Source organism: Comamonas avium (assembly GCF_014836675.1).
Lineage (GTDB): Bacteria > Pseudomonadota > Gammaproteobacteria > Burkholderiales > Burkholderiaceae_C > Comamonas > Comamonas avium.
On the sequence record NZ_JACSQK010000002.1, the window covers coordinates 286,776 to 398,596 of the forward strand.

The 111,821-nt window shown below is 59.0% G+C and carries 108 protein-coding genes and 1 riboswitch (2 of these 109 cut by a window edge); of the genes, 62 read left to right on the forward strand and 46 right to left on the reverse strand.

The features are described 5' to 3' along the window. From H9646_RS03915 to H9646_RS03930, 4 genes are all read right to left on the reverse strand, one after another. On the reverse strand, positions 1-1,179 hold the 5' portion of the coding sequence (locus H9646_RS03915; protein WP_191722030.1) for an MmgE/PrpD family protein. The gene continues 186 nt to the left of window position 1, outside the view; 1,179 of the gene's 1,365 nt are visible here — the first part of the coding sequence; the start codon lies at positions 1,177-1,179; the stop codon falls past the left edge of the window. Positions 1,180-1,237: 58 nt separating this feature from the next. Beyond that, positions 1,238-2,419 (reverse strand): CaiB/BaiF CoA transferase family protein, encoded by a 1,182-nt coding sequence (locus H9646_RS03920; protein ID WP_191722031.1) that lies wholly within the window; start codon positions 2,417-2,419, stop codon positions 1,238-1,240. 62 nt (positions 2,420-2,481) lie between these two features. Continuing rightward, on the reverse strand, positions 2,482-3,648 hold the full coding sequence (locus H9646_RS03925; RefSeq protein ID WP_191722294.1) for an acyl-CoA dehydrogenase family protein: 1,167 nt from the start codon (positions 3,646-3,648) through the stop codon (positions 2,482-2,484). Between the two features lie 83 nt (positions 3,649-3,731). Further along, positions 3,732-4,628, reverse strand: coding sequence for an FAS1-like dehydratase domain-containing protein (locus H9646_RS03930; protein WP_191722032.1), 897 nt, complete (start codon positions 4,626-4,628; stop codon positions 3,732-3,734). A gap of 159 nt (positions 4,629-4,787) precedes the next feature. Here H9646_RS03930 and H9646_RS03935 point away from each other — a divergent pair, with 159 nt between their 5' ends. Further along, positions 4,788-5,690: a LysR substrate-binding domain-containing protein gene (locus H9646_RS03935; protein ID WP_191722033.1), complete on the forward strand. Its 903-nt coding sequence runs from the start codon at positions 4,788-4,790 to the stop codon at positions 5,688-5,690. Positions 5,691-5,696: 6 nt separating this feature from the next. On the opposite strand, the gene H9646_RS03940 is transcribed toward H9646_RS03935, so the two are convergent. Beyond that, on the reverse strand, positions 5,697-7,049 hold the full coding sequence (locus H9646_RS03940) for a hypothetical protein (RefSeq protein ID WP_191722034.1): 1,353 nt from the start codon (positions 7,047-7,049) through the stop codon (positions 5,697-5,699). Positions 7,050-7,161: 112 nt separating this feature from the next. Continuing rightward, the gene (locus H9646_RS03945; RefSeq protein WP_191722035.1) at positions 7,162-8,067 is read right to left on the reverse strand and encodes a LysR family transcriptional regulator; all 906 of its coding nucleotides are present in this window, start codon (positions 8,065-8,067) and stop codon (positions 7,162-7,164) included. Positions 8,068-8,142: 75 nt separating this feature from the next. Here H9646_RS03945 and H9646_RS03950 point away from each other — a divergent pair, with 75 nt between their 5' ends. Both H9646_RS03950 and metH read left to right on the forward strand, forming a co-directional pair. Continuing rightward, on the forward strand, positions 8,143-8,607 hold the full coding sequence (locus H9646_RS03950) for a PACE efflux transporter (protein ID WP_191722036.1): 465 nt from the start codon (positions 8,143-8,145) through the stop codon (positions 8,605-8,607). Between the two features lie 145 nt (positions 8,608-8,752). Next, a riboswitch (S-adenosyl-L-homocysteine riboswitch) is annotated at positions 8,753-8,862 on the forward strand. A gap of 37 nt (positions 8,863-8,899) precedes the next feature. Further along, positions 8,900-11,644, forward strand: coding sequence for a methionine synthase (metH, locus tag H9646_RS03955; RefSeq protein WP_191722037.1), 2,745 nt, complete (start codon positions 8,900-8,902; stop codon positions 11,642-11,644). Positions 11,645-11,920: 276 nt separating this feature from the next. On the opposite strand, the gene H9646_RS03960 is transcribed toward metH, so the two are convergent. Together H9646_RS03960 and H9646_RS03965 are read right to left on the reverse strand one after the other, a co-directional pair. Then, entirely contained in the window at positions 11,921-12,304 is a 384-nt protein-coding gene (locus H9646_RS03960) for a hypothetical protein (RefSeq protein WP_191722038.1), read from the reverse strand. A 157-nt stretch (positions 12,305-12,461) separates the two neighbouring features. Next, complete coding sequence (locus H9646_RS03965; RefSeq protein ID WP_191722039.1) at positions 12,462-12,965, reverse strand: copper resistance protein NlpE N-terminal domain-containing protein; 504 nt, start codon at positions 12,963-12,965, stop codon at positions 12,462-12,464. 132 nt (positions 12,966-13,097) lie between these two features. Between H9646_RS03965 and H9646_RS03970 the strand changes: the two genes are divergently transcribed. Further along, positions 13,098-14,159: an NAD(P)-dependent alcohol dehydrogenase gene (locus H9646_RS03970; RefSeq protein ID WP_191722040.1), complete on the forward strand. Its 1,062-nt coding sequence runs from the start codon at positions 13,098-13,100 to the stop codon at positions 14,157-14,159. 102 nt (positions 14,160-14,261) lie between these two features. Here the strand turns inward: H9646_RS03970 and H9646_RS03975 are convergent, their stop codons facing one another. After that, positions 14,262-16,298 (reverse strand): acetate--CoA ligase family protein, encoded by a 2,037-nt coding sequence (locus H9646_RS03975; protein ID WP_191722041.1) that lies wholly within the window; start codon positions 16,296-16,298, stop codon positions 14,262-14,264. A gap of 594 nt (positions 16,299-16,892) precedes the next feature. On the opposite strand from H9646_RS03975, the gene argE reads away from it, so the two are divergent. Continuing rightward, positions 16,893-18,053 (forward strand): acetylornithine deacetylase, encoded by a 1,161-nt coding sequence (gene argE / locus H9646_RS03980; protein ID WP_191722042.1) that lies wholly within the window; start codon positions 16,893-16,895, stop codon positions 18,051-18,053. A gap of 85 nt (positions 18,054-18,138) precedes the next feature. Here the strand turns inward: argE and H9646_RS03985 are convergent, their stop codons facing one another. Both H9646_RS03985 and H9646_RS03990 read right to left on the reverse strand, forming a co-directional pair. Beyond that, complete coding sequence (locus H9646_RS03985; RefSeq protein ID WP_191722043.1) at positions 18,139-19,116, reverse strand: BMP family lipoprotein; 978 nt, start codon at positions 19,114-19,116, stop codon at positions 18,139-18,141. Between the two features lie 72 nt (positions 19,117-19,188). Further along, on the reverse strand, positions 19,189-20,175 hold the full coding sequence (locus H9646_RS03990) for a Bug family tripartite tricarboxylate transporter substrate binding protein (protein WP_191722044.1): 987 nt from the start codon (positions 20,173-20,175) through the stop codon (positions 19,189-19,191). A 470-nt stretch (positions 20,176-20,645) separates the two neighbouring features. Here H9646_RS03990 and H9646_RS03995 point away from each other — a divergent pair, with 470 nt between their 5' ends. Further along, positions 20,646-21,557: a YihY/virulence factor BrkB family protein gene (locus H9646_RS03995; protein WP_191722045.1), complete on the forward strand. Its 912-nt coding sequence runs from the start codon at positions 20,646-20,648 to the stop codon at positions 21,555-21,557. Between the two features lie 107 nt (positions 21,558-21,664). On the opposite strand, the gene H9646_RS04000 is transcribed toward H9646_RS03995, so the two are convergent. After that, complete coding sequence (locus H9646_RS04000; protein WP_191722046.1) at positions 21,665-21,997, reverse strand: YqcC family protein; 333 nt, start codon at positions 21,995-21,997, stop codon at positions 21,665-21,667. A 299-nt stretch (positions 21,998-22,296) separates the two neighbouring features. Between H9646_RS04000 and H9646_RS04005 the strand changes: the two genes are divergently transcribed. The 5 genes from H9646_RS04005 to H9646_RS04025 all read left to right on the forward strand — a co-directional run bounded on the left by H9646_RS04005 (position 22,297) and on the right by H9646_RS04025 (position 26,874). Then, positions 22,297-23,160: a branched-chain amino acid ABC transporter permease gene (locus tag H9646_RS04005; protein WP_191722047.1), complete on the forward strand. Its 864-nt coding sequence runs from the start codon at positions 22,297-22,299 to the stop codon at positions 23,158-23,160. A gap of 1 nt (position 23,161) precedes the next feature. Further along, entirely contained in the window at positions 23,162-24,136 is a 975-nt protein-coding gene (locus tag H9646_RS04010; protein ID WP_191722048.1) for a branched-chain amino acid ABC transporter permease, read from the forward strand. Beyond that, positions 24,123-24,887: an ABC transporter ATP-binding protein gene (locus H9646_RS04015; protein ID WP_191722049.1), complete on the forward strand. Its 765-nt coding sequence runs from the start codon at positions 24,123-24,125 to the stop codon at positions 24,885-24,887. The genes H9646_RS04010 and H9646_RS04015 overlap by 14 nt, the downstream gene beginning before the upstream one ends. After that, entirely contained in the window at positions 24,874-25,581 is a 708-nt protein-coding gene (locus H9646_RS04020) for an ABC transporter ATP-binding protein (RefSeq protein ID WP_191722050.1), read from the forward strand. Before H9646_RS04015 ends, H9646_RS04020 begins: the two co-directional genes overlap by 14 nt. A 126-nt stretch (positions 25,582-25,707) precedes the next feature. Continuing rightward, positions 25,708-26,874, forward strand: coding sequence for an ABC transporter substrate-binding protein (locus H9646_RS04025; protein ID WP_191722051.1), 1,167 nt, complete (start codon positions 25,708-25,710; stop codon positions 26,872-26,874). Positions 26,875-27,059: 185 nt separating this feature from the next. Here H9646_RS04025 and H9646_RS04030 read toward each other — a convergent pair whose 3' ends face one another. The 3 genes from H9646_RS04030 to H9646_RS04040 all read right to left on the reverse strand — a co-directional run bounded on the left by H9646_RS04030 (position 27,060) and on the right by H9646_RS04040 (position 29,680). Then, entirely contained in the window at positions 27,060-27,833 is a 774-nt protein-coding gene (locus H9646_RS04030) for an SDR family oxidoreductase (protein ID WP_191722052.1), read from the reverse strand. A 115-nt stretch (positions 27,834-27,948) separates the two neighbouring features. Further along, positions 27,949-28,755 (reverse strand): IclR family transcriptional regulator, encoded by an 807-nt coding sequence (locus tag H9646_RS04035; protein ID WP_191722053.1) that lies wholly within the window; start codon positions 28,753-28,755, stop codon positions 27,949-27,951. A gap of 154 nt (positions 28,756-28,909) precedes the next feature. Next, the gene (locus H9646_RS04040; RefSeq protein WP_191722054.1) at positions 28,910-29,680 is read right to left on the reverse strand and encodes a ferredoxin--NADP reductase; all 771 of its coding nucleotides are present in this window, start codon (positions 29,678-29,680) and stop codon (positions 28,910-28,912) included. A 388-nt stretch (positions 29,681-30,068) separates the two neighbouring features. Here H9646_RS04040 and H9646_RS04045 point away from each other — a divergent pair, with 388 nt between their 5' ends. From H9646_RS04045 to H9646_RS04060, 4 genes are all read left to right on the forward strand, one after another. After that, the gene (locus H9646_RS04045) at positions 30,069-31,268 is read left to right on the forward strand and encodes an ABC transporter substrate-binding protein (RefSeq protein WP_191722055.1); all 1,200 of its coding nucleotides are present in this window, start codon (positions 30,069-30,071) and stop codon (positions 31,266-31,268) included. Between the two features lie 108 nt (positions 31,269-31,376). Beyond that, on the forward strand, positions 31,377-33,281 hold the full coding sequence (locus H9646_RS04050) for an ABC transporter permease (RefSeq protein WP_191722056.1): 1,905 nt from the start codon (positions 31,377-31,379) through the stop codon (positions 33,279-33,281). Next, positions 33,278-34,039, forward strand: coding sequence for an ABC transporter ATP-binding protein (locus tag H9646_RS04055; RefSeq protein WP_191722057.1), 762 nt, complete (start codon positions 33,278-33,280; stop codon positions 34,037-34,039). The genes H9646_RS04050 and H9646_RS04055 overlap by 4 nt, the downstream gene beginning before the upstream one ends. Continuing rightward, on the forward strand, positions 34,036-34,785 hold the full coding sequence (locus tag H9646_RS04060) for an ABC transporter ATP-binding protein (protein WP_191722058.1): 750 nt from the start codon (positions 34,036-34,038) through the stop codon (positions 34,783-34,785). Before H9646_RS04055 ends, H9646_RS04060 begins: the two co-directional genes overlap by 4 nt. On the opposite strand, the gene H9646_RS04065 is transcribed toward H9646_RS04060, so the two are convergent. From H9646_RS04065 to H9646_RS04080, 4 genes are all read right to left on the reverse strand, one after another. After that, a complete protein-coding gene (locus tag H9646_RS04065; RefSeq protein WP_318244902.1) occupies positions 34,774-35,337 on the reverse strand; it encodes a YiiX/YebB-like N1pC/P60 family cysteine hydrolase in 564 nt (187 codons plus the stop codon). The two genes, H9646_RS04060 and H9646_RS04065, sit on opposite strands and share 12 nt — an antisense overlap. A gap of 32 nt (positions 35,338-35,369) precedes the next feature. Then, positions 35,370-35,765 carry a DUF4878 domain-containing protein gene (locus tag H9646_RS04070; RefSeq protein ID WP_191722060.1) on the reverse strand — a complete coding sequence of 132 codons (396 nt, stop codon included), beginning with the start codon at positions 35,763-35,765 and terminating at the stop codon, positions 35,370-35,372. A gap of 93 nt (positions 35,766-35,858) precedes the next feature. Then, positions 35,859-36,461, reverse strand: coding sequence for a glutathione S-transferase N-terminal domain-containing protein (locus tag H9646_RS04075; RefSeq protein WP_191722061.1), 603 nt, complete (start codon positions 36,459-36,461; stop codon positions 35,859-35,861). 36 nt (positions 36,462-36,497) lie between these two features. Next, entirely contained in the window at positions 36,498-37,685 is a 1,188-nt protein-coding gene (locus H9646_RS04080) for a YbfB/YjiJ family MFS transporter (protein ID WP_191722062.1), read from the reverse strand. 98 nt (positions 37,686-37,783) lie between these two features. On the opposite strand from H9646_RS04080, the gene H9646_RS04085 reads away from it, so the two are divergent. Then, entirely contained in the window at positions 37,784-38,677 is an 894-nt protein-coding gene (locus H9646_RS04085; RefSeq protein ID WP_191722063.1) for a LysR family transcriptional regulator, read from the forward strand. Between the two features lie 58 nt (positions 38,678-38,735). On the opposite strand, the gene H9646_RS04090 is transcribed toward H9646_RS04085, so the two are convergent. Then, complete coding sequence (locus H9646_RS04090) at positions 38,736-40,274, reverse strand: YifB family Mg chelatase-like AAA ATPase (RefSeq protein WP_191722064.1); 1,539 nt, start codon at positions 40,272-40,274, stop codon at positions 38,736-38,738. 206 nt (positions 40,275-40,480) lie between these two features. Between H9646_RS04090 and H9646_RS04095 the strand changes: the two genes are divergently transcribed. From H9646_RS04095 to H9646_RS04115, 5 genes are all read left to right on the forward strand, one after another. Continuing rightward, entirely contained in the window at positions 40,481-40,819 is a 339-nt protein-coding gene (locus H9646_RS04095) for a P-II family nitrogen regulator (protein ID WP_042411906.1), read from the forward strand. A gap of 26 nt (positions 40,820-40,845) precedes the next feature. Further along, positions 40,846-42,228, forward strand: coding sequence for an ammonium transporter (locus H9646_RS04100; protein ID WP_191722065.1), 1,383 nt, complete (start codon positions 40,846-40,848; stop codon positions 42,226-42,228). A 164-nt stretch (positions 42,229-42,392) separates the two neighbouring features. Further along, positions 42,393-43,517, forward strand: a complete 1,125-nt coding sequence (gene glcE / locus H9646_RS04105) for a glycolate oxidase subunit GlcE (RefSeq protein WP_191722066.1) — start codon at positions 42,393-42,395, stop codon at positions 43,515-43,517. A gap of 52 nt (positions 43,518-43,569) precedes the next feature. Next, positions 43,570-44,829, forward strand: a complete 1,260-nt coding sequence (glcF, locus tag H9646_RS04110) for a glycolate oxidase subunit GlcF (RefSeq protein ID WP_191722067.1) — start codon at positions 43,570-43,572, stop codon at positions 44,827-44,829. A 76-nt stretch (positions 44,830-44,905) separates the two neighbouring features. Further along, positions 44,906-45,646, forward strand: coding sequence for a ProQ/FINO family protein (locus H9646_RS04115; protein WP_191722068.1), 741 nt, complete (start codon positions 44,906-44,908; stop codon positions 45,644-45,646). Positions 45,647-45,694: 48 nt separating this feature from the next. Here H9646_RS04115 and H9646_RS04120 read toward each other — a convergent pair whose 3' ends face one another. Then, positions 45,695-46,189 (reverse strand): glutathione peroxidase, encoded by a 495-nt coding sequence (locus H9646_RS04120; protein ID WP_191722069.1) that lies wholly within the window; start codon positions 46,187-46,189, stop codon positions 45,695-45,697. A 173-nt stretch (positions 46,190-46,362) separates the two neighbouring features. Here H9646_RS04120 and H9646_RS04125 point away from each other — a divergent pair, with 173 nt between their 5' ends. Next, a complete protein-coding gene (locus H9646_RS04125; RefSeq protein WP_191722070.1) occupies positions 46,363-46,545 on the forward strand; it encodes a hypothetical protein in 183 nt (60 codons plus the stop codon). Between the two features lie 66 nt (positions 46,546-46,611). Here the strand turns inward: H9646_RS04125 and H9646_RS04130 are convergent, their stop codons facing one another. Both H9646_RS04130 and lplT read right to left on the reverse strand, forming a co-directional pair. Further along, positions 46,612-47,493 (reverse strand): DMT family transporter, encoded by an 882-nt coding sequence (locus H9646_RS04130; protein ID WP_191722071.1) that lies wholly within the window; start codon positions 47,491-47,493, stop codon positions 46,612-46,614. Between the two features lie 62 nt (positions 47,494-47,555). Beyond that, positions 47,556-48,845, reverse strand: a complete 1,290-nt coding sequence (gene lplT, locus H9646_RS04135) for a lysophospholipid transporter LplT (RefSeq protein WP_191722072.1) — start codon at positions 48,843-48,845, stop codon at positions 47,556-47,558. A 142-nt stretch (positions 48,846-48,987) separates the two neighbouring features. On the opposite strand from lplT, the gene alr reads away from it, so the two are divergent. The 5 genes from alr to H9646_RS04160 all read left to right on the forward strand — a co-directional run bounded on the left by alr (position 48,988) and on the right by H9646_RS04160 (position 53,666). Further along, positions 48,988-50,103 carry an alanine racemase gene (alr, locus tag H9646_RS04140; protein ID WP_191722073.1) on the forward strand — a complete coding sequence of 372 codons (1,116 nt, stop codon included), beginning with the start codon at positions 48,988-48,990 and terminating at the stop codon, positions 50,101-50,103. A 175-nt stretch (positions 50,104-50,278) separates the two neighbouring features. Then, entirely contained in the window at positions 50,279-51,664 is a 1,386-nt protein-coding gene (radA, locus tag H9646_RS04145) for a DNA repair protein RadA (RefSeq protein ID WP_191722074.1), read from the forward strand. A 101-nt stretch (positions 51,665-51,765) separates the two neighbouring features. Beyond that, the gene (locus H9646_RS04150) at positions 51,766-52,197 is read left to right on the forward strand and encodes a glycerate kinase (protein ID WP_191722075.1); all 432 of its coding nucleotides are present in this window, start codon (positions 51,766-51,768) and stop codon (positions 52,195-52,197) included. 113 nt (positions 52,198-52,310) lie between these two features. Continuing rightward, a complete protein-coding gene (locus H9646_RS04155) occupies positions 52,311-52,520 on the forward strand; it encodes a zinc-finger domain-containing protein (RefSeq protein WP_191722076.1) in 210 nt (69 codons plus the stop codon). 60 nt (positions 52,521-52,580) lie between these two features. Next, complete coding sequence (locus H9646_RS04160; protein WP_191722077.1) at positions 52,581-53,666, forward strand: glycosyltransferase; 1,086 nt, start codon at positions 52,581-52,583, stop codon at positions 53,664-53,666. Between the two features lie 37 nt (positions 53,667-53,703). On the opposite strand, the gene H9646_RS04165 is transcribed toward H9646_RS04160, so the two are convergent. Continuing rightward, a complete protein-coding gene (locus H9646_RS04165) occupies positions 53,704-54,594 on the reverse strand; it encodes a glycosyltransferase family 25 protein (protein WP_318244903.1) in 891 nt (296 codons plus the stop codon). On the opposite strand from H9646_RS04165, the gene H9646_RS04170 reads away from it, so the two are divergent. Both H9646_RS04170 and H9646_RS04175 read left to right on the forward strand, forming a co-directional pair. Further along, positions 54,565-55,743, forward strand: coding sequence for an O-antigen ligase family protein (locus H9646_RS04170; RefSeq protein ID WP_191722078.1), 1,179 nt, complete (start codon positions 54,565-54,567; stop codon positions 55,741-55,743). The two genes, H9646_RS04165 and H9646_RS04170, sit on opposite strands and share 30 nt — an antisense overlap. Next, positions 55,730-56,380 (forward strand): YrbL family protein, encoded by a 651-nt coding sequence (locus tag H9646_RS04175; RefSeq protein ID WP_191722079.1) that lies wholly within the window; start codon positions 55,730-55,732, stop codon positions 56,378-56,380. The genes H9646_RS04170 and H9646_RS04175 overlap by 14 nt, the downstream gene beginning before the upstream one ends. A 75-nt stretch (positions 56,381-56,455) precedes the next feature. On the opposite strand, the gene H9646_RS04180 is transcribed toward H9646_RS04175, so the two are convergent. Further along, positions 56,456-57,268 carry an exodeoxyribonuclease III gene (locus H9646_RS04180; protein WP_191722080.1) on the reverse strand — a complete coding sequence of 271 codons (813 nt, stop codon included), beginning with the start codon at positions 57,266-57,268 and terminating at the stop codon, positions 56,456-56,458. Between H9646_RS04180 and pyrE the strand changes: the two genes are divergently transcribed. After that, entirely contained in the window at positions 57,267-57,965 is a 699-nt protein-coding gene (gene pyrE / locus H9646_RS04185) for an orotate phosphoribosyltransferase (RefSeq protein WP_191722081.1), read from the forward strand. The genes H9646_RS04180 and pyrE overlap by 2 nt on opposite strands. A 13-nt stretch (positions 57,966-57,978) precedes the next feature. Next, complete coding sequence (locus tag H9646_RS04190) at positions 57,979-58,641, forward strand: DUF4124 domain-containing protein (protein ID WP_191722082.1); 663 nt, start codon at positions 57,979-57,981, stop codon at positions 58,639-58,641. 69 nt (positions 58,642-58,710) lie between these two features. Here the strand turns inward: H9646_RS04190 and H9646_RS04195 are convergent, their stop codons facing one another. After that, a complete protein-coding gene (locus H9646_RS04195; protein WP_191722083.1) occupies positions 58,711-58,944 on the reverse strand; it encodes a hypothetical protein in 234 nt (77 codons plus the stop codon). A gap of 395 nt (positions 58,945-59,339) precedes the next feature. On the opposite strand from H9646_RS04195, the gene H9646_RS04200 reads away from it, so the two are divergent. The 3 genes from H9646_RS04200 (at position 59,340) to serA (ending at position 64,837) form a co-directional block, all read left to right on the forward strand. Next, positions 59,340-60,482 carry a GGDEF domain-containing protein gene (locus tag H9646_RS04200; RefSeq protein WP_191722084.1) on the forward strand — a complete coding sequence of 381 codons (1,143 nt, stop codon included), beginning with the start codon at positions 59,340-59,342 and terminating at the stop codon, positions 60,480-60,482. A 454-nt stretch (positions 60,483-60,936) separates the two neighbouring features. Further along, positions 60,937-63,096, forward strand: a complete 2,160-nt coding sequence (locus tag H9646_RS04205; RefSeq protein ID WP_191722085.1) for a methyl-accepting chemotaxis protein — start codon at positions 60,937-60,939, stop codon at positions 63,094-63,096. 508 nt (positions 63,097-63,604) lie between these two features. After that, positions 63,605-64,837, forward strand: a complete 1,233-nt coding sequence (gene serA / locus H9646_RS04210) for a phosphoglycerate dehydrogenase (protein ID WP_191722086.1) — start codon at positions 63,605-63,607, stop codon at positions 64,835-64,837. An 86-nt stretch (positions 64,838-64,923) separates the two neighbouring features. Here serA and H9646_RS04215 read toward each other — a convergent pair whose 3' ends face one another. The 10 genes from H9646_RS04215 to gatC form a co-directional block, all read right to left on the reverse strand. Next, positions 64,924-65,454 (reverse strand): GNAT family N-acetyltransferase, encoded by a 531-nt coding sequence (locus H9646_RS04215; RefSeq protein ID WP_191722087.1) that lies wholly within the window; start codon positions 65,452-65,454, stop codon positions 64,924-64,926. A 213-nt stretch (positions 65,455-65,667) separates the two neighbouring features. Further along, positions 65,668-66,333 (reverse strand): hypothetical protein, encoded by a 666-nt coding sequence (locus tag H9646_RS04220; protein WP_191722088.1) that lies wholly within the window; start codon positions 66,331-66,333, stop codon positions 65,668-65,670. 485 nt (positions 66,334-66,818) lie between these two features. Then, positions 66,819-67,754, reverse strand: a complete 936-nt coding sequence (pdxY, locus tag H9646_RS04225) for a pyridoxal kinase PdxY (protein ID WP_225213976.1) — start codon at positions 67,752-67,754, stop codon at positions 66,819-66,821. A 183-nt stretch (positions 67,755-67,937) separates the two neighbouring features. Continuing rightward, positions 67,938-68,798 (reverse strand): putative phage abortive infection protein, encoded by an 861-nt coding sequence (locus H9646_RS04230; RefSeq protein WP_191722089.1) that lies wholly within the window; start codon positions 68,796-68,798, stop codon positions 67,938-67,940. Between the two features lie 305 nt (positions 68,799-69,103). Next, positions 69,104-69,919 (reverse strand): DUF817 domain-containing protein, encoded by an 816-nt coding sequence (locus H9646_RS04235; RefSeq protein WP_191722090.1) that lies wholly within the window; start codon positions 69,917-69,919, stop codon positions 69,104-69,106. Positions 69,920-70,137: 218 nt separating this feature from the next. After that, a complete protein-coding gene (locus H9646_RS04240) occupies positions 70,138-71,193 on the reverse strand; it encodes a metal-dependent hydrolase (RefSeq protein WP_191722091.1) in 1,056 nt (351 codons plus the stop codon). Positions 71,194-71,296: 103 nt separating this feature from the next. After that, positions 71,297-72,148: a hypothetical protein gene (locus H9646_RS04245; RefSeq protein WP_191722092.1), complete on the reverse strand. Its 852-nt coding sequence runs from the start codon at positions 72,146-72,148 to the stop codon at positions 71,297-71,299. A 406-nt stretch (positions 72,149-72,554) separates the two neighbouring features. After that, the gene (gene gatB, locus H9646_RS04250; protein WP_191722093.1) at positions 72,555-74,000 is read right to left on the reverse strand and encodes an Asp-tRNA(Asn)/Glu-tRNA(Gln) amidotransferase subunit GatB; all 1,446 of its coding nucleotides are present in this window, start codon (positions 73,998-74,000) and stop codon (positions 72,555-72,557) included. A 116-nt stretch (positions 74,001-74,116) separates the two neighbouring features. After that, a complete protein-coding gene (gene gatA / locus H9646_RS04255; RefSeq protein WP_191722094.1) occupies positions 74,117-75,607 on the reverse strand; it encodes an Asp-tRNA(Asn)/Glu-tRNA(Gln) amidotransferase subunit GatA in 1,491 nt (496 codons plus the stop codon). Positions 75,608-75,628: 21 nt separating this feature from the next. Continuing rightward, positions 75,629-75,928, reverse strand: coding sequence for an Asp-tRNA(Asn)/Glu-tRNA(Gln) amidotransferase subunit GatC (gene gatC / locus H9646_RS04260; RefSeq protein ID WP_191722095.1), 300 nt, complete (start codon positions 75,926-75,928; stop codon positions 75,629-75,631). A gap of 223 nt (positions 75,929-76,151) precedes the next feature. On the opposite strand from gatC, the gene H9646_RS04265 reads away from it, so the two are divergent. The 4 genes from H9646_RS04265 (at position 76,152) to mrdA (ending at position 80,971) form a co-directional block, all read left to right on the forward strand. Next, a complete protein-coding gene (locus H9646_RS04265) occupies positions 76,152-77,195 on the forward strand; it encodes a rod shape-determining protein (protein WP_191722096.1) in 1,044 nt (347 codons plus the stop codon). 151 nt (positions 77,196-77,346) lie between these two features. Beyond that, positions 77,347-78,342 (forward strand): rod shape-determining protein MreC, encoded by a 996-nt coding sequence (mreC, locus tag H9646_RS04270; RefSeq protein ID WP_191722097.1) that lies wholly within the window; start codon positions 77,347-77,349, stop codon positions 78,340-78,342. Next, the gene (mreD, locus tag H9646_RS04275; RefSeq protein WP_191722098.1) at positions 78,339-78,857 is read left to right on the forward strand and encodes a rod shape-determining protein MreD; all 519 of its coding nucleotides are present in this window, start codon (positions 78,339-78,341) and stop codon (positions 78,855-78,857) included. The genes mreC and mreD overlap by 4 nt, the downstream gene beginning before the upstream one ends. 50 nt (positions 78,858-78,907) lie before the next feature. Continuing rightward, a complete protein-coding gene (mrdA, locus tag H9646_RS04280; protein ID WP_191722099.1) occupies positions 78,908-80,971 on the forward strand; it encodes a penicillin-binding protein 2 in 2,064 nt (687 codons plus the stop codon). 141 nt (positions 80,972-81,112) lie between these two features. Here the strand turns inward: mrdA and tsaA are convergent, their stop codons facing one another. Next, on the reverse strand, positions 81,113-81,613 hold the full coding sequence (tsaA, locus tag H9646_RS04285; RefSeq protein WP_191722100.1) for a tRNA (N6-threonylcarbamoyladenosine(37)-N6)-methyltransferase TrmO: 501 nt from the start codon (positions 81,611-81,613) through the stop codon (positions 81,113-81,115). A gap of 247 nt (positions 81,614-81,860) precedes the next feature. Here tsaA and modA point away from each other — a divergent pair, with 247 nt between their 5' ends. Genes modA through H9646_RS04300 form a run of 3 tightly spaced genes read left to right on the forward strand, consistent with a single transcriptional unit; the run spans position 81,861 to position 83,962 of the window. Then, complete coding sequence (modA, locus tag H9646_RS04290; RefSeq protein WP_191722101.1) at positions 81,861-82,580, forward strand: molybdate ABC transporter substrate-binding protein; 720 nt, start codon at positions 81,861-81,863, stop codon at positions 82,578-82,580. A 26-nt stretch (positions 82,581-82,606) separates the two neighbouring features. Continuing rightward, positions 82,607-83,263, forward strand: a complete 657-nt coding sequence (locus tag H9646_RS04295) for a molybdate ABC transporter permease subunit (protein ID WP_191722102.1) — start codon at positions 82,607-82,609, stop codon at positions 83,261-83,263. Between the two features lie 45 nt (positions 83,264-83,308). After that, positions 83,309-83,962, forward strand: a complete 654-nt coding sequence (locus tag H9646_RS04300; protein ID WP_191722103.1) for a LysE family translocator — start codon at positions 83,309-83,311, stop codon at positions 83,960-83,962. 61 nt (positions 83,963-84,023) lie between these two features. On the opposite strand, the gene H9646_RS04305 is transcribed toward H9646_RS04300, so the two are convergent. The 5 genes from H9646_RS04305 to H9646_RS04325 form a co-directional block, all read right to left on the reverse strand. Further along, the gene (locus tag H9646_RS04305; RefSeq protein WP_191722104.1) at positions 84,024-84,950 is read right to left on the reverse strand and encodes a DMT family transporter; all 927 of its coding nucleotides are present in this window, start codon (positions 84,948-84,950) and stop codon (positions 84,024-84,026) included. Between the two features lie 140 nt (positions 84,951-85,090). After that, positions 85,091-85,846, reverse strand: a complete 756-nt coding sequence (locus H9646_RS04310) for an amino acid ABC transporter ATP-binding protein (protein WP_191722105.1) — start codon at positions 85,844-85,846, stop codon at positions 85,091-85,093. Beyond that, positions 85,843-86,625 (reverse strand): amino acid ABC transporter permease, encoded by a 783-nt coding sequence (locus H9646_RS04315; protein WP_191722106.1) that lies wholly within the window; start codon positions 86,623-86,625, stop codon positions 85,843-85,845. Before H9646_RS04315 ends, H9646_RS04310 begins: the two co-directional genes overlap by 4 nt. Before the next feature lie 109 nt (positions 86,626-86,734). After that, positions 86,735-87,505, reverse strand: coding sequence for an ABC transporter substrate-binding protein (locus H9646_RS04320; RefSeq protein ID WP_191722107.1), 771 nt, complete (start codon positions 87,503-87,505; stop codon positions 86,735-86,737). 262 nt (positions 87,506-87,767) lie between these two features. Beyond that, a complete protein-coding gene (locus H9646_RS04325; protein ID WP_191722108.1) occupies positions 87,768-88,526 on the reverse strand; it encodes a sulfite exporter TauE/SafE family protein in 759 nt (252 codons plus the stop codon). 350 nt (positions 88,527-88,876) lie between these two features. Here H9646_RS04325 and H9646_RS04330 point away from each other — a divergent pair, with 350 nt between their 5' ends. Beyond that, positions 88,877-90,181 (forward strand): ammonium transporter, encoded by a 1,305-nt coding sequence (locus tag H9646_RS04330; RefSeq protein WP_404813082.1) that lies wholly within the window; start codon positions 88,877-88,879, stop codon positions 90,179-90,181. A gap of 96 nt (positions 90,182-90,277) precedes the next feature. Beyond that, a complete protein-coding gene (locus tag H9646_RS04335; protein WP_191722110.1) occupies positions 90,278-90,604 on the forward strand; it encodes a hypothetical protein in 327 nt (108 codons plus the stop codon). 227 nt (positions 90,605-90,831) lie between these two features. Here H9646_RS04335 and H9646_RS04340 read toward each other — a convergent pair whose 3' ends face one another. Beyond that, positions 90,832-92,556, reverse strand: coding sequence for a GMC family oxidoreductase (locus H9646_RS04340; protein ID WP_191722111.1), 1,725 nt, complete (start codon positions 92,554-92,556; stop codon positions 90,832-90,834). Between the two features lie 223 nt (positions 92,557-92,779). On the opposite strand from H9646_RS04340, the gene H9646_RS04345 reads away from it, so the two are divergent. The 7 genes from H9646_RS04345 to H9646_RS04375 all read left to right on the forward strand — a co-directional run bounded on the left by H9646_RS04345 (position 92,780) and on the right by H9646_RS04375 (position 98,156). Continuing rightward, complete coding sequence (locus tag H9646_RS04345) at positions 92,780-93,907, forward strand: MlaE family ABC transporter permease (RefSeq protein WP_191722112.1); 1,128 nt, start codon at positions 92,780-92,782, stop codon at positions 93,905-93,907. Positions 93,908-93,919: 12 nt separating this feature from the next. Continuing rightward, positions 93,920-94,708: an ABC transporter ATP-binding protein gene (locus H9646_RS04350; RefSeq protein ID WP_191722297.1), complete on the forward strand. Its 789-nt coding sequence runs from the start codon at positions 93,920-93,922 to the stop codon at positions 94,706-94,708. A gap of 2 nt (positions 94,709-94,710) precedes the next feature. Then, the gene (locus tag H9646_RS04355) at positions 94,711-95,688 is read left to right on the forward strand and encodes an MlaD family protein (RefSeq protein ID WP_191722113.1); all 978 of its coding nucleotides are present in this window, start codon (positions 94,711-94,713) and stop codon (positions 95,686-95,688) included. An 11-nt stretch (positions 95,689-95,699) separates the two neighbouring features. Further along, positions 95,700-96,371, forward strand: coding sequence for an ABC-type transport auxiliary lipoprotein family protein (locus tag H9646_RS04360; RefSeq protein ID WP_225213977.1), 672 nt, complete (start codon positions 95,700-95,702; stop codon positions 96,369-96,371). 173 nt (positions 96,372-96,544) lie between these two features. Beyond that, positions 96,545-96,763 carry a CsbD family protein gene (locus H9646_RS04365; RefSeq protein ID WP_191722114.1) on the forward strand — a complete coding sequence of 73 codons (219 nt, stop codon included), beginning with the start codon at positions 96,545-96,547 and terminating at the stop codon, positions 96,761-96,763. 71 nt (positions 96,764-96,834) lie between these two features. Further along, a complete protein-coding gene (locus H9646_RS04370) occupies positions 96,835-97,413 on the forward strand; it encodes a hypothetical protein (protein ID WP_191722115.1) in 579 nt (192 codons plus the stop codon). Positions 97,414-97,628: 215 nt separating this feature from the next. Continuing rightward, complete coding sequence (locus tag H9646_RS04375) at positions 97,629-98,156, forward strand: hemerythrin domain-containing protein (RefSeq protein ID WP_191722116.1); 528 nt, start codon at positions 97,629-97,631, stop codon at positions 98,154-98,156. A 50-nt stretch (positions 98,157-98,206) separates the two neighbouring features. Here H9646_RS04375 and H9646_RS04380 read toward each other — a convergent pair whose 3' ends face one another. Continuing rightward, the gene (locus H9646_RS04380; RefSeq protein ID WP_191722117.1) at positions 98,207-98,839 is read right to left on the reverse strand and encodes a MarC family protein; all 633 of its coding nucleotides are present in this window, start codon (positions 98,837-98,839) and stop codon (positions 98,207-98,209) included. A gap of 133 nt (positions 98,840-98,972) precedes the next feature. Here H9646_RS04380 and H9646_RS04385 point away from each other — a divergent pair, with 133 nt between their 5' ends. After that, positions 98,973-99,671: a dienelactone hydrolase family protein gene (locus tag H9646_RS04385; RefSeq protein ID WP_191722118.1), complete on the forward strand. Its 699-nt coding sequence runs from the start codon at positions 98,973-98,975 to the stop codon at positions 99,669-99,671. Positions 99,672-99,771: 100 nt separating this feature from the next. On the opposite strand, the gene H9646_RS04390 is transcribed toward H9646_RS04385, so the two are convergent. Both H9646_RS04390 and hemB read right to left on the reverse strand, forming a co-directional pair. Further along, entirely contained in the window at positions 99,772-100,881 is a 1,110-nt protein-coding gene (locus H9646_RS04390) for a magnesium transporter CorA family protein (protein WP_191722119.1), read from the reverse strand. Between the two features lie 97 nt (positions 100,882-100,978). Beyond that, complete coding sequence (hemB, locus tag H9646_RS04395; protein WP_191722120.1) at positions 100,979-101,989, reverse strand: porphobilinogen synthase; 1,011 nt, start codon at positions 101,987-101,989, stop codon at positions 100,979-100,981. A 239-nt stretch (positions 101,990-102,228) separates the two neighbouring features. Between hemB and H9646_RS04400 the strand changes: the two genes are divergently transcribed. From H9646_RS04400 to rplC, 11 genes are all read left to right on the forward strand, one after another. After that, positions 102,229-102,651 (forward strand): CopD family protein, encoded by a 423-nt coding sequence (locus tag H9646_RS04400; RefSeq protein WP_191722121.1) that lies wholly within the window; start codon positions 102,229-102,231, stop codon positions 102,649-102,651. Positions 102,652-102,682: 31 nt separating this feature from the next. Then, entirely contained in the window at positions 102,683-103,783 is a 1,101-nt protein-coding gene (locus H9646_RS04405; protein ID WP_287914102.1) for a VanZ family protein, read from the forward strand. A gap of 56 nt (positions 103,784-103,839) precedes the next feature. Next, the gene (locus H9646_RS04410) at positions 103,840-104,184 is read left to right on the forward strand and encodes a (2Fe-2S) ferredoxin domain-containing protein (RefSeq protein WP_191722122.1); all 345 of its coding nucleotides are present in this window, start codon (positions 103,840-103,842) and stop codon (positions 104,182-104,184) included. Between the two features lie 87 nt (positions 104,185-104,271). Next, positions 104,272-104,904 carry an alpha/beta hydrolase gene (locus tag H9646_RS04415; RefSeq protein WP_191722123.1) on the forward strand — a complete coding sequence of 211 codons (633 nt, stop codon included), beginning with the start codon at positions 104,272-104,274 and terminating at the stop codon, positions 104,902-104,904. A gap of 46 nt (positions 104,905-104,950) precedes the next feature. Continuing rightward, a complete protein-coding gene (locus tag H9646_RS04420) occupies positions 104,951-106,120 on the forward strand; it encodes a D-alanyl-D-alanine carboxypeptidase family protein (protein WP_191722124.1) in 1,170 nt (389 codons plus the stop codon). A 157-nt stretch (positions 106,121-106,277) separates the two neighbouring features. Continuing rightward, entirely contained in the window at positions 106,278-106,655 is a 378-nt protein-coding gene (gene rpsL / locus H9646_RS04425; protein ID WP_012202325.1) for a 30S ribosomal protein S12, read from the forward strand. 165 nt (positions 106,656-106,820) lie between these two features. Continuing rightward, positions 106,821-107,294 (forward strand): 30S ribosomal protein S7, encoded by a 474-nt coding sequence (rpsG, locus tag H9646_RS04430; RefSeq protein WP_191722125.1) that lies wholly within the window; start codon positions 106,821-106,823, stop codon positions 107,292-107,294. A gap of 157 nt (positions 107,295-107,451) precedes the next feature. Then, positions 107,452-109,560 carry an elongation factor G gene (gene fusA, locus H9646_RS04435; RefSeq protein WP_191722126.1) on the forward strand — a complete coding sequence of 703 codons (2,109 nt, stop codon included), beginning with the start codon at positions 107,452-107,454 and terminating at the stop codon, positions 109,558-109,560. Between the two features lie 171 nt (positions 109,561-109,731). Further along, positions 109,732-110,922, forward strand: coding sequence for an elongation factor Tu (tuf, locus tag H9646_RS04440; protein ID WP_191722127.1), 1,191 nt, complete (start codon positions 109,732-109,734; stop codon positions 110,920-110,922). 24 nt (positions 110,923-110,946) lie between these two features. Continuing rightward, entirely contained in the window at positions 110,947-111,258 is a 312-nt protein-coding gene (gene rpsJ, locus H9646_RS04445; RefSeq protein ID WP_005796953.1) for a 30S ribosomal protein S10, read from the forward strand. Positions 111,259-111,460: 202 nt separating this feature from the next. Next, positions 111,461-111,821: the 5' portion of a 50S ribosomal protein L3 gene (rplC, locus tag H9646_RS04450; RefSeq protein WP_191722128.1), read on the forward strand. Its footprint extends 314 nt past the window's final position; only the first 361 of its 675 coding nucleotides appear in the window; its start codon is at positions 111,461-111,463; its stop codon lies off the right edge, out of view.

The following is a 111,821-nucleotide window of genomic DNA, read 5'->3' on the forward strand; positions in this document are numbered from 1 at the left end:
GTGACGGCCATCGGTGGTTTGTACAGTGACTTTGCCAATCCAGCATTGGGGGTAAGCCGCATCAACCTCGGCATCGAGCACCATGTGTACTTTTTCGCGCAACGCCACGGTGGCAGGCGACTGGAAATGGGCATCAAACTGCGTCAGCCCCGCAAAGCCAAACTGTGCAGCCAGGGCCAGCACCGTACCCATGGAAAACTTGCTCTGGTGCACGCTGGAGGGGCTGACCACGGGGCCCAGCACGTCAATGGCGCCCTGGTGCACATGGCAGGTGACCTGTGCAATGTCTTCGGGGCGCAGCTTGTTGTGCTGCATGACTTGCAAAAGTGCATCGGCAGCCGGGTGCGTGTGGCGGCAGGATGCATGCCATTTGAAACTGGTCTCCGCCGTGGCCCAGCGGGTGCCCAAACCATCGGTGAGCTTGCCGGGGTTGGCATCGGTACTCATGCCAGCGGCCAGCCCCTGTGGGCCGGTAAAGATGTCCTGTGCGCCGGTGAACCCATCTTTGGCCAGATACGCCGCCATCAGGCCCGCAGCGGCGGCGTGTGCGGTGTGCAGCTGTTTGCTGTCGGCTGCTGTGCGCAAAAACTCCCACAAGCCTGCGGCCTGGGTGCCCGCCGATCCCAGTGCATGCTGCATTTGCACCGGGCTCAGGCCCAGCAGATGGCCCACGGCAGCGGCTGCGGCCAAGGTGCCTGCGGTGCCTGTGGTGTGAAAAATCCGGTAGTGGCTGCGGCCCAGAAATTCGCCCACGCGGATGCCCACTTCATAGCCTGCTACACAGGCCGCCATCAGTTGCGCACCAGTTGCCCCCATGCTTTGCGCCACGGCAACCGCGGGTGCAAACACCACGGCTGCCGGGTGGAAGACCGAGCCGTTGTGCACATCATCTTGCTCTGCGACATGCGCTGCTGCCGCGTTGGCCAGTGCAGCCATCATGGGCGAAGTGGTGGTGTCTTGACCGATCACCTCACAGGGCCCCTGGGCTGGTCCTTGCGATAGTGCAAAGCGCGTCAGGCTTTGTACAGGTCGTGCATTTTGGCCGGCCAGCACAGAGCCGAACCAGTCGACCCACAGGTCCTCAGCCTTGCGCTGTACGGCGGGAGGAATATCGTCCCACTGCAGCGTGGCCGCAAACTGAGCCAGGGGGTGAATGGTGATGTGACTTTCTTGCTTCATGCTGGTTCCTGTTGCAGCGTGCGCAAGCGCAGACTGCTTTTTTTGGGGTGTTGCGGCGTCACGCGCATGGGCTGTTTTGCAAGGCAGCGGCCTGCTCTGCGCTCCAGCCCAGCTCGGCCAAAATGGTGGCGTTGTGCTGGCCCACGGCGGGGACAGGCTCCATGCGGTAGTCGAAAGCGCTGTTCACGCCGGGGGGCAGCAGGGCGGGCACATCACCTTCGGGTGTCGCCACGGTGCGCCAGCGCTCACGTGCCTGCAATTGCGGGTGCCGCCACAGATCGGCCATGTCGTTGACGCGGGCGTTGGCAATGCCTGCTGCTTCCAGCCGGGCCACTACTTGCTCGGCAGTCAAGGCAGCGAAGGTTTCCACGATCACGGCTTGCAACGCAGCGCGGTTGGCATTGCGCTGGGCGTTGCTGTCAAAGCGCGTGTCGATAGCAATATCGGGTTGCAGCAGCACGGTGGCGCAAAAGGCTTTCCATTCACGCTCGTTTTGCAGCCCCAGCATCACGGTTTTGCCGTCACCGGCCTGGAAGGGGCCATACGGGTAGATGCTGGCGTGCGATGCGCCTGTACGCGGTGGCGGGGGCGCACCGTCATAGGCGTAGTACATGGGGTAGCCCATCCACTCGCCCATCGCCTCCAGCATGGACACATCAATGTGGCTGCCTTCGCCTGTTTTTCCACGCAACATCAATGCCGCCAAAATATTGGTATAGGCATACATGCCGGCTGCAATATCGGCCACCGAAATACCTGATTTGCTGGGTGTATCAGGCGTGCCGGTCACCGACAAAAAGCCTGCCTCGCTCTGGATCAGCAAGTCATACGCTTTTTTGTCGCGATAGGGGCCATCGGCACCATAGCCACTGATGTCGCACACGATCAAGCGGGGGTTGTGCGCCTTTAATTCGTCGTACGACAGCCCCATGCGCGCAGCTGCGCCAGGGGCCAGGTTCTGCACCAGCACGTCTGCGGTTTTCAGTAGCTCCAGCAGCGCAGATTTGGCCAGTGGCTGTTTCACATCCAGAGCCAGACTTTGCTTGCTGCGGTTGATCCAGGTGAAGTGCGACGACTGGCCCTTCACGCGCTGGTCATAGCCGCGTGCAAAGTCGCCGCTGCCGGGGCGTTCCACCTTGATAACGCGCGCACCCAGATCAGCCAGTTGGCGTGTGCAAAACGGAGCGGCTACCGCGTGTTCCAAAGAAATGACAGTGATGCCGTCAAGAGGTCGAATCATGTGAAATCCAATATCCGAAGTGGGCCTGCAATGCGGTGCAACCGCACAGGGGGTTGTCCATGTCAGAAAGAACGGGGCAGACCCAGCAGGTGCTCGGCCACGTACGAAAAAATCAGATTGGTGGAGATAGGCGCAACCTGGTACAGGCGTGTTTCGCGGAATTTGCGCTCCACGTCGTACTCGCAGGCAAAGCCAAAGCCGCCGTGAAACTGCAGACAGGCGTTGGCCGCCTCCCAGCTGGCCTTGGCTGCCAGGTACTTGGCCATGTTCGCCTGGGCTCCCATGGGCTCGTGCTGGTCAAACAGCTCGCACGCTTTCCAGCGCATCAGGTTGGCCGCTTCCAGCTCGATAAAAGTCTCGGCAATCGGGAACTGAACCCCCTGGTTCTGGCCGATGGGGCGGCCAAATACCTGCCGGTCCTTGACGTAGTGGGTCACGCGGTCCATGAACCAGTAGCCATCACCAATGCACTCGGCAGCAATCAGCGTGCGCTCGGCGTTCAGGCCATCGAGGATGTACTTGAAGCCCTTGCCTTCTTCCCCGATCAGGTTCTCGGCGGGGATTTCCAGATTTTCAAAGAACAGTTCGTTGGTCTCGTGGTTGACCATGTTGGGGATCGGGCGCACGGTCATGCCCTTTTTCTCGGCTTCGCGCAGATCCACCATGAAGATCGACATGCCCTCAGACTTCTTGGTCACTTCTGCCAGCGGCGTGGTGCGCGCCAGCAAGATCATGAAATCGCTGTGCTGGATACGGCTGATCCACACTTTCTGGCCGTTGATGACGTATTTGTCACCCTTTTTCACCGCACTGGTCTTGATCTTGGTGGTGTCGGTGCCGGTGGTGGGCTCGGTCACGCCCATCGACTGCAGGCGCCATTGGCCGGTTGCAATTTTGGGCAGGTACCTGTCTTTTTGCTCCTGCGATCCATGGCGCAGCAATGTGCCCATGTTGTACATCTGGCCGTGGCATGCCCCGGAGTTGCCGCCGCAGCGGTTGATCTCTTCCATGATGACCGAGGCCTCGGTCAGACCCAGACCCGAGCCGCCGTATTCCTGCGGAATCAGCGCCGCCAGCCAGCCCGCCTCGGTCAGCGCGGTGACGAACTTTTCAGGGTAGGCTCGTTCTTCGTCCACCTTGCGGAAATACTCGTCGGGAAAGGCCTTGCACAGGTCGCGGATCGCATCGCGAATTTCGTGGTGGTTGTTGCTCAGAGTCTTTTCAATCATTGCCATTTTTCGAACCTTTGGTGCCTTTGGCGCTTTGTCTGTGAGCACAGAAAGCGTCTGTTTTTGTGTCTTTTGAAGGTGCTTCAAGCCAGCGTGGCCGTGGCTTGCATGGTGAGCCAGCCTTCGTGGTCCTGCGCCCAAAGCTCCACGCTCTTGCCATCTGCCGAAGGCTTGCCGTGCACGCTGAAGCTGTGCAGGTCAAACGTTGGTCGCACGGCCTTGAAAGCAAAACTTTGCAGTTGAGCGCTGGGGTCGCTGCGGCGCAGCAGATCAACCAGCAGCGTGGCAATCAAGGGGCCATGCACGATCAAGCCGGGGTAGCCTTCGACTTCGGTCACGTATTTGCGGTCATAGTGAATACGGTGACCATTGAAGGTGAGTGCGGAGTAGCGAAACAGCAGCACGTCATCGGGCGTGATCACGCGAGACCATTGCTGCTGGCCAGCCAGAGGCGGCGTTTGCGGGGCAGGGGCTGGCTCTCCGGGCAAAGCCATTGGGCGGTAGACGATGTCGTGTTCTTCCACCAGCGACAGGCCATCGGCATTGCCAAAGCGGTGTTCAACCTGCACGAACAGCAACTCCCCCGAGCGACCTGTTTTGTGCTGCACAGACTGGATGGTGGAAACGCGCTCAGCGTCTTGGCCCACTTGGAGCGGGTTGCCCGGCTCCCAGCGCATACGCCCCCCAGCCCACATGCGACGGGGCAGGGGTACCGGCGGCAGAAAACCGCCGCGTTGGGGGTGGCCATCAGCCCCCAGCTCGCTTTGGCGGGCATGGGGCAGAAAGTACAGCCAGTGCCACAGCGGTGGCACGGTGCTGCCGGGCACCACGGGCGCATCATCACGGTCAAGCGTGGCCGACAAAGCGCGTAAAGGCGCAGGGGTGATAAGGTCGCTTGATATGTCGCTGCGGCCTTGCCACGTTTGCAGGTGTGCCAGCTGGGTGGCATCAATCAGAGGAGATGGGGTCGTCTTGCTCATGGCCAATGTGGTGCTTGGTGAGGGTGGCGCCAGCCATTGCTGACACGCTGTTGCAATGCATCTTGGACGTGGCCAATGCTTTCTACAATCACAGTTTTTGCAAGTAAGCCTTCAGTTTTTCAAAAGGCTTGGCGTTATCCGTACTAACCCGGACACCCTATGAAACTCGAATTAAAAGACTGTGTGCTGTTTGTGCAAGTGGCCAAAACAGGCAGTTTGACTAAGGCGGCCGAGCAGTGTTTCTTGTCACTGGCAGCGACCAGTGCGCGCATCAAAGCCATGGAGGAAGAAGCGGGCATGCCTTTGCTGATTCGAGAGGCTCGGGGTGTGCGACTGACGCCGCCGGGGGAGGCTTTTCTCTTCCACGCCCGTGCCATGCTGCAGCAGGCGCAGCAGCTTGAGGCTGACTTGCAGGAGTACGGGGCAGGCCTGCGCGGCCACGTGCGTGTGTTTGCCAACACAACGGCAGTGACTGATTTTTTGCCCGACATTCTGGCGGCCTACCTGATGGCGCATCCCCACATCAGTGTGGACTTGCAGGAGCGCCCGAATGCCGACATTGCTGCAGACATCCGCGAAGGCCGGGCGGATTTGGGCATCATTGCGGGCGAGGTGGACATGCATGGCCTGACCAGCGTGCACTTCAGCACCGATCGGCTGGTGCTGGTGACGCCCGATGAGGCCCGCTGGCAGGGGGTCGAGGCGCGGGGCTTTGCGGATGTGCTACATGAGCACTTTGTGGGCATGCATCGCAGCAGTACCTTGCAAACTTTTCTGGGCACGATGGGCCAGCAGCTGGGTCACACCCTCAAGCTGCGCATTCAATTGGCCAGTTTTGATGCGATGTGCCGCATGGTGGCTGCTGGCGTGGGCATTGCTGTGGTGCCTGAAAGTGCCGCACTGCGTAGCAGTACCCGGCAGCATTTGCGACAGATTGCGTTAAGAGACAACTGGGCCGTGCGCCCGCGTTACATGCTGCTGCGCGAAGGCAGCAGTGTGGCCAGCCATGTGCAAGACCTGATGCACGCCGTGCAGCAATACCACGCCAGCAGTGATGCGTAAGAGGCCTTAGAGCGTGCGCCGCTGCGCCCGGTCGATTGACCACAGGTAGTTCATCTCTGCACAAAAAGGCTGCGCGCAAATGGCCCGGCCTTGGTACTGACAGCCAGCGCGGTTGCAGAAGTTGGCCTGTTCATTGGCGTTGCGGGGCTGTTTTTTGTTGTGGCCTTCGGCCTCGGCCTGCGCCATCAGCAGCCACGGATCAGTGCTGCGCCCTTGAATCATGGCTTGCAGATCCTGCGGCAGCATGTGAGCGGGCATGTAAACCGAGGCCATCTGCGCGCTCTGTGCGGCCTGCGCCAGCGGTTGAAATTCCAGCTGCAAAATGGCACTGGTACGCATGGCTTGCGCCGCAACAGCCGCCGCAGAGCCGGGCAAGAGCTGCGGCTGCATCACCAGCCCCATGCTGCCGCTGCTCAACTGCTGCACACTGCCCGCAAAAGGCAGTGCCAGCAGGCCACCCAAGCTGAAACCACCGGGTGTGCCGGACAGCAGGCCGGGGATGGTGGACAAGCCTGCTGCTGCCGGGCTGGCACCAGCGGGCAGGGCGGTGCCCAGTGCTGCTTGTGCCTGTGCCCAGGCCACTGGTACGCGCAAGGTCAGGGTAAAGCTGCGTTCGCCATCGGCCGCTTGCACAGAGCCTTGCTGCACCAGCCAGTTCTGCAGCTGGGGCAGGCGAATGTCCGTTTTGTCCGTGGCAGCTGCCTGCGCGGCTTGGGCTGTTGTGGCAGCCAGGGCAGGGGACAAGTTACCCGCAGTGGCGGCTTGCCCGGCCAGTTGCAGCACAGCGTTGGTCAGTGCCGTAGGCCATGCCTGCAGGCTGACCAATTGCTGCGGCAGTGGCTGGCTGGCAGTGGCTTGCTGGAGCAAGGCCGTCACAAAAGCCTGTAGCTGTGGGCTGACACCAGCAGCTGGCCAGTTGGCCGGCAAGGTGGCACTGCCTGACTGGATGTGGTTAACCAAGTTGGCCACAAGCTGGTTGAAAGCGTCCATTTTGACGGCCTGCTGCGCCTGGGGCGACAGGTTCACACTGCTGGACAGTGCCGCCTGCGTGGCCGCCACAATCTGTGCCACCTGCGCCGCGCTGGCTATGCCGCTGGCAGGCGCTACTGGGGCGGTGGGCGCAGCGGGTGCTGCTGTATTGGCTGCTGGTGCTGAACTGGGCGCTGGTGTGCTGGCCTGCCCGCTGCTGGCAGTACTGGTGTTGCTGGGCGGCGCAGACGCATTCCCCTGTGTGGCTGCCTGGGCGCTGGCCGCAAAGTTGGGCCCGCCTGCACTGGCGTTGCCAGTCGCGCCTTCTGTGTGGCTGGGCGCTGCTGGCGGGATGGGCAGGGCAGACGTTGGAGGGATGGCGGAAGTCACGCGCTGACTGTAGTGCAAAACAGTGCGCAGGCCCAAGTGTGGGGGCAGTGCTTTTGATAGCTTCTAGCGCTTGCTGTACCGGCGCTAGAAGCCATTTCGGTTTGCAACTGCCTCAAGTCTTGGCAGGTGGCAATTGCAGCTGCTGCACAAACAACGCAGCCGCCAGCCCCAGAGGGCGCTCTTTGGACCATACCCAGTCGACAAACAGTCGTGTGCCGTTGCTCAGGTTGGACAGCGGAATCTGCACCAGCTCGCCGCTGTGAATGTGGGGCTCTACAAAACTGTGCGGCAGCCAGCCCCAGCACAGGCCTGCGGCAATCAGGGAGCGTGCTGCGCCGTGGCTGTCGGCACGCCACAGGTGGTGCGAGAACACAAAGCGTGTATCGGTCAGGGAGGGGTCGCGGCTGGCCACCAGAATTTGCCTGCTGGCGGCCAGTTGCGCCATGTCGATGTGTGCACCGCCTTGTGCCTGCAACTGTGTCCACAGCGGGTGGCGGGTAGACATCACTGCTACCAAGGTTTCGGCGCCTTGTTCCTGAAAGTCTTCGCGTGCATCGAAAGAGGGGCGCTCAAATACCAGCGCGAGCTGCGCACGGCCTGCATGCAGCAATTCCAGCGCGTCGGCCTGCGGGGCGACCAGCACCTCGACCACCAGCGCCGGGAACTGCTCCACCACAGGCTGCAAATGCTCGGCCCACGCGGTGGCCAGCAACTCGGGGGCAATTGCCAGCGTCAATCGTTTTTCCAGCCCGGCATGCAAGGCCAGGGCTTGCTGGTTGAGCTGCTGCAGTTGCTGGGCCAGCAGGCGGGCCTGCGGCTCCAGGGCCCGCGCAGCGGCAGTGGGTTGTGGCTCGCGCCCGGTGCGGTCAAACAGTTGCAGGCCCAGTTCGGCTTCCAGATGGCCCATGGCCATGCTTATCGCTGAAGGCACACGGCCCAGCTTGCGCGCAGCGGCAGAGAACGAGCCCGTATCGAGTACGGCCAGAAACAGCGGGACTTGCTCGGGTGGAAAGGACATGGCGCGCAACTTATCAGAAAAACTGAAAGAACCTAACTTTTATCATCCATTTTCTATACATAAACTGTCGGGCTTATGTCAGTTCATACACCCAAGGCTACAGGCCTGCAGGGCGCCAAGCGCCGCGTTGTTTTTGTTGGTCTTTACGAGCTCATTGCCATTCTTTGTGCCAGTCTGCTGTTCATGGCGATTGGTCAGGACGCCAGCGCTTCTGGCGGCATGGCGGTGGCTGCATCCACCATCGCCATTGCCTGGAACATCACGTTCAACTGGCTGTTTGAGAAATGGGAGCTGCGCCAAACCAAGAAGGGGCGTTCACTGCTGCGCCGCATTGCGCATGCCGTGGGTTTTGAAGGTGGTATTGCCGCCATGCTGATTCCGTTGATGGCCTGGTGGTTCAGCATTTCGTTGTGGGAAGCCACGGTCATGGAAGCCGGTCTGCTGGTTTTCTTCATGCTCTACACCTTTGTTTTCAACTGGAGTTTTGACCGTATCTTTGGTCTGCCCGCCTCGGCGCAGTTGTTGCCGCAGCACGCATAATTCATTTTTGATAGCTACTGGTGCTTATTAGGTAAGCGCTAAACGTCTATTTGGCCTGGACTTTCAAGCCAGCTCCGCTGCCGTGCACTGGCATAGCGCTTGCCGGGTGCACCAGCACGGCTGTACGCCGTAAAATCAGTGGTTTCGCCCCAAGGAGCGCTGCAGCAGCGCGTGTGCCACTTTGGTACCGCTGTCAGGCTTGGGCCGACGGCTGCCGTACGCGCAGCCGCTCGCATGCAACTGCGTTCACCTGTCTTCCGTTTGGTTTTGATTGTTCACACAGGTGAGTGCGATGACTGCTGCCGCTGCCCCCCATACGATTCCCCCCATGCGCCTGTCGGGCCTGGAGCCCGTCTTCATTGGTGAGGACACCCTGTTTGTCAACGTGGGTGAACGCACCAACGTCACAGGCTCCAAAGCCTTTGCCCGTCTGATTCTGAACGAACAGTACGAAGAAGCGCTGGCCGTGGCCCGCCAGCAGGTGGAAAACGGCGCGCAGATTATTGACGTGAACATGGACGAGGCCATGCTGGACAGCAAGGCCGCCATGGTGCGCTTCCTGAATCTGATTGCCTCGGAACCCGATATTGCGCGCGTGCCCATCATGGTGGACAGCTCTAAATGGGAGGTGATTGAGGCCGGTCTGCGCTGCATTCAGGGCAAGGGCATTGTCAATTCGATCTCGATGAAAGAGGGCGTTGACGAGTTCAAGAAACACGCAAAATTAGTCAAGCGCTACGGCGCTGCTGCCGTGGTGATGGCGTTTGACGAAAAAGGGCAGGCCGACACTTACGAGCGCAAGATCGAAATCTGCGAGCGTGCCTACCGCATCCTTGTGGATGAAGTCGGTTTTGCGCCTGAAGACATCATTTTTGACCCCAACATCTTTGCCGTGGCCACGGGCATTGAAGAGCACAGCAACTACGGCGTCGATTTCATCGAAGCCGTGCGCTGGATCAAACAGAATCTGCCCGGAGCCAAGGTCTCGGGCGGCGTGTCCAACGTGTCATTTTCGTTTCGGGGCAACGACCCCGTGCGCGAAGCGATCCACACCGTGTTTCTGTACCACGCCATTCAGGCGGGCATGGACATGGGCATTGTCAACGCCGGCATGGTGGGCGTGTACGACGACCTGGAAGCGAACCTGCGTGAGCGCGTGGAAGACGTGGTGCTCAACCGCCGCCCAGATGCTGCCGAGCGCCTGCTCGAGATTGCCGACAGCGCCAAGAGCGGTGCCAAGGACGAAAGCAAAAAGCTGGAGTGGCGCGGCACGCCCGAGCATCCCAAGACCTTTGGCGAGCGCCTGTCGCACGCGCTGGTACATGGCATTACCGACTTCATCACCCAGGACACCGAAGAGGCCTATCAGGCCTTGGTGGTGCAGGGCGGTGGCCGCCCGCTGCACGTGATTGAAGGCCCACTCATGGACGGGATGAACGTAGTGGGTGATCTGTTTGGTGCGGGCAAGATGTTCTTGCCCCAGGTAGTCAAATCCGCCCGCGTGATGAAGCAGGCGGTGGCGCACCTGGTGCCCTACATTGAAGAAGAAAAGCGCCAGCAGGAAGCAGCCGGTCTTGACGTGACCAGCAAGGGCAAGATCGTCATTGCTACCGTCAAGGGCGATGTGCACGACATTGGCAAGAACATTGTCACCGTGGTCTTGCAGTGCAATAACTTTGATGTCATCAACATGGGCGTCATGGTGCCTTGCCACGAAATCTTGGCACGCGCCAAGGCGGAGGGCGCTGACATCATTGGCCTGTCAGGCCTGATCACGCCCAGCCTGGAAGAGATGCAGTACGTTGCCGGTGAAATGCACAAGGATGACTACTTCCGCATCAAGAAGATTCCGTTGCTGATTGGTGGCGCGACATGCTCGCGGGTGCATACGGCTGTCAAGATTGCGCCCAACTACGAAGGCCCCGTGGTCTACGTGCCTGATGCCTCGCGCAGTGTGAGCGTGGCGCAAAGCCTGCTGGGCGAGGGCAAAGACAGCTACCTCAGCGAGCTCAATGCTGACTACGACAAAGTACGCACCCAGCACGCCAATAAAAAGAAGACACCGCTGTGGCCGCTGGACAAAGTGCGTGCCAACGCAGCGGTGGTTAAACACACACCTGTCACCCCCCGTGTGCTGGGCCGCCGTGTGTTCAAGAACTTTGACCTGGCCGAGTTGGCTGAATACATCGACTGGGGCCCCTTCTTTCAGACTTGGGATTTGGCGGGCCCCTACCCGGCAATACTTGACGACGAGATCGTGGGTGAGCAGGCGCGCAGCGTGCAAGCCGATGCCAAGCGCATGCTCAAGAAAATCATTGAAGGCCGCTGGCTGCAAGCCAATGGCGTGATGGGCATCTTCCCTGCCAACCGCGTGGGTGACGACATCGAGTTCTATACCGATGAATCACGCACCGAGGTGCTGATGACCTGGTACGGCATGCGCCAGCAAACCGAAAAACAGGCGGTAGACGGTGTGATGCGACCCAGCCGCTGTCTGTCTGATTTTGTGGCCAGCAAAGACAGCGGCATTGCGGACTACGCAGGCTTGTTTGCTGTGACCGCAGGTATTGGTGCAGACAAGAAAGACAAAGAATTTGAAGCCGCTCTGGACGACTACAGCGGCATCATGTTCAAGGCCCTGGCCGACCGCTTGGCCGAAGCCTTTGCCGAATGCCTGCATGCCCGTGTGCGTAAAGACCTGTGGGGTTACGCTGCGGATGAAGCACTGAGCAATGAGGCACTGATCAAAGAACAATACAAGGGCATTCGCCCTGCGCCCGGTTACCCGGCATGCCCAGACCATACGGCCAAGATTGATTTGTTCAAAGTGCTGCAAGCCGAAGAAATTGGCATGACGCTGACCGAGAGTCTGGCCATGAACCCGGCATCCAGTGTGAGCGGCTTTTACATTGGCAACCCTGAAGCGAGCTATTTCAATGTGGGTCAGATTGGTGAAGACCAACTGGCCGATATGGCCGAGCGCCGTGGCATGGACATCGAGGCGCTGCGCCGCTTCTTGGCACCCAATTTAGGGTGATCGACTTGACACCAAAAAAGGCCGCTGATGCGGCCTTTTTTGTGGCCAGCTGACAGGGTGGTCGTTCATGTGCATGCAAGGATGCTCAGTCTTGCTCATTGACCGCCGCAAGTGTTAGCTCTTTCACCGAGCGTGACACGCCAGGGTGACATTGCAGTGCATGGGTAATGCGCAGCACATGCCATGGAAAAGTATTTCCCGGCCACACCAGTACGCGGAGATCTGAGCACGAATGCATTGACTGCCAGTGCTGGATGCAATTAGCGCTGGTGGCGCTTAAATGTCGGGCCGGATGTCGATGTTGCCGTATTCATCGTGGCGGCCTGTCGTGCTCAAAATGCGGCGTGCCTGCTCGTCTTCCACAATAAACAGCACGGGGTTCTTGGGGTCCTGGCGGGCGGTGAGCTGTACCTGATAAACACGCTGGTCGCTGAGGATGACGCCGGTGGCAGAAGGTTGGTGCGGTGGAAAAATCAGACAGGAATTGCCCGTCAGCTGACCTTGTGCACATTGCGAGGTGCCATACAGCTTGGCGGGTTTGCCTCGGTAAGTGATATCCAGCCCTGGCGGGAACATGAGGGTTTCGGGCAGTGACGCTTCCTCAAAACAGCCGGCCAAAACAAGGGTAGCGGCCATGGCCGTCAATGGTGCAAATCGCATGAACTTCTTCTCTCGGCAAGCGCGGTGGCCAGTAGGCCTGCGCTGGTTGTCAACCCGGTGGAGCGCGCCTTGGCACGCAGAGAATTCGAAGTGTAGCAATTGTTACCAATTGAAATCCGGTAGCAGCTGAGTATTTGCTGCTACCTTGTCGCCGCCGCTAATTGGACGGCTGGCTGGTTTTGCGCAGGCGGTACATGCTGCTTTGGGGAAGGGCATTGCCGGTGCTGCGCTCTCGCAGCTCAATCCAGCCTTCGGAAACCCAGAATTTGTAAGCAGGTGCCTCTTGTGCAGAGGTGCTCAGGGTGATGAGGCTGCCATGGGGGGAGTCAAAGTAAAAGGCACCTTTGTAGGTTTGGTCGGGGGCTTTTTCAATGTCGCTGCCCAGCTTACGCTCGCGCACCACGGCGGTGTGGTCTTCACGCAATTGCACACTCATGGCAATTCCGGGGCAAGCGTTGCAAGGCAGGACGGCCTGGTAGGTGCCACTCCAGTCCAGCATGTTCTGGGGGGCATCACCTACGGGCTGCTGCATCAGCTGGTCAATGCGCGGCGGGGGGACATTTTCGGTTACGGGCTTGCTCGCGCATGCGGTCAGCCACAGCACTCCGAGTGACAGAAAAACTAGACCAAGGGCGTGGCGTGTAGGAAGGCGTTGCTGCATAAATATCGGATGGGCATTCGTGTTAAACCATTGATGCCCAATGCTAAAGAGAATGTGTAGCGTACCAATCACACAGAGCAGCGAATGCTTGTAGGTCACATCTCACAATTTTTGTTTGAAAGCTGTCCCACCATGTCTCAAGCCACGCGCGGTTACGCCGCACACTCTCCCACCAGTGCCCTGGGTTTGTTCCACTTTGTGCGCCGCGATCCGCGTGCCAACGATGTGGTGATCGACATCCTCTACAGCGGCGTGTGCCACTCTGATTTGCACACCGCGCGCAATGATTGGGGTGGCACGGTCTACCCCACCGTGCCGGGCCATGAAATTGTCGGGCGTGTGGTTGCTGTAGGCAGTGCAGTCACCCAGTTCAAAGTGGGCGATGCTGTGGGCGTCGGGTGCATGGTAGACAGCTGCCACAGTTGCGGGGCATGCGCCAAGGGGTGGGAGCAATACTGTGAAAACGGCATGACTGGCACCTACAACAGCACAGACCGTATCGACGGCAGCCCCACCCAAGGTGGGTATTCCGAGCGCATCGTGGTGCGTCAGGAGTTTGTGCTGAAGCTGCCTCAGAACATGGATTTAAAGGGAGCAGCGCCTTTGCTGTGTGCGGGTATCACGACCTGGTCACCACTGCGCCACTGGAATGTGGGCGCGGGCAGCAGCGTTGCGGTGGTGGGCCTGGGTGGCCTGGGACATATGGCCTTGAAACTGGCCAAGGCGCTCGGGGCGCATGTGACCTTGTTCAGCCGCTCTGCTGGAAAAGAAGAGGACGCCAAGCGTCTGGGCGCAGACCGTGTGGTGATCAGCACCGACAGGTCGCAAATGAAGGCAGTGAGCGGGCAATTTGATCTGATCATTGACACGGTGCCGTATGCCCATGACTTGAACGCCTACACCGCCACGCTGGCCACCGGCGGTACGCTGGTGCTGGTAGGTTTTCTGGGTCAGCAAGAACCGGCCATCAACACGGTCACTCTGGTGCTGGGGCGCAAAGCCATTGCTGGCTCTGTGATTGGCGGGATTGCCGAGACACAGGAGATGCTGAATTTTTGTGGCAAACATGGCATTACCGCCGATGTCGAGATGATTGCCATGCAGGACATCAACGAAGCCTATGAGCGCATGCTCAAGAGCGATGTGAAATATCGGTTTGTGATCGATATGGAAAGCTTGAAGGCGCAGGCCTGAAAAGAACTTTGCAAGCCAACGCCCACCTTCAAGCCACAAGGACTCTGAGGCAGGCGGAGGCTGTGCTGGTAGCGATCAAGAACTGAAAAGCGTTTTGCAGCTTCAATGTTTGGAGTCGCTGGCTTGCTGGGCAATCACTTCCAGCACGGCCAATGGCCAGTGCATGGCCCAGCCAGCTGCTGCGACGGCCAGCCATTCAGGCAAGCTCCAGTCACCAATGCTTTGTGGCATGGGCATATAGGCTTCCTCTGTGCCCTGTGCACACACCACCCGGCCATTGCGCAGGAAAGCCACGCAGCCATTCACGCGGCGGTGTGACTGCAGCAGCGGGTGCTGCTCATCTGCATTGACCCAGATGATTTTGCCCGGACACGTCAGCGCCAAGCTTTCCAGCTGTGCACTGCCGGTGCTTAAGACGGCGATGCCTCCGGGGCGCACTGTACGCAGCTGTGTGGCCAAAATGCGTTGCTGCATGCTGGCTTCCAGAGTCGATTCCTCAGGACAGATGATGGCCATATCGCACTGGGCGTAGGCCCAGCCAGCTTGCATGGCGGTGAGCATGTCTTGTGCAACCACCGCCGCAGTGACGGCGCGGTGCATCAGCACACGCTCGCCCGCAGAGGGTGACTGGCTGGAAGGCTGCAGCAGGCGCTGGCCTTGCAGATACATGGTGTCGCCGCTGGCCATGCCGACATGGTGGCCCTGAGCCTGCTGCCAGGCGGCCAGTGTCTGCCCGATGCGCAGGCCCGCCGCATTGCTGGCCAGGATGCCGGTCAGGGGAATGCGGCCATCTTCTGGCTGCGGGAACAGGTGGCTGCAAATGGCTTCACCCACAGCCCGGGCTTTGCCGTGCACGGGGTACAGATGCATGAGCAGGCTTGGGCCTGCATTCACTTCCACAATAGCGCCACCTTGCGCCAGCAGGGGCTGGCGAATGTCTTGCACCACCATGTCAATGCCTGCAATGTCCAGCCCGATGGTGCGGGCCGCCATGATGGCGTGGTGCGCAATATCAGGGTGCACTTCGTCGGTGCAATCCACGGTGAGGTTGCCGGTGCGCAGCAAGACCACTTCCTGGCCCGCAGCAGGAATGGATTGGTCATGCAGCTGCTGGCGTTGCAGTTCGACCTGAATTTTGGCGTTGCTGGACAGCTCAATGCGTTCCAGCGTCATATCGATCAGGCAGCGCGGGTGCTGATTGATCTGCACTTCGACCAGTTCGATGATGGTGGACAGGCCATCGCCCTCTACAGCCAGGGTTTGGCCGCGTGTGGCTGCAACCACCTGCTCGCCAACGACCAGCACACGGTGCTCATGGCCGCGGATGCAGCGTTCCACCAGCACCTGAGTGCCTTCGCGTTTGGCCAACTGCCAGGCGGTTTCGACGGAAGCCTGGTCCATCAGATCAAGGCTCACGCCGCGCGCACGGTTGCCGTCCAGCGGCTTGACCACCACGGGCACCCCCAGGCGTTGCGCCAGATGCCAGGCCTGTGCAGGCGAGCTGGCAATGTCACCTTGCGGGGTAGGAATGCCCGCATTGGACAGCAGGCGTTTGGTGAGGGCCTTGTCTGCAGCGATGTCTTGCGCGATGGCACCGGTCAAATCGCTCTCCGCAGTCCAGATGCGCTGTTGTGCGGCACCCATGCCCAGATGCACCAGATTGCCTTTGGGAAACATGCGATATGCGGGCAGGTTGCGCTGTATGGCGGCATTGGCAATGCAGGCCGTGCTGGGGCCCAGGCACTCCTCATCGACCACGTGGCGAATACGGCCCAGGGCACCCGTCCATTGCTGGGCACGCTCAATCGATGTCAGTGCCAGCAATTCCAGTGCCTGTTGCAGTACGCAGCGGCCTAAGGGCGCTTCGCTGGCCTCCAGCACCACTGTGCCACGGCCGTTAATGAGCGGCAGGCACTGGCAGACGCGATCAGGCAAGGCGACGGCTTGAAGCAGGGCGTGCAGCATTTCTTCCAGCTGCGGCCACTGACTGTCGTCCATGTCGAGCAACTGGGCCTCCAGCACGGGGTGGGGGCTCCACAGGTTATTGCCTGTCCAGTGGCGGGTGCGCAAAACATACGCTTGCTGGCAGGTAAAGGCTTTTTCAGCGGGATGAAAATCAGACGGTGTGAGGACGCGCATACGCGACCCTCCTTGGGTTCAGTGGTAATTGGATACACCCGTTGCCAGCAGCGACAACGCGCAAGCAGCCACGACGCAATGTACCGCCGCAGCGATGCATCAGCAGATGTAGAAAAAGTGAGTGGTTCAGAGGGGTGAGCGAAAGAAATCGCTGACCTGCAGGCTTAGGTGCGCAGCCGAAGCAGCGGCCCATCCACGCAGTTCAGCATGTGAATGTTTGTCATGAAGGACTTTCCAAACCGAGCCCACGTGCGCGGACTGCTGGCTTGTTATGTTGGGCCTGTAAAAGAATCGGAGCGATGCTGCTTGGAAGTGCTGCCTCAGTGCAAGGAGCCATTCCAGAAGGTTTTCTGCCATCACTCCATGGGCAGAAAACGGACGCCAGCTTATCAGGCTGTAAACGAGTGTGGAAGCCGTGGCAGGTGGAAAGTAATCCAGAGCAGTAGGGATATTCCCGGGAAGTGGAGGTTTTGCCCGGCGGCAGAAGCGGTCTGCGCTTGCAAAGCCGCTGTCGCAGCGAGGGCTGGTGACGGGCACGTACACTCATTGAACAGCTTGGCACTGTGCCGCCAAGCGCATTGCAAAGCATCGTTCATGTCTACACCCAATACCCGCAGCTGGCTGCAAACTCTGGTGGCCTTTGACACTACCAGTCGCAACTCCAACTTGAATTTGATTGAACACGTGCGCGATGCGTTGATGGCGCAGGGCGTGCACGTGCAGTTGTTCAAATCACCGGATGGAGCCAAATCTAACCTGTTTGCCACGTTGCCAGCCCAAGACGGCAGCACCCAAGGCGGCATTGTCTTGTCCGGCCACACGGATGTGGTGCCCGTGGATGGGCAGCAGTGGGACACGAACCCGTTTGCCTTGACCGAGCGCGAGGGCAAGTTGTATGGCCGTGGCACCTGCGACATGAAAGGCTTTATTGCTGCAGGACTCGCCCTGGTGCCAGAGTTCCTGGCCATGCCCCGCAGCAAGCCCTTGCACTTTGCGCTGTCGTATGACGAAGAGGTGGGCTGTGTCGGCGCCCCCATCATGCTGGCGCAGCTCAAGCTGCAAGGCCAGCACCTGGATGGCTGCATTGTGGGCGAGCCCACCAGCATGCAGCCCGTGGTGGCCCACAAAGGCATTAACGTGTGGCGTTGCAGGGTGCATGGCAAGGCGGCGCATTCCTCGCTGACACCGCGTGGCAGCAATGCCATTGAATATGCGGCCCGCCTGATTTGCCGCATCCGCGATCTGGCAGATGCATTCAAGGCAAATGGGCCGTATGACCGCTTTTTCGACGTGCCCTACACCACCATGACGACCAACCAGATCCGAGGCGGCATTGCAGTGAATACGCTGCCCGAGCTGTGCGAGTTTGCGTATGAGTTTCGCAACCTGCCGGGCATTGCGCCCGAGGGCATTCAGCAGCAGGTCGAGGCGTATGTGCAGCAAGAGTTGCTGCCTCGCATGCGCCAGGAATTTGCCGATGCACGGATTGAATTTGAATCGCTGGCCGGTGCGCCATCGTTTGATGCTGCGGAAGGCGAAGCCATCAGCGAACTGGTGCGTGCGCTGACGGGTGACCGTGCGCAGCGCAAAGTGGCGTATGCCACCGAGGCAGGTCTGTTTCAGCAAGCTGGGGTGCCTACGGTGGTTTGCGGGCCGGGGGCGATTTCCGAGGCCCACAAGGCCAATGAATATGTGGACATCGCGCAGCTGGAGCATTGCGAACACTTCTTGCGCAAGCTGGGGCAGTCTCTGTAAAGGCTGCAAAGGTTTCAGCAAAAAGCTGCCAGCGCTTATCAGGTAGGCGCTGGCAGCTTTGTTTGAACATCCTGCGGCTGCGGATTCAGGACGTGGGCGTGGGCGTGGGCGTGGCCTCGTCGTGTGTGGCATTCACCTCGGGCAGCGGGTGTTCTGGGCCATCGTAGGGCTGCAGCGTATCGATTTCCCCGCGCAAAATACGCGCTGCAAAACCATCGACCGCCGCTTTGGCGCTGGACGGCACACGCGGGCTGTAAACCAGTCGCACCAGCTCGGGGGACTCCAGACCAAAGGCCCGGTAACCGCCCAGCGGCAGGCTCGATTGTGCAAAGTCTTTGATGGCCGCATGAATGGCTGCGCCAGAGTCGCAGATGGCCGATGCGATGAACACTTGCGGGTCGCGCTCTACCCAGTCCAGAACGTTGCCAATTTGCTGAATGCCATGCTGGCGGCAGGCTGCCGTTACGCCGGGGCGGCCGCCATCGATCATGGCGAACAAGGTGTCGATCTGGGTCTGCTGTGCCATGTCGCTGACACACTGGCGTGCCCAGTCGGGGCGGTGCTGGTGGCCGCAAAACTGCGTCGCGAAATGACCGGCAAAGCCAGCGGCATGCAGGCCGTTGGCAAAGGCGGCACGGCCGCGCAATCCCGGGGGCACTTTCTCCCCGGAGAAATGGCCGACAGCACCCGTTTGCGTGGTGTGGGCTGCCAGCACCCCGGCCAGAAAAGCGGACTGCTCCTGCAAGACTTCATAGCGGGCCACGTTGGCTGCCTGATGGCTGCCCTGGGTGACCACAAACGCTTGGCCGGGATACTGCGCAGCCAGCAGTGCCACAGGGCCATCGCCCTGGCCCCCATGGGCCACGATCAGATCGTAGGTTTTGTCGCACAGGTGCAGCATGTCGTGGGCGCGCTCCTGCGCAGACAAGGGCGCAATCCAGTGCACATCGACATCGAAGCCTGCAGCGCGCGCCTGGCTGGCGCCACGCAGGCCTGATTCATTAAAGCTGCCTTGCCCCTTGGGGCCGAACAGCACCACAGCGGTGCGGAAAGAAGCAGTCATGCCAGTCTCTCAAAGGCATGCCGCGCAGGACGCGAGCGCCATGCGTGGCATGCAAGGGTTGGTCAGAAAAGATCAGATGACAGCGCCGGTGCGGCGTGCAATCGGCCCCCAGGTCTGAAACTGGGTTTGCACCATCTGGGTAAAGCGCTGCGCATCCAGGTTTTGCAAGGCAAAGCCTTGTTGCAGCAAAGCCTGGTGCACTTGCGGGTCGCTGCACGCTTGGCGCACAGCATCGGTGATGCGTGCGGAGATGGCGCCAGACAGCCCTGCGGGTGCAGAGATACCGACAAAATTATCTCCCGCCAGTTCCGGGTAGCCCAGCTCCGCAATAGACGGCACGTCAGGCGCAGAGGCAGTTCTTTGGGACGAGGTCACCGCCAGCACCTTGAGCCTGCCGCTTTGCGCCAGAGGAATGTTCTGGGGCAGCGCATCAATCGCCAGCAGGATTTGCCCGCTGATCAGGTCCGAGCGCATGGGGCCAGCCCCGCGGTACGGCACGTGCATCATGGGCAGACCCAGGGTTTGGGCAAATTGCTCGCCCACCAGGTGGCCCACAGATGCGGCACCACCACTGCCAAATGCTACGGGCTGCTTTTGCGCACGAATCCATTGCACCAGTTCGGCGAAAGTATTGGCCGGCACCGAGGGGTGCACCACAAACACGGTAGGCACCGCACCGATATAGCCCAGGTGCTGAAAACTATTGACGGGGTGGTAGGGCGCAGGGGTGATCAGGTGCGGCGCAATCGAGAGCGCTGCAGAGTTGGACACCAGCAGGGTATAGCCATCGGCTGCGCTGTGTGCAACCAAACTGGCACCGATGGAAGAGCCCGCGCCGGGTTTGTTTTCAATGACGATGGGTTGTCCCAGCACTTGGCCCAGCTTGGGTGCCAGCAGGCGCGCCACAATGTCGCTGGAGCCGCCCGGGGGAAATGTCACAACCAGCTTGATGGGCTTGGTGGGCCAGTTAGTTGTGGCCGCCCAGCTGGTGCCCGCTATGCAGGCCATGGTCGCGCCGATGGCCCCTAAAAATTGACGCCTTTTCCATGCAACCGACATTTCATCTCTCCACACGTTGAGGTCCGGCAGCTGGTGCAACATCTGTGCCATCGTCGCGGGCCTCTCTACAAAGAGAGGGATTGGAGCTGTTGCGGCTGGTGAAGTAAAAGAAGTTTTCCGCAGTTAGTTACTTGTTTTTCGCATATGCAAGATTGCGCCCGACCTGCGCACATGCATGTGCCAAGCGGGGCATCCCATAAGTCTTTGATGCAGATGGAATAAGCCCTTGCCGCTACGCCGCGTTCAAGCGTACCGAGTGGCGGACCTTGGGCGCTCCAAACCCGCTCTGTGCGCCAAAGCAGCGCTATTTCCCAGGCTCGTGAGGGTGGCAGCCGCTTCTTTAAAACCAGAGCGGCCCTGAATGAGCAGCGTGGCACCACAGGTCGCAAATGCGCGAGAAGCGCAGGTGACTTCTCAGCGATCGGCATGGGCTGACAGCGTGCACGCCGCAGTTGGCGACACAATCGGGGATGGCTACAAGCTCTTCTTCCTGGCTGCAGCGCAGCAAGTCCCTGCTTCAACCTGTTCAGCCGCTGATTGATGCGGTGCAGTTGTGGCTGCAGGCCGATGGCATGCGAATGAGCGCAGCCATGACGTTTTATGGCCTGCTCAGCCTGTCCCCTCTGGTGCTGCTGATCGTGGGCTTGCTGGGCTGGTGGATGGACCGCAGCGTGGTGGAAAACACGGTACTTGATCAAGTGCGTGATGTGATGGGTGAGCGCGGTGCCAGCGTGGTGCAAGCTGCCATGACCAGTGCACAGGCCCCTGCACAGGGACGGCTGGCTTCGCTCATCGCCTTTGTACTGCTGTTGTCTGGGGCGACCGGGGTGTTTGTTGAGTTGCAAAACGCGCTCGACAAGCTGTGGCAACTGGGCAGTACAGAGCCTGCACCGCCACAGAAGGTCTGGTGGAAACTGGCCACCTTGCGCTTGCGCGGGCTGGCTTATGTGCTGGTGGTGGGTTTTTTGATGCTGGTGGCCATGCTGTTGTCTACGGCCATTCAGATGTTCACGCAGCTGGCAGGCACATGGCTGGATATGGAGCCACCGGGAGCCTTGATCAGTCTGGTCAATGAAGGCGTTTCATTTGTGGTGATCACGCTGCTGTTTGTCGGGCTGATGCGCATTGGTTCGGGGCGCAAACCCCGACTGCGGCATCTGGTGCTGGGTGCCATGGTGGGCGCAATCTTGTTCACCATCAGCAAGCAGGCGCTGGCGTGGTACCTGTCCACGGCGGCGGTGGTTTCTGCCTACGGCGCAGCAGGTTCGCTGGTGGTGGTGCTGATGTGGATTTATGTCACCTCAGCCATCTTGCTGCTGGCCGCCAGCTGTGCCAAGGCCTTGGACCTGCAGTCCCGGCGAAACGCGGCAGAGCAGTCTTAATCAGGCTTAGCAGGACACAAAACTCATGCGGCCAGTGCCCGCGCTTGGTGGCTGGGCTGCAAGCGAATGCGCGCGCTCCCGGTAGGGGCGGCGCGCTCGCGGCAAGATCAATCTTTGCTCAGCGTGGCATCAATGTCGGCCAGCAGTTTCAAGGCCTGGGCATGGGTGCCGCTGGGCAGCCGGTTGGTCCACTCGTGTTCGGCTAGAGGGTGCACGCTGCAGTTGCCGGGCAGGCTTGCGTCAGCATCCAGCAAGGCATGCAGGCGCGGCACAAAGACCCATTGCAGCCATTCTTCAATGCGCAAGGTGTCGTACATGAAGGGCATGGTGGACGCCATGGCCTCTTGGGAGGGGGGCTGTGCGCTCCACAACGAAGCCGCGCGCAGTTCGACTTCCAGTTGTTGCAGCTGTTGGCGCAAGGTGGTGGGTGTATCGCTCATAGGCCATGATTTTGCGCTTTCCCTCAAGTCCTGACACGCCACCGTCATTACCCTCATAAGGTTTTCCCGCAGCGCGCGTCAACTGCGTTACTCACCGCTTATCAAATCTCTCGGGGTTTGCCCGACAAGTTCCGCACAGCGGAATTTTCCGCTGGTTATTTGCAAATTGTCGCCCTACGCTGAACTTACAGCCGGTGGAAACACGGGTCTGCCAAAACAGACAAGGAGACAGGGATGCATGACAACACCAAGGTGCTCACCGCAGTAATGCAGTGCGGCCAATGCAGCGGGAGAGTGTGATGGACGCTTTTTTGCAGCAAGTGCTCAATGGCCTGACATTGGGCGGAATCTATGGGCTGGTGGCGCTGGGCCTGACGCTGGTGTACGGCATCTTGCATGTGCCTAACTTTGCGCACGGCGGTTTTTACATGATCGGTGCGTTTGTTGCTTTACACGCCATGGTCGCGTGGAGCTGGGGCTACTGGGCAGCCATGCTGATGGCCGCGGTGACGGTGGCCGTGCTCGGTATCTTGAGCGAGCGGCTGGTATTTAACCCGCTGCGCAACGCTTCGCCCCTGCACCCCAAGATTGCTTCCATTGGTCTGCTGCTGTTTTTGGAAGCCGGCGCGCAAGTGCTGTGGGGTGCTGACTTTCAGCGCATGCCAACGCCTTACACCAGTATCGTCTCCATGGGGGAGCTGACCGTGCCTGCGCAGCGTCTGCTGATCATTGGTGCAGCCTTTGCGCTGATGGTGGCATTGCATCTGTTTCTGACGCGGACGGTCATCGGTTCCACCATTGTTGCCATGGCGCAAAACCGCGAGGGTGCATCGCTGGTGGGGATTGATGCCAACCGTGTTGCCATGATGACGTTTGCCATCTCTGGCGTACTGGCGGCCTTGGCTGCAACGCTGTATGCCCCCATCAACTTGGTGTATCCGGCGATGGGTCATCTGGTGATCACCAAGGCCTTCGTGATCATTATTTTGGGTGGCATGGGCAGCATTCCTGGCGCGGTGCTGGGTGGGCTGATCATTGGTTTTGCCGAGAGCTTCGGTGCCTACTACATCTCCACCGACTACAAGGACATCATTGCTTTTGTTCTGCTGGTGGTCATTTTGTCGATGCGCCCACAGGGCCTGTTTGCAAAGAAGGGGCGCTGAGATGAAAGGCTTTATCGATAGCAAATGGGCCTGGGGGCTGTTGCTGGCCGCCAGCTTGGCTTTCCCGTGGCTTGCGGGCAATGACTACCACCTCACCGTGATGAGCACGGCCTATATTTTTGCCATTGCCACACTGGGCTTGAATCTGATTACGGGCTACACCGGCCAGCTGAATCTGGCGCACGCTGGCTTCATGGCGGTCGGTGCCTACACCGTAGGCATCTTGACGGTGGACCACGGCTGGACCTTCTGGGCTTCGCTGCTGATGTCGGGGGTCATCTGCGTAGTGCTGGGCTACTTCATTGGTCTGGTGTCACTGCGCTTGAAGGGGCACTACTTCTCCATCTTCACGCTGTGCGTGGGCTACATCATGTTTCTCGTGATCGAAAAGTGGGACGGCCTGACCCACGGCACGGTGGGCATCATGGGCATTCCGGAGCCGGAGGCCATTGGTGGACTGACATTCGACACACCTTTGCGCCTGTATTACCTGGTGCTCTTCATATTGGTGGTGCTGGTGTGGGTGATGCGGCGCATCGTCAAATCGCTGCTGGGACGCACATTCATTGCGATCCGCAACAGTGACGAGCTGGCCGAAGCGCTGGGCATCAACCTCATGCGCAACAAAATGCTGGCCTTCATGCTGAGCGTGTTCTACGCAGGCATTTCCGGCGGTTTGTATGCGGGTTTTGTGCGCTTTATCGGGCCGGACATGGCCGGTGTGCACCACACCTTTGACATGATGATTTTTGCCATGGTGGGTGGCCTTGGAACCGTGCTGGGCCCGTTGCTGGGAGCCATTGGCATGCCGTGGCTGACGCAGTCGCTGCAGTTCCTGCAGGAGTACCGTTTTATTGTGTTTGGCCCCATTTTGGTGGCGCTGGTCATCTTTCTGCCCTACGGCATTGTGGGTAGTTTTCTGGCGTGGCGTGCGCGTCGCGATGCAAAGGAGGGCAAGCCCCATGCTCAAGATTGAAAAACTCACCAAGAAGTTTGGCGGGCTGGCAGCGGTCAACGACGTCAGCACCGTGATTGAGGCTGGCAAGATCAACGCCATCATCGGGCCCAACGGTGCAGGCAAGACGACGTTCTTCAACCTGATCAGCTCCATGCACAAGCCCACCAGCGGCACCATCACCTTCAACGGGCAGGACGTGACGTCACTGCGCCCCGATCAGGTGGCCAAGCTGGGCGTGGCACGCACCTTTCAGACCACCTCGCTGTTTGATAAAGCGTCGGTGCTGGACAACCTTATTGTCGGTCACCGTTTGCGCACGCAATCCGGTCTGTGGGACGTGCTGCGCGGCTCCAGCCGGCTGCGCGAAGAAGAGCGTGTCTGCCGCGAAAAAGCGCGTGGGGCACTGGATTTTGTGGGCCTGTCCCACATTGCCCACCGCTTGGCGGGCGACATCACACAAGAAGAGCGCAAGCGCGTGGCCTTTGCGCTGGCGCTGGCCACCGACCCCAAGCTGCTGCTGCTGGATGAACCCGCCGGGGGCGTGAATCCAGAAGAAACCGAGGGCCTGGCGGAGCTGATCCGCAAGTTTGTTCAACACGGCATGACGGTGGCGCTGATTGAGCACAAGATGAACATGATCATGAGTCTGGCCGACAAAATTTTGGTGCTCAGTTACGGTGAAAAAATTGCCGAAGGCACACCCGCACAAATCCGCCGCAACCCTGCGGTGATTGATGCGTATCTGGGGAGCGAGCATGCTGAAATTTGACAACGTCTCGCTGAAGTACGGCAGCTTTTTAGCGCTCGACAAGGTGTGCCTGCATGCAGACAAAGGCGAGCTGGTGGTACTGCTGGGTGCCAACGGCGCAGGCAAGAGTTCGCTGTTTTTGACAGCCAGTGGCATCCACAAAGCTGCGGGCGGCTCCATCACCTGGGGAGCACAGGAACTGGTGGGCAGCAAGCCCTCCACCATTGTTGAAGCGGGTGTGGTGCAGTGCCCCGAGGGGCGCAAGCTGTTTGCACACATGAGTGTGCAAAAGAACCTGGAGCTCGGAGCCTACGTGCACCGTGGAGATACAGGCCCCAGCAAGCGCATTCTGGAAGAGGTGTACGCGCTCTTTCCCATCTTGCGTGAAAAGAAAGATGACGCTGCCGGCTCTCTGTCGGGTGGCCAGCAGCAGATGGTGGCGATTGGCCGCGCCATGATGGGCCGGCCCAAAGTGCTGCTGCTCGATGAGCCGTCGCTGGGCCTGGCCCCGCTGGTGATCAAGCAGATGTTTGAGGTGATCCAGCGCATCAACCAAAGTGGCACCACGGTGCTGCTGGCAGAGCAAAACGCCTTTGCAGCTTTGAAGATTGCACACCGTGCCTACGTGATGGAAAGCGGGCGCATTGTGCGTGAAGGCAAGCCCGAACAATTGCTGGCCGATGACTCGATTCGCAAGGCATACATCGGTGCTTAACGCAGGCATCTTTCGTGGCAGTGAGCGCCTTCCATCACGGCAGCTGTATCACCGCTGCGGGGCCTTTGGAGTACCGGTTTTTCTGATTTAGGCAACGCAATACCACCCATATAAAAGGAGACAACCATGCGTGCAATTTCTCGATTGAATCGTCGCCAGCTGGGCACTTTGGCACTGGCTTGTGCCGCCGTGTTTGCAGGTCCGGCCATGGCGCAGGACGTGATCAAAATTGGCTACTCTGGCCCGCTGTCCGGCGGTGCTGCGCAGTACGGGAAAAATGCCCTGGACGGCATGCTGCTTGCGGCCGATGAGCTGAACGCAGCCAACCTGGAAGTGGGTGGCAAGAAGGTGAAGTTCGAGATCGTTGCGCTGGACGATAAATACAACCCTTCCGAGACAGCCATCAACGCGCAGCGTCTGGTGCAGCAGCACAAGACGGCGGCAATCTTGGTGCCGCACTCGGGCGGTATTTTTGCCGCGCAGACGACCAATGAGCGCAATAACTTCATCGTGCTGGCCTACAGCTCGGTGCCCCAAATCACCAACCGCGGCAACAAGCTGACGCTGCGTATTCCGCCTGAATTCACCACCTACATCGAGCCGTTTTCCAAATACCTGATGGAGCAATACGGCAAGAAGGTGGCGCTGGTGGGCGCAGACCATGACTACGCCAAGGCGTGGGCTGCGGCATTCAAGCCGGGCTGGGAAAAGCTGGGGGGCACGGTGGTGGCCGAAAACCCGATGAGCTACAACCGCGCCACCGATTTTTATAGCGGTGTGAGCAAGGCGCTGGCCGCCAAGCCCGATGTGCTGTTTGTAGGCGGTGCGTCCGAGCCCACCGCGCTGGTGGTCAAGCAAGCGCGTGAACTGGGTTTCAAGGGCGGCTTTATGGTGATGGACCAGGCCAAGCTCGATGAGATGGCGCGTGTGGTGGGCGGCACGGGCATTTTGGAAGGTGCGATTGGCGTGTTGCCCGTCTCGGCCGATCCATCACCGGTGAACAAGGCCTTCATTGAGCGTTTTGGCAAAAAGTTCAATGCGCGTGTGCCGGGCTCTGAAGCGCTGTGGAACTACAGCGCAGTACATGCCACGGCCAAGGCCATGCAGCTGGCTGGCTCGGCCAGCGATGCCACAGCCATTCATGCCAAATTGGACGCTGCGTACAAAGGGCTGTCTGCCGAAGTTAACCCGGGTGGTGTGCTGGGCGTCGATGCGGCGGGCGGCACGCTGACCAGGGAGCGTGGTGGCGCTGTGAAAGACGGCAAGATCACGGTGGTCAATACCGCCAAGTAATCTCTAACCCGACCAGTCGGTATATGTGAAAAGCGCAGCTACGGGCTGCGCTTTTTTTATTTGACTTTATCTACTGGTGCGTAGAAAAAATGAGCTGCTAACGCAATGAAATCAAGCACTTCAGATAGTTTTGTATTTGAAGTGCTTGATGGGAAAGCGCTGACAGCTCTTATTTTTGGTGATTCTTAAATCAGACTGGAGCCACCATCGAGCACCAGCGCCTGACCTGTCATGTGGCGTGAAGCGTCAGACGCCAGATAAACCACCGCACCTTTCAGATCTTCTTCGCCACCAATGCGGCGCAGCGGAGCACGTGCGATGAGCTGGTCACCCAGCTTGTCGATCAGGCCGCTTGCCAGCTTGCTGGGGAAAAAGCCCGGGCAAATGGAATTGACGCGGATGCCGTACGGACCCCATTCCGATGCCAGCGTGCGCGCCAGATGCACGGCGGCGGCTTTGGAGGTGTTGTAGGCCACGGTGTTCATGCCCGGTGGTGTGCCTTTGAACGCCGCCACCGAGGCGGTGATGATGATGTTGCCCTGGCCCCTGGGAATCATCACGCGGCGTGCCACTTCGCGTGACAAGAAGAAAGGCGCTGAGACGTTGAGGTTCATCACCTTGTTCCACGCCTCGTCCGGGTAATCCTCGGCCTTGGCACCCCAGGTCGCCCCTGCGTTGTTGACCAGAATGTCGATGGTGCCCAGCTGGGCCAGTACATCGTCGATCAAGCCTGGAATCGCGTCGAACTTTTGCAGATCATTGGCGAAGGTGAACACTTCGATACCCAGACCTTCCAGGTGTGCCTTGGCTTGCGCCAGTTCGTCGGCCTTGCGGGCGGTGATTGCCAGTCTGGCGCCCATCTCGCCCAGAGCTTCGGCCATTTGCAGGCCCAGACCGCGTGATCCTCCGGTGATCAGGGCTGTTTTTCCAGACAGATCGAACAGTTGTTTGACGCTCATGCTTGTGTCTCCTTGAAGGTGGAAAAGTCGATCCGCTGGGCGGAACGCTCTAGGGAACATCCTAGGATTTGGGCGGCAAAAAAGCTGTCTTCTTGGCTACTGGAAACGTGCGGGATTACGCTCGGTAAATGGCCTGCTGCAAGCGGCGCACCATGCGCTCCAGCTCGGGTTTGGCACGGTGCAGCAGCATGTCTGAAGAAATCAGGCGCGAGGGTCCACCGCAGCTGATGGCCATCAGCGGCAGCCCTCTGCCAGGTGAGAATGCCAGCGCAATCGCATTGACGTGCGGCAGCCAGTCGCCAAACGAAGTGGTCAGCCACGGGTGCGGGCTGTCCTGGTGCTGCGGCCACTGGTGCTGCTGCTGCTCGACGGCGGCCCACTGGTCTGGGGCATGGGCTTGCAGGTAGGCCAGAGCTTGCTGGCGCTCACCCAGTGGGCAGGCCGCCAGCCAGGCGCGGCCAATAGCGGTGGTGCCCAGAGGCAGTCGTGTACCAATGTCCAAATCTGAATCCATGGGCAGCGGGCTGGGGCTGTGCTCGATGTAGAGCATGTTGTGCCGGTCCCGTGTGGCCAGGGCCACCTCTGTCTGTGTCAGATCGCTGAGCTTGTGCATCAACGGCCGTGCCAGCTTGCGCACATCCATCCCCGACAGCATGGCGCTGCCCAGCGCCAGAGTGGATGTGCCCAGGCGGTATTTGCTTTCATCGGGCACATGGATCAAATAGCCCAGCAACGTCAGCGTGTGTGTCAGGCGCGAGACCGTAGATTTGGGCAGGCCACAGCGTTTGGCAATGTCTTGGTTGCCCAGCAGTTTTTCACCGGAGCGAAAACAAGAAAGCACATCCAGCCCCCGCGCCAGGGCGGTGACATAGTTGCGGTCGGACTGGTCTTGGGCAGCAGCAGGGGCGAGAGAAACAGGCATGCTGCGCATTATGGAAACAGCGCACTTGTCGCGCTACAGGGCTTTTGCTGACAAAAGCGGCCCTCATGCCTGCCCACGTGCCTTGAGAGGATGCGCAATAAAAAACCTGCCGATGCAGTGCATGGGCAGGCAGGGTGTCGCAGCAAAGCAGGGCTTACTTTTCGACGAAAGCGCGTTCAATCACGAAGTCGCCGGGCGTGGTGGTGTTGCCTTCCTTGAAACCGCGCTCTTCCATCATCTTCTTCAGGTCCGCCAGCATGGCGGGGCTGCCGCACAGCATGACGCGGTCGGTTTCGGGGTTCAGCGCTGGCAAGCCCAAGTTTTGCGGGAAGGTGCCGTTGTTGATCAGGTCGGTGATGCGGCCCTGATTGCGGAAAGGCTCGCGCGTCACGGTGGGGTAGTAATGCAGCTTGCCCTTGACGATGTCGCCCAGGAATTCGTGCTCGGGCAGTTGCTCGAACATTTCCATATAAGCCAGCTCCTTGACCTCACGCACACCGTGCACAACGACTACGTTGTCAAAGCGCTCGTAAGTTTCGGGGTCGCGCGCCACGGCCAGCCAAGGTGCCAGACCCGTGCCGGTGCCGATGAGGTACAGGTTCTTGCCGGGCAGCAGATAGTCGATCAGCAGTGTGCCCGTAGGCTTCTTGCCGACGATGATGGTGTCACCCACCTGAATGTGCTGCAGGCGTGAAGTCAGTGGGCCGTCTTCCACCTTGATGGACAGAAATTCCAGGTGCTCTTCGTAGTTCGGGCTGGCAATGGAGTAGGCGCGCAGCAGGTTCTTGCCGTCGACCTTCAGACCAATCATGGTGAAGTGGCCGTTGGAAAAACGCAGCGCAGTGTCACGGGTTGTGGTGAAAGAGAAAAGGCGGTCGGTCCAGTGGTGAACAGAAAGGACGCGTTCTTCGAGAAAAGCACTCATGGTGGAACTGATGGCAGAGGATGCAAAAATGGGCAATGCATGCCCGGGCGTCAATAGCCAGGTGGCGAACCCAACGAGACTGCGCGTTTGGCGCTGGAGGTGCGGGGTATGGCGGGCTGGCGTTCATGCGGATGAATCCGCTATTGTCCGAGAAATGACGGCTTTAAGGCAGGATTGCGGTCTTTGGTTTGATATGGATTAGTTATAAGCACGTGCTTGCCATGCGGGGTGGGTTGCTTGACAATAATCATTGTTTGAGAAAAAGATTGGTATGTGCTGCGGCTGGCGGCACGTTTTTTTAACTAATTAATGCTCATTTTGAGCATTAATAAAAGCTGTGCACGGCGTCTTGAGGCCGACCTCGCAACAGCGCCAAGGAGGATGACAAATGCAGATACGTTGGACGATGGCCTGGCTGGCGGTGGCTGCGGCACCGGCATGGGCACAAGGCGTGCTCAAGATTGGCGAAATTAATAGCTACAAAGCTATGCCTGCTTTTCTCGAACCCTATAAGAAAGGCATGGAGCTGGCAGTCGAGCAGATCAATGCCGATGGAGGTTTGCTGGGTAAAAAAGTCGTGCTGATTACGCGCGATGACAACGCCAGCCCCGGTGATGCCGTGCGAGCTGCCGAGGAGCTATATGCGCGTGAAAAAATTGACGTGCTGACCGGCTCTTTTCTCTCGCACGTGGGCATGGCGCTGACCGACTATGCGCAGCAAAAGCAGCGTTTCTTCCTGGCATCGGAAACACTGACTGACAAGGTGGTCTGGCAAAACGGTAATCGCTATACCTACCGCCTGCGTGGCTCCACCTACATGCAAACGGCCATGCTGGTGCAAGAAGCCAAGAAGCTGAACAAGAAGCGCTGGGCCATCGTGTATCCCAACTACGAGTACGGCCAGTCGGCGGTGGCTACCTTCAAAACGCTGATGAAACAAGCCCAGCCTGATATCGAGTTTGTGGCGGAGCAAGCCCCTGCGCTGGGCAAGATTGATGCGGGCTCTGTGGTGCAGGCACTGGCCGACGCCAAGCCCGATGCGATTTTCAATGTGCTGTTCTCGGTGGATCTGGGCAAGTTTGTACGTGAAGGCAATACGCGCGGCCTGTTCAAGGGCCGTACGGTGGTGGGCTTGCTCTCGGGTGAGCCCGAGTACCTGGATGCCCTGCGTAGCGAAGCACCTGAGGGCTGGATCGTCACTGGCTACCCCTGGTACAGCATCAAGACACCTGAGCACGATGCCTTCTTGAAGGCCTACCAAGGCAAGTTCAAGGACTACCCGCGTCTGGGCACCATCGTGGGCTACAACGCCATTCAGTCACTGGCTGCAGGCATCAAAAAAGCTGGCAGCACCGATACAGAGGCGCTGATCAAGGCATTCAAGGGGCTGGATGTGCAGACTCCATGGGGCGTAATTACGTACCGTGCGCAAGACAACCAGTCCACCATGGGGGCGTTTGTGGGCAAGACCACCTACAGCAAAGATATGAAGCGCGGCGTGATGACTGACTTCTACTATGCCGATGGCAAGGATTACCAGCCGACCGATGCGCAGGTCAAGCAACTGCGCCCTGCCAGCGCGCAATAATTGCCTTTTGCTGATAGCCACGCGGATGCGCAGCCTGCAAGCTGTTGCACCGGGTGGCTTTTTCGCACCCTTTGGGGAGAAGTTTGTGAGTTTGAGGAGCGCCATCGCATGAGTGCATCTGGCCTGCTGGCCCAATTGCTCAATGGCCTTGCCAGCGCGTCGTCGCTGTTTCTGGTGTCTGTCGGGCTGTCGTTGATCTTCGGAGTGACGCGCACCATTAATTTCGCGCACGGTTCTTTTTTCATGCTGGGTGCCTACATGGCATTTACCAGCGTGGAAACACTCGCGCCCACCATCGGCTTTTGGCCCGCCTTGCTGCTGGCACCACTGGCATGTGCGGCACTGGGCGCGCTGACGGAGATAGGGCTGCTGCGCCGCATCTATAAAGCGCCAGAACTGTTTCAGTTGCTGGCCACGTTTGCACTGGTGCTGGTCATCAAAGATGCGGCCCTGTGGCTATGGGGGCCGGAGGAGTTGTTTGGCCCGCGTGCAGCGGGGCTGGAAGGCTCGATCGAGATATTGGGTCGCCAGTTTCCCACCTATGACTTGTTGCTGATTGCCGCTGGGCCACTGGTGCTGCTGGGCCTGCATGTGCTGCTCACCCAAACCCGGTTTGGCACTTTGGTGCGTGCTGCCACGCAAGACCGTGAAATGGTGGGCGCACTGGGCGTGAACCAGGCGTGGCTGTTCACTGCTGTCTTTGCACTGGGCACATTGCTGGCCGGGCTGGCAGGGGCGCTGCAATTGCCGCGTGAACCCGCCAGCCTGGAGATGGACATGACCACCATTGGCGCCGCCTTTGTGGTGGTGGTAGTGGGTGGCATGGGCAGCATTCCCGGGTCTTTTGTGGCGGCACTGTTGATTGCTGAAATCAAGGCTGTGTGCATCTGGCTGGGCGTGCAAGAGGTTGCAGGCGTGGAGGTGTCTTTTTCCAAGCTCACGCTGGTGGTGGAGTTTTTGGTGATGGCCTCAGTGCTGGTCTGGAGACCATGGGGGTTGATGGGCAAGCCACAGGCCCCTGCACGCCATGCGGGGGTGCCTGAGCAGCCCTTACGTCTTGCCGGTCGTAGCAGTACGGCGGCATGGGGTGTGCTGGTGCTGGGCTTGCTGGTGCTGCCACTGCTGGTGGGCGAAGGCAGCTACGCCACAGTGCTGATGACGGACATGCTGATTGCTGCGCTGTTTGCTGCCAGTCTGCACTGCATTCTGGGCCCCGGCGGCATGCATTCGTTTGGACATGCGGCCTACTTTGGACTGGGTGCCTACGGCGCTGCGCTGGCCGTGCGCCTGCTGCATGTACCGATGGAGGTGGCGCTGGTGCTGGGCCCGCTGATGGCCGCTGCGGGGGCTTTGCTGTACGGCTGGTTTTGCGTACGCCTGTCTGGGGTGTACCTGACCATGCTCACCCTGGCGTTTGCGCAAATCACATGGGCGATTGTGTTTCAGTGGGATGGTGTTACGGGTGGCAGCAATGGACTGACGGGGGTGTGGCCGTCTGACTGGGCATCACAGACCGAGCACTTTTACTGGCTGGCCTGGGCGCTGTGCGTGCTGGGTGTGTATGGCTTGCGCCGGATGCTGTTTTCCCCCTTGGGCTATGCGTTGCGCGCTGCGCGAGATTCCGCCATGCGTGCCGACGCCATTGGGCTGGATGTGCGCCGTATTCAATGGACCGCGTTTGTGATTGCCGGTGCGTTTGCGGGTCTGGCCGGGGCGTTGTTTGCTTTTTCCAAAGGCAGCGTAGCGCCAGACAGTCTGGGCGTAAGCAAGAGTGTGGATGCGCTGGTCATGGTGCTGCTGGGCGGCATTCAGACCCTGGCTGGCCCTGTAGTGGGTTCTGCGGCCTTCACCTGGCTGCATGACACCGTGGCGCGCAACACGGACTACTGGCGGGCATTGATGGGGGCCATCATGCTGGTTTTGGTGTTGCTGTTTCCGCAAGGTATTTCCGGATTCGCGCAGCAGTTGCAAGCCCTGTGGGTTTCCCAAAAGAAAGAACGGATCCACCCATGACACTGCTGCAAGTGCAATCACTTTGCAAAACATTTGGCGGCGTTCAGGCGGTGCATGAGGTGTCGTTCACGCTGCAGGCAGGGGAACTGCTGGCCTTGATTGGTCCCAATGGGGCGGGCAAAAGTACCACTTTCAACATGGTGGGCGGGCAACTGCAGCCAGATCATGGGCGCGTGCTGCTGAACGCAGAAAACCTGGTGGGCCTGGCTCCGCGGGCGATCTGGCGCAAAGGGGTAGGGCGTACTTTTCAGATCGCACAAACCTTTGCTTCGCTGACCGTGGTGGAGAACGTGCAAATGGCGCTGCTGTCACGCGATCAGCGAATTTTTTCATGGTGGCAACGAGCGAATGCGCACCGTCGGCCGGATGCGCTGGCGCTGCTGGCGCAGGTGGACATGGCGGCACAGGCGGATCGGCCTTGCAGCGAATTGGCTTACGGGGATGTCAAGCGTGTGGAGCTGGCGATTGCACTGGCGCACGACCCCCAACTGCTGCTGATGGACGAGCCTACGGCAGGCATGGCTCCGGGTGAGCGCGTGGCGCTGATGCAGCTGACGCGTCAGCTTGCCAAAGCACGCCGGATGGGTGTGCTGTTTACTGAGCACAGCATGGACGTGGTGTTCGGGCAGGCTGACCGTGTGGCCGTGTTGGTGCGCGGGCAATTGCTGGCTGAGGGCACACCGCAAGCCATCCGTGATGACGCCCGCGTGCAGCAAGCGTATCTGGGCAGTGGCCTGGTGCTGGAGAAGCAGTTATGAGTGAAGTGCAAACAACCCCTTCCAGCCCTTTGCTGCAAGTTGAAGGCCTGAACGCCTGGTACGGTGCCGCACACATCTTGCACGGCGTGTCGCTGCAGGTCGGGCGCGGTGAAGTGGTGGCGCTGATGGGGCGCAACGGTGCAGGAAAATCCACCACGCTCAAGAGCATTGCCGGACTGCTGGAGCGGCGCAAAGGAAAAGTTCTTTTCATGGGCAATGCAATACAGGGCAAGGCATCGCACCAGATTGCCCGCGCGGGCCTGGGGTATGTGCCTGAAGATCGACGTATCTTCACCGAGCTGACCGTGATGGAGAACCTCGAAGTAGGCCGCCAAAAAGCACGGCTGTGGCCCGACGGCAGTCCCGTGCCGCACTGGACGCCTGAAAAGCTTTTTGCACTTTTTCCCAATCTGGGCGAAATGCCGCAACGCCCGGGCGGGCAAATGAGCGGAGGCGAGCAGCAAATGCTCAGCGTGGCGCGCACGCTGATGGGGCAGCCGTATGTGGTGCTGCTGGATGAGCCCTCAGAAGGTGTTGCGCCATTGATCGTGGAGCAAATGGCCCGCACCATTTTGGCGCTGAAGGCGCAGGGCATTGGCATCTTGCTCAGTGAGCAAAACCTGCCTTTTGCACAGGTAGTGGCCGACCGTGTTTATGTGCTGGAAAAAGGCCAGATTGTGCACAGTGGGCCCATGGCCGAACTGGCGGGCCATGCGCAGGTGCGCCAGCAGTATTTAGGGCTTTGAGGTAGCTGGCTGTGCAGGCAGGGCTTGCAGTCGTGGTGATGCTGCCAGCGCACTGGGCAGCAGGTAGGTGCCACTGAGCAGCGGGAGTGCAAGCTGCGTGCGCTGCACTGGCAGCGTGATGCCTGCGTGGGCCCAAGCATCCCACGCCAAGGTGGTGCAGTAGGTGCCCTGGCTAGGGTCCAGCATGTGAAAGCGCCGGCCTTTTTGTGCCAGTGCCCAATCTACCGCACGCTGGCGTTGCTGTGCGCTGGCGGCACGCACATGAAAGACTTGAAAGGCACTGGCTCGCTGTGGGTGCAGGTAAAAGGACAGCTCATCGAGCACCACCGCATCTGGGCTGGATGGGCGCTCTGCAGGTGTGGCGTGCAGTACCTGCCACCGCGCAGCATTGCCAATCAAGACGCCGACATGGCTGTACAGCCCTTGATCGATGGCCATGACCGCATGGCTGACACCTTCAGTGCCCGTGCGAAAAATCAGATCACCCGCCTGTGCCTGTGGCGGCAGGGTGGGCAACTGCGCTACGCTGGCCGTGCAGAAAAAAACCGCCACTAAAGTGACGGTGTTGTGCGCAGTCCGCAGCATCAAAGGCGGATTTTCCAGTGGCCATCTTCCTTGAGCAGCGTAAAGCTTTCGTTCTTGGTTTTGTCATTCTTGAACGTCACTTGCACTTTGACTTTGGCGCTGTTGCCGTCTGCAGCCATGTCCTCTTGCAGCATGTCAATCTTTGCAAGACCGTTGTTGGCATCCACCACGGATTTGCCCTGCGCAACCATCATCTCAACCTTGGCTTTGACCAGGCGCATTTCATCGGCAGAGACCTGCTGGAGCGCTAGGTACTGGGTGGCTTTGTCAGCGTTGCCTGCGGCCACAGCCATGTAGAAGTCGCGGATGACGTCAATGGGCGCGCTGCCACCCAGGCAGGCGGTCAGGCCCAGAGACATGCCCATTGCAAGCCAGGTGCGTCGAGAAATATTCATAGCCAGTAGAGGTGTGGGTCAAAGAGCGCTGGCTGTAAGCCAGCGTGAACCTCTGAAGGATAACAAGCTGCCACAAGCGTGAAGTGTTCGTGATTAATGAAATGCCGTAGTCATCAAACTGGGGCGCTGCTGTATCTGCGCAAGCCATTGCTGTGTCTGCGCAGAGGTTCCTGCAGGCAGCATGCCGGGCAGCCGGAACATGACATATTCCAGTGCAACGGCCGTGGTGATTTGGTCCAGCGAAAGCGCTGTGCCGGGCAGTGCAGGCAGTGAAGTTTCGATGCGATGCAGCGCACGCGCCAGGGCTGCCAGGCGGCGTTGCCCCATGACGCTGGAGTCAGCAGCCTGCGCGCCTTCGTACTTGCGCGCAATCACCAGATTAAATGCGCTTTCCATCAGGCCATAAGCGACGCTGGTGCGTGCGAGCACACTGGCCGCTTGCTCTGCAGGCACCAAAGGTGTGCCAGAGCCACACTGGTCTAAATACTGCGCAATCAACAGCGATTCCGCAATCGCATGGCCATCGCTGGTCACCAGGACTGGAATGCGCAGCTGGGGGTGCGTGGCGAGCAGGGCGGGGTCGTTGCCCCATGGGTCGCTCCAGACCAGATCGACACGATCGGCCAACCCTCTTTCTAGAACAATCACACGTGCCACGCGTGCAAAAGGTGAGGTGGTATTTAAAAAAAGTTGCATGCTGGGTCTTGTAAAGAGGAACGCTTCCAGCGCCCGTTAGCGGGACGTTAGAGGCTGTTTTTGCTTGGAGAAAAGAATCAGAACGGCACCCAGCATCAAGGCGCTGCAGCCCATGAAAAACAGACTGCGGTAGCTGCCCGTGTGGGCGTAGATATAGGCCATGAGATAGCCTGCGGTGGCTTGCAGCAGCGCAAAGGCGGCAGTGGCGTAGCCCCACATGCGCTTGTGACGTGCCGGACCAATCAGCTGCATCAGGTAGCCCGATGTAATGGCTGCCATGCCGGGCGACAGCGCGCCAACGATAAAGCCAGAGACCGCATGCCCGGCAAAGCCCACCCAGATCAGGGGCATGCCAATGGCCATCGCTTTCAAGGCATAGGCCCCTGCTGTGGTGCGCCACCAGCCCCAGCGCGTAGCGCACAGCGATGCGCACAGTGGTCCCGCCACGGCTCCCAAACCAAAAAACGCCCACTGTGTAGAGGCATAGGTGGAGCCCAAATTCAATTCGCGTGCCAGATAGTCCACCCAAAACACCGTGTGCGGCACAAAGCCAAAGGCATCGGTGGTGTAGGCTGCCAACACCAAGATGACGGGCAGGCTCCACACAGCGGCGGCTGGCAAAGCAGGGGCCGCACCCGACGTAACCACCATGGGAATGGGGGCGGGCAGCTGGCGTGCATTGCGCCAGCCCCACCACAGTGCGGCCACGCACACCAGCGTCAGGCCCCACCACACGGCGCCAAGGCTTTGCTGGGCCAATGCTGGCACCAGCGTGGCCGACAGCAAGGCACCCACTCCAATGCCGCAAAACATCAGTGGGCCCAGTGCGGCACGGCGCTCTACGGGGGTGGCAGACATGGCGACCGAGGGGCCCAGCACCATCAAGGTGGCACCTGCAATGCCTGACAGCAGGCGCCAGACAAAGAACACGGTCATGGGTTGATCAAAACTGCAAGCCGCAAAGCTCAGTGCCACCGCAAACCAGCACCCAACCAGAACGCGCACGGCCCCCCAACGCTCGGCCATCGGCGCAGCAGCCAGCGCGCCAATCAAATAACCCAAGAGGTTGGCTGCCCCCAGATAGGCCACCTGCTCGCCGGTGAACCAGCCTGCCAGCACCATCTCTGGCATCAAGGCTGTGTAGGCAAAGCGTGCCAGTCCCACACCGCTGAGTGTGGCCAGAAAGCCGGTCAAGAAAAGCGGAAATTCAGAGCGTCGAATCACATGGAACCTTGAAGTGATGGGGCAGGTTAGGCGTTTGTCATGATCATGTCCAATGATTCAAAATGAATGCCATCATCTTTTTTTGTGATTGATGCCCCATGCAACTTAAATCTCTGCGTATTTTTGATGCCGTTTGCAGCACTGGCAGCTTTGGTGCCGCCGCACAGCGGCTGCACACCGTGCAGTCGAACGTGACAGCACACATCAAGAAGCTGGAAGAAGAGCTGAAGGTGCAGCTGATGGAGCGCAGCAATGGCCCGGTGCGCCTGACCCCCGCTGGCCATACCTTGCTGCCTCAGGCGCAGCGCCTTTTGCAGACCCACGATGACACTTGTGCGCTGTTTGCGGGTGAGGTACCGCCTGCGGGCAGCTTGCGCATAGGTGCGATGGAAAGCACGGCGGCCTTGCGCCTGCCCAGCGTGCTGGCCAAGGTGTACCAGGCCCACCCCCACATTGACCTGCAGTTGCGCACTGGGCCCACGGCGGCATTGCTGGACGATCTGGTGCGCGGAGCGCTCGACTGCGCCTTTGTGGCGGGCCAGCCACCCAACCCGCGCTGGTGGGCGCAACCCGTGTTTCAGGAGGAGCTGGTGCTGGTGGGGCCAGCGCCCATGCAGACATTGCCCGCGCCAGAAGTGCTGCTGCACACGCCATTTCTGGCATTCAGGCAGGGTTGCAGCTACCGTCAGCGCATTGAATTGTTGCTGGCCAGCCAAGGCATCACGTCCACACGCATCATGGAGCTGGGCACGCTGGATGCCATCTTGGGCTGTGTGGCTGCAGGCATGGGCTTTGCGTTGATGCCGCTGGCACTGATGCAGACCCAGCAGAGCCGATTTGGCACTCATTGTGTGCGCTTGCCTGAGCCTTTGCGCAGCCAGATCGGCGTGGTCGATACGTGGCTGGTGGCCCCTGAGCAACAGGGCTGGTCACCACAGTTGCGGGCATTGGTTGGCAAGCTCTCCCCACTGGGGGGGCGTGCCCAGGCATAGCGCCAGTCAGGCGGACGGCAGCTTGCTTGCCAGCGCAAGATGAGGGTTGCGCAGCAGCCTACTTTGCGGTGTGCAGCAGTGCTCGGCGGTATTGCATGGCCTCAGCCACATGCGTGCTGGCAATGGTGTCGCTGTGGGCCAAGTCTGCAATGGTGCGCGCCACACGCAAGGCACGGTGGGTGGCGCGGGCAGACCAGCCCAGGCGCTCTCCTGCCTTGCGCACCAGTTGATGTGCACTGTCTTGCAGGTGCAAAAATCGATCCAAAGCGTCGCCTTGCAATTGCTGGTTGCTGCAGGCCTGGCGTGCCATGGCGCGCTCACGTGCTTGCACAATGCGGCTGCGGATGGTGGTGCTGCTTTCTTCGTTGCTGGCGGACAGCAGCTCCTGCGCAGGTAATGCAGCGACTTCAATGTGCAAATCAATCCGGTCCAGCAGCGGTCCGCTGAGCTTGCCTTGGTAGCGCGCCACCTGGTCTGGAGTACAGCGGCAGGCGCGTTGGGTGGAACCCCAGAAGCCACAGGGGCAAGGGTTCATTGCGGCGATCAGCTGAAACTGTGCCGGAAATTCTGTACTGTGAGCCGCGCGGGCAATGGTGATGCGGCCTGTCTCCAGGGGCTCGCGCAGGGCTTCTAAAGCGTTGCGGGCAAATTCAGGAAATTCATCCAGAAACAAGGTGCCATGGTGGGCGTATGAAATTTCACCTGGTTTAGGTGGCGAGCCGCCGCCCACCAAAGCCACAGCGCTGGCGGTGTGATGGGGGCTGGCTGTGCGGCGCAGTCCCCATTGGTCGGCCTTGAAGCGTCCGCACAAACTGGCAATGGCGGCGCTCTCCAGTGCCTCGTGTGCAGACATGGGGGGGAGTAATCCGGCAAAGCGCTGTGCCAGCATGGATTTGCCAGAGCCGGGAGGCCCCACCATCAATACGCCGTGCTGGCCGGCCGCCGCAATCTCCAGCGCGCGTTTGGCGGATGCCTGGCCCTTGACATCGCTGATGTCGGCAAGCGTTGCATGCGCGGTGACGGGGGGCGCTGGCATGCGTTGCCAGCCTGCGCTGGTGGTGGGATCGAGTGTGGCCGTGCAAGGGAGTAGCTGTGCCACGACATCCAGCAGATGTTGTGCACCATAGACCTCAGCCTGAGGGGCGCATGCAGCCTCAGCGGCACTTTCCATGGGCAGCACCAAGCGCACAGCCGCGTGCTGCATCTGCAGTGCCAAGCTGGTAGCAAGCGCCCCGCGCACAGGCCGAAGCGCACCCGATAAAGACAGCTCTCCTGCAAATTCCCAGCCTTGCAGTTTTTTGGCATCGATCTGCCCGCTGGCCGCAAGGATGCCCAGCGCTATGGGCAAATCAAAGCGGCCAGAGTCTTTCGGAAGGTCGGCGGGCGCCAGGTTGACGGTGATGCGCTTGTTGTTGGGAAACTCCAGCCCGCTGTTGGCAATGGCGCAGCGCACGCGTTCGCGGGCCTCTTTGACTTCAAGGTCCGCAAGCCCCACCAGACTCAAGCTGGGCAGACCATTGGCAAGGTGGACTTCCACGGTGACAGACGGTGCTTGCAGTCCCAGCAATGCCCGACTTTGCACACAGGCCAAGCTCATGAACGGTCTCCTCCCTATTCCGGTGCAAGTGCGCGTCAGAAACCTGGCTCTAACTTGCACTGATTTGGTGCATTGGCGGCAAGTGGCGCGCGCTCACTGTAGGACGCTTGTAACTCTCGCTTCAATGCCGCTGGTTGGCACGCTAACTGCTTAAAGGGGTTGTCACAACACTTTTTACAACTTCCCACTTCCCGGAGGAACGTCTCATGAAAATGGTGTCAGCCATCATCAAGCCCTTCAAGCTCGACGAGGTGCGCGAAGCCCTCTCGCAGCTTGGGGTCCAGGGCATCACCGTGACCGAGGTGAAGGGTTTTGGCCGCCAGAAAGGCCATACCGAGCTGTACCGCGGTGCGGAATACGTCGTGGATTTTTTGCCCAAGGTCAAGCTGGAAGCAGCGGTGGACGATGCCGTGCTTGAGCAAGTGATCGAAGCCATCGAAGGTGCAGCACGCACAGGAAAGATCGGCGACGGCAAGATTTTTGTTTACGACCTGGAGCAAGTCGTGCGTATCCGCACCGGTGAAACCGGCAAGGAAGCGCTGTAACGCAACCCCTAATGCAAGAGACTGACATGAAAAAATCGCTCCCTGCACTCACGCTCGGCGTAGGCCTCTTGGCCACAGCCGCAGGTGCCTTTGCTCAAGAAGCTGCGCCTGTTGCAGCTGTTGTTGTAGAAGCCGTTGTGCAAACCGCAGCACCTGTGGCTGCCGCCGCGCAAGAAGTGGCCAAGCTGGACTCCGGTGACACCGCGTGGATGCTGACATCCACCATGCTGGTGATCTTGATGACCATCCCGGGCCTGGCCTTGTTTTATGGCGGTCTGGTGCGCTCCAAGAACATGCTGTCCGTGCTGGCACAGGTGTTCACCATCTTCTCGCTGATCACTGTGCTGTGGGCTATTTATGGCTTCTCGCTGACGTTCGGTGGCGAAGGCAAGTTCTACGGAGACTTCAGCAAGCTGTTCCTGGCTGGCATCACGCCCGACACGCTGTCTGGCATGCTGCCCACCATTCCTGAGTATGTGTTTGTGGCCTTCCAGTCGACCTTTGCTGCGATTACGGTGGCGTTGATCGTGGGTGCATTTGCAGAACGCATCAAGTTCTCTGCCGTGATGATTTTCTCGGTGTTGTGGTTCACCTTCAGCTACATCCCCATGGCCCACATGGTGTGGGGCGGTGGTTTGCTGGCAGCCGATGGCGCGCTCGATTTTGCGGGCGGAACGGTGGTGCATATCAACGCTGCCGTGGCTGGTCTGGTGGGTGCCTACATGGTGGGCAAGCGCATCGGCTTCGGTAAGGAAGCCCTGCCTCCTCACAGCCTGACACTGACCATGGTGGGGGCATCCCTGCTGTGGGTGGGCTGGTTCGGTTTCAACGCCGGCTCCGCTGGTGCTGCTAACGGTGGTGCAGGTCTGGCGTTCATCAACACCATCTTGGCAACTGGCGCTGCTGCCGTGGCCTGGATCGTGACGGAGTCGCTGCACAAGGGCAAGGCTTCCATGCTGGGCGCCGCATCCGGTGCGGTGGCTGGCCTGGTCACCATCACTCCCGCCGCTGGTTTTGTGGGCCCCATGGGCTCCATCGTGATGGGTCTGATTGCTGGCCCTCTGTGCCTGTGGGGGGTGTCTGGTCTGAAGCGCATGCTCAAGGCTGACGACGTGTGTGATGTGTTCGGCGTACATGGCGTGGGCGGTATCTTGGGCGCTATCTTGACGGGTGTGTTTGCCTCGCAAAGTCTGGGTGGCACAGGTGGTCTGAGTCCTGACACTTTCGCCATGGGTGCGCAGGTTTGGGTGCAGTTCAAGAGCGTGATCGTGACCATGGTCTGGTGCGGTGTGGTCTCTTACGTCTGCTTCAAGATCGCAGATATCCTGGTGGGTCTGCGAGTGGCTGAAGATGCTGAGCGCGAAGGCCTGGACATCACCACCCACGGTGAGTCTGCCTACAACCGTTAAGCATAGACAGCAGGCAGCACGCACTGCCTGCGAGGTTTGCTTGAACCGCCCCTTCGGGGGCGGTTTTTTTGTTGCTGCAGCGCAGCGTGATTCACGCAGGGCATTCAAAAAATTCACGCCCGGACAGCTGGTAAAAAACCGTGGTGTCGCTACGATTTACAGCCATGGATGCAGCCCTTCACCAGATTCAAGCGCGCGTACGCGCCGCCATTGCTGAACAAACGCCCCTGCGCATTTGCGGGGGTGGCAGCAAAGACTTTCACGCCATGCAATTGCAAGGCGACATTGTGGACACCTGCAGCCTGACAGGCATCGTCAGTTATGAGCCCAGCGAACTGGTCGTGACCGTCAAGGCTGGCACACCTTTAGCAGAGCTGGAGGCCGTACTGGCTGCGCAAGGCCAGTGCCTGGCGTTTGAGCCCCCCCACTTTGCCGGCAGTACCAACAGGCAAGCTACGGTAGGTGGCATGGTGGCTGCCGGATGGAGTGGCCCGGCCCGCGCCAGTGCAGGTGCCGTGCGCGATTTTGTTCTGGGCATTGAAATCATCAATGGCAAGGCTGAGCTGCTGCGTTTTGGTGGCACGGTGATGAAGAATGTGGCGGGCTATGACGTCTCGCGGCTCATGGCCGGTAGCTGGGGAACTCTGGGCCTGATCACGGAAGTCAGCCTCAAAGTTTTGCCCGTTGCGCCTGCAGAAACCACGCTGCGCTTTGATGGCGTGTCGCAAGCCGAGGCTCTGCAGCGCCTGAACCTGTGGGGCGGCCAGCCTTTGCCGCTGAACGCCAGTTGCTGGGTAGAAGACGCTGGTGTGGACACGCTGTATGTGCGCCTGCGTGGTGCGGTGGCAGCGGTGGATGCGGCATGCCGCAGCATGGGTGGCGTACGGCTGGACAGCGCGCAGACGGCGGGCGACTGGCAGGCCTGCCGTGAACAGCAATTGCCATGGTTCACCACGCGTACAGCCACCGAGTGCCTGTGGCGCTTGTCGGTGCCGCAAACCGCCCCGGTGCTGGCGCTGCCTGCGGGCGTCGCTGCACCGCTGGTGGAGTGGCACGGTGGCTTGCGCTGGGTGAAAGCACCACGCGCAGCCGGTGCCAGCTTGCACCAGATTGCACAGGCTGCAGGGGGTAGCGCTTTGCTATTCAGAGCTGAAAGCCAAGAGCAGATCAGCGCTGAAGCCATATTCAACCCAAATAACCAGGGCGTGGTGCAGATACACCAGCAATTGAAGCAGGCGTTTGATCCCGCGGGCATTTTCAATCCCGGGCGTACCTCTGCGTTGTTCTAAGCGCTGCGCACCGGCAATGGTCAGAATCTAGAAAACCCACGAGACAACACCCATGCAAACCAATTTGGCACCCGAGTACCTCGGAACGCCCGAAGGGCAAGAAGCGGAAGCCATTCTGCGCAAGTGCGTGCACTGCGGCTTTTGCACGGCCACCTGCCCCACTTACCAGATTCTGGGCGATGAGCTCGATGGACCCCGCGGCCGTATTTACCTGATCAAGCAGGTGCTGGAAGGGCAGGCGCCCACGCGTGCCACGCAAATGCACCTGGACCGCTGCCTGACTTGCCGCAACTGCGAGTCCACCTGCCCCAGCGGCGTGCAATACGGGCACCTGGTGGACATTGGCCGCAAAGTGGTGGACGAAAAGGTGCAGCGCCCCGTGGGCGAGCGCATGCAGCGCTGGCTGCTCAAGGAAGGCCTGACGTCACCCTTGTTTGCACCGGCGATGAAGCTGGGGCAATCCGTGCGCAGCTGGCTGCCTGAGAGCATTCAAGCCAAAGTGCCACCCAAGAGTGAGCACGGCGCATGGCCCACCCGCAGCCATGCACGCAAAGTGCTGCTGCAGCAAGGCTGTGTACAGCCGGCCATGTTGCCCAACATCAACTACGCCACCGCACGCGTGCTGGATGCGGTGGGCATTCAAACCGTGGTGGTGACACAAAGCCAGTGTTGTGGTGCCGTGAAGTACCACCTCAATGACCACGAGGGCGGCAAAGCCCAGATGCGCGCCAATATCGATGCGTGGTGGCCCGCTGTTGCCGCAGGCGAGGTGGAGGCGATTGTGAGTAACGCCTCAGGCTGCGGTGCCATGGTCAAAGACTGGGGCCATGTGCTGCAGCATGAGCCGGCCTATGCTGACAAAGCGGCCCATATCAGCGCGTTGACACGGGATTTGAGTGAGCTGCTACCCGCCTTGCTGCCGGAGCTGGCGGCCAAGCTGCAAGGCAAGGTGCAGGTGGTGCAGCAGCCCATGGCTTACCACCCGCCGTGCACCTTGCAACATGCGCAAAAGCTCAAAGGCGTGGTGGAGGCCAACTTGGGCAAGCTGGGATTTCAGCTGACCACGGCGCGCACCGAGTCCCACCTGTGCTGTGGATCGGCAGGCACTTACTCGGTGTTGCAACCGGTATTGTCCAAAACGCTGCGTGATCGAAAATTGCGAGCACTCAACGAAGCTGTGACTGAACCTGTAGCCATTTTGTCGGCCAATATTGGTTGTATTGCCCACCTGCAAAGTGGAACGCCACTGCCTGTGCGCCACTGGGTGGAAGTGCTCGATGAGGCGTTGGCTGCGATTGCTTCGCACAACTAAAGAGGCCATCGATTCGCATTGATGGCGCAATGCTGGCATCATCGCGTGTTTGATTTTTTGCACTGGCCTACCGCCCATGACCGAACCCGTGTCCTCCACCGTTGAAAACGCTGCGCCCGCCGCACCGGCGCAAGCGCCTGCCCGAGCCGACCGTCGTCCTCCCCATCACGGTGGCCGTGGTCGCCCTGCTGGCAATGCAGCTTCGCGCCCAGTGCGTGAAGTTCACCCTGTGCTGGCCCAGCTGGCACAACTGCACCCCGTGCTGTTTGGTGCCACCGTGCAGCCACTCAAGCGCGGGACATACCAAGACCTGCTGGCTTTGCACGGTGAGGCGCTGGACAAGGCGGGGCTGAAGGTTGCCATGGCGATCCACACCCGCTCGACCCGCTATCTGAATGCGGTGGCTTCGGGCGCTGCGCGCCACGATCTGCAAGGCAATCCGGTGGAAGCCATGGCACCGGAGCATGTGTTCCACGCCTTGGTGGAAGTGTTCAAGCGCAAGAAGCCCCGTGATGGCGAAGACCTGCAGGTCAAGCTGCGTCGCCGCATGGGCATGGCTTTCATGGACTCAGGCCTGAGCCGCGAGGCCTATCTGGAAGTGGTGCAGGTGCGTGATGAAGCCACGCAAACCCTGCTGGATGCCGCTTTGGACGAGGTGGCAGAGCAAGACGCCAAGGCCGAAGCTGTGCAGCGTGCCTTTGCTGGCAGCGGTGCTGCGTCAATTGAGGCATTTGCCGATATGTACGGCATGAACCCGCACGCCGTGCAGCGTCAGCTGCACCGTGCCAAGCAGTTGCAAGGCCAGCAGGCTGAGTAAAAGCCTGAGTGGCACACGACTAAAAAAAGGGCCTTCAAGGCCCTTTTTTTATGGCTGTGGCGTGCGCAGGGCCTGCTCAATATCTGTCGTCAGGCTTTGCGGAGTGTCCTTGGGGGCGTAGCGGTGCAGAACCCGGCCATCGCGCCCCAGCAGGAACTTGGTGAAGTTCCACTTGATCATCTCGGTGCCCAGAATGCCCGGTGCCTGTGCTTTGAGCCATGCAAAGAGCGGATGGGCGCTGGCACCGTTCACGTCCACCTTGGACATCATGAGAAAGTCCACACCGTAATTGCGCTGGCAAAAGCTGGCAATTTCAGTGTCACTGCCCTTGTCTTGCTGGCCAAACTGGTTGCAGGGAAAGCCCAGAATCACCAGCCCTTGATCGACATAGCGCTGGTGCAATTGCTGCAGGCCCTCAAATTGCGGCGTAAAGCCGCAGGCGCTGGCGGTGTTGACCACCAAAACCACCTTGCCTTCATAGCTGGACAAAGCCTGGCTATGGCCGTCAATGCTGGTTGCTGAAAAGTCGTAAAAACTGGTCATGGTGGACTCGGTGCAAGAAGAGGTGCAGGCATCTTGCCACCACAGCTGCTTTGCACGCCACCGCGATGCCAATACAACCAGAGAAGTTGTACCCACGTGGTATTTGAATTTCACCGTGATTTGCGTTAAATTTTTTATACCTGTTGTAGTTCATCGCAATAAAGGAGGTTTCCATGAGCCGTGGATTACGCTCTTTGTTTGAAAGCTCAACTTTTGTTTTGGCACTGGGTGTCGTGGTGTTGCTCAGCGGTATGGGGTATGGCACCTATACGGCACACAACAAACCCGAGGTGCATGTGCAAGTGATGGAGCCCATCCCTGGGCCTGCTGACGCTGCGCAGGCCACCAAGCCTTAGCCGCACCAGTTAGATCCAAAAACTCCGCACAGCTAGCCTGGCGGGGTTTTTGGATGGGGTGCAGGCTCAGCGTTTATTGCTCTGCAGCACGGCCATCAAGGCCCCGGAGATGATGAGCAGGCCACCCAGCAGCATGCGAGGCGTCAACTCGGTGGCGCCCAGCAGCCACGCCGAGCCGCTGGCAAACAGGACTTCAGACAGCATGATCAGCGACGTGGTGCTGGTCGGTACACGCGCAGCGCCGTACTGCAGCGCCCACGAGCCGATGGCCACAAAAACGGCCATGCCCAGCGCGCAAGAGACCCAGACGACATCGGGCGCAGGCACGGCAGGAAAGTAGCCCGTGACATAGCCGAGGCTGGCTGTGGCCAGGCCCACACACATGCAGCCAATGAACATGGCCAGCACCCGCGCCATGCTGGGTGCGTGAAAGCTGCGGCGCAAGATGACATTGGTGCAGGCAAAGCACAGGCCACCAAACACGGCCAGGTATTCGGACAGGCCAATGCCGGCCGTCAGGCTGTGCAGGCTGGCGCCTTCGGGCACGATCACTAAAGCCATGCCGCTGAAGGCCAGAACCAGGCGCAGCAAGCCTGCACGGGTTGGGCGCTCACCCAGAAAGCGCCAGGCCAGCAGCACGGTCCATGCGGGCATGAGATAGAACAGCAAGATCACGCGCACCACATCGCCGGTGGAGGCTGCCATGTTGAAGGACACATTGGTCAAGCCCGAGGACAAGGCCAGCAGCCACAGCGTGCGGTGGGTCAGAAATGCGTGCAGGCTGCTGCGCATCCACACCACGGTGATCACGGTCAGCAGGCTGTAGATCATGCTGGTGGCCCATGGGGCCACCAGGCCCGCGGCATGCATGGTCTGAAAGGGCCACCAAGCCAGGCCCCAGACCATGGCATTGAACAGCAGCGAGAAATAAGGCAAAGAGAAATGCATGTCAAAAATGGCTCCGGCGCAGGTGGTGCCTGCGCCGGATGCTATGGATATAGTCTTTTGTTTTAGTGGTGGTCTTTGCGCGCAATGTCTAGCAAGCGGCGCACTTCGCTGCCATGTTTGCGGCAATTGTGCAGGTACCAGCGGCCAATCAGCCACATGGTGGCTGCCACAATTGCGCCAAAACCGGTGATGGCTCCGTAGGCGGAAACACCCCACATGGTGCTCAGGCTGTACAGCGCGCCCAGGCCCAAAATACATGCTTGCTCGTTGAAGTTTTGCACCGCAATCGAGCGGCCCGCACCCATCAGGCTGTGGCCGCGGTGCTGAAGCAATGCGTTCATGGGAACGACCAGATAACCCCCCAGGCCGCCCAGCACGATCAGGAACGGAACGGCAATCCACAGGTGACCGATGAAGTTCATGCAAATAACCAGCAGGCCCATGGCGATACCCATTGGTATCACACGTGTGGCGTGCTGCAGCTTCATGCGCATGGACGCCAGCACGGCCCCCACCGCAGTGCCAATGGCGACCACGCCCACCAGCGCTGAAGCTTGTGTGGTGCTGTAGCCCAAGGCCACTGCCGCCCAGGCCAGCACGATGTAGCGCAGATTGCCCGAGACGCCCCAAAACAGCGTAGTGGTGGACAGAGAGATCTGGCCCAGCTTGTCTTTCCACAGGCGGCGGTTGCAATCCCAGAAATCAGGCAGCAGCGCCAGCGCATTGCGAAAGTTGCTTTTCTGGGAGTCTTGGCTCAAGGGCACCAGGGGGGCAGAGGTGCGTGGAATGCGCAGATTGAAGGCCGCTGCCAGAGCGTAGACAAAAATAAGCACGCCAATGGCCGCTTCGGCAGCGTTGTTAACGCCGGGAATGTGCAAGGCCAGCAAGTGCGAGGAAATGGCCGGGCCAACCAACTGGCCGCCCAGCAGCACGCCCAAGATGATGGAGGTGATGGTCAGCCCCTCAATCCAGCCATTCGCCTTGACCAGCTGGGAAGCGGGGAGCAGCTCGGTCAAGATGCCGTATTTGGCCGGGGAATACGCTGCAGCACCCAGACCGACCACGGCATAGGCTAGCAGCGGGTGGTGGCCAAACAGCATCAGCAGGCAGCCCAGCACCTTGATGGCATTGCTGATGAACATCACCCGCCCTTTGGGCAAGGCATCGGCAAAGGCCCCCACAAAAGGGGCCAGCACGACGTAAAACAGCGCGAACATGGGAACCAGAGCGGCACTTTGCCACTCGGGGGCTCCGCCCGTACGTAACAGCTCTACAGCGGTGACGAACAGGGCGTTATCGGCCAGCGAGCTGAAAAACTGCGCTGACATGATGGTGTAGAAACCGCGCTTCATGAAATGCTGTGCGCACACCTGCCCTCAGGGACAGGCGCACGGAAATGATTGTCCCGATGGCGAAAGGAGTGGCGGTTATATCACGCACACTTCGAACACTGGTGCCAGAATGGCCGCTGTTTGCTCTCGATTGTGATTTGTCATGCCGCGCCCCATTCTTGCCACCATCCATCCTCAAGCGATTCGCCACAACCTGCAACGGGTTCGCAGCGCAGCGCCAGACGCCAAGCTCATGTGCGTGACCAAGGCCAATGCCTACGGCCATGGCATTGAGCGCGCTTTTGAAGGTATGCGTGCGGCAGACGGCTTTGCGGTGCTGGAGCTGGAGGAGGCGCAGCGCCTGCGTCGCCTGGACTGGCGCGGCCCCATCTTGCTGCTGGAGGGCGTGTTTGAGCTGCGTGATCTGGAGCTGTGCTCTCGCCTGGGTGTCTGGCACACCGTGCACTGCGATGAGCAGATTGATTGGCTGGCGGCGCACAAAACGCAAATTCCGCACCGTGTGTTCTTGAAGATGAACAGTGGCATGAATCGCCTGGGCTTTACGCCAGAGCGTTTTCGCAGTGCCTATGCGCGCCTTAATGCCTTGCCGCAGGTGGAAGAGATTTCTTTTGTCACCCACTTCAGTGATGCGGATGGCCCGCGCGGCATTGCGCACCAGCTGGAAGTATTCATGCAAGTGACCGAAGACCTACCGGGCGAACGCAGCGCCTGCAACAGCGCAGGCGCCCTCATTTTTGGGAGCGATGAGCGGGCCCGCAATGACTGGGTGCGCCCTGGCATCGTGCTGTACGGCAGCGCGCCAGACTATCCGCAGCGCACGGCGCAGGACTGGGGCCTGCTGCCAGCCATGACGCTGTCCACCAAGGTGATTGGTGTGCAAAACCTCAAAGCGGGCGATACCGTGGGTTATGGCTCTGCCTTTACTGCGGATGGGCCCATGAAGCTGGGCGTGATCGCCTGTGGCTATGCCGACGGCTACCCCCGCCATTGCGGCACGGACACACCTGTGCTGGTCAACGGCGTACGCACCCGGTTACTGGGCCGCGTGAGCATGGACATGATCTGCGTGGATTTGACCCCGGCGCCAGAAGCTGGCGTGGGCAGCGAAGTGGTGCTGTGGGGCCGCAGCCCCAGCACGGGCACTTTGCTGAGCATTGACGAGGTGGCCGCCGCCGCTGGCACGGTGGGCTATGAGCTGATGTGCGCTGTTGCCCCTCGCGTGCCTGTGGTCAGCGATGAAGACGTGCTGCGCAAATAAGCACTCATAAATCACAAAGCTTTCATTAAAAATGAGAGCTACTAACGCTTGATATGTATAGTTTTCAAATGCTTTTATATTTGAAAACAAGTGCTATAAAGCGCTGGTAGCTCTTGTTTTATGGAATTTCACAGGCATTGGCAACGGTGACAAGCTGCACCGATATAGTCCTGCCATGGCCAAAGACAAAACCATTTACACCTGCAACGCATGCGGCGGCAGCACCCCGCGCTGGCTGGGCAAGTGCCCCAACTGCGGCGCGTGGAACAGCCTGATCGAAAGTGTGCCTGAGGCCGCATCGGGGGGTAAAAACCGCCTCAGCTCTCCACAGGGCTACGCAGGGTTGGCCAATGCACAACCGGTGACGCCCTTGTCCGCCATCGAAGCGCAAGACGTGGCCCGCACCCCCAGCGGCATTGAAGAGCTGGACCGTGTGCTGGGCGGCGGCGTGGTGGAAGGTGGCGTAGTGCTGATTGGTGGCGACCCCGGGATTGGCAAATCCACGCTGTTGCTGCAGGCCATGGATGCGCTGCACCGCGCTGGCTTGCCCACGCTGTATGTGACGGGCGAAGAAAGCGGCGCGCAGGTGGCGCTGCGTTCACGCCGGCTGGGCATTGATGGCAGTCAGGTAAATTTGCTGGCTGAGATTCAGCTCGAAAAGATTTTGGCTACGGTGGAGGCTACGCAGCCTGCCGTCGTGGTGATCGACTCCATCCAGACCACGTATTCCGACCAGCTCACCAGCGCCCCCGGTTCGGTCGCGCAGGTGCGCGAATGCGCTGCGCACTTGACGCGTATGGCCAAAAGCACGGGCGTGACCGTGATCTTGGTGGGCCACGTCACCAAAGAGGGCGCCTTGGCGGGCCCGCGCGTGCTGGAGCACATGGTCGATACCGTGCTGTACTTTGAGGGCGACACGCACAGCCCGCACCGCCTGATTCGCGCTATCAAAAACCGTTTTGGTGCCGTCAACGAGATTGGCGTGTTTGCCATGACCGAAAAGGGCCTGAAGGGCGTAAGCAACCCCAGCGCCATTTTCTTGAGCCAGCACTCAGAACCCGTGCCCGGCAGTTGCGTGATGGTGACGCTGGAGGGCACGCGCCCGCTGCTGGTCGAGATTCAAGCGCTGGTAGACAGCGCCGGCCCGGCAGCGCGCCGCTTGTCTGTGGGGCTGGACAAAGACCGACTGGCCATGCTGCTGGCGGTACTGAACCGCCATGCGGGCGTGGCCTGTGCGGACCAGGATGTGTTTGTGAACGCCGTGGGCGGCGTGCGCATCAATGAGCCAGCAGCCGATTTGGCCGTCATGCTGTCCATTACCTCCAGCCTGCGCGGCAAGCCTTTGCCCAAGGGCTTTTTTGCTTTTGGCGAAGTGGGCTTGGCGGGCGAAGTGCGACCCGCCCCCCGTGGGCAAGATCGCCTCAAAGAAGCTGCCAAGCTGGGCTTTACAGTGGCTGTCGTGCCCAAGGCCAATGTGCCAAAAAAAGCCATTCCTGGCTTGACCATCCACCCTGTTGAGCGCGTGGATGAAGCCATCAATGTGGTGCGCGCCATCAACTAAATGCTTGTGGACAAACATGTTTTTTGGTCAGCGGGTTGCTCAAAGCCAATATACGCACTGCCCGCAGGCGGCGGCTGGTGTGTCCATATGACAATACGCCCATGAATTTTCGCAACGTTGTAGTGCCCTTGGGGCTGGCGATCATGCTGTATGTCGCTTTTGATTCGATGGGATGGAAGGGCGTCGCCGCAATAGGCGGTGGCATCTTGATGTGGCTGCTGCTGCACTTCACCCGCTTGATGACCGTCATGCGGCGCGCCTCTCAGCGCCCGATTGGCTATGTGGGCAGTGCCGTGATGCTGAACGCCAAGCTCAAACCTAAAGTAAACCTGATGCACGTGGTGGCCATGACCCGCTCACTGGGCGTGCTCATGTCTGAGGAAGGCAAAGATCCTGAGATCTATCGCTGGACGGATGGGAGCGACTCCTACGTCACCTGCGAGTTTGTGCATGGCCGGTTGGTGAAGTGGGCGCTGGAGCGCCCCTCTAAATCTGAACCTACTATTGCGGACAGTAGTACAACGGCGGCCTGAGGCCTTTAAAATCTCTCACAACAGAGGTCCAGCCGGGTGTCGGCTGGCCTTGATTTAAAGTTCAAGCAGCCTGCATGTACGGGCTGCCTCCACCTGTGAGAGAGACGCCCACCATGAGCACTACTGCCGTTGTCGAACTGGCTGCCAAAGACCTGAACCAGCAAGGCGGTGTTTACTGCCCCAGCCCGAAGGCTGATATGAAGCTGTGGAACAGCCACCCCAAGGTCTACATCGATGTGGCCCACAGTGGTGAAGGCAAGTGCCCTTACTGCGGCACCACTTTCAAGCTGAAGGCCGGCGAGGTGTTTGCTGCAGGCCATTGATACGCGGCGTTGGCAACCCAAGGGCTTCCCTGCGAAGCCCTTCTTTTTTGAGGTCAGCGTATGCGCATTCTTCACTTCGTGACTGGCGGCTTTTCGGGGGCAACGCAAGTTGCTGTCGATCTTTGTATGGCAGCGAAAAACACGCCAGGCATGGAGGTCATGCTTGTTCTTCGACGCAAGCGCAATACAGATGCCCAGCGCGTTCAGGCGCTGCGTGACCAGGGCTTGACTGTGCAGGTGGTTTCTAACTGGCTGCACGCCATGACTGTTTGGGAGTTGCGCAAGCTGATCCGTGCGTGGAAGCCGGATGTGGTGTTTGCCCATGGTTTCAGCGACCACATATGGGGGCGCCAAGCAGCGGCTGCGGAAGGCGTGCCGCGCATTTTTCATGTGGAGCACAACGCTTATGAGCGCTACACGCCTCGCAGGCTGAAGCAGGCGTTGGCACTGTCCCCTTGGACGACAGCGCACATTGGTGTCTCTGAAGGGGTCAGGACACGGCTCATTGAGCTGGGTTTTCCAGCAGATAAATGCATGGCCATTCCGAATGGCATTGATTTGCGAAAGTTTCCGGAAACACTGCTTCCAGCTGACTGGTCTTCGCGGGAGCCTGCCATCTTGATGGCATCGCGTTTTGCGCGACAAAAAGACCATGCCAGCCTTGTTCAGGCTTTGCAGGTTCTGCGTAACCAAGGCCTCACCCCCAAGCTGTATTTGGCGGGTGGGGGGAGCAAGCGTTTGCGCCACAAGGTGGAAAGCTTGGTGGCCAAGCTGGGTCTGCAAGAGCAGGTGATTTTCTTGGGCAATGTCTCAGATTTGCCGCAGAGGCTGGCAGCCGTGCAGATCTTTGTTCTTTCGACGCATTGGGAAGGCATGCCACTGGCGCTGGTCGAAGGCATGGCCGCTGCGTGCGCCTGCATTACTTCCAATGTTCTCGGGGCAAAGGAAGCCTTGGTGCACGATGTCGATGGGTTGGTTGTGCCTCATGAAGATGTCCAAGAATTGGCTGCAGCATTGCAATTTTTGCTGCAAAACCCTTCAAGAGCGGAGCAACTGGGTCTTGCAGCGCGGGCCAAGGCGTTCCATGCCTATGGGCGCGAGCACATGTGGACCCAATACCAGGCGCTTTTGGCCGCTACCACGTAAGTGGTCTGCAATTTTTATTCTTCGACCGAAAAGACGATCAATGCTTTGGCAGCTTGGGCGAGCGTGACATTACGTTGCCTGTGAACAGCTGCACCTTCATCCATAACTTGCGAACGCGCTGTGTAGCGGATGTGCGCTCACGCTGTGCCCAGATGCTACTGACCTCGCTCAGTTCATCCAAACCCAGCACAGAAGGGTAGACGCCAAACACCTGCAAGCCGTTCTCAAACCAAAATCGGATATCTACATCTACCGGGCGGCCAAAGGGGACGCGGCTAGACAGTAACTTTTGGGCACCAGCACGGCTGATAACATAGCCCGCCGTGGAGCTGGGAACGCGTTGATATTGGATCAGTCTGTGCGTAGGTGTTAACTGGCGCTCTGCTTTTATTTTTTCTTTGGGTCGGCCAATCAGCTTGATCATGTCCCAGCCTTGTCCCAGCTGGGCAATCGCCTGGATGGCTGCTCCAAAGTCTGTGAGCAATTGAACGTCGTCTTCCAAGACCACCATCGCAGGTGCATCACTCTCTAGCAGTTGCTGCCATGCTTTGATGTGGCTGGCGTAGCAACCCTTTTCGCCGTTCACCAGCGGTTTGTAGTATTGCTTGGCGTTCAGTGCAGGGCTATACCAGCGTGCTTGTTCTTCTTCTGAGAGATTCGCCCACCAAACGGCATCGAGACGGCGGCCCTGCAAAGATAAAGCTTTAAACTGCTGCTGCAGCAGTTCTCTTCGCTCTGTGTCTCTGTCAAGATTGATAAAAAAAATAGGCAATTCCATGCGAGATTTTATGCATATTTTCGGCGTTGGAATTTCCTGAGAAAGTATTTGATGTTGGATTCTTATAAGTTTAAATCGAACATAGAAAAAAGTAGCATCTTTTTTTTGGTTTTGGCATTCTTGTTTTTGCCATTTTCGTTGGCCGCGCACAATGCATCGCTGGCGCTCACTGTATTAACTGCTCTGCTTAGTGGATCAGTTTGGAGAAAAAGAGATTCTTTGTGGAGAGAGCCCTTGGTGTGGGCGTTGCTGGCCTTGTTCTTTTGGGTGTGTGTTGGTTCTATTTATAGTCTTTCCACATGGGACGACGCGCTTGGAACAAATTTCAATAAATATTCAAAATTGTTTTTTGGCGTATTTTTGATAGCAATTCTTCTGAACAAAAGAGCTAGGGAATATGCGTTTTTTGCATTTCCTGTAGGTATGTTTTTTGTGTTGATTTCTACCTATTTGAATATATGGTTTGAAGTGCCTTGGTCGGTGACCAAGAACCAAGGATGGGGAGTGGATCATACGGTTTTTGGTAATTACATTACACAAAACATAATGATGTCTTTTTTTGCATTGCAGGGAATATTCTTTATATTTACTAATGAGATTCGGTGGAGAAAATGGTTTTGGATTATTGTCACAGGGTTGGCAATTATTTCAATAATGTATTTGTCTAGTGGGCGCACAGGTTATGTTGTACTGCTTGCTGGAATTATTTTGTATATTGTTTTTGCTCTTCCAAAGAAATGGTCTTGGTTGGGTGTGATCGCTATCGTGCTTGCCAGTCTTGTTGCGTTTAGTACTTCATCACGAGTGCAAGAACGTTATGAATTGGCTATTAGCGAAACCCAGTTGATTTTCGAGCAAAATAGTCGAGGAGAGCTACCAACTTTTTCAAGTATTGGGGCTCGTTGGTATATGTGGATGAAGTCTCTAGAGCTGGTGCAAGAGCGACCTATTCTAGGCTGGGGCTTGGGGAGTCATGGAATTAAGTGGTGTGAGAAAGCACCTGAGCCAGTCTGGTGTCAGGTGGGAGATACAACGCCTCACAATCAATTCATTTTCTTTGCTGTCGAACTTGGAATAGTTGGTTTGATTTTATTTTTACTACTTATCTCTACGCTTTGTTGGGCGGGTTGGCAAGGTGGGAAATATAGGCCGTTAATGATGGGGTTTATTGCTATATTTTTAGTGGATAGTATGGTGAATGCATCTCTTTGGAATGCTAGAGAATATAATTTCTTCATATTGATGATGTGCTTGCTTTATACGATGATTCGTTTTAAAGATAAAAATGAAATCAACTGATCAATTTTTTGAGCTGAATGATCTTGAAAAAATAGGTCAAGGCACCATTAAGAATGTTTATCAGCACCCGTTCTGCGAAGAGAAAATAATAAAGGTTATTAAACCGGAATTAGTGGCTGATGATGGTGGCTTTTTGAAGCACGGTAAAATAAAAAGAAATTTATACCAAGGCATTTATCGCCAGTTTCGTCGCGAAATTTTGCAATATCTACAACTTTGCAAGAATCATTACAGGGAAAATAATTATATTTTCCCTGTAGAAATTCCTTATGGACTGGTGGCAACTTCTTCGGGTTTAGGCCTGGTGACCGAAAAAATCTCGGCGGAGGACGGAAAGGGCTGGACGCTTGAGGACCTGGCCAAAGGCCCAGGCCTGCAAGAAAAGCATCAGAGGGCATTGGCCCAATTCTTTGATGATTGTGTGCGTCTGCATATTGTTTTTGGAGAGGTGAACTACGCAGGCTTGATGTACACAGAAAGGCGTAGCGGCCGTCCCGAGTTTGTGTTGGTCGACGGGGTTGGGGAAAAGCTGCTGATACCGATTCGAGCCATGTCTGCCTCCATCAGTGGACGTTATGTGCGTCAAGTCCAGCACAAAATTCAGCAGCAATTAAATGCAATCGCCGTAGAAAAATAAAAAGAGCCGCAGGTGCGGCTCGATTCGGATACGAAATTTCTGTGCATTACTGCGTTGGCTTCATCGGCGGCACACTCACAGCTTCATCTCATACCCTATCGTCACTGGAGCATGGTCCGAGAATTTCTGGCCTTTATAGATGGACTCTGAGCGCGCAAGCGCTGCAATAGCAGGTGTTGCCAGGTGGTAGTCCAAGCGCCACCCCACGTTGTTGGCATAGGCTTGGCCACGGTTGCTCCACCATGTGTAGCACTCATCGGTGGTGTCGGGCTGCAGGCAGCGGTAGACGTCTTGGAGACCACCCATGTCGTTGGCCGCCAGCAGCATGTCCATCCAGGCACGTTCTTCTGGGGTGAAACCGCTGTTCTTTTGGTTGCTGCGCCAGTTTTTCAGATCTTCCTTGCGGTGAGCGATATTGATATCACCGCACAGTACAAATTCACGCTCACCTTTCATGCGCATCAAATGCGTATGCATTTTGGCAAGAAAGCGAAATTTGGCGCACTGACGCTCCTCCCCTGATGAGCCACTGGGGAAGTAGCTACTGATGATGGAAAACTTGCGCTGTGGCGTATCAAAGCGGGCTTCCACATAACGGCCTTCCGCATCAAATTCCTCGGGGTCAAAGCCGACAACCACGTCGCTGGGCTCATGGCGACTGTAGATGCCGACTCCGGAGTAGCCCTTCTTTTGTGCAAAATGAAAGATGCCGCGCATTCCGGCCAGGCTGTCAAATTTACCTTCTATATCCGCAGCCTGCGCCTTCACCTCCTGCACGCAAATACAATCCGGGCCAGTGGCCGCAATCCATTCCTCCACACCTTTGGATGCGGCAGAGCGGATGCCGTTGAGGTTGAGGCTGGTCAATTTGAAAAGGGAAGAATCCATGTCAATCAATAACGCGCAACAAGACCAAAACAATCGTCTGGCGCAAGAGTTTGTGCAGTTTGCCGTAGACGCAGGGGTGCTGCGTTTTGGCGAATTCAAGACCAAGGCTGGGCGTATGAGCCCTTATTTCTTTAACGCTGGCTTGTTCGATGACGGAGCCAAGATGGCCCGCTTGGCGGAATTTTATGCAAAAGCCATTGTGGCCAGCGGCATGGAGTTCGATATGGTCTTTGGGCCTGCCTACAAAGGTATTCCGCTGGCTGCGACTGTGGCAGTCGAGCTGGCCCGCCTGGGTAGAAACGTTCCCTTTGCATACAACCGCAAAGAAGCCAAGGACCATGGGGAGGGCGGCACTTTGGTGGGGGCTCCCATTCAAGGCCGTGTGCTCATCATCGACGATGTGATGAGTGCAGGCACGGCGGCGCGCGAGTCTATTGCCTTGATCAAGGCTGCGGGGGCTACGCCACACGCCGTGGCAATTGCACTAGACCGCCAAGAGAAAGCCACAGAGAATGGCAAAGACGTTGATCACAGCGCAGTGCAATATGTGCGTAACCAACTGGGCCTGCAAGTTTGCAACATTGCTAATTTGGCAGATTTGCTGGCGTATTTGGGATCGCGGGGGGGTGAAGGCGAGATGGAGCAGCACCACAAAAGTGTGCTGGCATACCGCCAACGCTATGGAGTGAACGACTAAAAAATATTACGGCATGCGGTTGGCATCACACATTAGGTCTTTTGTCCTTTGCAAGATTGCGCTGGCCGTATTGGCGATCTCGCAGCCGTCATATGCCGCTGGCATCTACACGTGTGTGGATGCCTCGGGGCTGCGCATCACCGCGGACCGTCCGATTGCCCAGTGTGCTGACCGTGAGCAGCGTGTCCTGGGGCCCACAGGCATTGAGCGCAGTCGTGTCGGCCCGGCAATGTCCGAAGTAGAAATGTCGCAGCGCTTGGAGCAGCGGCGCAATGAGCTGCAGATGCAGCAGCGCGTGCAAGAGCAGCGCCGTCGCGATGCCGTGTTGCTCACCCGCTATCCGCGTCGTGAAAGTCATGATGTTGCGCGGCGTGATGCCCTGATACAAGTGCAAGAACAAAAGGTTCTGGCTCAGGCTCGAATGCAAGAGTTGGTGCAGGAAAAGCGAAAACTCCAGCAAGAGCTGGAGTTTTACGGCAACGATCACTCCAAGCTGCCTGCGCGTCTGCGTATTGCCGTGCAGGATGTAGAGGACGCTCAGCAGGAGCAGCGCGCACTGATGGATGAACAAAACGGACAAGTGCAGCGTGTTCACAAGCGCTTTGATGCAGAGCTGTTGCGACTGCAGCCTTTGTGGCAATCGCAGGAACCCGCATCTTCTGCCGCATCTCAGTAGCCCCAATTGCGCCAGCAGGCGCAAAAAGCACGTACTGTGACGTGCTGAGAAATCAGGTTTTTCGGATTGCTACAGTGCTTGCCATACCGTATCTCCCCCTGCACTAGAGGGTTGCGGTGCGATACCTAGTAACGCTGCATGGCGATGCAAAAGTCCATCAAAGTGCTGGACGTCGCTGTCACTCACGCTGTTTTCACCCCGGTGATAGTCCGTTGCGACTTGTGAGGTCGTAAAGCTCATTGCTCCAAACTGCTGAACTGCATTGCGCAGTTTGTCGAGATTGACGGTGGCCTGTGTGGTCATGGCAGCTCCTCAAAAGATGGATACAAAGCGTACGCCGTGAATGTGGCACGGCTTGCGATGCTTCACAAGGGTGCAGACGACAGCATTTGGGTGGTATTTCTTGCCATCGTGCCTTCACTCAATGCACGGTCATGCGGCAAGCCAGCCATCTGGGTGACGTGGATATCTACAGACAGTTACTGTGCTCAATTGCTGATGGTCTGTTGAGTGAACCATTGCCACAGCTCAGAAATTTACGGAATCGATTGTCAGAACTTGTCCGAAATGCAGTGTTTGCGCTTTTGTCTGGCGTTGGTTTTCGCCGTGCAGGTGTAGGCTGGTGTAACAGCGGTATTGAAATACAAATATGCCTGTCTGGGTGCAATGGTCGTGCCCGTATTTTTCTCCAGAGTCTGATGGCCCCTATCTATTTGCCTTTTGCAGCGTCCATCTTGCTGGCGCTGATGGCTGCCATAAGCGGCATCGTCTGGCATTACCACCGCAAGCACCTTAACTTGCTCTGTTTAGCTGGTGGCTTGCTGCTGGCCGGATGTGCCCAAGCTGTCTATGCGCTGTGGGGAGCACAGGCGGGCTGGGGGGAGCATGTGCACATGGGCTTACTCAGTGGCGCAGCGGCTGTGGCTGTGGCGCAGTCTGTCGCCATGCGCTTTGGGCGGCGTGTGCAAGTGATCTGGGTCGCTGCGGGCGCAGGGGTAATGGCGGTGGGTGCGTGGTACTTCATGCTGATCAGCCCTTCTGCACACGGCCACTGGGTTGTGGCTGCACTGGGGCTGGCATTGATCCTAGGTCATGTTCTGCCTGTGACGTGGAGTTTGGCTTCGCGCCACCGAATGGAGCGCATGCTGCTGCTGGTTTACACCGCCATCAGCGCGCTGGTGCTGTGCAGTCCGTGGCTGAATGCCGAGGCCATATCTAGCCAGGTTGCTGCGTGGATGTGGAGTCTCCTTATTCCTCTGAGTGGGGGCTTGCTGGTGGCCGCAATGGTGGGCTGCACGCTGACTGATGGCCTGCCCGTGCTGTGCACAGGCCTTGACCGTGATGCGTTGACGGGCCTGCTCAGCCGCCGCGCATTTGATGCCGTGTGCGGCAGCCACCCCGCGACACAGCAAATCAGTGTGCTGGTTCTGTGCGATCTGGATAATTTCCAGCGCATCAACAACCAGTTTGGCACTACCGTTGGCAACGAGGTGTTGCGCAGCTTTGCCCAGTTGCTGCAGTCCAGCGTTCGCGAAGGCGATCATGTGGCGCGCATCGGCGGTGAAGAGTTTGGAATGGCTTTGCGTGACATCGACATGGACAACGCTCAGGCACTGATACAGCGCATTACCCACAGCATGCGTCAGCAAAGCTGGGGCGGCACGGTTGCGAATGGGGAGCAACTGACAGCGAGCTTTGGGCTGGCCATGGTCAGAGAGAACGATTCTTTGCAACAGGGTTTGCATCGTGCGGATGTCTTGCTGTGCCAGGCCAAGGATGCGGGCAGTAACCGCGTGGGTGTGGAGGCAGTCGCGGCAGGCTCTGCACCCAGTTTTGGATAGCGTTCGAAGCCATATAGATAAACGATTGAAGCCAGTTTTCACTCCTTAAGGCATTGCATACATGCGATGCCTTTTTTGTTGGTGCTGCTTTCCCTGGGTTACCGCGCACAGTGGCGCGCAGCGTGTGCTTTGGGGCATCGCTATGTGCGTCGCCGCACCAAAAAAGGGCAGATGGCCGGTGTTAGGACTGGCGCTCATGCAATCAAGCAAATCGCAAGGCGGGCATTCCAGCGGGCATGCAAACACTGCCTGTATATAAAGCAACATTTGGTTACCGCTTGATTTTCATCAATTCGGCAAGGGCAGAGGATCGCTACGCTCCAGCCATGATCCATCAAGCTAGCGCTTGATCCGCATGCATCCGCACAGATGCATGCGCTGGGAATGCCGCAGCGCGGTATCCACACTTGTGCAAAAGCAACAGCGGCCCAAAAGCCGTGAAGGAGATGCCCCGATGCATATCGGTCAACGTTTTTGGCGCAACCAGGGTTTGGGTGCCAAGCTGGCAATTACCAATTTTGTCTGGGTGGCTGCCATTTTGGGCCTGCTGGTTTTAGGCATCGCGTGGGGCGTTAGTCAGTCGCTGCAATCCAAAATGCAAAGTGAAATGCAGCAAGGCATTCAAATGCTGCACCGCTTTATCGAGTCCAGTGACAAAGACCTGCGCCAGCGTACGCAGTTCTTAGCCAACAGCCTGGCAGACAGCCTGAAGGGGCAGCTCAGTCTGGACAGCAGCGGCACTGAGCCTTTGCTCAGCCTGGATGGTGAGTTGCTCAACGGCAATGACGTCCGCATTCAGACCTTCACACGCAGCACTGGGGCTGTGGCCACTGTGTTTGCGGCACAGGGCAGCGCAGACTTTCTGCGCATTGCTACCACGCTGAAAAGTGATCAGGGCGAAACTGCAGTAGGCACCCTGCTGGATCGAACCCACCCAGCCTACACAGCCATTCAGGCCGGTGAAAGCTACATGGGGCTGGCTAATCTGTTTGGCCGCCAGTACATGACGCACTACCGACCACTGAAAGATGCAGGTGGAAAAACCGTGGGCATCGTCTTTGTGGGTCAGGATTTTTCAGAACTGCTGGATAACCTCAAAGCCTCTATCCGGGCTTTGAAGGTAGGTCAGAGCGGTTACTACTTCGTGCTTCGCGCAGACAACGGCCCGCAGCGCGGTCAGCTGGTGGTGCATCCTGCACAAGAAGGCGGCAACATCTTGGAGTCCAAGGACAGCAATGGTCACTTGTTCATCCGAGAAATGCTGGATCTAAAGCAGGGTGCTATCCGCTATCCCTGGATCAACCCGGGAGAAAGCGCTGCCCGCGACAAGCTGGCCGTATTTGGCCACTATGCCCCGTGGAACTGGGTGTTTGCCTCCAGCGCATACACCGATGAATTTACGGCTGAAACGCAGTCCCTCATTGTCAAGTTCGCGGCCATGGGGCTGGGCGCTGTGCTGGTGTTGGCTGCTGTGTGGTTCTGGCTAATTCGCCGCATGATCGTGCGTCCACTCAATGAAGCCAGCCGCATGGCTGATGCCATTGCTGAAGGCGACCTCACCGTGCAAATACACAGTGACCGCAAAGACGAGATTGGCCATCTGCTGGAAGCCATGAACAACACCAGTGCAGGTCTGACCCGCGTGGTGCGCTCCGTCAATGAGCAAGCCCACAGCGTGGCGCTTGCCAGTGCAGAAATTGCACAGGCCAATCAAGACCTGGCCACACGCACCGAAAGCGAAGCCAGCGCGCTGGAAGAAACTGCAGCGGCCATGGAAGAGCTAGGTTCGACCGTGGCGCACAACGCCGACCATGCCCAGTCTGCAGACCATCGCACACGCGAAGCCCAGCGCGTGGTCACCGAAGGGGGTGAGGCTGTGCGCAAAGTCGTGCACACCATGCAGGGCATTGATGCCAGCAGCAAGAAGATCGCCGACATCATCGGTGTCATTGATGGCATTGCCTTTCAGACCAATATCCTGGCATTGAATGCAGCGGTCGAAGCCGCACGTGCTGGAGAGCATGGCCGAGGCTTTGCCGTGGTGGCCAGTGAGGTGCGTGCATTGGCTGGCCGCAGCGCTGATGCTGCCAAGGAGATCAAGCAGCTCATCAGCCACAGCGTGGCTGAAATCCACGAAGGCAACATCCAGGCCGCCCACGCGGGTGAAACCATGGAGCAAGCCATCACGGAAATTCAGAAGGTCACCCAGCTCATCACCGATATCAGCCATGCCAGCGGCGAACAAAGCAACGGTGTGGCACAGGTGGCAGAAGCTGTGACTCATATGGACCAGACCACACAGAAAAACGCTGCCCTTGTAGAGGAAATGGCGGGCTCTACCGAAGGTCTGCGCAAGCAAGCTGATGAACTGGTGCATGCCGTCTCCATCTTCCGTCTGCAAGGCGGCAGCGTGAACCCATTGCGCAGCCCTGTGCTGGCCACTCGAGCAGCAGCCAGCGCACCCTCAAAACCGGCGGTCGCTGCGAGCAAGCCTGGCATGCCCAAGGCACCTGCCTTGGCTCCGAGTAGTACAGCATCTGCTGTGGTGCAACCTGCGAGCAAGCCAAAGGTGGCCGCTACGACGGGCGCAGAGGACGACTGGGAAACGTTCTAAGACTTGCGGAAATCACCTTGAACGCGCGTCGTTGCCTGGCCCTGGCACACGCCGGTACTGCCTGCAGCTTCGCGCCCCGTCGTCACCGAAAATCTTGAAATTTGCAGGGGCGTGCCAGCCGCTCTGAGGTGGCTGCAGCGTTCGGCGCCAATGCGGTGCCTTCGCAGGGTGATCAGGCAATGCCTTGTGCGTGGTTCACGCGCAGGGTACTGTTTTTGGAAAAAGCACCTGTGGTGGTGATGGATAAGGCGTTGATTGCTCTTGTTTCTGAGTTATCAGGCGCAAACACGCAAGTACGTAATCCGTCCATCGGGTGTCGCTGTGCTGCGTGCGCAAGCACTGTCTGCAGGCGTATCAGGCTGGGCTGCCCCTGTAGCCTTTCAGCGGGCATCTTCTTGTGTCCAAGGCCAATGCACGGACGCAGCTACACCATACGCGGAGCACCTACCCGGCGTAGCACTACCCAGAATCCGCTGTAATGGCGACATCACATAACGGGAGCCCTGTCATGACAAGCAAGACGTCGCTGGACAAGTCGAAAATCAAATTCCTGCTGCTGGAAGGTATCCACCCCAGTGCACTGCAAGTGCTGCAGCGTGCGGGCTACACGAATGTGGAGACGGTATCTGGCGCTTTGGATGCCGAAGCGTTGCAGCAAAAGATTGCCGATGTCCACTTTGTGGGCATCCGCTCGCGCACCCAGCTGACTGAAGCTATTTTTCAGGCCGCACCTAAGCTGGTCGGCGTGGGGTGCTTTTGCATCGGTACCAATCAGGTTGACCTGAATGCGGCACGTGAGCGCGGCGTGGTGGTGTTCAACGCACCATACTCCAACACCCGCTCCGTGGCCGAGCTGGTGCTGGGCGAAGCTATCTTGCTGCTGCGTGGCATTCCAGCCAAAAATGCGGCAGCACACCGTGGTGGGTGGCTCAAAACGGCTGACAACGCCTTTGAAATTCGCGGCAAAACGCTGGGCATTGTGGGCTATGGCTCCATCGGCACCCAGCTGTCGGTGCTGGCGGAATCTTTGGGCATGCAGGTGGTGTTCCATGACGTGGTCACCAAGCTGCCGCTGGGCAATGCCCGTCAGGCCGCATCACTGCAAGAGCTGCTGTCTGTCAGCGATATTGTCAGTCTGCATGTGCCAGAGCTGCCGTCCACCCACGGCATGGTGGGCGCGGCACAGATTGCGGCCATGAAGCAGGGCAGCATTTTGATCAATGCATCGCGCGGCACCGTGGTTGATATTGACGCCTTGGCCAGCGCGCTGACAGCAGGCCAGCTGCTGGGGGCTGCCATCGACGTTTTCCCCGTAGAGCCCAAGAGCAACAAGGACGAGTTTCAGTCGGTGCTGCGCGGCATGGACAACGTCATCCTCACACCACACATTGGCGGCTCGACCATGGAGGCGCAGGCCAACATCGGCTTGGAAGTGGCTGAAAAACTGGTCAAGTACAGCGACAACGGCACCACCACATCGGCGGTGAATTTTCCGGAAGTGGCGCTGCCTGAGCACCCCGGTCACAACCGTATCCTGCACGTACACCAGAATCGCCCGGGCGTGCTGATGGCCATCAACCAGGTGTTTGCCGACAACGGTATCAACGTGGCCGGGCAATACCTGCGTACCGACGAAAAAGTTGGCTATGTGGTGATTGATGTGGACACCCAGTCCTCGGCACTGGCACTGGAAAAGCTGTCTCAGATCGCTGGGACCATCCGCTGCCGCGTGCTGTTCTAAGCGCATCAACTGATGCTCACCCCCAGCACCCGAGGTGGTGGGGGGCTTTACAGATCGTCAGAGCCAGGTTGCAGTGCCTGGCTAATTTATGCCCTGGCAGTGGTGGGTGCCTGGGCGTGGGCTTCAAAGTACAGCAGATCAAACCATTGGCGGTGCAGCTCCAGGCTGGAGCGGGAGTGGCCAAACTGGTGAAAACCATTTTTCACCAGTACGCGGATAGACGCTGGATTCTCGGGGCGTGCCGTGGCTTCCAGCCGTTTAAGGCCGTGGATGTGAAAAGCCTTTTGCATCACTGCCTGCACAGCGTCGCTGGCCAGCCCTTGGCCGCTGTGCGTAGGTGCAATGCGGTAACCCAGACTGGCACTTTGAAAATGTGCGCGCCGCACTTGTGTGAGATTGATGCGACCGGCCAGTTCACCGCCTAGCCAGATCAGGTAGTGAAACGCCTGATCTGCTGCTTGCTGCAGCAGCGCGGTCTGCAGGGCCTGATCAAAGCCCTCGGGCGTGTAAAACGTTTCAGGGCGGGCGTTGATCCAGCTTTCAAAGTACTGACGGTGGGTGGTCTCAAAGACCCAGAGAGCCTGGGCATCTTGTTCGCGGAGAAGGGTCAGTTCCACTTATAGCCTCCTGGTGCTGTAAACCTGATTGTGGGCTGAGAGCAAGGGCGCAGCAAGAGGGTGCGAGCAGGCAGCGAAAGTGACCAGAAAATGCTTGCTGCCTCATCGCATTGCCCGCCGAGATTGCAGGTGCACCCAGCGGGCATGCATGGGGCTGACATGCCCGCTGGTGTTCTGTCTCAGGCCAGCATGGCCAGGGGCATTAAAGGGGCTTCAAAGCGCTTCAAACATCTGATCCACGGGCTCGCGCGCGAAATCATTGCGCCATGCTTCGTTCTTGTCTTTAGGCACCATGCTGACCCCGAATGTGCCCTGGTATGTAAAGTTGAGCGGAATGGCATAGCCCGCTTGCAGTTGCTTCAGTCCGCTGAGGTTGTCTGCAAGAGTGCCCTTGGTGCGTACCAGGCGCTGAATGCCTTCGACCCAGGTTTCAGGCGCTTTGACCAGTGCGCACTCAAACTTCACGTTGGCGGTCAACACATCCTGGTCCATTGCCGGCTTGTCGGACTCCAGCACCTTGCATTCGGACTTCTGGCGGGCCTGCTGCACGGTAGCCATCAGCGCGGTCAAGGGGGCGCCCAATGCTTGCTGCTGTTCTGCCGGGAACAGCTTTTGCGCCATCTTGGCGACTTCACCGGGGAACTCCTCGTCGGCCTTTTTCAGGTCTGCAGCATTGGCATAGTCTGCGCTGCGGCCAGAGCGCAGGCGGTCTGCGCGCAGGTAATCATTCAATTGCTGAATGGCTTGCTCGTCATGGTTCACCAGCGTTTTGAGGTACAGGTCCACCGCCACAGCTGGTGATGGTGGCTCTGCGGCATGCGATGCCACGGCGAAGGGGATGGCCAGCAAAGCTACGGCGCTTTGTACAAATTTATTCATGGAGACGGGTACAAAAATAGGGCGGGGACATTGTGCGGTGAGCAAGGTGCACACGCACGTTCAGCATGCTGAGAGCGGGTTGGATGCAAGGCGTGAAACCGCAATCAGCATAGACAGACAAGGCCAGGCAATATCGCGCCGCAGCGCGTGCCTGCGACACTGGATTGGCGCGGAGCACCAATCCTTTAGGCCGAAAAAATCAACCGGGGGCAATAGCCTAAGTCAGGACATGGGCTCGTGCCCCCGCATCGGATGATTCGTCAGAAGTGTAACAATCCGGCTTTCCTGCGAAGCTGACGAAACGCTGAATGCGTCGATCGGTGGTTGTCAGGCTGCCCGCAAAAGCGGTGAACTGACAACCGTCAACTGGAAAGTCGGGGGGCCGCAAAAAACGCAGGAGATATGCGTGAAACCAAACCTTTGCCCGGAGACACACCGCGCTGCTTTCTTGAAAAGAACTTTGCAGCGCAGCGCTGCTGGTCATGTCAGCGCAATTGCCGCGCCGCAAATAAGGTTTGCGGGTTTACGTAGCTGTTCTGGGCCTGCACCAGTTGCAGCTCCCGGGCACCGGCGGTGTGCGTGTGCTGCAGCAGCTCAAACATGCTGGCTGTGGTGCGTTCCAGCGCCAGCTGGGCTGCGCCGCTGCGGCCAAAGTGCTGGCTGTAGTGGGCGGTAAACAGTGCGGCGGTTACATCGCCCGAACCATTGGCCTTGAACGGCAGGTGGGGTGTAGCCACCAGCCAAGCGCCCGTGGCATCGGCGGCCAGCATTTCGATGGTGCCGGCCTGAGCATCTGGGCGGTGCACGCTGGTCACCAGCACGGCACGCGGGCCCATGGCCATCACGGCATCGACCGCTGCCAAAGTCTCATCCAGAGAGCTCACTGGCATGCCCGCCAGATAGCCCAGCTCAAACTGGTTGGGTGTCACCAGATCGGCTGCGGGCACGACGCGCTCGCGCAGCAGCACGGGGATTGCGGGGTTCACAAAGCAGCCGGACTTGGCATTGCCCATGACCGGGTCACAGGTGTAGGTCGCGTGTGGGTTGAGTGCTTTGACGCGTGCCACGGTGTCCAAAATGGCATCGGCAATATCAGCGCCGCCCTGGTAGCCACTGAGCACCACATCCACCTTGGCCAGCGCGCCGCGCTGCTCCATGGCGTGCACGATGGCGCTGACTTCGCTGGCCGCAATGGGTGACCCGCCCCATGCGCCGTAGCCCGTGTGGTTGGAAAAATTGACGGTGTATACCGGCCACACCTCATGTCCCAGCCGTTGCAGCGGGAACACTGCAGCCGAATTGCCAACATGGCCATAAGAAACGTGGGACTGGATGGAGAGAATATTCATAGCGCTAGGCAGTGGCAGCACAGGGTCTGCGCGGCAATCAAATGCAATGCCGCTGATAGTAGCGCTGCGCATGTGGTGCTGCATTGAGCTAGCTGAAAACGGTGACAGTTAGTGCGTCAAATCATGGTTGACGACCCGCCCTGCCTGCCAGGGTGGGGGATGTGCTTGCGGGTGCTGTGCGGATGGCTGCCTTGGCCTTTGCCACCGGCGTGGCAAGCGACAGAGGGGCTCATTTCTGAACAGAACTCTGCAGTCTTAAGCCGCCGTCACCGATTGCAGTTGTGGGAAAAACTGCGTATATCCCGCCACAAACTTCTGGTGCTTGGTGGCATGCAGGTCCAGCTCTTCGAGCAGCTCGTACTTTTCAATCAGCTGTTTGAAAGCAAAAAACGCGTTCTTTGTGTTGTTGGTGGCGGCGTACATGGCAATGGCCTCAAAAGCCTCCTGGTTGATGATGGCCTTGAGGATGTTGGCGTAGAACATGTGGTCGGTGTGCGAGTCCTGCGGAAACTTCTGGTCTATGAACTTGAGCATTTCAAACAAGATGGATATGAAGTGGTCAATCTCGCTGTGGTCGGCCATCAGCACCATGCGCGCCTCTTCCAGCGTAGGCTGGCTGCGCGCCTGTGCCATCAGCAACTGCAAGGGGCTGCCTGCAGGCGTGTCGCCTTCGGCATCGTGGTGTTCGTTGATTTTTTCAAACGTGGTGTTGAACAGCTTGAGCAGCGAGAAGAAGGTGTTCTCAAATGCATCCAGCCGCTGCGCCCGGATCTGCTCGGTGAACAGGCGCACATTGCTCTCGGCAGCCACCGTGGATTTCTTCAGCTCATCCATCGTGGCGGTCAGTTCTCGCCGCTGCAGGCGCAAGGTGAACAGCAGGGCCAGAAACGAGAAAAAACTCAAGATGGGGTTGAGCACACCGCCTAAAAAGTCGCCCGACAGCCCCAGCGCCTCAGCACGGCTCATGCCCTCGCCGTTGTTGGCCCCTTCCAGCCAGGTCAGGTAGTTGCTCTCAAAATCGACATAGGTCTTGATGTAGAACCATGCCGTGCAAGCCAGCAAAAAGACGGCAATGAATTCGAGCAAGTGGATTTCTTGCCATGCTTTTTTGAACATATTCCCGGAGCCTCCAAGCCTGTGCGGGACAGTGTAAATGTTGGGGCTGGCGATCCGCTAAAGGATTGTCTGGCCGGGGTGCAAAGTTGCGGGTTTGCTGAGGCTTAAAGTAAATCCCTCTTTCAGCGCAGGCGGTTGAAGCGCAGACAGCTTTTTTTGATGGCTGTGCGGGCGAGCCAGCCCATCGGTAGCCAGTCTCTGTACAGCCAGCGCAAACCATCTGGGTGCTTGAAAGGAACGTTGCAGTGCATCCATGCACCACATTCAAAGTTTGCGCCGCGAGTGGTCAAGACCACTGCGTCGCTTCAGTGGGGTACATGGATCTTGGCCTTGATGTGCTTGAGGTTGGCCACGATGGTGAAGGTCATCACCACCAGCATGGACCACGAGCTCCACTTGCCCACGTGCACGGCCGACCAGGCACCCAGCTGATTGGGGTAGCTCCAGACCCCGGCGAAGGTGGAGATGTTTTCGGCCAGCCAGATAAAGAAGCCGATCAGCACAAAAGCCAGCAGCAGTGGCATGTGGCGGTCGCGGTCCAGCGGGCGAAAGGTCACGGTGGTGCGTGCGTACAGGCCCAGCGCGCAGGCGGCCAGATACCAGCGGTAGTCGCCAATGTAGTGGTGGGTGAAGAAGTTGGCGTAGATCAGCACGGCGATCAGCGCTGCCATCCAGTGCGGCGGGTGGTGCTGGATGCGCAGATCAAACAGGCGCCACGCCTGGATGATGTAACTGCCCACCGCGGCGTACATGAAGCCTGAGAACAGCGGCACGCCCCACAGCTTGGTGTAGGCAAAGTCGGGGTAGGCCCAGGACTTGATGCCGCTGGAGGTCTTGAACACCTCCAGTGCAAAACCCACGATGTGGAACAGGCAGATGGCTTTGAGCTCATCCCAGGTCTCCAGTCTGGTTGCCACCATGGCCACCTGAATGGCCAGCGCCGCCAGCAGCAGCACGTCGTAGCGCGGCATGCCCAGCACACCGCCGCGTGGCACGGCGAACACGGCCAGAAAGAACAGTCCCACAAACAGGCAACTGCGCGCCTCCTTGATGCCAAACCACAGAAACTCCAGCCCCACCCGCTGCAGCCCACGCGGCTGCCAGTGGCGCGACGGGTGCATTAAAAACTCATCCAGTCTGTTCAGGGAAGCCAGCGTGCTGGTGCTGGCAGTGGTTGAGCTCGGCGGGGGCGTGGCGGACATGCGAGAGGGCGAGCGCGGTGGCGCTGGTGGAGCGGGGTTGGGATAAGCGCGAGTATGCCTTCAGGATGCTGCTGACGCTTTTGCAGCAAGCGTGGGTGGCTCAATTTTCAGAAAACGCTCACCACACAGCGGCTAACTCAGTGCTCCACCATCGCTGCAGACAATCGCAGATCACGGCCCAGCATGCGCTCGATCAGGGCGGGCAGGCTAAAGCCGGAGGACAGTACGGCGCTCACCTTGCGCGGCTGGGTCAGCCCGGCATCCAGCTGTTCGGGCGTGCCCAGGTCAAACACAAAGCTGTAGCTTGGCTCCTGGCCCATGCGCAGGTCGGTCAGCAGCACGCGCCCTTCGTGCACCTGCATGCGGATGGGGCCTTGGGTAAAGCGCTGCATGGCCTGCACGGCGGGTACGCTAGCCCAGCGTTGCAGGTACGCGCTGCCGCGTTCTGTGGCGCTCAGGGGGATGTGATGCCCCTGATCGAGCAGGCTGTAAAAGCCCTCGTAGCTGTGTGTGGGCGTAATGGCCAGCACCCGCCACAGCACGGTGTTGAACGGCGTGGCATAGACAAACAGCTGGGCTTGCTGCACGTTGGGCACACCTTGCTCGGCCAGCGCATGCTGGGCCACGGTGCGCACATGGTGCTGTGCGCCCACGCTCCACAGCAGGTAGCAGCAACTGAAGGCCAGCGCCCAGCGGTTGGGGCCTTGCCAGTCCATCCCGCGCCGCGCGCGCAGGCCGGACAGCAGCAGGCCCAGCAGCAGCGGCAGCGTGTAGAGCGGATCGATGATGAACACGCTGCCCACGGCAAAGGCGTGGTCGGTAAAGGGCTGCATGAACTGCGTGCCATAGCTGGTCATGGCGTCAATGCCCACATGCGTGAGCAGCGCCAGCAGCCAGGCCAGTGTCCAGCGCGCCGTCAAATTCGGTGCATCCGCTGGGGCTTTGCGGTCGACCAGCTTGTGCGTCAGCCAGCCCAACAGCGGAGCGGCCAGCGTCACAAAGAACAGTGCATGCGACTCGGCCCGGTGGCGCACCATGTTCAGCAGATCGTTGCCATGGTCAATCAGCACATCCAGATCGGGCAGCGTGCCTGCTACAGCGCCAACAAGAGCAGCTTTGGTAAAGCCAGTGCGCCTGCCCATGACGGCGCAAGTGACGCTGGCGCCGAGCACGGCTTGGGTCAGAGAGTCCATGTGGTGGTGGTTCTTGCGAGAAAGTGATGCGGTGAAGGCCGGTGTGGGGGAGCAGGCCAGGCCCGTATTAGGGGAGCCGCAAGAGGGAAAGTTCTATTCAAACTCAAGGCCGCTGCCTCATCCATGCTTCATGCTCTTGGTTGAGGCTTTCTTGCGTGGCTTTTAAGAGTCTGTTCATACTGGTGTGAATATGTTCCACAGGTTCTGAGTGTGCGAGCGCATTTCTGTATTTGCGTAGTTGCCCCAGCATTTGGGCGGTTGTGTTTTTTATAATTCCAGATGCGTGAAGGTGCTTTAGATTTAATCGTGAGCTACCGTTTTTATTATTTTTATCAGAAAATCCAGCGTCATTGATGATGTTTCTTGCAAGTTCTTCGAGCGCATGATATTCCTTTAGGAATTGACTCGTCGGCATAAACGCATAATTATCTTCTGCTTTGTTATTTTCGTTCTCTTGATTTTCTATTTTATTTATTATTTTATTGCTGGTCTTTTCAATCGATGTGGGGTCGATAATATTTATGATGAATAGAAAATTAGATATGATGGTGGCGATTGCAAAAGAATTAGCCAAAGATACGGTGATTGTGGATAGGTTGTCGAAGTGAGGTTCGATCTTGTTGTGCAAGAACAAGGTAGAGATGCAAAAGAAAATACTTAGAAAAACCAGGATAGACAATGTTTTTAAGGCGCTGAACTGCTCCTTGTCGCTTTCCTCAATGATTTCGTGAAGCGTGGGGTCGTTGGAGGCCTTGCTGTGTTGGTTGCCAATAAAAAATATATACCCAGTTATTGTCAGGCCATAAATGGCACCCAGGGTTTGAGGCAGTAATGAGTATAGATATAAAATCTTATTTTCATTGAGCTGCTGATAGATTTCACGATTGAATAGAATCGATACCAAAGATAAAATGAATATTGAAAATAGTAAAAAATAGTCTGTTTTTTTATTCATGGTACTTCTCTTAAATAGAAAAAATGAATGGTTACAAGTTGGTGAATGCCGGTGTTTTTCAACGCCTTTAACCTGCGCTCAGGCGCATGCATGCATCGCCACCTAACTTGTCGCAACTGCCCGAGCCTAGCCTAGTCAGCGCGTAGCGTGTTTTGCGGCACCAGCCCGGGGGCTGGTGCCTCAGGTCGTTGGAATGCAGCAGGGCGAGTTGGGTGGCCGGCTTGCCGCGCGATCAGCGGCCTCTGCCAGCAAACGCCCAGCAGGGACTGAAAAATAGTGAAATCAGCCAATCACACCAATCACACCAAGCGCAGAAAGCTATAAAAATAAATAAAACAGCAATAAAAAAGCCTCCCGAAGGAGGCTTTGTCTTTCGCGACAAAAACGCCGCAACAAGCTGCCAGCGTTAAGCCAGCTTGGCTTTCAGTACTTCATTGACCTGAGCCGGGTTGGCCTTGCCCTTAGAGGCCTTCATCACCTGACCGACCAGGGCGTTGAACGCCTTGTCCTTGCCCGCCCGGTATTGCTCAACGTTGCCGGGGTTGGCGGCAATCACCTCGTCAATGATGGCCTCCAGCGCGCCGGTGTCGTTCATTTGTTTGAGGCCCTTGGCCTCGATGACTGCATCAATGTCAGAGCCTTCGCCCGTCCACAGCGCCTCAAACACCTGCTTGGCGGCGTTGTTGGAGATGGTGCCGTCCGAGATGCGGGCAATCATGGCGGCCAGCTGTTCGCTGGTGACCTTGACGGCGTCCATGCCGATTTCTTCGGTGTTCAGGCGGCGCGAGATCTCGCCCATCACCCAGTTGCTGGCCAGTTTGGCCTGACCGCAGGCCTTGGCGGTGCGCTCAAAGTAGGCGGCCATGTCTTGCGACTGGGTCAGCGTGGTGGCGTCGTACTCGGGCAGGCCGTAGCTTTCAACAAAGCGGGCGGCCATGGCGCGGGGCAGCTCGGGCATGGCTGCCTTCACTTCCTGCACCCAGCTGTCGGCCACTACCAGGGGTGGCAGATCGGGATCGGGGAAGTAGCGGTAGTCAGCGGCGTCTTCCTTGGTGCGCATGGCGCGGGTCTCGCCCGTGTCGGGGTTGAAGAGTACGGTGGCTTGCTGGATGCTGTAGCCGTCTTCGATCTGGTCAATCTGCCAGCGAATTTCGTAGTCGATGGCGATCTGCATGTTCTTGAACGAGTTCAAGTTCTTGATTTCGCGGCGCGTGCCCAGCGGTGCACCGGGCTTGCGCACGGACACGTTGGCGTCGCAGCGGAAGCTGCCTTCTTGCATGTTGCCGTCGCAGATGCCAATCCAGGTGACGATTTTGTGCAGCTCTTTGGCGTAGGCCACGGCTTCTTCGGTCGAGCGCATGTCCGGCTCGGTCACGATCTCCAGCAGGGGCGTGCCCGCGCGGTTCAGGTCAATGCCGGACTCGGTGGGGAACTGGTCGTGCACGGACTTGCCCGCGTCTTCTTCCAGGTGGGCGCGCACCAGGCGCACGGTGTGGGGCTTGTCGCCCACGTAGAAGCTGACTTCACCGCCTTGCACCACGGGAATCTCGAACTGCGAGATCTGGTAGCCCTTGGGCAGATCGGGGTAGAAGTAGTTTTTGCGCGCAAAAATGCTGCGCGGCGCAATGGTCGAGCCCAGCGCCAGACCAAGCTTGATGGCGCATGCCACTGCCTGCTGGTTCATCACGGGCAGGGTGCCGGGCAGGGCCAGATCTACCGCGCAGGCCTGGGTGTTGGGCTCGGCGCCAAAGGCGGTACTGGCGCGGCTGAAGATCTTGCTGTTTGTGGCCAGCTGGGTATGGGTTTCAAAGCCGATAACGACTTCGTAGCCCTGAATCAGTTTCGCAGTCATGTGCTGTATGTCCTAGCTGCTGTTAATTAGTGAGCTGTCAGCGCTTATGTATGCTGGTTTTCAAAGTGTTTTGTATTTGAAAACCTTATGGCACAAGCGCTGATAGCTATCAGTTCTTAAATGCCTGCGGGGCGCTGCAAGTGAAAGTCGGTCGCTTGCTGGAAGCGGTGCGCGGCGTTGAGCAGCTTGCCTTCGCTGAAGTAGTTGCCAATCAGCTGCAGCCCCACAGGCATGCCAGCGTCACCAAAGCCTGCGGGCAGGCTCAGGCCGGGCAGGCCCGCCAGCGATGCGGGCAGGGTGAAGATGTCAGCCAGATAGTTGCTCACCGGATCAGACTTGCCGCCAATGGCCCACGCCGTGGTGGGGGCTGCGGGGCCGGCGATGACGTCGCAGTCCTTGAACGCGGTCTGGAAGTCGTCGGCAATCATGCGGCGAATGCGCTGCGCCTGCAGGTAGTAGGCGTCGTAGTAGCCCTCAGACAGTACATAGGCACCAATCATGATGCGGCGCTTGACCTCGTCGCCAAAGCCTTCGGCGCGGGTCTTTTTGTACATGTCGTTCAGGTCGGCATACTTTTGCGCGCGGTGACCGAACTTCACGCCGTCAAAGCGCGACAGGTTGGACGAGGCCTCTGCGGGCGCAAGGATGTAGTACACGGGCACGGACAGCTCGGTGCGTGGCAGCGTGATGGGCACCAGCTTGGCACCCAGCTTTTCGTATTCCTTGAGCGATGCATCCACGGCGGCGCGCACGTCGGCAGACAAACCGTCACCAAAAAACTCGGCAGGCACGCCAATGCGCAGGCCTTCAATGCTGTCGTTGAGCTGGGCAGTGAAGTCCTCTGCTGGCACGTCAAGGCTGGTGGAGTCGCGGTCCAGATCTGGGCCGCACATCTCGCTCAGCAAGAGGGCACAGTCCTCGGCGCTGCGGCCCATGGGGCCTGCCTGGTCCAGGCTGGAGGCAAACGCGATCATGCCGTAGCGGCTGGCGCGGCCATAGGTGGGCTTGATGCCGGTAATGCCGCAAAACGATGCGGGCTGGCGGATCGAGCCGCCGGTGTCAGTGCCGGTGACCGCAGGGGCCAGACGGGCTGCCACGGCAGCGGCGGAGCCGCCCGAGGAGCCACCGGGCACGCGCTCGATGTTCCATGGGTTGCGCACGGGCTGGGCCGCGTCAAAGCCCACGGGGGCGATGGCCGAGTTTTCGTTGGCGCCGCCCATGGCGAATTCGTCGCAATTGAGCTTGCCCAGCGTGACCGCGCCGGACGCGGTCAGCTTGGTCACCACCGTTGCATCAAAGGGCGACTGGTAGCCCTTGAGCATTTTGGAGGCTGCGGTGGTGGGGAAGTCCTTGGTCACAAAGATGTCTTTGTGCGCAATTGGCACGCCGGCCAGACGGCCGCCCTTGCCTTGGGCAATCAGCGCGTCTGCAGCCCTGGCCTGAGCCAGGGTGGTGTCTTCGTGGATGGCTACAAAAGCGCCCAGATGCTTGTGCTGCTTGGCGCGGGCCAGAAAGTGTTGCGCGGCTTCAACGGCGGAAATTTCTTTGCTCTTGAGCTGGGCAGCCAGTTCGGCCACGCCCAGTTGGTGCAGTTCGGTATTGCTCATGTGTATTGCTTTGCCTTGTGCTTATTCAATGACCTTGGGCACGAGGAACAATCCCTCGCTCTGCGCGGGGGCGTTTTTCATGTTGGCTTCGCGCTGATTGGGCTCCCATGCCTGGTCTTGGCGCAGACGCAACACCACGTCCTGGATGGCGGCCACCGGGTGTGCCAGAGGCTGAATGCCCGAGGTATCCACAGCTTGCATTTTTTCGACAATGCCGAAAAAGCCGTTGAGTTGCGAGAGCATGCGCTCACTTTCTTCTAAAGAGAGTTCGAGCCGCGCCAAGTTGGCGATGCGGTCAATGTCGTTCGAGGTGAGTGCCATATGTTTTCTGCGGTACGAAACCGGATGTAAAGCTGTCAGACGGAGCATGCCGCCATGAGTTATTCACAGGGGATACGGTATTATCTGGTCTTTGCGCAATTACCATCTTTGGATGGTTGCGATTGTGCAGAAAAGCCTAACCCAGATTCCCCCCTGATTCCTGTTGAACTACATCCCGGCGACGGCAGGCCGAAGCGCATGCTGTGCCTGAGAGGAAAATTGAATGTTCGGAGCTTTCCGTCGGTACTTTTCTACCGATTTGGCCATTGACCTTGGCACAGCCAATACCCTGATTTTTGCCCGTGACAAGGGCATCGTGCTCGATGAGCCCTCCGTTGTGGCCATTCGCCACGAAGGCGGCCCCCATGGCAAGAAGGTGATTCAGGCCGTTGGCCGTGAGGCCAAGGCCATGCTGGGCAAGGTGCCCGGCAATATCGAAGCCATTCGGCCCATGAAGGATGGCGTGATTGCCGACTTTGTGATCACCGAGCAGATGATCAAGCAGTTCATCAAGATGGTGCACCCCCGCAATGTGATGACGCCCAGCCCGCGCATCATCATTTGCGTGCCATGTGGCTCCACCCAGGTGGAGCGTCGTGCCATCAAGGACGCTGCAGAAGCGGCTGGCGCAACCGCCGTTTACCTGATTGAAGAGCCCATGGCTGCGGGTATCGGCGCGGGTCTGCCTGTTTCGGAGGCTTCGGGCTCCATGGTGGTGGACATTGGCGGCGGCACCACAGAAGTGGGCGTGATCTCGCTGGGCGGCATGGTCTACAAGGGCTCTGTGCGTGTGGGCGGTGACAAGTTTGACGAGTCCATCATCAGCTACATCCGCCGTAACTACGGCATGCTGATTGGCGAGCCCACGGCTGAAATGATCAAGAAGCAAATTGGCTCGGCCTTCCCAGGTTCGGAAGTCAAGGAGATCGAGGTCAAGGGCCGCAATCTGTCTGAAGGCGTGCCCCGCAGCTTCACCATCTCTTCCAACGAAGTGCTGGAAGCGCTGACCGAGCCGCTGAACCAGATTGTTTCGGCCGTGAAGAACGCGCTGGAGCAAACCCCGCCTGAGCTGGGTGCTGACATTGCCGAGCGCGGCATGATGCTGACCGGCGGTGGCGCACTGCTGCGTGATCTGGACCGTCTGCTGGCCGAGGAAACCGGCCTGCCAGTGCTGGTGGCCGAAGAGCCTCTGACCTGTGTGGTGCGTGGCTGTGGCATGGCGCTGGACAGCCTGGACCGTCAAGGCAGCATCTTTACCAGCGACTGATGCACCACGTAACTTGCCGCTTCGACTTCTGTGCTCAAGCGGCAAGTTTTTGGATTGAATGTCTCCCCATGTTCTCTGTGAAAGCTCGGGCAAACAGCTGGTCGGGCGGTTTAGCCGTCTGTGAAATGGCGCTCACGCGCAGGTGGGTGCTATGAGTTTGAGAACACTGGAGCGCGATGCTCCGTCGCAGTTCAAGCATGGCGCGTCCGCAGGTACGCGCGTCTTGCTGCTCAGCACGCTGGCCGTTGTGCTGATGCTGGCTGATGTGCGGCTGAAACTCACAGAGCCGCTGCGTCAGGCGGTGTCAGTGGTGCTGTTTCCTTTGCAATGGGTGGTGATGCAGCCCGTGCAATGGCTCTCCAGCGGCAAAGATTATTTTCAGGATTTACACGAGGCTCAGACCGAAGCGGTGGAGTCTCGCAGGCTGATGGCGGCCATGACGCTCAAGGCGCATGAGGCCGAACGGCTGGAAGAAGAAAACAGCCAGTTGCGTGATTTGCTGGCGTTGCGCCCGCGCCTGGTGGTAGAGACCGTGGCGGCAGAGGTGATGTTTGAGACCCCGGACAGCTACACCCGCCGTGTTGTGCTCGACAAGGGGCAGGTGGCCGGTGTGTTGCCAGGCAGCCCGGTGATGGATGACCTGGGTGTCCTGGGGCAGGTCACCCGCGTGCAGCCGTTTTCTAGTGAAGTAACGCTGCTGTCTGACCGTGAACAAGCCATTCCCGTGATGGTGGCACGCACGGGTGCGCGCAGCGTCGCTTATGGCGATGCCTCTAACTTGCGTACCGACGGGATCGAGCTGCGCTTCATGTCCAATGATGCGGATGTGCAGGTGGGCGACGAGCTGGTCACCAGCGGTGTAGACGGGGTCTACATGGCGGGTCTGCCAGTGGCACGCGTGGTAGAGGTAGAGCGCCGCAGCCAGTCGCCGTTCATGCGTGTGTACTGCGAGCCCAAGGCTCGGCTGGATGGCGCACGCCATGTGGTGGTGCTGACACCTTTGGATGCGCTGAAGGCCGAGCATGCGCCGCAGGCTCAGCGCATTGAGCCCACGGCGGCGCAGACCCAGCAACAGCGTGAAGACAAATCTGCCCAGCGGCGCGCCTCAGGCTCTGCCAACCTGCCGGGCCCTGGAGGTCAACGATGATCATGCCGCGTGGTCAGCAGTTGCTGATGCCGGTCAGACCGGCTTTTATTGCGTTCAGCGTGGCAGTGGTGTTTTTGCTCAGCCTGCTGCCCTTGGGCGGTTTCGTCTGGATGCCTGATTTTCTGATGCTGGTGCTGGCGTTCTGGGCCATGCACCATCCCCAGCGCATGCCCATGAGTGTGGCTTTCCTGTTGGGCCTGGGGGTGGATGTGCAGCAGACGGCATTGCTGGGGCAGCACGCGCTGGCTTATGTGCTGGTGGTGTATGTGGCGCAGCGTTTCAGCCGTCGCATGATGTGGTTTTCGCCTGTCACGCAGGCTTTGCAGATGCTGCCGGTGTTTGCGCTGGCGCATCTGCTGCAGATGCTCATTCGCATGCTGTCTGGCGGCATGTTTCCGGGCATCTCGATTGCGCTGGCTCCTGTGCTGGAGATGTTGCTGTGGCCCATCGTGAGCGCTATTTTGCTCGCTCCCCAGCGCCGTGCCCCGGATGCAGACAGCAACCGGCCCCTGTGAAGATGGTGTGATGTACTGCCCAGTTTTGTCCCCATGCACCAGGAGCTGCCATGAGTGGCTTTGAAGTGCGCAACAGCGAGGTGGAGCTGCAAAAGTTCCGTCTGCGCATCTGGGTGGTGGCCCTTGTGGTGCTGCTCTTGCTGGGTATTTTGCTGTTTCGCCTGACGGTCTTGCAGGTGGTGCGCCATGACGCGTTCGCAGAGCGTGCCGAGAGCAACCGCACGGCGGTGGTGCCGATTGTGCCCAATCGCGGAAAAATTCTGGACCGCAACGGCGTGGTGCTGGCCACCAACTACTCTGCCTATACGCTGGAGATCACACGCTCCAAGATCAAGGATCTGGAAGAAACCATCGAAGCCTTGTCTGAACTGGTGGAGATCACGCCACGTGATCGCCGCAAATTCAAGCGCCTCATGGAGGACTCCAAACGCTTTGAATCGATTCCCCTGCGCAGCCGGCTGACAGATGAAGAAGTTGCGCGCTTTACGGCGCAGCGCTGGCGCTTTCCGGGCGTGGACATCAAGGCGCGGTTTTTCCGCAACTACCCGCTCGAAGATGTCGGCGGGCATGTAGTGGGCTATATCGGCCGTATCAACCAGCGCGAGCAAGAGGCGCTGGAAGACAGCGAGGACTATGCCAACTACCGGGGTACGGAAGTGATTGGCAAGCTGGGCATTGAGCAAAGTTACGAAAAACAGCTGCATGGCCTGACGGGCTGGGAGCAGCTGGAAACCACGGCCGGTGGCTTTGCGGTACGCCGCCTGAACAGCCGGCCCGCCACCTCTGGCGATACCGTGGTGCTGAGCCTGGACATTGGCCTGCAAAAACTGGTGGAAGATGTCTATGGCGAGCGCCGCGGTGCGCTGGTGGCCCTGGACCCCCGCAACGGTGAAGTGCTGGCCATGGTCAGCAAGCCGGGCTACGACGTGAACCTGTTTGTGGACGGCATTGACCAGGAAAACTGGGATTTCCTCAACAACTCGATCGACCGTCCGTTGCTCAACCGGGCTTTGCGTGGCTCCTACCCTCCCGGCTCTACCTATAAGCCTTTCATGGCGATTGCAGGTCTGGAGTCGGGCAAGCGCAAGGTGGACACCATCATTCAGGACAATGGCAGCTGGACCTTTGGGGGGCACACCTTCCGCTCAGGCCACCCCAACGGCCCGACCAACTTGCGCCGCTCCATCATCAAATCCTCCAACGTGTACTACTACATGCTGGCCAATGACATGGGTGTGGACACCATCCATGAATACCTCTCTCCCATGGGCTTTGGGCAGCAGACGGGCATTGACCTGGTGGGTGAAGCGCGCGGCGTGCTGCCCAGCACCGAATGGAAACGCAATACCTACAAGCGGCCGGAGCAAAAGAAGTGGTATGCGGGCGAGACCATCTCGCTGGGGATTGGCCAGGGCTACAACCACTTCACCATGCTGCAACTGGCACATGCCACGGCCATGCTGGCCAACCACGGCATTCAGCACCGCCCGCATCTGGGTAAGGGCACGGTGGATGCGGTCACCCGCGCGTACAGCCCGCTGTACAAGGATGCGGGCACCTCCATGGGTTACAAGCCCGAGCACGTGGAAGCCGTGCGCAGCGCGGTCGCTGCAGTGACGGTTGAAGGTACTGCGCGTGGTGTGTTTGGCGGAGCTCCCTATACCTCTGCGGGCAAAACAGGCACTGCACAGGCGGTGAGTGTGGGCCAGAAAGACAAGTACAACGCGGCCAAACTGGCTGAACACCAGCGTGACCATTCTTTGTACATTGCCTACGCGCCAGCAGAAAACCCCAAGATTGCCTTGGCCGTGATTGTGGAAAACGCAGGCTTTGGCGCGGCCGCTGCTGCACCTATTGCCCGGCGCGTGTTTGATTACTGGCTGCTGGACCAGTACCCCAGCGTGGAAGACATGGCTGCAGTGCGCAAGGGCCAGGCTTCTCGCCCCATTGGTGTGCCACGCAGTGGGCAAGAGATGATGGCGGCGTTTGAACGCATGGAGCTGCCCGGGCTGGGCGCTCCCCGTGTGATGGAAGGTTTAAGCGGTGGTGACATGGCCTCCCCCCGCGCTCCTGACACTGCACCCGCCAGCTTGGAGCCAGAGGCCGAGGACTAAAACCTGCTGCCCGTTGCACAGCGAGGGCATGCGCACTTTCTGGGTAACGTCTGGCTGCATCCCCGGCTGAAACCCCGGCTCTTGCACGGTGGCCGTTCCTTGTTCACCGCCACCACCTGCACCTGGGCAGCATGGACTGCCTCAAGCCATGCGTGCATCTGACTGCGCAGTGGGCAGCTGGGCCAGCCCATGCCTGAACCAGCCAATGTGCTCGGTCTGGCGTACATCCAGCGCGGGGACATAGGGCTTGATGTCCAGCACCGGCGTTCCGTCCAGCATGTCGTTGCCCCTGAAGTGCAGGCAGCCTTCATGCACCCTGATCAGTTGCACGATGGACAGCCCCATGCGGTTGGGTCGTGCAGGGGCACGTGTGGCAAAGACGCCGTGGCTCTGGGTGTCCATGAAGGGCACCACCTCCAGTTTCTCGCTCGCCTTGTGCAGGTGCGTGATCAGGATCAGGTACTCAAAGCCTTCAATATCCCGCAGACCTGGCTGAAACTGCGGCAGCACTTGCAGTGCGCCCTCAACGTGGGTGGCGGACACAGTCTGGATGGGCATGCCCTGCACCGACTGGAACGCGCTGCGGATGAAGCCAATGGGCTGAAGCTCAATCTTGGGAGGGTGATGCGGGGTGTCGGTCATAAGCGTTGGCAGAAAGAAAAGCGCCTGCAATGGCAGCCTGGGTGCAAGACACGGCAGCTGTGCGCAGGGGGCAGTGATTTGGCGGATTGTTTCGCTATTCAAAAATAGAATAGCGCTGCGGTATTATTGCCTGTCATGTGCCCAGTTGCTGTCTGCGGCTGGCACTCAAGCCGCCTTGCCTTGCGGGCGGCAGGCACACATTCCCACTCTGTCATATCTAGCGCCTTGTCCAGGCCGTGGAGCCCACATGTTTCGACGTTTATTTTTGTGCTGCGCCGCGCTGGCGCTGGCCGTACCTGCCATGGCCGCTGATGGCGTACTGGTGGCCGCGGGGGCTGGTTACCGCAAGCCCGTGCTGGAGTTGCTGCAGGCATTCACCAGTGCCACCGGCATCAAGGCGGAGGCCAGTTTTGGGAACATGAAACAGGTGCAGGTGCAGGCGCAGCAAAATCCAGACATCAGCGTGCTGATTGGTGACCGGGCGTTTCTGGAGCCCATGCAGCTGGCGCAGACGTTTGAGCGCCTGGGCAAGGGCCAGTTGGTGCTGGTGGCCTCCAAGGCCCACGCCCTGAAGGACTTGGCAGACCTGAGCCTGCCGCAGTTTCAACGCATTGCCGTGCCTGACCGCAATAAGGCGGTGTATGGCAAAGCGGCCTTCACGTGTCTGGAGCGCTCCGGGCTGGCTGCGGCCTTGCAGGGCAAGCTGCTGGAGGTCTCCACCGTGCCCCAGGTCAGCGCCTATTTGCTGACAGAACATGTCGATGCAGGTTTCGTGAATGCGACGGAAGCGCAGTCGCTGCAGGGCAAGGCTGGCTCCAGTCTGACCATTGCACAAGACTGCTATGACCCGATTGAGCTGAGCATGGCCGCAATCCATGGGCGCGCAGACAATGCCGCCACGCAGGCCTTGCTGGCCTTCATTGCCACGCCGCAGGCGCGTGCAGTCATGCAGCGCCACGGGCTGTAAATCGAACGGTGGCGTTCGGCGCACCCATGTTCTGCACCAGCGCACCGGTGTGGCTGACCGCCCAGGTCATAGGCTGGAGTCTGCTGCTGCAATTGGTCATTGGCGGCGCCATCAGCTGGCAGCTGGCACGCCGCCAGTGGGCCGGCAACCCATGGCTGGATGTGCTGGTCACCCTGCCTCTGGTCTTTCCGCCCATTGTGCTGGGCTACGCCATCTTGCTGCTGCTGGGGCGCCATGGCTGGCTCATGCAGGCGCTGCCGCACTGGATGCAGCCAGAGGTCATCTTTACCCCTGCAGGCTTGGTGGTGGCCGCTTTTGTGGCCGGGCTGCCCTTGATGGTCAAACCCACACAAAACGCCTTTGCCAGTACTCCCTCCAGCCTGCGCGAGGCGGCGGCCACTTTTGGGCTGTCTGCATGGCAGATTTTCTGGCGGGTAGAGCTGCCGCTGGCCCGGCGTGGCATTGCTGCCGGGCTGATGCTGGCGGGTGGGCGCGGGCTGGGCGAGGTGGGGCTGTCTTTGATGCTGGGCGGCAACATTGTGGGGCGCACGGAAACGCTGTCGCTGGCCATTTTCAATCAGGTGCTGGACGGCAATCTGGCATGCGCCAACCAGCTGTCGCTGCTGCTGTGCGTGCTGGTCATTCCCGTTTTTCTGATGCTGCGCCGCTGGGGGTCTCTGTAGTCTGAGCCTCCCTCAATGAGGGGGCGACACCAGCTATTTATGCCTATGACGGATCTCAATTTTTCTTTGACTGCGCTGTTTGCCGCCTCGGTGGTGTCCTTGCTGGTAACGCCGGGGCCTGTCACTTTGCTGGTGCTGCGAGCCGGGCTGGCGGGCGGTATGCGCCATGCACTGCAGACCATTGCCGGCACCAACGCAGCGTCGCTGGTGCTGATTGCCGTCTCTACGCTGCTGATCAAGGGTTTGCTGGTGATGGACGATGCTGTGATGGTGGGCATTCGCCTGCTGGGCTGCGCGTACATCAGCACGATTGCCTGGGGCATGGTGCGAGAGGCGCTGCAGATGCCGCAGACCGCTGCGCCTGCAGGCGGTCAGGCCTCCGCGGGCCTGGTAGCCGCACCCGCAGGCTTTGTCCGGGGCTTTGCGCTGGGCATTTCTAACCCCAAGGACATCATCTTTTTTGCGTCTTTTCTGCCGCAATTCATGGGGGTGCTGCCGTCGCCGGATCACAGCATTGCGCTGCTGACCGGGCTGTGGATCGTGCTGGATTTTTCAACCCTGCTGCTGCTGACACTGCTGGTGCGCAAACTGGTGCGGCCCGCACTGCAGCGGAGTTTGCTGCTGGTGGCGGCCGTGCTGTTGCTGGTGATTGGCGTGGGTGGTCTGGTGCATGCCTTGCACGGCATGTTGTGGGGCTGAGCACGCAGCACGCACCATGCACCATGCACGCACGCAAGCAGCGCACGGCAGCCCAAGGCGTTCAGGTGCCGTGCCGGGCGGTGTCGGCAGGTGTTGTGCGCTGGCCTGTCCGCGAGGGTGGTGGGGTCCACTGGCTGAAAATCAGGGCCACCACAATCAAGGCTGCACCGCCAAAGGCGAGCATTGCCATGCGTTCGTCAATCAGCCACCAGGCGGTGAGCGCGGCAAACACCGGCTCCAGTCCATACACAATCGCGCTGCGCATGGCATCTACGCGCTGCTGGCCCCAGGCCTGAAAGATGACCACCATGGCGCTGGCAATCAGCCCCAGGTAAATAAGTGCACCCCAGGCATTGGCAGACAGCGCCATGGCCTGTGTATGCAGTTGGGCCATGCCGTTAGGTTGCACCAGCAGCATCAGCGTGGTGCATACCCACATGGAACCCGCCAGCGCTGCCGCCATGCGCGTGGCGCGCAGTGGAGCGGCCTGATTGCGCAGAGCGGCCGCTTCCATGGTCAAGATATAGACGGCGTAGACGCCAGCGCTGCACAGGGTGAGCGTGTCGCCCCAATTCCACGGGCTGTCTTCAAAAAACATCAGGCACATGCCGGCGACGGCCATGGCACAGGCGGCCCACACTTGCCAGCCCATGCGCCGGCGCAGCACCAGCCAGGCGATCAAAGGCACCATCAGCACGTTCAATCCGGTGACGAAGGCGTTGCGGTTGCTGGTGGTGTGGCTCAGCCCTTCAATCTGCAGCCAGAAGGCCAGGAAATTGAGCACGCCCAGCCCCAGGCCCCAGCGCCATTCGGCCCTGCGCATGCCGCGCCACAGGGGCAGCAACACCACGGCGGCCATGCCAAAACGCAGCCAGATGATCTGCAGCGCAGACAGGTCTGCCGACAGCTGCTTCATGGCCGGAAAGGTGGTGCCCCAGACGACGGTGACGGCCAGCAAGGCCGAAAGGCCCCAGCGTTGAGTGCGCATGTGAAAAGGCAGATATAAAAAAAGAAGCAGTCAGCGCTCATGTTCTCTATGTTTCAGCATCAAAACATGCTGAAACTCTGAAAACACAGGCGCTAATAGCTCCTTTGTTTGATAGCCCGCAACGGGTGTGAAAACAGCGCCTAGTGTGCCACGCGGCCGATGAATGCGGCAATGCGCTCGTTGGCAGGGCGGGCAAAAAACTCTGCCGGCGGTGCTTCGTGGGCAATACAGCCTTGGTCAAAGAACATCACGCGGTCGGCCACTTCGCGGGCAAAGCCCATTTCGTGGGTCACCACAATCATGGTCATGCCTTCCTTGGCCAGACTGCGCATCACTTCCAGCACTTCCTGCACCATCTCGGGATCGAGCGCGCTGGTGGGTTCGTCAAACAGCATCACCTGTGGCTCCATGGCCAGCGCACGCGCAATGGCCACGCGCTGCTGCTGACCACCCGAGAGCTGCCACGGGTACTTGTGTGCATGGTCCTGCATGCCCACGCGTTCGAGCAATTGCATGGCTTTGGCGTTGGCAGCGCTGCGCGATATCTTGTGGATGCGCCGGGGTGCCAGCGTCACGTTGTCCAGCACCGTCATGTGACCGAACAGGTTGAACTGCTGAAACACCATGCCCACTTCGCAGCGCTGCTTTTGCAGCGTGGCTTCGTGGTCGGTGACGGGCACGCCGTCGATGGTGATCGTGCCGCCGTCGTGCGGCTCCAGGCGGTTGAGTGCCCGCAGCAACGTGGATTTGCCCGAGCCAGAAGCGCCGATGATGACGGTTACTTCGCCCTTGCTGAATGCGGTGGATACACCTTGCAGCACCTGGTGCGTGCCAAAGCTTTTGGTCACCTTGTTGCAGACGATGTAGGGCGTGCGGGTATTGGCAGCTTGGCTCATTTTTGGCGGCCTTCCACGTCAAAACGGTATTCGATGGCTGCGGTCACCTGGGTCACCAAAGTGGTCAGCACCAGGTAGGTGACGCCCACCGTCAGCAGCGTTTCTACAGGCTGAAAGGTAGACGACTGGATGCGGTTGCCCACGTTGGTCAGCTCTACCACGCCAATGGCGTAGGCCAGCGAAGAGTCTTTGAGCAAAGCCACAAAGTTGCTCACCAGTGGAGGCAGCGAAATCTTGAACGCCTGCGGGAACACCACATCGGTGAACACACGGGTTTTGGGCAAACCCAGCGCACGGGCGGCTTCAGCCTGCCCGCGGGGCACGGCGTTGAGGCCGGCGCGCACGGCTTCGGCGTTGTAGGCCCCCACATTGAGCGCCAGCGCAATCACCGCAGCGGCAAAGTCAGGCAGATTCAGGCCTGGCACAAGCACCGGCAGGGCAAAGTACATGAACAGAATCTGTACCAGCAGCGGCGTGCCGCGAATGATCCAGATGTAGGTGCTGGCAATGCTGCGCAGCAGGCCATTGCCCGAGGTACGGGCCAGCGCTGCAGCCACGCCCAGCAGCAGGCCGGCAGAGCCACTGATCAAGGTCAGGTACAGCGTGGTGCGTGCGCCTTCGGCAAATTCGCCGGCGTGGTCACCAATTGGTTCGGGAAGCAGGGCCAGCAACTGGCCGAGTGCAGACACCACCACCACCATCAGCAACAGGGCTGTGACCAGGGTGGCGTTGCTGCGTTGGGTGCGGCTCCAGTGGGTGGGCCAGATAGCAGTAAGCATAGAAAAACCAGAATGGAAAAACGAAAACGCCCTGGAGCAATCTCTTCAGGGCGTAGGGTGCAGTGGCCGGGCGCTAGCGCTGACGGACCACGGGGCTACCCATGCTTCGTTATTCCGGGCAGCGGATGTCTTCCTGGAACCACTTTTGCGAGATCTTGGCGTAGCTGCCATCTTTCAAAGACTCGGCAAATGCCTTGTTCCATGCGGCTGCCAAAGCCTGGTTGTCTTTGGAGACAGCCGAGGCAACGCGTTCGACAAACAGCAGCTCGCCCTGGTTGAACTTGATCTTGCTGTTCTTTTGCAGCATTTCCTTGGCCAGGAAACGCTCGGTCACCCACGCGTCAACGCGCTTGGTCATCAGCGCATTGAGGGCGGCTTCGTTGGTGGGAAAGTTCACCACACGTTGGACACCGGGCACGTTCTTTTGAACGTAGTCCAGGTAGGTCGTGCCGGTTTGCGCAGAGACGGTCTTGCCGGTCAGATCCTTGGCACTTTTGATAGCGTCGGTCAGTGCAATCACCTGAGCCCCTGAGCAGTAGTGCGGGGCGGTGAAGGTGACGGCCTTTTCACGCTCGGGGGTGATGCCGTGCGAGGAGATCACCAAATCCCAGCGGTCTTGCTTCAGGCCAGTCAGCAGGGCGTCGAAGGAAATGGTTTTCCATTCGGTCTTCAGCCCCATTTTCTGGGCCATCAGCTCGGCCAGCTCCACCTCAAAGCCGGTCAGCTTTTTGCCTTCAAAGTAGGCAAACGGGGTGTAGTAGCCTTCAGTGGCCAGACGGATAGTGCCGTCTTTTTGGATGGCTTCGAACGAGCGGGCGTGGGCACCAGCTGTAGCCAACACTGCAACGGCGGCAGCGGCGATCAGGGAAATGCGTTTCATGTGTAGTTCCTGGAGACATTCGCAGGGTCCAGACCCCCGGCCCCAGAGATGGGGCCTCCGCACGCACCACGCGGCGCGGAAAAAAATAGAGGCCACAGCCAGCACACAACAGTGCCCGGCAGTGCCGCTGGGTGTTGGTGTCAATGCACCAAAAAAGAGCGGCTTGGCGGCGAAAGCAACCCGCAATTATAGAAGTGAGACTTCGCCAGCGCAGAAGGCTGCCTGAGCAGCCCCCAAGGGTTTGCGTCTACGAGGCTCGGGTTTACCCGCCAAAGGCATCCCAGCCGGTTTTACAGATCAGCAGGCTGACCACCACAATGAAAATCACGCGGACAAAGCCTGCGCCATGGCGCAGCGCCATCCAGGTGCCCAGCACGCTGCCCAGCACGTTGGCAATGGCCAGGGGAATGGCAAAGTGCCACCACACGTGCCCCTTTATCGCAAACAGGGCAATGGCCGCCAGGTTGGTCATCACGTTCATGAGCTTGGCGTTGATGGACGCGTTCAAGAAGTCATAGCCCAGCAGACGGACGAGCAAGAAGACAAAAAAGCTGCCCGTGCCAGGTCCAAAAAAGCCGTCGTAAAACCCGATGACCAGACCGATACCTGCTGTCAGCCACTGCGCAGCGCGCTGGCTGCGGTGGGGGGTGTGTTCACGGCCCAGCTCTTTTTTGGCCAGTGTGTAGATCAGCACGCCCAGCAAGATGAAGGGCAGCAGCTTGCGCAGAAAGTCGGGGTTGACCAGGGTCACGGCCCATGCACCTGCAAAGGCACCGACACCTGCTGCCACGATGCCCGGAATGATGGTGGGCCAGGTGATGGAGATGCGGCGGCTGTACTGCCACGTTGACATGGCCGTGCCCCAGACCGCAGCACTTTTGTTGGTGCCAAACAAGGTGGCGGGTGCAGCGGTGGGAAATGCAGCAAACATGGCGGGCACCAGTATTAGCCCGCCACCGCCCACGATGGCATCCACAAAACCAGCCAGGGCTGAAGCCAGAGAGATAAAGATCCATTCCATGGTGGTCGATTGTGCGCTGCCCTGACGGCGTGAAGCTGTCACTTGCCCAAACAAAAAGCGCCGGGGGTACCGGCGCTTTGGAAAGGCATCTCATTGGCGGATGCTTTTTAGATATTGGTCTGTTTGTGGATCGAGTTTGTCTCCTCGGGCCCTCTTTGCTACACCTTGGTGCAGCGCTTGAGTGGATGGACTGTAACGGCTGCATCGGTCTGGTGCATCGGGGATTTCCCGCAAGCTTGTTCGGAAACGTCTGACAGCCATGTGGTGGGGGCGCAGCTAGCGCAAAGACAGCCGGGCACAGCTTGTGCTTGGTGGCTGTCACCAAAAAGCAAAGGGGGATGGACATGAAGATGCACAACACGCTGGGCTGGATGGTGCTTGCTGCTGCGCTGATGGCACTGCCCGTGCGGGTGCAGGCGCAGCACATGGTGGGGTTTGACGAAATTCGTGGTGCCGACACGGCCTGGGTGCTGGTATCTGCGGCGCTGGTGCTGCTGATGACGCTGCCCGGCGTGGCGCTGTTTTACGCGGGCATGGTGCGCGGCAAAAATGTGCTCAACACCTTGGCGGCAGTACTGGGCGCTGCTTGCGTGGTCAGTGTGGTGTGGTTTGCCGTGGGCTATTCGCTGGCTTTTACGCCCGGTAACCGCTGGCTGGGAGGGCTGGAGCGCATCTGGTTTGCGGGGCTGGATTACCAGCTGGCGGCGCAGCAGCTGTCGGTCAGCCACATGGCTGCGCATATTCCGGAGGCAGCCTACGCCCTGTTTCAACTGACGTTTGCCATCATAACTGCTGCGTTGATCGTGGGGGCTGTTGTAGAGCGCATGCGGTTTGGTGCGCTGATGCTGTTTATGGCGCTGTGGAGCCTGTGCGTCTACGTGCCCGTGGCCCACTGGGTGTGGGAGCCCGGTGGCTGGCTGGCGCGCATGGGGGCGCTGGACTTTGCTGGCGGGGCCGTGGTGCATGTGAATGCGGGCGCTGCAGGGCTGGCCTGCGCCTGTTATCTGGGCAAGCGCACGGGCTATGGACGCGAAGCGTTTCAGCCCTACAACCTGGGCTGGACCATGCTGGGCGCATGCCTGCTGTGGGTGGGCTGGTTCGGTTTCAATGGTGGCTCTGCCCTGTCAGCCGACGGGCGCGCAGCACTGGCCATGGTGGTGACCCATCTGGCAGCAGCCGGCGGTGCGATTGGCTGGGCGGCAGGCGAGTGGATGTTCCGCCGGCGCGTCTCGCTGCTGGGCTTGTGCTCGGGTCTGGTTGCCGGTTTGGTGGCGGTCACGCCCGCAGCCGGTTTTGTGGACATGGGCTCGGGGCTGCTGATTGGCGCGATGGCTGGCCTGGTCTGCTACTGGGGCGCAACGGGTTTCAAGCGCTGGCTGGGTGCCGATGATTCGCTGGACGTGTTTGGCGTACACGGCCTTGGGGGCATGGTGGGCTCCATCCTCACCGGGGTGTTTGTCAGCAGCACCATCTCGGGCGCCAGTGGCAACCTGCTGGCGCAAACCGTGGCCGTGGTTGCGGTGGCCGTGTACAGCTTTGTGGCCACCTGTGTGCTGATGTGGCTGACCGACCGGGTGACCCCGGTGCGGGTGGAGCTGCACGATGAGCAGCAAGGTCTGGACATTACCCAGCACCGGGAGCACGTGGGGCAGTAAGCATGAACCCGATGCTCCAGCCTGCGGCGTGCGGTGGGAGACCGCCATGCCCTGGAGTCACAGGGCTCGGTGCAGCAATCAAGCAAGGAGTGGGTGATGGCAAACAGTGAACGTGTGGCAACGGCAGCACACCTGCATGTAGCCTTGCGGCGCAAGGCGGGCCGTGTGACCGATACCGACTGGATGGCCGAAAACGACGACTACGCGCGTGAAGTGGTGCGCGTTGCACGGGCCAAAGCCCGGGAAGACGGAGATGCGCAACTGGCTGACCTGGCCAGCAAGCTGGAGGCGCTGCTGCCGACCGGTGCACAGCCAGCCTCACCGTCCGTACCGCCGCTGGCGCAGCGGGCGAGCCGAAATCTGCGCGAAAGCAATGCGCCGGGGGCTGGCGATGCTGAACGCTATATCGGGGGCTTGCGCTGAGTGCTGTTGCCCGTTACCCGCCGGTGCGAGGCCATTGCCATGCAGGCGCTGTGGCTTGCCGCCTGGCCCTGCACGGCATCGTGTGTAAAAAGCGGCGGTGATTAAAAGTGAGCTTGTATCGCTTATGCAGTGGCGTTTTTAAATACTTTTATATCTGAAAGCGTTGTGTATTAAGCGTTAACAGCTCACTTTTTAAGTGGATCTGCGCTTCAGTTGTTTTGTAGTCGTCAAACCGTCAGGGCGTGAATGGGCTCATCCATGGCAGAAGCGACAGCCGTTTCCACTTTGGCGTTGCGTGCCTTGCGGTCTGCGCGAATCCATTGCGCCGCTTTTTCAGCCAGCATCAGCGTTGGGCTGTTGGTGTTGCCGCTGGTGATGGTGGGCATGGCACCGGCATCCACCACACGCAGTGCCTGCACGCCACGCACACGTAAATGGCTGTCAAGCACGGCCATGCTGTCGCCGTCACGCCCCATCTTGGTGGTGCCTACGGGGTGGAAGATGGTGGTGGCAATGTCGCCCGCCAGCCGGGCCAGCTCTTCATCGGTCTGGTATTGCGTGCCCGGCTTCCATTCCTCTGGCTTGTAGCGTGCCAGCGCAGGCTGGCTGACGATGTTGCGCGTCACGCGCAGGCTGTCTGCTGCTACCTGGCGGTCATGTGCCGTGCTCAGGTAATTGGGGGCAATCGAGGGTGCGTCCTCAAAATTGGGGCTCTTGATCTGCACCGTGCCACGGCTGGAGGGGTTGAGGTTGCACACGCTGGCCGTGAAGGCGGGAAAGCTGTGCAGCGGCTCGCCAAACGCATCCAGCGACAAAGGCTGCACGTGGTATTGCAGATTGGGGTGCGGCATGTCGGGGTGGCTGCGCGTGAACGCACCCAGCTGTGAGGGTGCCATGCTCATTGGCCCCGTGCGGTGCAGCAGGTATTCCAGCCCGATGCGCATCTTGCCCCAGCGTGTCGCGGTCAAGGTGTTGAGCGTGGGCGTGTCATTGACCTTGTAGACCGAGCGGATCTGCAGGTGGTCTTGCAAGTTGGCCCCCACGCCCGGCAAATCCAGCGTGACTGGAATGCCCTTGTCGCGCAGTAAATTGGCCGGGCCAATGCCCGACAGTTGCAGCAACTGCGGTGAATTGATGGCCCCCGCGCACAGGATGACCTCTTCCGTGGCCGTGAGGTGTTCCAGCTCATCGCCAATCCAGGCTTTCACTCCGGTGCAGCGCAATGAGCCATCGGACTGGCGCTCTGTGACCAGACGGGTGGCCTGGGCCATGGTCCACATCTCGAAATTAGGGCGGCCATAGCATTTCGGGCGCAAGAAAGCCTTGGCGGTGTTCCAGCGCAGCCCATCTTTCTGGTTCACTTCAAAGTAGCCCACACCTTCGTTGACTCCGGTGTTGAAGTCCGGGGTGGCAGGAATGCCCGCCTGCTGTGCAGCCTCGGAAAAGGCATCCAGAATGTCCCAGCGCAGGCGCTGTTTTTCGACGCGCCACTCACCCTTGTTGCCGTGCCAAGCGGCAAACGCCGCATCGTGGGGCTGGCCTTCATCCAGTCGCCAGTGGCTTTCGTGCTTTTTGAAGGCAGGCAACACGTTGTCCCAGCGCCACGCGTCATCGCCCGTCAGCTGTGCCCACTGGTCGTAATCGCGGGCCTGACCGCGCATGTAGATCATGCCGTTGATGCTGGAGCAGCCACCCAGTGTTTTGCCGCGTGGATAGCGCAGGCTGCGTCCGTTGAGCCCGGCATCTGGTTCTGTCTGATACAGCCAGTCTGTGCGTGGGTTGCCTATGCAGTGCAGGTATCCAACGGGGATGTGGATCCAGTGGTAATCGTCTTTGCGACCCGCTTCGAGTAATAAGACCCGCACATTGCGGTCTGCGCTGAGGCGGTTACACAGCAAGGCGCCTGCGGTTCCGCCTCCGATGATGATGTAGTCGAAAGTGGTGTCGCTCATGATCTTCGCCAGCGGTAACTGGCCTAAAACAAGCATCCGAAGTGGATGCTAGTGCTGCCATTTTGAAGAGATGCTGCCGTCTGTCGATAGGGAAAGCGTGTAGTCCCAGGCTTACGGATTAGTAAGGTTGTTGCCAAGTGGCTGACACGCCTGCCCGCGCTCTGCCTTCGGACTCTTCGTAGAAAACTTGTAAGCTTGGCGCACTTTGGCTTTGCACGTTGCTATGACAGACACCACTCCACGCTTGACGATCACCTCGGACGACCAGGGTGCGTGGGCGCTGCTGCAAGGGCGCTGGGGGGCCGCAGAACTGGGGCAGCGCAAACATTGGCAAGCGCTGCAAAAAGCCTTGAAGGCCTGTGGTGCCAACCCTGCACAAGGCTGGGATCTGCAGGGGCTGCAGTGGCTGGACCACGTGGGTGCGCAGTTGCTTTGGAACCACTGGCAGCATGCATGGCCACAGAATCTCAGGCTCACAGACGGCCAGCGCGCCATGCTCACGCGCGTGGCCTCATTCCAGCAGGCCCCCGCGCCGGCGCGCAAGCCCTGGTGCTGGATGGACCAGGTCAACCAGCTGGGCCTGCTGGTGCTGCATTCGCTGGACCACTTGCTGCATCTGGTGGAGCTGGTGGGCCAACTGGCGCTGGATTTCGGGTCTTTGCTGCGCAATCCGCGCAAGGGCCCATGGCGCGATTTTTCGGGTCACCTCTACAGCATGGGGGCTACGGCGCTACCCATTACAGCGCTGGTGGGCTTCCTGATCGGGGTGGTGCTGGCCTATCTGATGGCCTTGCAGCTGCGTCAGTTCGGGGCGGAAGCCTTCATCGTGAATATTTTGGGCATCTCTTTGATCCGCGAGCTGGGGCCACTGCTGGCTGCCATCTTGGTGGCGGGGCGATCAGGCTCTGCAATTACGGCGCAAATTGGTGTGATGCGCGTGACCGAGGAGCTGGATGCCATGCAGGTCATGGGCATACGCCACGGTTTCAGGCTGGTCATGCCGCGCGCCATGGCCCTGGCGGTGGCCATGCCCTTGATCAGTTTGTGGACCACGCTGGCCGCTCTGGGCGGCGGCATGCTGGCAGCGGATTTGACCATGGGCATTTCTGCAGGGTATTTCTGGCAAACGTTGCCCGACGCGGTGGAGGTCGGCAATCTGGTGCTGGCCATGTCCAAGTCTGTGGTGTTTGGCATCTTCATCGCCCTGATCGGCTGCCACTGGGGCCTGCGGGTGCAGCCCAATACCCAGAGCCTGGGGGAGGGCACCACGGCCTCGGTGGTGTCATCCATCACCATGGTCATCATCGTGGATGCTATTTTTGCCATTGCGTTCAAGGACGTGGGGTTCTAGGCCATGACAGCAATGCACAACACCGAACCCGTCGTCATCGTCGACAAGCTTTGGAGCATCTTTGGTGAGGGCGATAAAGCCTTTGCAGTGCACCAGGATCTGGATTTGACGGTGTTTCGCGGAGAAATGCTGTCGATTGTGGGGGGATCTGGCACGGGCAAGACCGTGCTGCTGCGGCAGATTCTGGGCTTGCTGCACCCCGGCAAAGGCAGTGTCACAACGCTGGGCAAACCTGCGGCGCAACTGTGCGGTGAGGGCGCTGCCGCCCGTGTGGGCATGCTGTTTCAGCACGGGGCACTGTATTCAGCCTTCAATGTGCTGGAGAACATCGGTTTTGCGCTGCGCGAGCAAGGCACGCTGCCAGAGGCCATGGTGGATGAGGCCGCCATGATCAAGCTGCAGATGGTCGGCCTGAAACCGGAGCACGCCACGCGCATGCCTGCAGATCTTTCGGGTGGTATGGTCAAGCGCGTGGCGCTGGCTCGCGCCTTGATCATGGACCCCCCGCTGCTGCTGCTCGATGAGCCAACGGCTGGGCTGGATCCCACCAGTTCTGATGAATTTTGTGCGCTGCTGCGCGAGCTGCACGCCGAGCTGGGGCTGACCGTCATCATGGTCACGCACGACTTGGACACCTTGTTCGCTCTGTCCAGCCGCGTGGCCGTGCTGGCCGAAAAGCGGGTGCTGGTAACAGGTACGCCGCGCGAGGTGGCGCAATTTAAGCATCCGTTTATTGAAACGTTCTTTCAGGGTGAGCGTGGTCGTCGTGCCATGGCGCCAGTCCCGCAAGGAGGGCATTAACCATGGAAAACAAATCCCATGCCATGGCCGCAGGCACATTTGTGCTGGCGCTGGCTGTTTTGCTGGCAGGTCTGGCCTTGTGGCTGACCCGCGATCGCCATGAATACAGGCTCTATGAGCTGTCCACGGCGGATGCCATCAGTGGGCTGCAAAGCCAGGCGACGGTGCGCTACAAGGGGGTGGCCGTCGGGAAGGTGACAGACATTACGTTTGACGATGCGCAGCAAGGCAACGTGCTGATTCGCATTGCTGTGGACAGCAAGGCCCCAGTCTCCACCACGGGCACGTTCGGCATGCTGGGCTATCAGGGAGTGACGGGCATTGCACACATTCAGCTCGATGATCTGACCCCGCCGGGCGCAGAGATGCCCCCCGGGGAAAGCGGCCTGCCCCGTCTGCCCATGAAATCTTCCCCTCTGAGCGTGCTTGCGGATCAGGGGATGACGATTTTGAGCAAAGTGGATGAGGCGACCAAGCGCATCAACCAGCTTTTGGGCGATGACAATCAGGCGCGGTTCAGCAGCTTGCTGTCGAACCTGTCGGACGCCGCAGGCAATGTGAGCGAGGTGACGCGGTCCATGAACATCACCTTGCGTGAGCAGGTCGTGCCCGCGGTGCGCGAGTTTCCCGCCATGGCGCAGGATGCACGGCGTGCCATGCAAGCGATGGAGCGCGCAGGCGACGAGGCGGGCGCACTGGCCAAAGATGTGCGCAAGATGACTTCGGCTGTGCAGGAGCCCGGTGGGGTGCTGGAGCAAATGACCGCCGGCTCTCAGTCCATGGCGCGTGCAGCAGAGCGCTTTGACCGCGCCACTTTGCCCGGTATCAACCAGGCGGCCACTGACGTGTCCTCTGCGGCACGGCAGCTGGGCAGTGCAGTTTCTGGCATTGGAGACAACCCCCAGGCCTTGATATACGGCGTGGGCGGCAAGCCTGGTCCGGGTGAGCCGGGTTTTGTTGCCCCGCCAGCCAATCAATGAGGATGCAGCATATGCAAACAATGAAATCAGGCCTCTTGAACGGGCGCAGCTTGCTGGCTGGTGGCTTGCTGGCGGTGCTGCTGGCGGGTTGCAGCAACTTGCCACAGCCTCCCCAGGCGGTTGCGCGCTATGACTTGGGTGTGCCCCCGGCCTTGGCCCCTGCCAGCGATGCGCTGCAGCCCGTGGCGCTGGCCAAGATGCAGGCCCCTTTGCAGTCAGACGGCAATACCGCCGTGCGTTACCGGCTGGCCTATGCCGATGCCCAGGTGCTGCACGCCTATGCCCAGGCCCGCTGGAGTTTGCCGCCCGCGCAGATGGTGTTGCAGCGGTTGCGTGAGCACCTGGGCCAAGGTGGGCGGGTCGTACTGTCTGCAGAAGCCGGGGAACTGCCGCCCAGTGTGCAGGGCAGACAGGTTCCGGTGTTGCGCTTGTCGCTGGAAGAATTCAGCCATGTGTTTGCCAGTGCACGCCAGAGCGCTGGCTGGGTGCGGGTACGCGCCACCCTGGTCGACCCCGCACCGCAAGGCGATGTGCTGCTGGCGCAGCAGGTCTTTGAAGTGCGCCAGCCAGCCGCTGCGCCCAATGCATCGGCGGGCGTACAGGCTCTGGCGCAGGGCGTCGATGCGATAGGCCAGCAAATGCTGCTTTGGCTACAGACCGTAACGGCTGTCAGCAAGCGTTGAGGCCTGCCTTGCAGCCATGGGCGGCATGGTCTTACCGTCCGTCGCCTGCAGTGACTACGTCTGCCACCCACGTGACTCAGTACAGTGAATGTTCGCGCTGCACAACAGTAAAGCCATGATTTATTTGGTTTTTCTGCTGTGCGGCATGGATGAATGCACGTAAAGGAGTCGCTATGAATGAAGACCGTATCTCAGGAAACTGGAAACAATTCAAAGGCAAGATGCGTGAGCAGTGGGGCAAGCTGACGGACGACGACGTCGATGTGATTGCAGGCAAGCGCGACCAGTTTCTGGGCAAGCTGCAAGAGCGGCACGGTATCGCCAAGGAAGAGGCAGAAAAGCAGCTGACGGATTGGCAAAAACGCCACCCCGACTTCCGTTGGGACCAGTAAGCCATTGAGGGCGCAAAGCATGGGCGCGTGCCGCCCATGCTTTTTTTATATCTCTGAGACAAGGAGTCGCTATGCAATTCACCCCAAAATTAATAGCAATGACCGCAGCCGCATTGATGGCTACCTCTGCTTTTGCACTGACTGCAGAAGAACATAAGGCCGAGCAGCAGCGCATCACGGCCGAATACAAGGCAGCCAAAGCGCAGTGCACATCGCTGACCGCGAATGCCAAGGATGTCTGTGAAAAAGAGGCTGAGGGCCGCGAGAAAGTAGCCAAGGCAGAGCTGGAGCACCGCAAAGATCCAACCGAAAAGCGGCGCTACAACGTTGCCAAGACCAAGGCCGATACTGCCTACGCAGTGGCCAAGGAAAAGTGTGACGACCTCAAGGGCAATGCCGAGGATGTGTGTGAAAAAGATGCCAAGGCACAACACGTGAAAGCTCTGGAAGCGGCCAAGGTAGCGGATGCGCGGGCAGACGGCAGCAAAGATGGCAACGCCAAGGCGGCGCACGTGTCTGAGGTTCGCAAGGACGCAGCACAGAATGTGCGTGAAGCCGACTACAAGGCGGCCATGGAGCGTTGCGATGCCCTGTCGGGCGACGTGAAGGACAAATGCCAAAACGATGCCAAGCGTACTTTTGGCCAGTAATGGCTGAAATTTGACGCTGCATGGCGCATGACACATGACGTGTGGCATATAGCGTGCACAACCAAGCCCTGCAATGCAGGGCTTTTTGCTTTAGGGAAAACAAGGCTGTAGGTCAATGCCTTGGGCTGGTCAGAATTTGATGTGACGCAAATCCCTAAGAAATCTCCTCTTTAAGCTCGGTTCACTGAAACAAACCCATAAGAAGGAGTTGCACTATGGCGACGTTGGAATGGAGCGCAGCTTTGGAGCTGAACGTTCCTGCCATGGATGAAACGCACAAAGAGTTTGTCGATCTGCTGGCGGCTGTGGAAAGCGCTGCGGACGAAGAACTTGAACCGCTGTGGCAAGAACTGATCGCGCATACGGAAGCCCACTTTGGGCAGGAAGACCGCTGGATGGAGGCCACAGGCTTTTCTGTAGGCAACTGCCATGCCACCCAGCACAAGGTGGTGCTGGAAATCATGCGAGAAGGTGCCAAGAACGGTGAGCAGGGCAACTTCACCATGATTCGCGGCATGACGCCGGAGCTGGCCTCCTGGTTCAGCTACCACGCCCAGACCATGGATGCGGCCTTGGCGCAGCACATGCAAAGCGTCGGCTTTGACCCGGAGACGGGCGAAGTGGCCCACACGGAGTCTTTGCCCGAGCAACTGATCAGCGGTTGTGGCGGTGCGTGTTCCAAGCCCGAAGACCATGACCAGCATTCGGTTCAGGCACACAAGGTAGCGCAAGCGGCGGCGTAGCCGCCCGGGCTGCTTGGCACGCACGGCGGCAACCGTGCGTGAACAAAAGCCTAGCCTGCCAGGACGGGAAAAATCTTCACCAGGCCGCCCGCCATCACTTCGATGGCCAGCGCGGCCAAAATCAAGCCCATCAGCCGCGTCATCACATTGATGCCGGTTTTGCCCAGAACGCGGGCGATGGGCTCTGCCATCGAAAAACTACCCCACACGCAAGCGGCCACCACAATTCCATAGCCCACCAGTGCCAGGTGTTGCCAGAAATTGGCGGCCTGATCGGCGTAAATCACCACGGTGGACATGGCTGCGGGGCCTGTGAGCAGGGGGATGGTGAGTGGAACGACCGCAATGCTGTTGCCCATGGCCGCTTTTTCGGCCCCGGCTTCCAGCGTGGCTTCGTGAGGGCGGTCTTCTGCAGGGCGTGCGTTCAGCATGTTCATGGCACTGAGCAGCAGCAGCAAGCCGCCGCCGACCTGAAAACTTTGCAGCGATATGTTGAAGAAATCCAGTACCTGCAGGCCAATCAGTGCGCATGCGGCAATCACCACAAACGCGCTGAAGGCCGCGGTGCGGATGGTTTGCGTGCGCTGCTCAGCGTTAAATCCCTGGGTGTAATGGATGAAAAACGGCACGATCGCCAGCGGGTTGACGATGGCGACCAGGGTGATCAGCGGTTTTAAATCCATGGGCGGTAGGCGTTGGGAGTGAATGGGCTAAGTGGAACGCAGATTGCTTAAAGTTACCAGTGGTGTGGTCGAAGTGTAGGTAAGGTTGGTGCGGATGAGACCATGGCACAACGACAACATACAAGGGGCAGGCATGGGACAGTTTGTACAGCTAATGGCAGCAGACGGGGTGCAAATCCCTGCATGGGTGGCACAGCCCGAAGGGCCGGTGCGCGGCGCACTGGTGGTGGCGCAGGAGATTTTTGGCGTGAATGCGCACATCCGTGCCGTGACCGATCGGCTGGCTGCGCGGGGTTTTGTGGCGATTGCTCCGGCACTCTTTGCACGGCTGGAGCCGGATGTGGATCTGGGCTATGACGCCGAAGGCATGGCGCGCGGCAAAGCGCTGAAAGCGGCCGCAGAGGCTTTGCCGGGTGAGGGCGTGCTGCAAGATGTTCGGGCTGCCGCGCAGTGGGTGCAGCAATCGAGCGGCGAGCGTGTGGGCATGCTGGGGTTTTGCTGGGGCGGCCTGCTGACGTGGCGCGCGGCGCAGCAGCTCGATGAGCTTTCTGCGGCTGTGTGCTACTACGGGGGCGGTATGACGGTTGCGCCTGACATGGCGCGCATGCCACGCATTCCGGTGATGGCGCACTTTGGCACGCTGGATGCGCATATCTCGGTGGACAGCGTGCAGGCCTTCAGCCATGCACACCCGAGTGTACAGGTGCATTTGTACGAGGCCGACCACGGTTTTAACTGTGACCAGCGTGGCAGTTATGACGACATCAGCGCGGTGCAGGCCAAAGACCGCACGCTGGCATTTTTTGACCAGTATTTGCGCCGTTCGCTGTGATGTGCCATTAAAAGAGAAGCTGCTTGCGCTGTATTCATAAGCATTTCAAATACTTTTGTATTTGAAGTTATTGACTCATAAGCGTTAGCAGCTCTTCTTTTTAATCATTGTTGCCCAGCAAGCTGTCTTTTTCAATGTACCGGCGGCGCCAGAAGAACACCAGCAGCACCAGGCCAATCAGGCCCATGGCGCCCATGGCCCACCAAAAACCATCTTCTTTGTGCACCAGGGGCAGAACGTCAAAGTTCATGCCGAACACGGCCGCAATCAAGTTCAGTGGCAGAAAGATGGCGGTCAGTGTGGTGAGGGTGCGCATGATGTCGTTGGCACGGTTGCTCTGTGCGGAGAAGTGCATTTGCATGGCGGCTTCGGCACTTTGCTCCATGCGGTGCACGTGGTGAATCACGCGTTCAATGTGCTCCAGCACGTCGCGCGAGCGCACGCGCAGCAGCTCCAGCGCGCGGCGTGCGGTTTTGCTGCTGTCTTCGCTGCTCCAGCCGTCCAGCGAATCAATCCAGTCTTGCACGGCAGCGCGCTGGTCTTCACAGATTTCATCGAGCTGGTGCAGCCCCAGGCGCGCCTGCAGCACCTCGGCCCAGTCGTTAAAGCGGGATTTGGGGTTGAGCAAGGCCATCTGCCAGCCATCGATTTGCTTGGCCATGTCGCGGCGCAGGCTCTGGTAGCCGTCCACCATCTGGTCGATCTGGCGCAGCATCAGGTCAGCACTGCTGGGCGGCAGGCGGCTGCCTGCGCTGCGTTTTTCGGGGAAAGTGCCTGCAGGCGAGAGCAAGCGCTGCAGGTAGTGCTCACGCACGGGGCATGCGCTGGGGTGCACGCTGAGCAAGATCTCGTCAAACACCGCAAAGCCCACGGGCGCGGTAGGCAGCCCTTTGGTGGTGGAGGGCGCTTGGGCCTGCGGCAGGTCCAGTCGGCGAAATACCAGCACGTCGTAATCCGACGTGAAGTCAAACGTGGATGGGATGTGTGCGTTCAGCAGGTCGGAGATGTGCAGATCCACCAGCGGTGTGCCGCACAGCGACAGCAGCAGTGGCTGAACAGCCGCTAGCTGCGCCTCAAATTCGCTGCGCTCGCAAGAGAGCCAGTAAAACGCACCGGCCTCGGGGCGCGGCAGGGCGGTGGACTCGGCGGGCGGCCAGGTGCCCAGGTCTTGCACCTGTTTGGTGGCAGGCTGAATCAGCAGCAGTTGCATAGATGTAAGGTCAAAAAGGCCAAAAACGCAGGCTGTTCAGGCGCTGACAGCTATGAAAACCGGGCGGCTGTGCAGCCACCCGGTGCAGGCCCAGAGGTTACAGCCCGCGCAGCTTCTTGGCCGCGTCGATCGCAAAGTACGTCAAGATGCCATCGGCCCCGGCACGCTTGAAGGCCAGCAGCGCTTCCATCATGACGGCGTCGTGGTCCAGCCAGCCATTCGCTGCAGCGGCCTTGATCATGGCGTACTCGCCGCTGACCTGATAGGCAAAGGTGGGCACCTTGAACTCATCTTTGACGCGGCGCACGATGTCCAGATAGGGCATGCCGGGCTTGACCATGACCATGTCTGCACCCTCGGCAATGTCCATGGCCACTTCGCGCAGGGCTTCATCGGAGTTGGCCGGGTCCATCTGGTAGACGTTCTTGTCGGCCTTGCCCAGCGCACCACGCGTACCAACGGCATCGCGAAAGGGGCCGTAGAAGGCACTGGCGTACTTGGCGCTATAGGCCATGATGCGCGTGTAGATGTGGCCTTGCAGCTCCAGTGCTTCGCGGATGGCGCCAATGCGGCCGTCCATCATGTCGCTGGGGGCGACCATGTCGACACCGGCTTCGGCGTGCGTGAGGGCCTGGCCGACCAGCACTTCCACGGTTTCTTCATTGAGGATGTAGCCGGTTTCATCCAGGATGCCGTCCTGACCGTGGCTGGTGTAGGGGTCCAGCGCCACGTCGGTCATGATGCCCAGCTGGGGGAACTCTTTTTTCAGTGCGCGCACCACACGGGGGATCAGACCATCAGGGTTCAGCGCTTCTTTGCCGTCAGGTGTCTTCAGGCTGGTGTCAATGGCGGGAAACAGCGCCAGCACTGGAATTTCCAGCTTCACACACTCTTGGGCCACAGGCAGCAGCAGGTCCAGGCTCAGGCGCTCTACACCGGGCATCGAGGCAATGGCCTCGCGGCGGCTGCTGCCCTCGTGGACGAACACCGGGTAAATGAAGTCATGGGCTGTCAGGTGGTTCTCACGCACCAGGTTGCGGGTGAAAGCATCACGGCGCAGACGGCGGGGACGGCTTTGCGGAAAAGGGGTAGGGCTAGACAGATGCATGCCTGCCATTGTGCTCCTGTCGATACTTCTGTGTGAGCGATCCCGGCACAGCCCAGTCAAGCTTGTCCTTGGGGATAGTCCCGGTGCGCGTGCCCAAACGCAATGCTAGATTGGCCTCCGAGCGCGGCTTGCCGCATTCCCTGCTTCACCTCCCTGAGCAGGCCTCTTTCCAGAGGAATTTTCACGCCCGGCCTTGGCCGGGCTTTTTTTGCGCCAAGTCTGCGCCTTACACTGTGCCCATGTTGTGGGTCAAAGCTTTTCATATCGTCTTCGTGACCAGCTGGTTTGCTGGTCTTTTCTACCTGCCGCGCATCTTTGTGAATCTGGCCATGGTGACGCCGGGCTCTGTGGCAGAGCGTGAACGCCTGATCGGTATGTCGCAGCGATTGTTGCGCTTCACCACCATCTTGGCGATTCCTGCCATTGCACTGGGCCTGTGGCTGCTGCTGGGCTTTGGTTTTTGGCAAGCGGGCGGCTGGGTGCATGCCAAGCTGGTGTTGGTACTGGCCGTAGCGGGTTATCACTACAGCTGCGGCGTGTTGCTGCGTCAGTTGATGGCCGGAACATGCCAGCGCAGCCACCGCTGGTTCCGCTGGTACAACGAACTGCCCGTGCTGCTGCTCGTGGCCATCGTGATCCTCGTCGTTGTGAAGCCTTTTTAAACCTCGTCCGCCCACCGGAAAGGGGCAGCCTGTGTTCAAGACCTCGGCATGGCCACTGGCCATGCTGTACATCGCACTGATTGTCTTCGCCAGCTTGTTTCCGTTCGACGGCTGGCGGGTGCAGGGCATTTCGCCCTGGGTGTTTGTGACGGCGCCACTGCCTCCTCCGTACTGGACGTGGTTTGACGTCAACACCAACATTGTGGGTTATGTGCCTTTGGGTTTCCTGTTGGCGCTGGGAGGGCTGCGCAGTGGCTGGCGGGCCTGGTCCATTCCCGCCGCATTTCTGAGTGGTGCAGCGCTGTCGCTGAGCATGGAGTTTTTGCAAATCTACTTGCCGCGACGTGTCCCCTCCAATCTGGATTTTGTGCTCAACGCCGCAGGCGCATTGATGGGCGCTTTGCTGGCTGCCGCCTTGGAGCGGCTGGGTGCTCTGGAGCGATGGAGCGTATTTAGGCAGCGCTGGTTTGATCAGCAGCCCCACGGGGGACTGGTGCTGATTGGTCTGTGGCCCATTGCTCTGCTCTTTCCGGCGACGCTGCCTTTTAGCCTGGGGCAGGTGCTGGAGCGGCTGGATAAAACACTGGACGAATGGCTGGAGGGTACGCCCTTCATGGACTGGCTGCCCCTGCGCGAAGAGCCGCTGGTACCGCTGATGCCCAGTGCAGAAATGCTGTGCGTCATGCTGGGTTTGCTGGCGCCTTGTCTGCTGGGTTACATGCTGATGGTCCATCGCGGCCGTCGGGCGGTGTTGGCCATCGTTGTCATTGCGGCGGGCATTGCGGCCACTGCGTTGTCATCGGCCATGGCTTATGGCCCCAACCACGCCTGGGCGTGGAACACGCTGCCCACACAGGCGGGAATTGTGGCGGCCATCTTGCTGGCTGTCTGCGCGCTGCCAGTGCCACGTCGCTGGTGTGCAGTGCTGCTGATTTTGGTGCTGATGTGGCAGCTCAACTGGCTCAACCAGGCACCGCTTAACCCCTACTTTGCCGACACCCTGCAGTCTTGGGAGCAGGGACGCTTCATGCGTTTTTACGGGCTGGGGCAATGGCTGGGCTGGGCCTGGCCCTATGCTGTGCTGGGCTATGTGGCGCTGCGCCTGACACAGCGGCAACCTGAGCCTAGCTAGGGCACCTTTTCACTGGCCCAGTGGATTGCATGGCCACGGCCTAGAATGTTTGCACCATGAGTGAACACACCTCCAGCGGCTACTACAGTCGCCATATTTTCTTTTGCCTGAACGAACGCCCCAATGGCGAAGACTGCTGTGCTTTGCATGGCGCCAAGGAAGGCTTTGACCACTGCAAAAAAGCCGTGAAAGATGCCGGCCTAGCGGGCAAAGGCCAGGTGCGCGTGAACAAGGCAGGCTGTCTGGATCGCTGTGCTGCAGGCCCGGTCGCCGTGGTCTACCCCGAGGGGACGTGGTACACCTTTTTCGATACCGCAGACATTGACGAAATTGTCGAGTCACACCTGAAAAACGGCACAGTGGTTGAACGTTTGCTGGTTCCCCCGGAACTTGGCCGCTGAAACCGACTCACAGCCCCAATCCCAAGTGTTTCTGGCCGCCAGTGCTTATTCATAAAGCGCAGGTAGCTATAAATTAGGTAGTTGCAATTGAACGCCCAAACAGAACGATTCACCCTCGCCGGCGCTGCCGGTCTGATCGAAGCCCTGCGTGACCGCCCTGCGGGCACGCCCAAAGGCGTGGCGGTGATCGCCCATCCGCACCCCTTGTTTGCCGGCACCATGGACAACAAAGTAGTGCAGACCTTGGCACGCGCCTTTGTGCAAGCGGGCTGGGAAGCCATTCGTTTTAACTTTCGCGGCGTCGGTGCCAGCGAAGGTGTGCACGATGCAGGCAAGGGCGAGGCCCAGGATTTGATGGAAGTGGTACGCCAGGTGGCGCCCCAGGGTGCAGTGGCGCTGGCAGGGTTCTCCTTCGGTGCATTTGTCACCACGCACGCGGTAGCTGCTTTATGGGATGAGGCACGGGTTGAAAAAGTAGTACTGGTTGGCACGGCTGCCAGCCGCTTTGAACCCGCCACGCTGCCTCCGGCTGCCCATGACCGCACGCTGGTGCTGCATGGTGAGAAAGATGACACCGTGCCGCTGCAATCGGTCATGGACTGGGCGCGCCCGCAGATACTGCCTGTAACAGTTGTCCCGGATGGGGGGCATTTCTTCCACGGACAATTGCCTTTGCTCAAAGGCTTGGTGCTTCGTCACCTGAGTGCTGTGCACCTGTGAGTGCGCAGCTTTTTTCTGCTGATTTTTTGATAACCGAGTTGTGTTCATGAAGCCTGTTTTCTCGACCCTGCGCACGCTGGCATTGACCGCGGCCATGGCGCCTTTGTGGGTGAATGCCCAAATTGCACAGTTGCAGCCGCCAGAAATTGCTGCGCGCACCTATATGCTGGTGGATGTGACGGCCAACCAAGTGCTGGCATCCAAGGATGTGGACGCTCCTGTAGAGCCTGCATCGCTGACCAAGCTGATGACGGGTTACCTCGTGTTTGATGCACTGCGTTCCAAGAAGATCACGCTGGAGCAGCGCCTGCCTGTGAGCGAGCAAGCCTGGAAGATGCCTGGCTCGCGCATGTTTATCGATCCCAAGATGCAAGTGCCTGTCGAGGACTTGATCAAGGGCATGATCGTGCAGTCTGGCAATGACGCCACCATGGCGCTGGCCGAGGGCGTGGGCGGTACCAAGGAAAACTTTGTGCGCCTGATGAACGAGCAGGCTAAAGCGCTGGGTATGACGGGTACCGTCTACAAGAACCCTGAAGGACTGACCGAGCCCGGCCATCTGACGACCGCGCGTGACCTGTCTATTTTGGCAATACGCCTGATGCGTGACTTCCCCCAGTACACGCACTACTACGCCATCAAGGAATACCGCTATCAAGGCACGCCAGCGGCCAATGGCCGAAACCGCAATACCTTGCTGTTCCGTGACCCTACGGTCGATGGCCTCAAAACAGGTCACACCAATGCTGCAGGCTACTGCTTGGTTTCTACTGCCAATCGCGAAATCCCCAACGTGGGTGGTCGCCGGATGCTCTCTATTTTGCTGGGTGCCGCCAGCGACAACGCGCGTGCCAATGAAAGCCAGAAGCTCTTGAACTGGGGCTATACGGCCTATGACGCAGTCAAGCTGTTTGATGCAGGGCAGGCGATGGAAGAGGCGCAAATCTGGAAGGGCACCAAAGGCACCATCAAGGTCGGGCGTGAAGGCGCAACTGTCGTGACAGTACCTTCGGGAAGCTCTGGCAAGGTCACCACCCAGGTGGTGCGTACTGATCCTTTGTTGGCACCGATTGCCAAGGGCCAGCAAGTGGGCACTTTGAAGGTGCTGGTGGCAGATCAAGTCGCTGCTGAATTGCCCATCGTTGCGCTGGAAGGCGTGGATGAAGGTGGTTTCTTTGGTCGCACCTGGGATGCCATCCGACTGTGGATTCGTTAACGCGAGCCACGAAAGCGGCAGGAGCCTAATACTTGGGTGCCTGCCGTTTAATCACATATGACTTGCTCTGGGTTTGCCAAGCTGGTACATTCGAGAGCTTTTCGGAATTTCCGAAGGGTTTCACGTTTTCGTTTTTTACGTTTAGGGACGTTATTTAATGCCAACCATTAACCAACTCGTGCGTCAGGGCCGCACGGTAGAAGTTGTTAAATCCAAGAGCCCTGCTATGGAAAACTGCCCCCAGCGCCGTGGCGTGTGTACCCGTGTGTACACCACGACACCTAAGAAGCCTAACTCGGCTTTGCGTAAGGTGGCTAAGGTGCGTCTGACCAACGGTTTCGAAGTTATTTCGTACATCGGCGGTGAAGGCCACAACCTGCAAGAGCACAGCGTGGTGCTGGTGCGTGGTGGTCGTGTAAAGGACTTGCCAGGTGTGCGTTACCACATCGTGCGCGGTTCGCTTGACCTGCAAGGCGTCAAGGATCGCAAGCAGTCCCGTTCGAAGTACGGTGCTAAGAAGCCTAAGGCTAAGTAAGCCCTGGTTTCGAAAAACAAACGGTGTTTGATTCGCCTGACTGGCGCGGTCAAACGTAGTGACCCGAAGCGCAAGTGTTTTGCGTGGGTCGAGTAAGTGAGAGTCTTTGATTAGCTCTCGCGGTGTCTGAAAAGTCACCAACTGAAGCAAAGATAGAGGTGAAAAATGCCACGTCGTCGCGAAGTCCCCAAACGTGAAATTCTGCCGGATCCTAAGTTCGGTAATGTAGAGCTGTCCAAATTCATGAACGTGATCATGGAAGGCGGCAAGAAGGCTGTTGCAGAACGCATCATTTATGGTGCTCTGGAACTGATCGCCAAGAAGCAGCCTGAAAAAGATGCTTTGGAAGTGTTCGTCACAGCCATCAACAACATCAAGCCCATGGTGGAAGTGAAGTCCCGCCGCGTGGGTGGTGCTAACTACCAGGTGCCTGTTGAAGTGCGTCCCGTCCGTCGTCTGGCTCTGTCCATGCGCTGGTTGAAGGAAGCTGCCCGTAAGCGTGGCGAAAAGTCGATGGCCCAACGTCTGGCCAACGAAATGATGGAAGCCACCGAAGGTCGTGGCGGCGCCATGAAGAAGCGTGATGAAGTGCACCGTATGGCCGAAGCCAACAAGGCCTTCAGCCACTTCCGCTTCTAATCTGCTTATTGCAGTTTGAAACAGACGGGCCGCTCGCAAATTTTGCCGGCGGCCTTGTCTCGATTCAAGGCGCCCTCATATAGAGCTGCTGGTCCCGGCGCCACAAGGCTGGGTGATCAGACTCTCTCCCCCCCATACGATCAATCAAGGATCAATCATGGCTCGCAAGACCCCCATTGCCCGTTATCGCAACATCGGTATTTCGGCGCACATCGACGCAGGTAAGACCACTACCACTGAACGTATCCTGTTTTATACAGGCGTGACCCACAAGCTGGGTGAAGTGCATGACGGCGCTGCGACCACCGACTGGATGGAGCAAGAGCAAGAGCGCGGCATCACCATTACTTCGGCTGCTGTGACTTGCTTCTGGAAGGGCATGGACCTGTCCTACCCCGAGCACCGTTTCAACATCATTGACACCCCCGGCCACGTGGACTTCACTATTGAAGTGGAGCGTTCCATGCGCGTGCTGGACGGCGCTTGCATGGTGTACTGTGCTGTGGGCGGCGTGCAGCCTCAGTCTGAAACTGTGTGGCGTCAAGCTAACAAGTACAAAGTGCCTCGCCTGGCCTTCGTGAACAAGATGGACCGTACCGGTGCCAACTTCTTCAAGGTCTATGAAGGCATGAAGACTCGTCTGAATGCGAACCCAGTGCCTGTGGTGATCCCAATTGGTGCTGAAGACAAGTTCGAAGGCGTAGTTGACTTGGTCAAGATGAAGGCCATCATCTGGGACGAAGCTTCCCAGGGCATGAAGTTTGAGTACCAGGACATTCCTGCTGACTTGGTGGAAACTGCCAACAAGTGGCGTGAAAATCTGGTCGAAGCTGCTGCTGAAGCCAACGAAGACCTGATGAACAAGTACCTGGAAGAAGGTACTTTGTCTGAAGAAGAAATCAAGGCCGGTATCCGTGCCCGTACGCTGGCTGTTGAAATTCAGCCCATGCTGTGCGGTACTGCCTTCAAGAACAAGGGTGTGCAGCGCATGCTGGACGCCGTGATCGACTATCTGCCAGCGCCTGTGGATATCGACGACGTGACCGGTACCGATCCCGACGACGAAGAAAAGAAGCTGAGCCGCAAGGCTGACGACGAAGAGAAGTTCTCTGCGTTGGCGTTTAAGCTGATGACCGATCCGTTCGTGGGTCAGCTGACTTTCGTGCGCGTGTATTCGGGTGTTCTGTCCAAGGGCGAAACCGTTCTGAACTCTGTAAAGGGTAAGAAAGAGCGTATCGGCCGTATCGTGCAGATGATGGCCAACGATCGCGTGGAAGTCGACGAAATTCGCGCCGGTGACATCGCCGCTTGCGTGGGCTTGAAGGATGTGACAACAGGCGAAACCCTGTGTGCATCCGATGCGCCTATCGTGCTGGAGCGCATGGTGTTCCCTGAGCCCGTGATTGCACAGGCAGTGGAGCCAAAGACCAAGACTGACCAGGAAAAGATGGGTATTGCCCTGTCGCGCCTGGCGGCTGAAGATCCTTCCTTCCGTGTGCGTACCGACGAAGAATCGGGCCAGACCATCATTGCTGGTATGGGCGAATTGCACCTGGAAATTATCGTGGACCGCATGAAGCGCGAGTTCAACGTGGAAGCCAACGTGGGCAAGCCCCAGGTTGCTTACCGCGAAACTGTGCGCAGCACGGTCAAGGATGTGGACGGCAAGTTTGTTCGTCAGTCCGGCGGTAAGGGTCAATACGGTCACGTGGTGTTCACATTGGAGCCACAAGAGCCAGGTAAGGGCTTTGAGTTTGTTGACGCCATCAAGGGTGGTGTGGTTCCTCGCGAATACATTCCTGCTGTTGAAAAGGGTGTGATCGAAGCCCTGACCTCCGGTGTGCTGGCTGGCTACCCCGTTGTGGACGTGAAGGTTACTTTGACCTTCGGTTCGTACCACGATGTGGACTCGAACGAAATGGCGTTCAAGATGGCCGCTATCTTCGGTTTCAAGGAAGCAGCTCGCAAGGCCAATCCTGTCATCCTCGAGCCAATGATGGCCGTGGAAGTGGAAACGCCAGAAGACTACGCCGGTACTGTGATGGGTGACTTGTCTGCCCGTCGTGGTCTGGTGCAGGGCATGGACGACATGGTTGGTGGTGGTAAGGCGATTAAGGCAGAAGTGCCTTTGTCCGAAATGTTTGGTTACGCTACTTCGTTGCGTTCACAGACACAAGGTCGCGCCAGCTACACCATGGAGTTCAAGCACTACGCTGAAGCTCCTCGCAACGTGGCTGAAGCCATCGTTGCAGCTCGCGCTAAGTAATTAGCAAATCGGTCATAATTGATCGGTTGTCCGCAGTCGTTTTTTGCGACTGCGGGCAGATTGCCGGTCTGCGATCGCGTGCCACTTTGTTACCTGTGCGAAGTGAATTAGCAATGCGATGCAGACCTTAAAACCACACACAGGTCTGCTCTTTTATTCGGAGAATTTGCAATGGCAAAAGAAAAATTCGAACGTACCAAGCCCCACGTGAACGTGGGTACTATTGGCCACGTTGACCACGGTAAGACTACCCTGACAGCTGCTATCGCTACTGTGCTGTCCAAGCACTTCGGCGGCGAAGCTCGTGACTACTCGCAGATCGACAACGCACCCGAAGAAAAGGCTCGTGGTATCACGATCAACACTTCGCACGTTGAGTACGAAACTGCAACCCGTCACTACGCTCACGTTGACTGCCCAGGCCACGCTGACTATGTGAAGAACATGATCACTGGTGCTGCTCAGATGGACGGCGCTATCTTGGTTTGCTCCGCTGCTGACGGCCCTATGCCCCAGACACGCGAGCACATCCTGCTGGCTCGCCAGGTTGGCGTTCCTTACATCATCGTGTTCCTGAACAAGTGCGACATGGTGGACGACGAAGAGCTGCTGGAGCTGGTCGAAATGGAAGTGCGCGAGCTCTTGGACAAGTATGACTTCCCAGGTGACGACACTCCAATCATCCGCGGTTCGGCTAAGCTGGCCCTGGAAGGTGACCAGTCCGACAAGGGTGAGCCTGCTATCTTGAAGCTGGCTGAAGCTCTGGATACCTACATCCCAACACCTGAGCGTGCTGTGGACGGTGCCTTTGCAATGCCTGTGGAAGACGTGTTCTCGATCTCCGGTCGCGGTACCGTGGTGACAGGCCGTATCGAGCGCGGCATCATCAAGGTCGGCGAAGAAATCGAAATCGTCGGTATCAAGGACACTGTCAAGACCATCTGCACTGGCGTGGAAATGTTCCGCAAGCTGCTGGATCAAGGTCAAGCTGGTGACAACGTGGGCCTGCTGCTGCGCGGCACAAAGCGTGAAGACGTGGAACGCGGCCAAGTGCTGTGCAAGCCCGGCTCCATCAAGCCCCACACACAGTTCACTTCCGAAGTGTATGTGTTGTCCAAGGACGAAGGCGGTCGCCACACTCCTTTCTTCAACAACTACCGTCCTCAGTTCTACTTCCGTACAACTGACGTGACAGGCTCCATCGAGCTGCCAGAAGGCAAGGAAATGGTTATGCCTGGCGATAACGTGTCGATCACTGTGAAGCTGATTGCTCCTATCGCTATGGAAGAAGGTCTGCGCTTCGCTATCCGCGAAGGTGGCCGTACTGTTGGTGCCGGCGTTGTTGCCAAGATCATTGCTTAATTCTTAGCAAACTAGGAATTAACAATGTCCAAGCAAAAAATCCGTATCCGCCTGAAGGCTTTCGATTACAAGTTGATCGACCAGTCTGCAGCCGAAATCGTTGATACCGCCAAGCGTACTGGCGCGATCGTTAAGGGTCCTGTGCCATTGCCTACACGCATGAAGCGCTTCGACATCTTGCGTTCGCCCCACGTGAACAAGACTTCGCGTGACCAGCTGGAAATCCGCACTCACCAACGTCTGATGGACATTGTCGATCCTACCGACAAGACTGTTGACGCACTGATGAAGCTGGATCTGCCAGCCGGCGTAGACGTCGAAATCAAACTGCAATAAGAACGAACTGGCACTGTCCGCAGTGCCTTGTGAGGTCTTCTTTTAACGCGAACTTGCTTGAAAAAGCAGTTCGCGTTAAAATTTGGAGCTTCGCCAAATTGGGCGGAGTTTTATTAACCTTCTTTCGTGCACTTCGGTTATCCGATGGGGTGCAACGCTGGGCCAATTGCAGTTACAGCGGCGAAAGTTTTGGAGCAAACAAATGAGTCTGAGCAACTCCCTGGGGTTGCTGGGCCGCAAGGTGGGCATGATGCGTCTGTTCACTGATGATGGGGACGCAGTGCCTGTCACAGTGGTGGATGTTTCTAACAACCGAGTGACCCAGGTTAAAACCCAAGAGAACGATGGCTATGTGGCTTTGCAAGTCACTTTCGGTACACGCAAGGCTTCTCGCGTGACCAAGCCTGAAGCCGGCCACCTCGCTAAAGCGGGTGTGGAAGCCGGTGAAGTTACCCAAGAATTCCAAGTTACCGAAGAGATCGCTGCTAAGTACGCGGCAGGCGCAGCCTTGCCCGTGCTGGATCTGTTCAGTGTTGGCCAGAAGGTAGATGTGCAGGGCACTT

What these genes read in the sequence shown, in the direction of transcription:
- H9646_RS03920 (WP_191722031.1), bottom strand. Translation starts at nt 2,419, where the DNA reads ATGATTCGACCTCTTGACGGCATCACTGTCATTTCTTTGGAACACGCG.
- H9646_RS03925 (WP_191722294.1), bottom strand. Translation starts at nt 3,648, where the DNA reads ATGATTGAAAAGACTCTGAGCAACAACCACCACGAAATTCGCGATGCG.
- H9646_RS03930 (WP_191722032.1), bottom strand. Translation starts at nt 4,628, where the DNA reads ATGAGCAAGACGACCCCATCTCCTCTGATTGATGCCACCCAGCTGGCA.
- H9646_RS03935 (WP_191722033.1), top strand. Translation starts at nt 4,788, where the DNA reads ATGAAACTCGAATTAAAAGACTGTGTGCTGTTTGTGCAAGTGGCCAAA.
- H9646_RS03945 (WP_191722035.1), bottom strand. Translation starts at nt 8,067, where the DNA reads ATGTCCTTTCCACCCGAGCAAGTCCCGCTGTTTCTGGCCGTACTCGAT.
- H9646_RS03950 (WP_191722036.1), top strand. Translation starts at nt 8,143, where the DNA reads ATGTCAGTTCATACACCCAAGGCTACAGGCCTGCAGGGCGCCAAGCGC.
- metH (WP_191722037.1), top strand. Translation starts at nt 8,900, where the DNA reads ATGACTGCTGCCGCTGCCCCCCATACGATTCCCCCCATGCGCCTGTCG.
- H9646_RS03960 (WP_191722038.1), bottom strand. Translation starts at nt 12,304, where the DNA reads ATGCGATTTGCACCATTGACGGCCATGGCCGCTACCCTTGTTTTGGCC.
- H9646_RS03965 (WP_191722039.1), bottom strand. Translation starts at nt 12,965, where the DNA reads ATGCAGCAACGCCTTCCTACACGCCACGCCCTTGGTCTAGTTTTTCTG.
- H9646_RS03970 (WP_191722040.1), top strand. Translation starts at nt 13,098, where the DNA reads ATGTCTCAAGCCACGCGCGGTTACGCCGCACACTCTCCCACCAGTGCC.
- H9646_RS03975 (WP_191722041.1), bottom strand. Translation starts at nt 16,298, where the DNA reads ATGCGCGTCCTCACACCGTCTGATTTTCATCCCGCTGAAAAAGCCTTT.
- argE (WP_191722042.1), top strand. Translation starts at nt 16,893, where the DNA reads ATGTCTACACCCAATACCCGCAGCTGGCTGCAAACTCTGGTGGCCTTT.
- H9646_RS03985 (WP_191722043.1), bottom strand. Translation starts at nt 19,116, where the DNA reads ATGACTGCTTCTTTCCGCACCGCTGTGGTGCTGTTCGGCCCCAAGGGG.
- H9646_RS03990 (WP_191722044.1), bottom strand. Translation starts at nt 20,175, where the DNA reads ATGTCGGTTGCATGGAAAAGGCGTCAATTTTTAGGGGCCATCGGCGCG.
- H9646_RS03995 (WP_191722045.1), top strand. Translation starts at nt 20,646, where the DNA reads ATGGCTACAAGCTCTTCTTCCTGGCTGCAGCGCAGCAAGTCCCTGCTT.
- H9646_RS04000 (WP_191722046.1), bottom strand. Translation starts at nt 21,997, where the DNA reads ATGAGCGATACACCCACCACCTTGCGCCAACAGCTGCAACAACTGGAA.
- H9646_RS04005 (WP_191722047.1), top strand. Translation starts at nt 22,297, where the DNA reads ATGGACGCTTTTTTGCAGCAAGTGCTCAATGGCCTGACATTGGGCGGA.
- H9646_RS04010 (WP_191722048.1), top strand. Translation starts at nt 23,162, where the DNA reads ATGAAAGGCTTTATCGATAGCAAATGGGCCTGGGGGCTGTTGCTGGCC.
- H9646_RS04015 (WP_191722049.1), top strand. Translation starts at nt 24,123, where the DNA reads ATGCTCAAGATTGAAAAACTCACCAAGAAGTTTGGCGGGCTGGCAGCG.
- H9646_RS04020 (WP_191722050.1), top strand. Translation starts at nt 24,874, where the DNA reads ATGCTGAAATTTGACAACGTCTCGCTGAAGTACGGCAGCTTTTTAGCG.
- H9646_RS04025 (WP_191722051.1), top strand. Translation starts at nt 25,708, where the DNA reads ATGCGTGCAATTTCTCGATTGAATCGTCGCCAGCTGGGCACTTTGGCA.
- H9646_RS04030 (WP_191722052.1), bottom strand. Translation starts at nt 27,833, where the DNA reads ATGAGCGTCAAACAACTGTTCGATCTGTCTGGAAAAACAGCCCTGATC.
- H9646_RS04035 (WP_191722053.1), bottom strand. Translation starts at nt 28,755, where the DNA reads ATGCCTGTTTCTCTCGCCCCTGCTGCTGCCCAAGACCAGTCCGACCGC.
- H9646_RS04040 (WP_191722054.1), bottom strand. Translation starts at nt 29,680, where the DNA reads ATGAGTGCTTTTCTCGAAGAACGCGTCCTTTCTGTTCACCACTGGACC.
- H9646_RS04045 (WP_191722055.1), top strand. Translation starts at nt 30,069, where the DNA reads ATGCAGATACGTTGGACGATGGCCTGGCTGGCGGTGGCTGCGGCACCG.
- H9646_RS04050 (WP_191722056.1), top strand. Translation starts at nt 31,377, where the DNA reads ATGAGTGCATCTGGCCTGCTGGCCCAATTGCTCAATGGCCTTGCCAGC.
- H9646_RS04055 (WP_191722057.1), top strand. Translation starts at nt 33,278, where the DNA reads ATGACACTGCTGCAAGTGCAATCACTTTGCAAAACATTTGGCGGCGTT.
- H9646_RS04060 (WP_191722058.1), top strand. Translation starts at nt 34,036, where the DNA reads ATGAGTGAAGTGCAAACAACCCCTTCCAGCCCTTTGCTGCAAGTTGAA.
- H9646_RS04070 (WP_191722060.1), bottom strand. Translation starts at nt 35,765, where the DNA reads ATGAATATTTCTCGACGCACCTGGCTTGCAATGGGCATGTCTCTGGGC.
- H9646_RS04075 (WP_191722061.1), bottom strand. Translation starts at nt 36,461, where the DNA reads ATGCAACTTTTTTTAAATACCACCTCACCTTTTGCACGCGTGGCACGT.
- H9646_RS04085 (WP_191722063.1), top strand. Translation starts at nt 37,784, where the DNA reads ATGCAACTTAAATCTCTGCGTATTTTTGATGCCGTTTGCAGCACTGGC.
- H9646_RS04090 (WP_191722064.1), bottom strand. Translation starts at nt 40,274, where the DNA reads ATGAGCTTGGCCTGTGTGCAAAGTCGGGCATTGCTGGGACTGCAAGCA.
- H9646_RS04095 (WP_042411906.1), top strand. Translation starts at nt 40,481, where the DNA reads ATGAAAATGGTGTCAGCCATCATCAAGCCCTTCAAGCTCGACGAGGTG.
- H9646_RS04100 (WP_191722065.1), top strand. Translation starts at nt 40,846, where the DNA reads ATGAAAAAATCGCTCCCTGCACTCACGCTCGGCGTAGGCCTCTTGGCC.
- glcE (WP_191722066.1), top strand. Translation starts at nt 42,393, where the DNA reads ATGGATGCAGCCCTTCACCAGATTCAAGCGCGCGTACGCGCCGCCATT.
- glcF (WP_191722067.1), top strand. Translation starts at nt 43,570, where the DNA reads ATGCAAACCAATTTGGCACCCGAGTACCTCGGAACGCCCGAAGGGCAA.
- H9646_RS04115 (WP_191722068.1), top strand. Translation starts at nt 44,906, where the DNA reads ATGACCGAACCCGTGTCCTCCACCGTTGAAAACGCTGCGCCCGCCGCA.
- H9646_RS04120 (WP_191722069.1), bottom strand. Translation starts at nt 46,189, where the DNA reads ATGACCAGTTTTTACGACTTTTCAGCAACCAGCATTGACGGCCATAGC.
- H9646_RS04125 (WP_191722070.1), top strand. Translation starts at nt 46,363, where the DNA reads ATGAGCCGTGGATTACGCTCTTTGTTTGAAAGCTCAACTTTTGTTTTG.
- H9646_RS04130 (WP_191722071.1), bottom strand. Translation starts at nt 47,493, where the DNA reads ATGCATTTCTCTTTGCCTTATTTCTCGCTGCTGTTCAATGCCATGGTC.
- lplT (WP_191722072.1), bottom strand. Translation starts at nt 48,845, where the DNA reads ATGAAGCGCGGTTTCTACACCATCATGTCAGCGCAGTTTTTCAGCTCG.
- alr (WP_191722073.1), top strand. Translation starts at nt 48,988, where the DNA reads ATGCCGCGCCCCATTCTTGCCACCATCCATCCTCAAGCGATTCGCCAC.
- radA (WP_191722074.1), top strand. Translation starts at nt 50,279, where the DNA reads ATGGCCAAAGACAAAACCATTTACACCTGCAACGCATGCGGCGGCAGC.
- H9646_RS04150 (WP_191722075.1), top strand. Translation starts at nt 51,766, where the DNA reads ATGAATTTTCGCAACGTTGTAGTGCCCTTGGGGCTGGCGATCATGCTG.
- H9646_RS04155 (WP_191722076.1), top strand. Translation starts at nt 52,311, where the DNA reads ATGAGCACTACTGCCGTTGTCGAACTGGCTGCCAAAGACCTGAACCAG.
- H9646_RS04160 (WP_191722077.1), top strand. Translation starts at nt 52,581, where the DNA reads ATGCGCATTCTTCACTTCGTGACTGGCGGCTTTTCGGGGGCAACGCAA.
- H9646_RS04175 (WP_191722079.1), top strand. Translation starts at nt 55,730, where the DNA reads ATGAAATCAACTGATCAATTTTTTGAGCTGAATGATCTTGAAAAAATA.
- pyrE (WP_191722081.1), top strand. Translation starts at nt 57,267, where the DNA reads ATGTCAATCAATAACGCGCAACAAGACCAAAACAATCGTCTGGCGCAA.
- H9646_RS04180 (WP_191722080.1), bottom strand. Translation starts at nt 57,268, where the DNA reads ATGGATTCTTCCCTTTTCAAATTGACCAGCCTCAACCTCAACGGCATC.
- H9646_RS04190 (WP_191722082.1), top strand. Translation starts at nt 57,979, where the DNA reads ATGCGGTTGGCATCACACATTAGGTCTTTTGTCCTTTGCAAGATTGCG.
- H9646_RS04195 (WP_191722083.1), bottom strand. Translation starts at nt 58,944, where the DNA reads ATGACCACACAGGCCACCGTCAATCTCGACAAACTGCGCAATGCAGTT.
- H9646_RS04200 (WP_191722084.1), top strand. Translation starts at nt 59,340, where the DNA reads ATGGCCCCTATCTATTTGCCTTTTGCAGCGTCCATCTTGCTGGCGCTG.
- H9646_RS04205 (WP_191722085.1), top strand. Translation starts at nt 60,937, where the DNA reads ATGCATATCGGTCAACGTTTTTGGCGCAACCAGGGTTTGGGTGCCAAG.
- serA (WP_191722086.1), top strand. Translation starts at nt 63,605, where the DNA reads ATGACAAGCAAGACGTCGCTGGACAAGTCGAAAATCAAATTCCTGCTG.
- H9646_RS04220 (WP_191722088.1), bottom strand. Translation starts at nt 66,333, where the DNA reads ATGAATAAATTTGTACAAAGCGCCGTAGCTTTGCTGGCCATCCCCTTC.
- pdxY (WP_225213976.1), bottom strand. Translation starts at nt 67,754, where the DNA reads ATGCGCAGCGCTACTATCAGCGGCATTGCATTTGATTGCCGCGCAGAC.
- H9646_RS04230 (WP_191722089.1), bottom strand. Translation starts at nt 68,798, where the DNA reads ATGTTCAAAAAAGCATGGCAAGAAATCCACTTGCTCGAATTCATTGCC.
- H9646_RS04235 (WP_191722090.1), bottom strand. Translation starts at nt 69,919, where the DNA reads ATGCACCCGTCGCGCCACTGGCAGCCGCGTGGGCTGCAGCGGGTGGGG.
- H9646_RS04240 (WP_191722091.1), bottom strand. Translation starts at nt 71,193, where the DNA reads ATGGACTCTCTGACCCAAGCCGTGCTCGGCGCCAGCGTCACTTGCGCC.
- H9646_RS04245 (WP_191722092.1), bottom strand. Translation starts at nt 72,148, where the DNA reads ATGAATAAAAAAACAGACTATTTTTTACTATTTTCAATATTCATTTTA.
- gatB (WP_191722093.1), bottom strand. Translation starts at nt 74,000, where the DNA reads ATGACTGCGAAACTGATTCAGGGCTACGAAGTCGTTATCGGCTTTGAA.
- gatA (WP_191722094.1), bottom strand. Translation starts at nt 75,607, where the DNA reads ATGAGCAATACCGAACTGCACCAACTGGGCGTGGCCGAACTGGCTGCC.
- gatC (WP_191722095.1), bottom strand. Translation starts at nt 75,928, where the DNA reads ATGGCACTCACCTCGAACGACATTGACCGCATCGCCAACTTGGCGCGG.
- H9646_RS04265 (WP_191722096.1), top strand. Translation starts at nt 76,152, where the DNA reads ATGTTCGGAGCTTTCCGTCGGTACTTTTCTACCGATTTGGCCATTGAC.
- mreC (WP_191722097.1), top strand. Translation starts at nt 77,347, where the DNA reads ATGAGTTTGAGAACACTGGAGCGCGATGCTCCGTCGCAGTTCAAGCAT.
- mreD (WP_191722098.1), top strand. Translation starts at nt 78,339, where the DNA reads ATGATCATGCCGCGTGGTCAGCAGTTGCTGATGCCGGTCAGACCGGCT.
- mrdA (WP_191722099.1), top strand. Translation starts at nt 78,908, where the DNA reads ATGAGTGGCTTTGAAGTGCGCAACAGCGAGGTGGAGCTGCAAAAGTTC.
- tsaA (WP_191722100.1), bottom strand. Translation starts at nt 81,613, where the DNA reads ATGACCGACACCCCGCATCACCCTCCCAAGATTGAGCTTCAGCCCATT.
- modA (WP_191722101.1), top strand. Translation starts at nt 81,861, where the DNA reads ATGTTTCGACGTTTATTTTTGTGCTGCGCCGCGCTGGCGCTGGCCGTA.
- H9646_RS04295 (WP_191722102.1), top strand. Translation starts at nt 82,607, where the DNA reads ATGTTCTGCACCAGCGCACCGGTGTGGCTGACCGCCCAGGTCATAGGC.
- H9646_RS04300 (WP_191722103.1), top strand. Translation starts at nt 83,309, where the DNA reads ATGACGGATCTCAATTTTTCTTTGACTGCGCTGTTTGCCGCCTCGGTG.
- H9646_RS04305 (WP_191722104.1), bottom strand. Translation starts at nt 84,950, where the DNA reads ATGCGCACTCAACGCTGGGGCCTTTCGGCCTTGCTGGCCGTCACCGTC.
- H9646_RS04310 (WP_191722105.1), bottom strand. Translation starts at nt 85,846, where the DNA reads ATGAGCCAAGCTGCCAATACCCGCACGCCCTACATCGTCTGCAACAAG.
- H9646_RS04315 (WP_191722106.1), bottom strand. Translation starts at nt 86,625, where the DNA reads ATGCTTACTGCTATCTGGCCCACCCACTGGAGCCGCACCCAACGCAGC.
- H9646_RS04320 (WP_191722107.1), bottom strand. Translation starts at nt 87,505, where the DNA reads ATGAAACGCATTTCCCTGATCGCCGCTGCCGCCGTTGCAGTGTTGGCT.
- H9646_RS04325 (WP_191722108.1), bottom strand. Translation starts at nt 88,526, where the DNA reads ATGGAATGGATCTTTATCTCTCTGGCTTCAGCCCTGGCTGGTTTTGTG.
- H9646_RS04330 (WP_404813082.1), top strand. Translation starts at nt 88,877, where the DNA reads ATGCACAACACGCTGGGCTGGATGGTGCTTGCTGCTGCGCTGATGGCA.
- H9646_RS04335 (WP_191722110.1), top strand. Translation starts at nt 90,278, where the DNA reads ATGGCAAACAGTGAACGTGTGGCAACGGCAGCACACCTGCATGTAGCC.
- H9646_RS04340 (WP_191722111.1), bottom strand. Translation starts at nt 92,556, where the DNA reads ATGAGCGACACCACTTTCGACTACATCATCATCGGAGGCGGAACCGCA.
- H9646_RS04345 (WP_191722112.1), top strand. Translation starts at nt 92,780, where the DNA reads ATGACAGACACCACTCCACGCTTGACGATCACCTCGGACGACCAGGGT.
- H9646_RS04350 (WP_191722297.1), top strand. Translation starts at nt 93,920, where the DNA reads ATGCACAACACCGAACCCGTCGTCATCGTCGACAAGCTTTGGAGCATC.
- H9646_RS04355 (WP_191722113.1), top strand. Translation starts at nt 94,711, where the DNA reads ATGGAAAACAAATCCCATGCCATGGCCGCAGGCACATTTGTGCTGGCG.
- H9646_RS04360 (WP_225213977.1), top strand. Translation starts at nt 95,700, where the DNA reads ATGCAAACAATGAAATCAGGCCTCTTGAACGGGCGCAGCTTGCTGGCT.
- H9646_RS04365 (WP_191722114.1), top strand. Translation starts at nt 96,545, where the DNA reads ATGAATGAAGACCGTATCTCAGGAAACTGGAAACAATTCAAAGGCAAG.
- H9646_RS04370 (WP_191722115.1), top strand. Translation starts at nt 96,835, where the DNA reads ATGCAATTCACCCCAAAATTAATAGCAATGACCGCAGCCGCATTGATG.
- H9646_RS04375 (WP_191722116.1), top strand. Translation starts at nt 97,629, where the DNA reads ATGGCGACGTTGGAATGGAGCGCAGCTTTGGAGCTGAACGTTCCTGCC.
- H9646_RS04380 (WP_191722117.1), bottom strand. Translation starts at nt 98,839, where the DNA reads ATGGATTTAAAACCGCTGATCACCCTGGTCGCCATCGTCAACCCGCTG.
- H9646_RS04385 (WP_191722118.1), top strand. Translation starts at nt 98,973, where the DNA reads ATGGGACAGTTTGTACAGCTAATGGCAGCAGACGGGGTGCAAATCCCT.
- H9646_RS04390 (WP_191722119.1), bottom strand. Translation starts at nt 100,881, where the DNA reads ATGCAACTGCTGCTGATTCAGCCTGCCACCAAACAGGTGCAAGACCTG.
- hemB (WP_191722120.1), bottom strand. Translation starts at nt 101,989, where the DNA reads ATGCATCTGTCTAGCCCTACCCCTTTTCCGCAAAGCCGTCCCCGCCGT.
- H9646_RS04400 (WP_191722121.1), top strand. Translation starts at nt 102,229, where the DNA reads ATGTTGTGGGTCAAAGCTTTTCATATCGTCTTCGTGACCAGCTGGTTT.
- H9646_RS04410 (WP_191722122.1), top strand. Translation starts at nt 103,840, where the DNA reads ATGAGTGAACACACCTCCAGCGGCTACTACAGTCGCCATATTTTCTTT.
- H9646_RS04420 (WP_191722124.1), top strand. Translation starts at nt 104,951, where the DNA reads ATGAAGCCTGTTTTCTCGACCCTGCGCACGCTGGCATTGACCGCGGCC.
- rpsL (WP_012202325.1), top strand. Translation starts at nt 106,278, where the DNA reads ATGCCAACCATTAACCAACTCGTGCGTCAGGGCCGCACGGTAGAAGTT.
- rpsG (WP_191722125.1), top strand. Translation starts at nt 106,821, where the DNA reads ATGCCACGTCGTCGCGAAGTCCCCAAACGTGAAATTCTGCCGGATCCT.
- fusA (WP_191722126.1), top strand. Translation starts at nt 107,452, where the DNA reads ATGGCTCGCAAGACCCCCATTGCCCGTTATCGCAACATCGGTATTTCG.
- tuf (WP_191722127.1), top strand. Translation starts at nt 109,732, where the DNA reads ATGGCAAAAGAAAAATTCGAACGTACCAAGCCCCACGTGAACGTGGGT.
- rpsJ (WP_005796953.1), top strand. Translation starts at nt 110,947, where the DNA reads ATGTCCAAGCAAAAAATCCGTATCCGCCTGAAGGCTTTCGATTACAAG.